The sequence below is a fragment of the Azospirillum baldaniorum genome (assembly GCF_003119195.2).
Lineage (GTDB): Bacteria > Pseudomonadota > Alphaproteobacteria > Azospirillales > Azospirillaceae > Azospirillum > Azospirillum baldaniorum.
Map to the genome: position 1 here is coordinate 2,917,576 of NZ_CP022253.1, position 111,456 is coordinate 3,029,031.

The window sequence follows — 111,456 nt, forward strand, 5'->3', positions numbered from 1 at the left end:
CCTGAACAAGCACGCCCCGCGCGGCTGATCCTTCTCCTTTCGACACGACAACGCCCCCTCTCCATACCGGTGAGGGGGCGCTTTCATTTCAGGCTCTCCTTACGCCGGAGCCGGCTGCCGCGCGGTCTCCGGCGGCTTCGGGCGGTGGGCCGCGACGCAGGACAGAACGCTGCCGGTCACGCAGACCAGGGCGGCAAGCTCCATCCCCGTCGGCAGCCGCTGCTCCCAGAGAAAGCCGTAGAGCAGAGCGAACAGAGTCTCGAACAGGATCATCTGCCCGACCAGGGTCAGCGGCAGCAGCCGGCTCATCCGGTTCCAGAGGGCGTTGCCGACGATCGAGGCGAGGATGGCCAAGCCGGTCACCACGGCGGCGAAGCGCAGCCATTCCCCGGCGGCGTGGCCGCCTTGGGCGAACAGGAAGGCGGGAACCGCGAGCAGCAGCGCCTGCGCGCCGGTCATCACTCCGGTCAGCAGGCTCCAGTCATGCGCCGAGACGTGGCCGAGCCGGGCGAGCCAACGGCTGTTGCCCACGGCGTAGACCGTCCAGGAGACGAGCGCGCCAACCGCGCAGAGCAGGCCGGTCAATTCGGCCATCGGCATCCCCGTCCGGCCATCGCCCGATACGCCGCCCAACACGCCGCCCACCGATTGCCAGCCGATGCACAGGATGCCGGCCGCGCCGAGCAGCAGCGACGGCACGAGCTTCCGGACGGGAACCGCCCCATGGTCCCGGCTGCCGATGACGGTGACCGCGACCGGCAGGAAGCCGATGACCAGCGAGGTCATCGCCATCCCGCCCATTTGCACGGCGGTGGCCAGCAAAGCGTAGTAGAGGATGTTGCCGAGCAGGCTCAGCCAGGCCAGCGCCCACCACTCCCGCAGGCCGAGCCCGGCGCGCAGGGCTCGCCAGCGCGGCAGCACGAGCAGGACGGCGAACAGGCCGTAGGCGAGATAACGCCCGGCGGCGAGCTGGAGCGGCGTGAAGGCCGAGGCCAGTTCCGGGGCGAGGAAGACCAGCCCCCACAAGGCCCCCGCGCCGATGCCGCAGGCGATCCCCAACCACGTCGCGCCCATCCCTGCTCCCAACCCTCTCTGGTTTACGAAGCGAGGATGGCATGGGACGCGGCTGTGATCTTGTCCCGGGCTACGGACTTTTGTGCCGGGTCTCGCGGCTTTGGCGCCGGTAGGCCGCGGGGGTCAGGCCGGTGGCCCGCCGCATTGCCCGCGTGAACGCGCTCTGGTCGGCGTAGCCGGTGCGGTAGGCGATCTCCGCGATGGACAGGTCCGACCGCGCGAGCCAGCCGCAAGCCCGTTTCAGCCGGACCTCCGCCAGCCACGCCCGCGGGGTGGTGTCCAGTTCGGCGCGGAACAGGGCGTGCAGCCGGCTGACGCTGACGCAGGCCCGCTCGGCCATCGTCTCGGCGGTCCACGGCTTGGCGAGGTCGGGCTCGACCGCGGCCAGCAGGGTTCCGAGCCGCGACCGGGGCCGCGCCGGTTCCTCGGCAAGCGCGTCGAGCAGCAGGGGCACCCAGAGGCGAAGGTTGTCCGCCGACACGCCACGGCTGTCCAGCATCAGGCCCATGTAGTCGATCAGCTTGCCGGCCACCGGGGTCAGCGCGACGAAGGGATGGCGGATCAGCCGGTCGCCGACCGCCGGTTTCAGGAGAGCCGGATCGAGGTCCAGGATGAGCGAGCGGTTCGGCCCGTCGCTCGTCTGGGTGTGCGAGGAGCCGGCCTCGACGAACGCCGCCCGGCACGGCCCAAGACGGCCACCCTTTCCGGCGATGTCGATCTCCAGGGCGCCGCTCAACGGCAGGACGAGTTGAGCGAAATCGTGCCGGTGGGCGCTGTGCGCCGCGCCGTAGCTGCGGACATCGATGCTGAGGCGCGGCGATGTGGACATCGCCTTCCTATAACCGAAATCCGGCGCGCCGGCCACCCGCCGAAAGGGGGCGGCGCGGTCTGGCGCTTGGCGCCCTGCCCCCGGTCCCTCACTTTTTGATGGGGCAGCTCCGCACGCCGAACAGGGTGTAGGCCGGGCAGAAGCCGACCACCGCGGTCAGCAGCGGGACGAGGCCGATCCAGCCCCAGGGGGTCTGCGGGCCGACGAAGACGAGGGCGATCAGGACGAGGCCGACGATGGCGCGCAGCGCGCGGTCGATGGTGCCGACGTTGATGGGCATGGTTGCACCTTATGGAGCGGTGTGGGCGGTTGGTGCGCCCATCCAAGCCCCTTTCCGCCCGCCGGTCTGTGACTCCGTCACACCCCGCCCGTGCGCTCCAGCGCCAACAACGCGTCGGGATCGCGCACCCCGACGCGGCCGCGCGACAGCTCCACCAAGCCGCGGCGCTCGAACTCCTTCAACTGGCGGCTGACCACCTCGCGCGCCGTGCCCAGCTCGACGGCCAGCGTCTGGTGGGTGGTGTCCAGCCCGCCGCGCGCGTCGCGGTGGTCGACCAGGAAGCGGGCCAGCCGCAGGTCGATGCGCCCGAAGGCCACCTCCTCCACCAGCATCATCATGCTGAGCAGGCGCGTGCCGAAGGAGGCGAAGACGACGTCGCGGAACACCGCGGAGCGCGCCAGCAGCTCGTGGAAAACCCCGGCCCCGAGCGCGATGGCGTCGAGGTCGGTTTCGGCCATGCCCTCGGCGCTGTAGTCGGCGCGCGTCATCAGGCAGGCGGTGGTCAGGATGCAGGTTTCGCCCGCCCCGACGCGGTAGAGGACGATCTCCCGCCCGGTCTCGGCGGTCATCTGGACCCGCACCGTTCCGTCCAGCAGCATGAGAAAATTGTGGCACAGGCTGCCGACGCGGAACAGCACCGTGCCGCGCGGCACCGCCATCCGCGCCCCCCGCGCGCGCAGAAGAGCTCGCGCGTCGAGTTCCAGGGCGGACAGCGCCGGAAACGCACCCGCCCAGACATCGTCAATCTTTTCAACATGTTGCGGCAGCATGCCCGGCCCCCTTCGATCGGCGATGACCATTATCCGCGAAGGGGCTTCCCCGGTCCACCCCCCACCCTCGCCATGGGCCACTCCACCCAATGGCGACTCCGGGGAGGGTACCCAATGAGCGTGTCTTCCCCACCATATGCACTGCGGGCAGCATGAAACGGCCGGACGGTCGATGACGTTCTAGGCACCGTAACGCCCCGAACGGGGTGCCGTTCGGCATGCGAGGAGGACCCGCTTTGGCGACCCAGGACATTCAGGATCAACCCCAGCGGCGGCAGTCGGCACCGGTCCCGGGACCGGTCTCGTTCGACCTGTCGACCGCGGCGGCCAGCGCGGTGCGCCGCACCACCGGCATGCTGCTGCGCCATAAGCTGCTGATCGGGACGGTGATCGTGCTGGGGACGGGCATCGCGGGTCTCGTCGCCCTGCGGATGACGCCGCTCTACACCGCCCAGACCCTGATCATGGTGGAGCACCGCAAGAACCAGGTGATGAACTACCAGGAGGTCGTCTCCGGCCTCTCGACGGAGCTGGGCGCCCTGCAGAGCGAGGTGGCGATCCTGAAATCCCCCGCCTTCGCGGAGAAGGTGGTCGACAAGCTCGGCCTGATGAACGACCCCGAGTTCAACGCGGCGCTGCGGCCCGAGCAGACCAACTGGTTCTACTACCTGAATCCGAAGAATCTGGTGCCGGACTCCTGGTGGAACAGCGCCCGCGGCGATCGGCCCGAGATCGCGCTGAGCCCGGAGGAGAAGACGGCCAACGAGCGGACCTCGGTCGTCAACAGCTTCATTGAAAATCTGGCGGTGCGCCCGCAGGGCCGGTCCTACGTCATCGCCGTCGATTTCGACAGCGAGGACCCGCGCAAGGCCTCGCTCATCGCCAACACCATCGGCGAGATGTACCTCGTCGACCAGCTCGACGAGAAGTTCAAGGCGGCCAAGCGCGCCACGGCCTGGCTGGAGGAGCGCATCACGGAGCTGCGCCGCGAGGCCAAGATGACCGGCGAGGCGGCGGAGAAGTACCGCGCCGAAAGCGGCCTGACCAACGCCAACGGCGAAACCACCCTGATCGCCCAGCAGCTGGCCGAGCTGAACACCAGCTACGTCCTGGCCCGCACCAAGCGTCAGGAGGCGGAGGCCAAGCTGCGCGAGGTGTCCACACTGGCGCAGAGCCCGCGCGGCGTCTCGGCCATCGGCGACGTGCTAGGGTCCCCCCTGATCCAGGCGCTGCGCCAGCAGGAGGTCGAGCTTCAGCGCAAGATCGCCGACGCCGCCAACAAGTACGGCGCCCGCCACCCGACGCTGACCGCGCTGCAGAGCGAGCTGCGCGACCTGCAGGGCCAGATCAAGGCCGACGTGGGCCGCATCGTCCAGAACCTGAGCAACGAGGTGGAGCTGGAGCGCGGGCGCGAGGCCGCCTTGAAGACCAACCTCGACCAGCTCCAGGCCCAGCGCAACCAGCAGCAGGAATCCAACGTGACCCTGCGCACGCTGGAGCGCGACGCCGAGACCTCGCAGACCATGTACGAGGCGATGCTGACGCGCTTCCAGGAGATCGCCGGCCAGACCGAGATCCAGCAGCCCGACGCCCGCATCGTGTCGGAAGCGGCGATCCCCCTGAACCCGTCGCAGCCCAACAAGAAGATGATCGTTCTGCTGGCCCTGGTCGCCTCGGCGACGCTGGGTGTGCTGCTGGCGATGCTGCGCGAGCAGTCGGAGCGCGGCTTCCGCAGCCCGCACCAGTTCGAATCGGCGACCGGCGTGCGCTCGCTGGGCATCGTCCCGGCCATCGGTCGCCGCCGCCGCGGCACCTCGCCCGCCGACTACGCCATCGAAAAGCCGATGTCGGCCTTCGCCGAGGCGATGCAGAACCTGCGGACCACGCTGCTGCTCGCCAACCCGGACGGCCACCAGCGGGTGATCCTGTTCAGTTCCTCCGTCCCCGGCGAGGGCAAGAGTTCGATCGCCGCGGCCTTCGCGCGGATCTGCGCCAACGCCGGCCAGAAGACGATCATCCTGGACTGCGACATGCGCCGCAAGGGCCTGCACCCGATGCTGGGGCTGGAGAACCGGCACGGCCTCTACGAGGTGCTGTCCGGCGAATGCGCGCCGAACGAGGTGATCCAGACCGACCCGCGCACCGGCCTGCATTTCATCGCGTCGGGCCGCGGCTCCGCCCTGCCGCAGGACATGCTGGGCTCCAGCCGGATGCATCAGCTCATCTCGCGGCTGGCGCTGGAGTATGACCGGGTGATCCTGGACAGCCCGCCGGTGCTGGCGGTGTCGGAGGGCAAGCTGCTGGCGGCGCTGGCCGACCAGACGGTCTTCATCGTGCATTGGGGCAAGACCAAGCGGGAGACCGCCATGGCCGGGCTGAAGGAGATCGTCGAGGCGGGCGGCGAGGTGGTCGGCGTCCTGTTCTCCCAGGTCGATATCCGCCGCCACGCCCAGTACGAGTTCCCGGACAGCGGGCGCTACCACGGTTACCGCCGCTACTACGCGAACTGACGGCGGCGCTTGAGAGAAGCGACGGTTTCGGGCCCCCACCCAACCCTCCCCCGCTTCGCAGGGGAGGGCTTCATCTCCTCCCCCTGCGAAAGCGGGGGGAGGTCGGGAGGGGGGGCCGACACGACACGCCCACACACCCGAAAAGATTCGATGACCGCCGGACGACGCATTTTCCTGAACATCCGCGCGCTGGGGCTGGCCCGCGTCGCCACGCTGCTGAGCGGGCTGATCACCACGGCCTGGACCGCGCGCGCTCTCGGACCGGACGGGTTCGGTGTGCTCGGTTTCGGCACCTCGATGCTGGCCTACGCCGCGCTGTTCGTGAATCTCGGCCTGTCCACCTACGCGGTGCGCGAGATCGCCCGCGACCGGGAGAAGGCCACCGATCTCGCCGACCATGTGCTGACCCTGCGGATGCTGCTGGCCGTGCTGGTCGGCGGCCTCTACGCCCTGTTCGTGCTCCAGCTCGACAAATCGGCGCTGGTCAAGGCGGTGCTGCTGGTCCAGGCCATCCAGCTTCTCGGCAACGCGCTGCTGCTCGACTTCGTCTATCAGGCGACGGAACGGATGAGCGTCATCGCGGTGCGCGAGATCGGCACGTCGCTCGGCAACATGGTCGCCGTGCTGGCGCTGGTGCGCGGGCCGGACGATCTGGCCATCGCCGCCGGCATCACCGCCGTCTCCTTCGTCATCAACGCCGCCCTGATGCTGGCCCGCTTCAGCCACGATTTCCGGATGCCGCGGCCGCGGGTGGACCTCGTCAAATGGCGGGCGATCCTGAAGACCTCCGCCCCGATGGCGGTCAGCGTCTTCGCCTGGGCGCTGTTCTCCCACCTCGATCTGGTGATGCTGGGCTTCATGGCGCCGCAGACGGAGGTCGGCTGGTACGCCGCGGTGACCAAGCTGCTGGTGCTGTCGCTGACCGCAGGGAACATCATCCTCAGCGCCTTCATGCCGCAGCTCGCCGCCGCCTATGGCGACCGCGAGGCGATGCAGGCGCGGATGCGCGACTACGCCGCGACCATCCTGTCCATCGGCGCGCTGATCGCGGCGGGCGGCTTCACCCTGGCCCCGGCCATCCTGGGCACCGTCTTCGGGCCGGCCTACGCGCCGGCCGCCGACACGCTGCGCCTGCTGATGATCGCGGTCGCCATCGTCCACATCAACCTGACGATGGGCAACCCGCTGCTCGTCTGGCACCGGCAGACCGGCTACATGACCGCCATCCTGGTCGGTGGCCTGACCAACGCGGCGCTGAACCTGATCCTGATCCCGCGCTACGGGATCGAGGGCTCCGCGGCCGCCACCATCGTCGCGGAGCTGACCGCCATGACCGGCCTCGCCTGGCTGCACCGGCGGGCGGTCGGCCAACTCTATCTCGGAATCGCCGCGCGGGCGGCGCTGTGCGCAGCGCTCGCCATGGGGGCCACGCTGGGGCTGACCCGCGCGCTGCCGGAGCTGATGGCCCCCGCGCACCCGCTGGCGGCCCTGCTGATCGGCGGAAGCGTGCTGGTCGCGGTCTACGCGCTGGCGGCTCTGCTCACCGGGCTGGTGCGTCCGTCGCGGCTGCGCCGGCTGATCATGGCGGCGGCATGATGCGCCCGCCTCATCCCGAATCCCGAAGGACGCCGACCGGACGCGCCCTTGCCGCCGGTCCGGGGTACCACGAACAAAACAATGCCCGATCAACGGCATAGCCAATTCACGCCACCCCGAACGGCCGGAACAATGCCGCGTTGCAAGACGTTCGGATTGCGCATGGCGCGGGTGGCGGATGGCGGCGCCTTTGGATGCATGCTCCAATCACTAAGCAGGATCGAAAGACTATGCTCCCAAAGTCCTTTCCCGACCGGAACGTCTGCGTGCTCGGTCTCGGCTATGTCGGGCTGACGCTGGCCGTCGCCATGGCGGATGCGGGATTCCAGGTGCACGGCGTGGAGGTCCGGGACGAGGTGCTGGACAAGCTGGCCCACGGCGTCCCCCATTTCCATGAGCCGGGCCTCGCCGAGAAGCTTCGCCACGTGATGGAGCGCGGGCGCTTCACCTTCGGCCGCACGCCGGACGGTTGCCGGGACTGCACCGTCTTCATCATCACCGTCGGCACCCCGCTGGACCGCGACGGCCGCGTGCGCACCGACATGATCGAGGCGGCGACCCGCCAGGTGGCCGACCGCATCCACGACGGCGACCTCGTCATCCTGCGCTCCACCGTGAAGCTGGGGACGACCCGCGAGGTGGTGGCGCCGATCCTGCGGCGCACCGGCAAGCGCTTCGACATCGCCTTCTGCCCCGAGCGCACGCTGGAGGGGCAGGCGCTGATCGAGCTGAACCAGCTTCCCCAGATCATCGGCGCGGAAAGCGTCGAGGTGGCGGCCCGCGCGTCGCAGATCTTCGGCATGCTGACCCCGACGACGGTCAAGGTCTCGACGCTGGAGACGGCGGAGATGATCAAGCTGGTGGACAACACCTACCGTGACGTCACCTTCGCCTTCGCCAACGAGATCGCCCGGCTGTGCAACGCCATGGAGGTGTCGGCGCTGGAGGTGTCGCGGGCGGGCAAGCTGGGCTATCCGCGCACGCAGCTCCCGCTGCCTGGGCCGGTCGGCGGCCCCTGCCTGGAGAAGGACCCGCACATCCTGATCGAATCCGCCCGCGGATTCGGGGTGGACATGGACATCACCGCCGCCGGGCGCCGCATCAACGAAAGCCAGCCGGTCGAGGTGTCGCACTTCCTGGAGCGGCTGACCGGCTCCATGCAGGGCTTCCCGCAGGAGCCCACCATCAGCTTGATGGGCCTCGCCTTCAAGGGCCGTCCGGCGACCGACGACCTGCGCGGCACCATGGCGAAGCCGCTGTTCGAGGAGCTGCGCACCCGCTTCCCCAAGGCGCGCTGGCGCGGCTTCGACGCGGTGGTGGCGGCGGACGACATCCGCGGCTTCGGGCTGGAGCCCGCCAACAGCATGGCCGAGGCGGTGCAGGGCGCCAACCTCGCCGTCATCCTGAACAACCACCCGGTCTTCACCTCCATGCCGCTGCCGGATCTGGCGCGCCGCATGGACCGTCCGGGGGTCATCTACGACTTCTGGAACAACTTCAACAGCCGCGAAGTGGACCTGCCCGAAGGCACGGCCTACGTGGCGCTGGGCAGCCACGGCGCCGCCCGCTTCGCCCATGTCGCCTGAAGAGGCGCCGCTCAACGAAGCGTCGCCTGACGCTGTTGCCTGAGGAAGATCCAATGCCGAAACATTACCTCGTGACCGGGGGCAGCGGCTTCATCGGCGCCGCCCTGGTCCGCCGGCTGGTGCGCGACGGACATCGCGTGCGCGTACTCGACGACAACTCCCGCGGCCACCCGCGCCGGCTTGGCGACGCCGCCCAGGCCGTCGAGTTCGTATCCGGCGACATCCGCGACCCGGCGGCGGTGGACAAGGCGGTGCGCGGCGTGGACGGCGTGCTGCATCTGGCCGCCGTCAACGGCACCAAGCACTTCTACGAGAAGCCGGAGGTGGTGCTGGACGTCGGCGTGCGCGGCATGCTGAACGTCCTGGACGCCTGCCGGGCGAACGGGGTTGGCGATCTGGTTGTCGCCTCCTCGTCCGAGGCCTACCAGACCCCGCCGACGGTCCCGACGCCGGAGGACATCCCGCTGGTCGTCCCGGACGTGCTGAACCCGCGCTACAGCTACGGCGGCTCCAAGCTGATCTCGGAGCTTCTGGCGGTCAACTGGGGCCGCACCGGCTTCGACCGCGTCGCCATCTTCCGCCCGCACAACGTCTACGGCCCCGACATGGGGTGGGAGCATGTGGTGCCGGAGTTCGTGCGCCGCGCCGTGGCCGCCATCGACCGCACCACGGAAGTCCTCGTGCCCTTCCCCATCCAGGGGGACGGCACCCAGACCCGTGCCTTCGTCCACATCGACGACGCGGTGGACGGCATCATGACGGTGATCGAACGCGGCGAGCATCTCGGCATCTACCATGTCGGCACGCCGGAGGAGATCTCCATCGCCGAACTCGCCCGGCAGATCGTCGCCGCGCTGGGGCGGGTGGCGGACATCCAGGCCGGCCCGCCGGCCCCCGGCGGCACCCAGCGGCGCAGCCCCGACATCGCCCGCCTGTCCGCGCTCGGCTACGCGCCGCGTATCCCGCTCAAGGACGGGCTTCCGGGCGTGGTGGACTGGTACGCCGCCCGCAGCCGCGAGCAGGGCCGGGATGGAATCGCCAGCGCCGCGGAATAAGGAAGACACGCTCATGGAACGAAACAGCCGAATCTTCGTCGCGGGGCATCGTGGCCTTGTCGGCTCGGCCATCGTCCGCCGGTTGGTGGAGGACGGCCACAGCGATCTCGTCCTGCGCGGCCGCGACGAGCTGGACCTGACCGATCAGGCGGCCGTGCGCGCCTTCTTCGACCGGGAGAAGATCGACTATGTGCTGCTGGCCGCGGCCAAGGTCGGCGGCATCCTGGCCAACGAGCGCTTCGGCGGCGACTTCATCCGCGACAACCTGCTGATCCAGACCAACGTCATCGACGCGGCCTGGCGGGCGGGGGTGAAGAAGCTGCTGTTCCTCGGCTCCTCCTGCCTCTACCCGAAGTTCGCGGAGCAGCCGCTGAAGGAGGAGGCGCTGCTGACCGGCCCGCCGGAGCCGAGCAACAAGCCCTACGCCATCGCCAAGATCGCCGGCATCACCCTGTGCCAGGCCTACCGGCGGCAGTACGGCTTCAACGCCATCTGCGCCATGCCGGCGAACCTCTACGGCCCCGGCGACCATTTCGACCCGGAGGGATCGCACGCCGTCCCCGGCATGATCCGGCGCTTCCACGACGCCAAGATGGAGGGGGCGCCCAGCGTCACCCTGTGGGGCACCGGAACGCCGCGGCGCGAGTTCCTCTACGTGGACGACATGGCCGACGCCTGCCTGCATCTGATGGACCATTACGACGGGGAGGACATCATCAACGTCGGCTCCGGCGAGGACGTCCCGATCGGCGATCTTGCCCGCACGATCCGCGGCGTGGTCGGCTACGAGGGCGCGCTGACCCAGGATCTGAGCAAGCCGGACGGCCATCCGCGCAAGCTGATGGACGTGTCGCGCCTGCTCGCCACCGGCTGGCGTCCCAAGGTCGGGCTGGAGGAGGGGCTGACCCGCACCTACGCGTGGTTCCTGGAGAACGCCGCCCCGCCGGTCCCCCGCCCCGCCCCCGGATCCGTCGCCGGCGAAGCCGCGGAGTGACCGCCCATGCCCGATGACTCCACACCCCTGCGCGCCGCGGTCTCCGCCGGGACGGCGGCTCCGTCCGCCCTGCCGCCATCGGTCCTGATGGTGGCGATGAGCTATTGGCCGGAACCGGCCGGCAGCGCGCCGATGATGACCGACCTCGCCACCGCCTTCGCCGCGGCGGGAACGGACATGACCGTGCTGACCGCCCGCCCCAACTATCCGGGCCAGGCCATCTACGACGGCTACGCCGACGGGGCCGAGGACCGCCGCACCGTGAACGGCGTCCGCATCGAGCGGCTGCTCACCATCCCGCCGAAGGGCGGCGGCATGAAGGCCCGGCTGATCCATGAGGGCGTGCTGCACGCCGGCTTCCTGGCGGCGCGCGCCCGCGGGCGCGTCGCGCGGCACAAGGCGGTGCTGTCGCTCTGCCCCTCCATCTTCAGCGTCGCCGTCGCCGACCGCTTCCGGGCGCCGGGCGGGCGGCACATCGCCATCGTCCACGACATCCAGTCGGGCCTCGCCGGCGCGCTGGGCATGGGCGGCGGGGCCGCGCTGAAGGCCATCCAGGCGGTGGAGCGCACCGCGCTGAACCGCGCCGACGGCATCGTCGTGCTGTCGGAAGCGATGGCCGACGTGTTGCGCGACCTCGGCGTGCGGCGGCCGATCACCGTGATCCCGCCCCATGTCGACGCCGACGCCGTCCGCCCCCTGCCCCGGCCGGAAGGCCAGCCGCCGACCGTGCTCTACAGCGGCGCCTTCGCCCGCAAGCAGGGGCTGGACCAGGTGCTGGAGATGGCCCGCCACCTCCACGCGCTGCGCCCCGACGCCCGCGTGCTGCTGCGCGGCCAGGGCGGGCTGGAGGAGGAGTTGAAGGCCCAGGCCAAGGCGATGGCGCTGCCCAACGTGGAATTCGCCCCCTTGATTCCGTCCGACCGGCTCGGCGAGGGCTTGGCGGAGGGCGACGTGCATCTGGTGCCGCAGCGTCCCGAAGGGGCGGCCTTCGCCATGCCCGGCAAGGCGGTGACCATCCTGTCCGCCGGACGGCCCTTCGTCTGCACCTGCCTGCCGGGCTCGGCGCTCGACCGGCTGGGGACGGAGATCGACGCCTTCCTGCGCACCCCGCCCGACGCGCCGGAGGCCATGGCGCAGGCCGTGGCCGACCTGCTGGACGATCCCGCCCGAAGCGCCGCCATGGGCCGCCGGGGCCGCGCCTGGGTGGAAACCAACGCCAGCCGCAGCGCCGTCCTGGCGCGCTACGCCGCGCTGCTGCTGGGAGACGACGCCGCATGACGAAGCCTGCCCTGGTCTTTTCCTGGGAGATGTTCGGCCCCTACCACATGGACCGGCTGGAGGCGGTCGGGCGGCGGCTCGGCCATCTCTACGACGTGGTCGGCCTGGAGGTCGGGTCGAAGTCCCACACCTACGCCTGGGACTCCACCGGGGAGGGCCAGCATTTCCGCAAGGTCACGCTGTTCCCCGGACGCTCCAAGGCGGACATCCCGTCCTTCCAGGTCTACCGCGCGCTGCTGCGCGAATGCCGCAAGGCGGGGGCCAGCCACGTCTTCCTGTGCCATTACGAGGAACCGGACGTCTTCGCCCTGGCGGTGACGATGCGTCTGATGGGCCGGCGCGTCGTCAACATGAACGCCTCGAAGTTCGACGACAAGCCGCGCGTCCTCTGGCGCGAGGCGCTGAAGTCCCTGCTCTACAAGCCTTATCAGGCGGCGATCGGGGGCAGCCACCGCACGGTCGACTATTACCGCTTCCTCGGCCTGCCCAAGGACCGGCTGTTCATCGGCTACGACACCCTGTCGCTGGAGCGGGTGCGCCGGCTGTCCGGCATGACCCCGGCCCCGGACGGCGTGCCCTTCGCCGAGCGGCACTTCACGATCATCGCCCGCTTCGTGCCGAAGAAGAACCTGTTCCGCGCCGTCGAGGCCTACGACCTCTACCGCCGGCTGGCGGGAGACGCGGCGCGGCCCCTGCACCTCTGCGGCTCCGGCCCGCTGGAGGCCGATCTGCGGGCGGAGGTCGCCAAGCGCGGGCTGGAGGGGCACATCATTTTCCGCGGCTTCCTCCAGGAGAAGGGGATCGCGGAGACGCTGGGCTCCACCCTGTGCCTGCTGCTGCCCTCGCTGGAGGAGCAGTTCGGGCTGGTGGTGAACGAGGCGCTGGCGATGGGCGTGCCGACGATCCTGTCCGACCAGTGCGGTGCCCGCGACGTGCTGATCCGCAGCGGCCTGAACGGCCACATCGTCGAGCCCGATAACCCGGAGGGGCTGGCCCGCCACATGCTGTCCGTCGCGTCGGACGAGGCGGAATGGCGCCGCCTCAGCCTCAACGGACGCCCCTTCCAGGCGCTGGCCGACGCCGGCTATTTCGCGGAGGCCGTGGAGAAGGCCCTGCACAGCCTGGGCGCCCGCAAGGATGCCGACCAGGGCGCCGCCCAAAGCACCGATGAAAGCGCCCGCAAGGGCACCCGTGAAAGCGAAGCCTGATGACCGACCGCCGCAACACCCCCCACATCGTCGTCTCGGGCCGCCTTCCCCCGCCCATGGACGGGATGAGTCGGGTCACCGCCCTGGTGCTGGACCGCCTGCGCGATCGCGGGCCGGTGCAGGCCACGGTGGAGGTCGCGGACCTGTCGCCGGGCTGGAACGGCGGCGGCCTGCGCTACCACGCGGCGAAGGCCATGCGCGTCCTGCTGGCGGGCTTGCGGCTGGCGGCCGGGGCGACGATCCCCGGACGGCGTTTCTACATGCCCGTCGATTCGGGGCTGGGGATCTTCTACACGGCGGCGCTGGCCGGAACGGCGCGGCTGTTCGGCTATGAACGGACGCTGCACCACCATTCCTTCGCCACCATCTCCAAGCCGACCTGGCGGATGAGCCTGCTGACCCGGCTGGCCGGCACGGACTGCATGCATGTGCTGCTCTGCCCGGCCATGCAGGCGCGGTTCCAGGCGCTCTACCCGGCAGCCAAGACGGCGATGAGCGTCTCCAACGCCATCTTCACCCCGCCGGTGCCGCGGCCGCGCCACGGCAAGTCCGGACCGCTGCGCATCGGCCACCTGTCCAACCTGTGCGCCGACAAGGGGCTGGACACGCTGTTCACCCTGCTGCGCGCCCTGCGGTCGGAAGGGGTGGACGTCAAGCTGGTGCTGGCCGGGCCGGGGCTGGGGCGCATGGACAATGCGCTGGTCGCGGCGGGGCTGGTGGCCTTCGACGGCGATGTGGAGTATCGCGGCCCGGTGGACGACGACGCCAAGGCGGCCTTTTACCGCGACATCGACGTCTTCGTCTTCCCCACCCGCTACCGCAACGAGGCGCAGCCGCTGGTGCTGTTCGAGGCGATGGCGGCGGGCGTGCCGGTGCTGGCCTATGACCGCGGCTGCATCGGCAGCGACATTCCCCGTCCCGGCCTCGTCCCGCAGGACCGGGATTTCATCCAGGCGGTGCTCCCGGCATTGCGCCTGTGGGCCAAGGACCGCGACGCGCTGGCGCTGGCCTCCGAGCAGGCCCACGCCCGCGCCCGCGCCGCCCACGAGTCCGGGCACAGCGGCCTCGACGCGTTGCTCGACCGCATCGCCGGCCCGCTGCCCGAAGCCGCCGGAACCGCCGTCCGGCCAAAACGCGCCATGGGCTGAGCGCGCCAAAGGCTGAGCGCCGTCACACCCAGCGCGCCGCCCTCACCCCCACGCGGGACAGGAACACCGCCAGCCTAGCCAGCGCGCGGGCGGTCCAGGGCGGCGCCGGGTCCAGCCGGGCGGCGTCGCGGGCGTGGAGGCGCTCGTCGAGGCGGCAGGCTTCCAGCACATTCAACAGGTCCGGATCAGGGGCGAGCCGCCGCGCCAGGGCGATCTGCCGGGCGTAATGCCCGTCCACCCACGCCTCCACCCCGGCGACCACCGCGTAGAAATAGGGCGGGCCGAGCCAAGCCGGCAGCCCGCCCATCACCCGGCCCGACCAGCGCCAGAAGGCCAGCAGCGCGCTGCGCTTCTCCGGCGGCAGGACCGCCTCGAACAGCCGCAGGTGCCGCCGCTCGACTCTTCGGTGGGACGCGGCGAAGCGCAGAACCTCCGGATCGCTGGTGGCGCCGGCGACCCCATCGTAGAGGGCGACCGCCACGGTCTCGCCGACATGGCTGGCGCGCAGCTCGCGCAGGATGCGCGGCGGCAGGGCGGACAGGTCGAGTTGCGGCGGCGCCAGCCCGATGGTGGCAGACGGCGGGGCCTCGGGCGACGGACTAAGCGTGTCCACGGGTTCAGCGCGCCCCTTCCGGACCGATGCGCGACCAGGGAAGCTCCTGGAAGCCGATCTTCAGGGCGGGGGAGTTCGGGCGCAGGCGGTAATCGTCCTTCGCCGGGTTCATGAAATAGGGGTCCGGCTGGTTGCCTCCCTGAACGGAGCGCGCCTGCGTGCGCTCCACCGGCGCCCCCGGCGCGCGCAGGCCACGGCCCGGCCGGTCGAAAATGTTGTTCTCCAGCCGGTATTCGCCGCCGGTCAGCGCGGTCACCAGCTGCTCCACCGGCACGCGGGCGTGGATCAGGTTGCGGCTGGCCTCGTTGTCGCGCAGGAAGCCCGCTGTCCCCGCCGTCGGCACCCATTCGAAGCGCAGGAAACGGTCGCGCTCGTCGGTCAGCACGGCGATGTTGTTCTCCACCCGATTGCCGTCGCCGCCATGGATGAAGACCGACGCCCAGCCGGTGTCCTCCAGGAAGTTGCCCTCCACCCGGACGCCGTTGGTCAGGTCGTCCAGATAGACACCGAAGCCCTTGTAACGGGTCATCCAGCGCCCCGCCGCGTCGGTGGCGATCCCGCCGGTCCCCCGGATGTCGTTGAAGCGGATGACCAGCTTGGTGTCGATGTCGCTGCGCCCCAGCGTCTCGATGGCGCCGAGGTCGGCGGTTTCCCGTCCGACGTCGCGGATGCGGTTGTACTCGATCACATTGTCGGTGTTCTTCGTCTCCGGGTTCCAGTTCTTCATGGAGATGCCGTAGCGCGCGGCGTGCCGGATGTCGTTGTTGGCAATCCGCGTGCGGGTCACCCCGGCGCTCATGATGCCGCCGCCGTAGAAGTTCACCTCGCCGACATGGCGGATGGCGTTGGCGATGATCCGGTTGCCGGCGCTGCCGGGGGTCAGTTCGATCCCGCTGCGCCCCAGATGCTCCAGCCGGTTGCCGCGCACCTCGCTGTCCGCGACGCCGACCAGCAGAACGCCCGTCCCGACGGCGGAAAAACGGTTGTCGAGGACGCGGTGCCCCGAACCGCCGGCCAGCCGCACCGCCGCCCCGTTGTAGGGCACGTCGGCGAAGGACAGCCCGTCGAGCGTGACGGAGTCCGCCTTCTCCGCCTGGATCAGCGGGGCGGTGCGCGCCACCACCGCCTCGCCGTCGCGGGCGAAGGCCGCCGGGTCATGGGGGCGCAGCAGCAGGCGCCGGTCCTTGGCGCTCCAGGCGAACTGGCTGGGGAATTTCAGAAAGTCGGGATGGCCGAGCAGGCGGAAGGTGCTGCCGTCGCGGAACGGGTACCAGCCGTCGCGGTCGAGAACCAGCGTGCCGTTGCGGTCGATGCGCTCGATGCCGCGGATGTCGTCGGCCTGCCGCTCGCGGTCGAGCGCCTGGACCCGCACGCCGGGTGCCGCCCAGGCCGTCTGGACGGTGCCGGGCGGAAAGCGGAACTGCCGCTTGTCGCCGCCGCCCTTGGTCTGCTGGGCGACGAACCAGCCGCTGCGGATCGGGTCCTGCGGGTCGAAGGCGCCGCTCTGCGCGGCGCGCAGCCGCACCCCGCCGGCGGTCACGTCCAGCCCCGGCTCGCGGGCCAGCGGGGCGGAGACGACGCCGTCCCGCTCCGCCTTGAAACCCGCCACCACCTCGCCGCCCGACAGGACCGGTGTCTCGCCGGGAAAGGCGGCGATGCGCAGCCCGGAATCCTCCGGACCCAGCGTCACCGTGTCGGTCAGACGGTGGGTGCCGCCGCGCAGCAGGATCAGGTGCAGGCCGCGCTTGCGCGCCTCCTCCACCGCGCGGGCCAGCGTGGCGACCGGGCCGTCCCGCCCGTCCGGGGTGGAGGCGGCGACCCGCCCGGACCAGCGGTCGTCGCCCTGGGGGGAGACGTGGATCGCCGGCTCCGCCGCGACGGACGGGGTGGGACCAGCCAGCAGCAGGACCAGCCACAACAGCCCGCCTGCGAAGAGCCCAGGAATCCGGCGCGTCATATCACCTCCGTTCCACACCCCAGCGAAACTGGCGGCGCGGGGCGGATGAAGCAAAAGCGCGGACGGGGTGCCTCGAAGGCGCGGCGTGGATAGCCCTGACCGGGCGGACCTCGCCGTCTGCGCTCCCGGACGGGGGGACCCGAGCGGGGCCGGCGGTGTTGCTTTCCGGAGTGCCGCCTTCGCTCCCGGGGGCCGGCACGACGACACCGCCCCACCGGCCGTCACCACGGGCCGTGGCTGGCGGTGACGCGCGTTCACGAGGTAAGGCGGAGTCCGGCATGATCGAAACGGCGTTGATCGCGCAGGTGCTGGTGGTGGCCCTGGTCGCCGTGGTGTTCCTCAGCACCGGCACCGCGTCGATGTTCCACCCGCTGACCTACTATCTGATCTTCCACACGCTGGTCTTCGTGATCCGCCCGCTGCTGGTCCACGGCTTCGGCATCGACAACGCCTGGCTGTTCATGGGCTACTGGCCGAGCGCGGCGGAGTTTGTGAAATCGCTGACGGTCAGTTCGGTCGCGCTCGTCGCCTTCTCCATCGCCTGCGGCTGGGCCGGGCGGGTCAAGCCGGACCTCAGCCGGGCGCCCACCTTCACCTTCGACCGGCTGGACATCACCGCCTTCGCCCTGACCGTGGCGGCGCTGGGGCCGCTGGCCATCTATTCGGCCATCCTGCGCCAGGACGGCGCCGACTTCACCGGCACCGGCGACGTGCAGATGGAGCGTGACCCGCTGACCGGCCAGCCGGTCTACGTCAACACCACCGGCTACATCGCCGAGGCCCATTCGATGGGTCTGCCGCTGACGCTGGGCATCATCTGGGTCAGCCGCTTCCACCCGCTGTCCTTCATCCCCTTCATCGCCTTCGTCAGCTACCGCGCCTATCTGGGCTGGGGGCGCTGGGCCATCATCATGGGCGTGCTGGGCATGGTGCTGCTGATCCTCTACCACACGCGCACCAAGTGGTTCCGCTGGTGGCAGCTCGCCTGCGGCCTGCCGGTGCTGCTGCTGTTCCACACGCTGGGCAACAACCGCGACTTCCTGCGCGGCGTGCTGGCCGGCACCGAGAATCCGGGCAAGCTGTTCAGCATCTTCCAGGGTGGCGAGGGCTCCTTCGTCGAGAGCGTGTCGAATCAGGACATCGCCAACTTCGACTTCCTGGCCTTCATCCTGTGGGCGGTGCCGCAGCAGTCGGGGACCTACACCTGGTTCACCCAGTATCTCCAGCTCTTCACCGAGCCGATCCCGCGCATGCTGTGGCCGGACAAGCCCATCGGCGCGCCGGTCAAATGGGTGTCGCTGCACGATTTCGGCAATTTCTCCAACCTGACCACCTCGCTGGCCGGCGACGGCTGGATGAGCGCGGGGTGGATCGGCGTGATCGTCACCATGGTGGTGGTCGGGCTGATCCTGGGCCGGCTGCACCGCTGGTTCTGGGAGTCGGGCTTCACCAACCGCTACGCGGTGCTGTTCTATTGCGCCTTCATCCCGCTGTCGCTGCAATGGTACCGCGACGGCAACATCACCATCGTCAAGTTCGGCTTCTTCTCGCTGCTGCCCATCCTGCTGTGGATCGGCGCGACCAAGGCGCTGCGCCTGTGGATCGGCGACTCCGCCGGATCGCCGCTCGCCCAAAGCCGCATGTCCGTCTTCCACAAGCCCGCCTTCCGCCTGCCCGGCGTCCGGTTCCCCGCGGACCGGGCGTGAGGCGACCGGTGAAGGGCGGGTTCAACAGGATCGTTCTGCGCGGGCTGGCCCTCGCCGCGGCTCTGGTCCTGCCGCTGGCCTTCGTGCTGGACCCGCCCGACGGCGACCTGACGGAGCTGGGCGGCTACGCGGAGAATCGCTTCGGCCCCAGGACGCCCCAGGCGATCTTCGTGCCGCCGCTGGCCGAGGCGGCGCGGCCCGGCGCCGATTACGACGCGCTGGTGTTCGGCGACGGCTTCTCCCACCCCGAGGCGGAGGAGCGCCACGGCCGCTACGGCCGTTACTGGACCGACCATCTGCGCAACCTGACCGGCCTGACCGTCGGCGTGCGGGCCGCGGGCGCCACGCCGCTGGCCGCTTATCTGGCCTCCGCCGACTTCCGGGAGCGCCCGCCGCGCGTGGTGATCCTGCAGTTATCGGAGCGCGACCTGGGGGAGCCCGTCGGCGGGCTGGACCTGTCCACCGTCACCACCCCCCGCCCCCACGGGATGACGACGCTGCGCCCCCTCGCCGTCCAGCCCCTCAACCGCCAGCCGCGGTCCCTGGAACGCGCCCGCGCGCAGGCCTGGAACCCGCCGCCCATCGGCCATGCGCTGGACCTGCTGGTCAAGGCGCTGCCGCGCGCGCTGCTGAACGTGGCCGGCGGCCCGGTCGAGGAGCGGTCCCTGGCCTATGCGGGCCTGTTCAGCTCCGCTGCCGCGACGACCACCCTCTTCCGCGCGGAGGATTTCCAGCCCTGGCGCACCGACCACCGCCTGCTGGAGGAGCGCCGCGCCGGGCTGCACGCGATCCAGGACGCGGTGGAGGCCAACGGGGTGACGCGCTTCCTGCTGCTGATCGCGCCGGACAAGGGCACGGTCTACGCCGATTTCCTGCTCGATCCGCCGCCCCAGCGGTCCGCGGTGGACGAGGTCATGGCCGCCGATCCGACGCTCCAGGCGGTGCCGCTGGCCTCCGGCCTGACGGCGCTGGCCGCCGGCGGGGTGCGCGACCTCTACGCGCCCAACGGCAGCCGCTGGGGGCTGGAGGGGCAGCTCTACGCGGCGCGCGCGGTCGCCCGCACGCTGGGGCGGCTGGGCGTGCTGTCCGGCGCCACCGATCCCTCGCCCGACGTCGCCATCCTGCCCTGCCGGCCGGGCCAGGGCGACTGCACCCCCGCGCGCACCCAAACCGACTGATGGACAGGACCAGGAGGAACCGCCCAGCCATGGCTCAGGACCAATTTTCGGCAAACAGCGCCCCGGCGGACATCGCTTCGACAGACATCGCTTCGACGGACATTGCCCACGGCGTCGTGGCGATCGTCGTCACCCACAACCGCCTGCCGCTTCTGGCCACCTGCGTCGCGGCGATCCTCGGCCAGCACCCGCGGCCGGAGCGGCTGGTGGTGGTGGACAGCGGCTCCAGCGACGGCACGCCCGAGTGGCTGGCCGCTCAGGCGGAGGAGTGGGACGACGCGCTGGTCGTGGTGCGGCAGGCCAACTGCGGGTCCGCCGGCGCCTACCACACCGCCTTCGAGACGGCGCTCGGCCTCGGCGCCCGCTGGATCTGGAGCACCGACGACGACGGCATCCCGCAGCCCGGCGCGCTGGCCGAGCTGCTGGCCCAGGCGCGGCACCACGGCCTGTCCATGGTCGGCCCGCTGGTGCTGGCGGCGGAGGACCGCTCCACCCTGGCCTTCCCCATGCAGGGCACCCGCGACCCCGACAGCCTGATGGCTCGGGCGGTGGACGGGCTGGTGCCGGGCACCATCGCCCTGTTCAACGGCACGCTGATCGGGCGGGTGGTGTTCGAGCGGATCGGCAACGTGAAGCGCGAGATGTTCATCTGGGGCGATGAATACGAGTTCACCCTGCGCGCCCGCCGCGCCGGGCTGAAGGTCGGCACGGCGGTGAAGGCGCTCCACATCCATCCCGGCATGTCGCGGACGGAGCACAAGGTGCTGGGCGGCCGGCTGGGCACGGTGGAGACGATGCGCGCCGACCGGGCGCCGCATTTCTTCCGCAACATGGGCTACATCCACGCCAACTACGAGAAGGCCGGGGTGATCCCGCGCATGATCGCCAAATACACCGCCCATTATCTGGTGAACCGGGACTTCCGCGGCCTGCGGGTCTTCCTGGACAGCTACCTGTCCGGCCTGCGCGACGAGTATCCAGAGGAGCTGAAGCGCCCGCCGGTCCGGCTGCCTCTGCCCGAACGGCCGCGCACCGCCTCGTCCTCTTCCAGCGAGGTCGCCTGATGCCCAGCGTCAGCGCCGTCATCGCCACCTTCAATCGCGCGCCGGAGCTTCGCACCGCGCTGTCCCGCCTGCTCGCCCAGACGCACCCTGTCGCGGAGATCCTGGTGGTGGACGACGGGTCCACGGACGGCACCGACGCCATGGTGCGCGCGGAGTTCCCGACCGTCCGCTACGTCCGGCTGCCGCACAACGCCGGGCTGATCTACGCCCGCAACTTCGGCTTCGTGAACACGGCGGGCGATTACGTGCTGTCGGTGGACGACGATTCCTGGTTCGCCGAGCCGGACGGCCTCGCCCGGACGGTGACCTACATGGAGACGCACGCGGACGTGGCGGCGGCGGCCTGCAACATCGAGACGCGCGACGGGCTGGTCTATTTCCCGCCGCAGGCCGACCCCTTCGACGCGCCCTGGTACGTCGGCTGCGGCCATCTGCTGCGCCGCAGCGCGGTCGCCGCCGTCGGCCTCTACATGCCGGAGCTGTACCGCCAGGGGGAGGAGAAGGACCGCTGCCTGCGGCTGATTGGCGCCGGCCACCGGGTGGTCGCGCTGCCTGGAATCATGGTCTATCACGACAAGAGCGAGAAGGGCCGCAAGCCGGGGCTGGAGCGTTTCTACAACCATCGCAACGACCTGATCCGCGAGGTGGCCCGCTGCCCCGCCGGCCTGCTGCCCTGGCGCTTCGCGCGGAGCTGGATCGGCAACAGCTGGAAGAATCTGCGCCACGGCCCGCGGCTGACCGACCTGAAGGTTCTGCTGGCCCTGCCGGAGATCCTGCGCATCGGCCTGAAGCACCGCGCCCCCGTGAGCGAGGACGCCTACCGCCGCTGGCTGCACCTGTCCAGGACGGCCGCACCCGGCCTTCCCCAACCCGACCCGACCCCAAGCCACAATCCCCTCCCCCGCTCAGCGGGGGAGGGTTAGGGTGGGGGCAGGCCACCCCCAATCCCTCCTCCCCTACGCCGACGTCCGCGCCAGATGGTGCCCGATCGCCGTGCGCAGCTTGTTCAGGCGGCGCGGCAGCTTGCGCAGCTGGCGCAGCACAGCGGGCTGCGGCGGGTTGATCGGCTCGCTCAGCAGGTCGGGGGCCATGCGGCGGATCAGCTCCGCCTGATGCTGGCTGGAGCGGCGGACGTCCACCGGCATGGCCAGGGCGATCGCCAGGAAATCCGCGCAGTTGCCGACCTGGAAGAGCTGCCGCCCGGTCAGGTCCACCCCCTGGTCGATGGCCGACAGCCAGCCGGCCACCCGCTGCTCCAGATAGAAGCGGTCGCGCAGGTCCATCGCGCCTCCCGGCAACACGTCCGGCGTCCGCGCCACCCAGGCCAGCCACTCGCGCAGCGCCTCGCAATGGGACGGCGGGTTGTAGAGCTTGCCGCGGAAGGCGTCGAACATCCGGGCGGCGGTGTCCTCGCCGTCGGCGGCGAGGCCCGGCGGGATCTGGCCCCAGTAGAAGCAGCGCGCCACCTCGAAGACGCCGCCGTGCAGGACCACCGCGCTCTCCGGCACGCCGTCCCAGGCGCCGTTGGCGTAGAATTCGCCGTCCATCGCCGCGGTGTGCCCGCCGGTGTGGGCGGCGTAGTCCCGCGCGCGCTGGGCGTCCAGCGGCGGACAGGGGATCAGGTGATGCTCCACCCCGGCCAGCCGGGCCAGCTTCGGCGGCAGCTTGCGGTCACCCGGCGTCAGGTCGCGATGGTCGAAGGTGAAGGTGGCGAAGGGCACCTCGGCCTTCTGCGCCGCCGCCAGCAGCAGCCGGGTGTCATAGCCGGCGGTGAGCTGGAGCATCAGCGGGCGGTGGCCGCCCTCCGGCCCCGCCAGGGTCCGGTGCAGGTTGCGAATGGCGGTGACCAGGATCGATTCCATCCGCTCATAGGCGAGCGAATCGGAAAAGCCCGGCGGAACCGCGGGAAAGGGCCGGCGGAAGGTCAGAAAGCCCGGATCGTCCATCGGGCGGGCGGGGTCGAGCACCTGGGTCGGCAGCAGCCGGCGCACCCCCGTCAATCCGGAGCCGGGCAGCGGGTACCAGTCCAACCCGGCCTCGTGCGCCAGCGGGCGGCGGAAGCTCGCCTCCTCGCCCAGCAGTTCGGCCATCACTCCGGCGCTGGAGGTGAGCGTCAGGGCGCCGTCCACCATCCCGTAGAAGCAGCCGAGCGTCCCGCCGGTGTCCAAGTGCACCGCGCGGTTGTTGAGCAACAGCCAGCGCCCCGTCCAGGAGCGGCACAGTTCCGCGATGTCGCCGGCGCGCGACGCGGCCAGCGCCTCCACCGGGTCGGGGCGCGCCGGGTCGGTCTGCACGGGCAGCCCCAGCAGATGCCAGACCGTCTTGTCGGCGCCCAGCACGCGCCGGACCGGCAGGTCGGGACAATGGGACAGGACGAGCCCGCCGATGTCACGGCTCACCCAATCCGGACGGAGCGCGTGGGTGTTTTTGGACACGATGAATTGCCGCCGGTGCAGCATGCCGACTTCCCCCGGACCTTTCGCGAATGTCAGGGGGTAAACACGCCGCACGGCAAGGGAGGCAGGGCCCTACCCCTTTTCACCCTCCTTTGCGCCACCCTTCTTGCCTTCGCCCATCCGAACGGAGAATATTTCCCACGCTTGGGTGGCAGCGCGTGATTGACTCCGGGGGTCGGTACCTCTATACAGCGGGGCTCATTTTTTGCCCTGAGATCGAGGAGTATGGTGCCGTGAAACGCACGTTCCAGCCCAGCAAAATCGTGCGCAAGCGCCGGCATGGCTTCCGCGCCCGCATGGCGACCGTCGGTGGCCGCAAGGTGATTGCCCGCCGTCGCGCCAAGGGCCGCAGTGTCCTGAGCGCCTGATACGCATGGCGGCGCCGGACCCCAGGGTCGGGCGCCTGAAGCGGCGGCCGGAGTTTCTGGCCGTGGCCGGTACACGGCGCAAGCATGTGGCTCCCGGCCTTATCCTGCAGGTGCGCCGACACGACGAACGGCAGCGGCCCGCCCCTGGCGAGCCGCCGATTCGTCTTGGCCTGACGGCGAGCCGCAAAGTGGGGAACGCGGTCGTGCGCAATCGCGCACGCCGCCGCCTTCGCGAAGCGGCCCGCCAAATTCTGACCGCCCACGCGGCCCCCGGTCACGATTTCGTGCTGGTGGCCCGCGCCGCGACGGCCGAACGGCCGTGGACGGAGCTTGTGGGCGATCTGATCGCGGCGCTGAAACGCCTCGGTCTGTGGCGCGACGTCTCTAAGAGCGAAGCGCCAAAGAACGAGGTGAATGGCGGGCCAAACGCCGTCACTTCCAACGGCGGGACCGGCGACGGTTCCGGCGGCGGGGGGGTCGGCGCGTGAGCCCGCTCGCCTATTTTCTGCGCGCGCTCGTGGTCGGTTATCAGTGGACCCTGTCACCCTTCATCGGGTGGCACTGCCGATTTCAGCCGACCTGTTCAAACTATGCGCTGGATGCGCTATCTAAGCACGGAGCGATCCGGGGCAGTTGGCTGACCGTCCGGAGGCTTCTGCGCTGCCATCCCTGGGGCGGGTGGGGATATGATCCCGTGCCCGAACCGGGGCGGTCCACCCGCTGTTCGCACGGGCCGGACGAATCGGCGCATCGATGCAGCAATTCGCATGCCGGCCTGAAAACCGGCGTTCGGCCCCCTTCTTAACAGAAGGCCCACGGCAACCGGGATGCCATGACCGATCAACGCAACCTCATCCTCGCGATCGCTCTGTCGATCGCCATCCTCCTGGGATTCCAGTATTTCTACGATGGACCCCGGGTGAAGCAGCAGCAGGCTGCGCAGCAGGCCGCCCAGACGGAGCAGTCGGTCGCCCCCGGCGCCGCGCCCGCTCCGGGCGCCGCTCCCGGTTCGGTTCCCGGCACGGCGGCTCCCGCCACGGTCCGCGACCGCGCCGGCCTGCTCGCCGAGCAGATGGCCGCCGGAACGCGCGTCAAGATCAACACGCCGTCGCTGCACGGATCGGTCAATCTGGTTGGGGGCCGCATCGACGACCTGACGCTGGCCGACTACCGCGTCACCCCCGATCCCAAGAGCCCGGAAATCGTCCTGCTGGCCCCCGCCGGCACGCCCGAGGCCTACTACGCCGAGTTCGGCTGGGTTCCGGAGGACAAGTCGCAGCCGGTTCCCGGCGCCGACACCCGCTGGACCGCCGCCGGCACCGCGCTGACGCCGGACCAGCCGCTGGTCCTGACCTGGGACAACGGCAACGGGCTGGTGTTCGAGCGCACCATCGCGGTCGATCCGAACTTCATGTTCACGATCACCCAGAAGGTGCGCAACACCGGCTCCGCCCCGGTCAGCCTGCTGCCCTACAGCCTGGTCAGCCGCGCCGGCACGCCGCACACCGACGGCTACTACATCCTGCATGAAGGTCCGCTCGGCGTCTTCGACGGCAAGCTGAACGAGCACAAGTACGACGATCTGCGCAAGGCCGGCACCATCTCCGCCCAGTCGACCGGCGGCTGGATCGGCATCACCGACAAGTACTGGCTGGTCTCGCTGGTCCCCGACCAGAAGGCCCCGATCACCGCCCGCTTTGTCCACTCCGCCCCCGGCGCCGCCGACCGTTATCAGGTCGACACGCTCGGCAAGGCCGTGGAGGTCGCCCCCGGCGCCACCATCGAGCTGACCGACCGCCTGTTCGCCGGCGCCAAGCAGGTCCGCCTGCTGGACGACTATTCGGACAAGCTGGGCATCGCCAACTTCGACCTGGCGATCGACTTCGGCTGGTTCTACTTCCTGACCAAGCCGTTCTTCTACGGGCTGGACCTGCTGGGCCGCCTGTTCGGCAACTTCGGCATCGCCATCCTGGTCTTCACCGTGATCGTCAAGGCGGCCTTCTTCCCCCTGGCCAACAAGTCCTATCACGCGATGGCCAAGATGAAGAAGCTGCAGCCCAAGATGATGGAGCTGCGCGACCGCTTCGGCGACGACAAGGTCCGCCTGAACCAGGAGATGATGGCGCTCTACAAGCGCGAGAAGGTCTCGCCGGTGTCGGGCTGCCTGCCGATCCTGATCCAGATCCCGGTCTTCTTCGCGCTGTACAAGGTGCTGTTCGTGACCATCGAAATGCGGCACGCGCCGTTCTTCGGCTGGATCCACGACCTGTCCGCGCCCGATCCGACCACCATCTTCAACCTGTTCGGTCTGATCCCGTGGCAGCCGCCGCACATCCTGATGCTGGGCCTGTGGCCGATCATCATGGGCATCACCATGTACTTCCAGCAGAAGCTGAACCCGGCACCGCCCGATCCGGTGCAGCAGAAGGTGTTCCAGTTCCTGCCGATCATCTTCACCTTCATGCTCGCCAGCTTCCCGGCTGGTCTGGTGATCTACTGGGCCTGGAACAACACCCTGTCCATCGCCCAGCAGTGGATCATCATGCGGCAGGACGGTGTGAAGGTGACCTGAGGGTTCTCTTCACCTGATACCCGGCTTCCCTGACTTCCCTGTCTGTTTTCAGGGCATCGACCGCCGGCAAGCGCCTCCCTTGACGGGCGTTTGCCGGCGGTTATGTTTTGGGCCGGTCACGATCATCCGCACCCCGTGTCTTTCGAAAGCGCCGTCCATGACCTCTTCCAGCAGCTCCCCGATCTCCGGTTTCGACGAGGAGGCCCTGGAAGCGGGGCGGCTTCTGTTCGCCAAGGAATGCGATTTCATCTGGGGCGCCCAGACGGCGGAGCAGCTGCCGGAGGCCGACCTGCCGGAGGTCGCCTTCGCCGGGCGGTCCAACGTCGGCAAGTCCAGCCTCGTCAACGCGCTGACCGGGCGCAAGACGCTGGCCCGCACCTCCAACACGCCGGGCCGCACCCAGCAACTCAACTTCTTCAACCTCGGCAACCGGCTGAAGCTGGTCGATATGCCCGGCTACGGCTACGCCAAGGAATCGAAGGAGAAGATCGAGCTCTGGAACGACATGGTCCGCCGCTTCCTGCGCGGCCGCGTCACGCTGCGCCGGGCGCTGGTGCTGGTCGATTCGCGCCACGGGCTGAAGCCCAACGACGAAGAGATCATGACGATGCTCGATCAGGCGGCGGTGCCCTACGTCGTCGTCCTGACCAAGTCGGACAAGGTGCGGTCGCAGGAGCTGGCCGAGGTGAGCAAGCGCACCGTTGCGGCCCTGAAGAAGCACCCCGCCGCCTTCCCGGAGATCCACGCCACCAGCTCCGAGAAGGGCCAGGGCATCGCGGAGCTGCGGGCCAGCCTCGCCCAGCTCGCCAACCTGGGATGACCCGATGCCCGTCGAGCTGACGCCGGCCCTGCTGTTCCTCATCCAGGCCATCCTGCTGATCGCCGGCCCGTTTCTGCTGTGGCGGCTGTCCGGCCTGAAGCATGTGGCCCCGATGGTGGTCATCCAGATCCTGTTCGGGATCGCGCTCGGCCCGTCGGTTCTCGGGCAGGCCGCGCCGGAACTCTGGCAGCCGCTGTTCGCCAAGGGATCGCTGGCGCCGCTCTCCGGGCTGGCTCTGCTTGCCGTGGTCTTCTTCGCCTTCCTGACCGGGCTGCACCTCGACCTTGAGGAGTTCAAAGGGCGCGGGCGCGCCTTCGTCGGGATCAGCCTGTCGAGCATGCTGGTGCCGACGCTTCTCGGCGGGGCGCTCGGCTGGTGGATCGTCGCCGCCTTTCCCGAGATGGCCGGGCCGAAGGCCGACCCGCTGCTGTTCGCCGCGGGCTTCGGCATCTGCGTCGGGGTGACCGCCCTGCCGGTGCTGGGCGCCATCCTGCGCGAAATGGGGCTGATCGGCGAGCGGGTCGGGCGGCTGGCGCTGGGCTACGCGGCGGTCAACGACGCGCTGCTGTGGATTCTCATCACCGCCGTGCTGGCCCTGGCGGCGGGGGGAAGCGGCGGCTTCGCCGGGGTGGCGCAGATCGCCGTGCTGGGCTTCGCCTATCTCGCCGCGACGGAGCTGTTCGCCCGCCCCCTGCTGACCCGGCTGATGAACCGCATCGCCCCGGACGGCGACGTCGGCGACATGGTGGTGGTGGTCACCTGCGCCGCCCTGCTGGGCTCCGCCGCGGTGACGGAGCTGATCGGGCTGCACTACATCCTGGGCGCCTTCGTCGCCGGCACGGTCATGCCGCGGCGGCTGGCGGCTGCCATCCTGGACCGGCTGGAGCATTTCGCCACGCTGATCCTGCTGCCCTTCTTCTTCACCCTGACCGGACTGAAGGTCAATCTCGACCTCGCCGCCTCGGCGCAATGGTGGGTCTTCGCGCTGGCGACGGTGGTGACCATCGCCGGCAAGGTCCTGGGCACCGCCCTGCCCGCCCGGCTGTCGGGCGAGAGCGCCGCCGATTCCTGGCGGCTCGGCACGCTGATGTCCTGCAAGGGGCTGATGGAGGTGATCGTCCTGACCATCCTTCTGGAAGCCGGGGTGCTGTCGGAGGCCTGCTTCTCCGCCATGGTGCTGATGGCGGTGGTGGTCACCGCGCTGACCCAGCCGATGACCCTGCTGGCCGGACGGATCGCCGGCCGCCGGGCGGGCCACGCCGGCGCGTCCTGATCCCTCAGCCGGAGTTTCCTCAGCCGGGCTTGCGCACGCTCCCGGTCACCACCGGATCGGCGCCCGGCCCCTCGGAATCCAGCCGGCCCGACCCGGCCTTTCCACCCCCGCGCGCCTGCTCCTTCAGCGCCTTGTTGGCCTCCGTCACCTCCTGGGCGTCGGGGGAGCCGTAGATCTCCTCGGCCCGCCGGGCGGTCTCCTCCATCTCGGCCTTGTGGGCCTCGGTGAAGGGGTTGCGCGGCGTCGGCATGATGCGGTCGTTCATGGCACCGTCCTTTGCGGTTCATCCTACCCCGGGCGAACCGCCGGGCGCGGCAAGGGTTCCCGGACGCGGCGCCCCCTGAAAAAGCCCCCTAGGCACCCCCGGCGCTTTCCGTTAAAGAGTCGGCGGAATCTCACCCGATTGGCCCACCCCGACGAACGGCTCCATCCCGTGCAGAACACGACCCGCGACGAGTGGCTCGCCAAGGCCCGTACCCTGTCCGAAGCCCTGCCCTACATGCGCCGCTACGCCGGGCGCACCTTCGTCATCAAGTACGGCGGCCACGCCATGGGTGACGACAGCCTGGCGGAGAAGTTCGCCCGCGACATCGTCCTGCTGAAGCAGGTCGGCATCAACCCCGTGGTCGTGCACGGCGGCGGCCCGCAAATTGGGCAGATGCTGCAGCGGCTGGCCATCAAGTCCAGCTTCATCGACGGCCTGCGCGTCACCGACAAGGAGACGGTCGAGGTGGTCGAGATGGTGCTGGCCGGCTCCATCAACAAGCAGATCGTCGCCGCCATCAACAACGCGGGCGGCCGCGCCGTCGGCCTGTCGGGCAAGGACGGCAGCCTGATCACCGCGCGCAAGCTGCGCCGCACCCAGCGCGACCCGGACAGCAACATCGAGAAGGTGCTGGACCTCGGCTTCGTCGGCGAGCCCTATCAGGTGAACCCGCAGATCATCACATCGCTGGCCCAGTCGGACATCATCCCGGTCATCGCCCCGATCGGCTTCGACCGCAACGGCGACACCTACAACATCAACGCCGACACCGCGGCGGGCGCCGTCGCCTCGGCGCTGGGCGCCACCCGCTTCTTCCTGCTGACCGACGTCGCCGGCGTTCTGGACAAGAACAAGGAGCTGGTGCCGCGCATGTCGCTGGACCAAGCGCGCGCCGCCATCGCCGACGGCACCGCGACCGGCGGCATGATCCCGAAGATCGAGACCTGCATCGACGCCGTCGAACAGGGCGTGGACGCCGCCGTCATCCTGGACGGCCGGGTGCCGCACGCCCTGCTGCTGGAGATCTTCACCGAGGGCGGGGCCGGCACGCTGATCGGCCGCGAGTGAGCGCATAAGCGAAGGGGACCCGCCATGTCCGACGTGCGCAAGGACCTGCTCCGCCAGATGAAGGCCATCCGCGAACGGATGGACCCGAAGCTGCTGGAGCGCGCCAAGCTGTCGGTCTTCGGCAAGGTCCCCTACGACCGCGACTCGGCGAAGGAAGCCGTCGGGCATTTCCTTGACTCCAAGGACGACGGCGGGGCCTTCCGCCGCAAGCTGGAGGACGCGCTGCGCCAGGACGGCGCGCCCGTCGACCTTCCGGACGGGGACGCCGCTCGGGACGCCGATGGCCCCGCCGAGCCGCCCCAGCCGCCCCAGCCGCGCAAGCCGCGCCGCTTCGGCCGTCTCCTCTAAGGCGGGCCGCCGCCATGCTCCATGTCTTCGCCTGCGACGGTGACCGGCTGCGCTGGGCCCGCGAGGCCGAGGGCGTCCGCACCCCGCTGCCCGCCGAGGCCGTCTGGCTCGACCTGCAGAACCCGACCCCGGAGGAGCTGGCCCGCGCCGAGGCGCTGATGGGCATCAAGCTGCCGACTCGGGAGCAGATGGCGGAGATCGAGGAATCGAGCCGCCTGCGCGTCACCCCCGGCGCCGTGCACATGACCGCGCTCGTCCTGGTCTGGGCCGACACCGACCAGCCGCGCATCGTCCCGGTCAGCTTCGTCCTGGCCGGCGGGCGGCTCGCCACCATCCACACCGTCGATCCGCAGCCCTTCCTGGCCTTCCGCCGCCGCGTCACCCGCAGTGGCGGCGCGGAGCTGACGGCCGAGGCGGTCCTGGCCGCCCTGCTTGATGGCGTGGTGGAGCGCACCGCCGCCGTCCTGCGCCGTGTCGGGCTGGAACTGGACACCATGGGCAGCCGCGCCTTCCGCGGGCGCGCCCTGCCGGTCAAGGGCGAGCGGCGGGACGACACCCGCACGCTGAAGCGCATCGGCCACACCGGGCACCTGATCGGCAAGGCCCATGTCAGCCTGTCGACGCTCAACCGCCTGCTGACCTTCCTGGCCCGCGGCGAGGGCTGGACCCCGGCCAAGCGGACCCGGCGCTGGGCGCGCGCCGCCCTGCAGGACGTGACGGGACTCGGCGAGTACGCCCAGTTCCTGTCGGGCAAGGTCAGCCTGCTGCTGGACACCACGCTGGGCCGCATCAACGTGGAGCAGAACGAGATCATCAAGATCGTCTCGATTCTGACAGTCACCCTGTTCCCGCCGACCCTGGTCGCCAGCATCTACGGCATGAACTTCGTGAGCATGCCGGAAAAGGACTGGACCTTCGGCTATCCGCTGGCGGTGATGCTGATGATCCTGTCGGCGACGCTGCCGATGATCTACTTCAAGCGGCGGCGCTGGCTGTAAGGGGCGCTCGGCTGGTTTGGCTCAACCGGCTTGCGACGAGGCCGCTTCCCGGCCCCGCGCGCCGCCCAGCTTCTCCCGTGCTTCGGAATACTCCTTCCGCACTTCCAGCCACTCCTTGAGCATCTTGCCGGCGGCGAACAGGAACAGCCCGTGCGCGGTCGTGATCTCCACGCCGACGAGATCCTCCAGCATGGTGTCGAACAGTTCGAGCACCGCGCTCAGCAGAAGCACCGCGGACAGCGCTACCTGAAGCAGAGACGGGCAGCGTGACAGGAGTTTCATGGCATCTCCAACGGTCGGAAGGCACAAGGCAACACATGCCATAAGCCCGACGCGCCGGGGAGATGAGGTGTGAAAAAAGCGGGTCTCTAAACGACGGCGAGCACCAGCGCCCAACCGAGCACGACGAGGTTGACCGTCAGCGTGACCGCCATGCCCGGCGCCCGCACATAGGGGTGGATCAGATAGCCCGCCCAGAACAGCAGACGGCCCAGCACGAACAGCGCGGTCGCCAGCCGGGCGAAGCCCAGGTCGGGCAGCGGCATCTGCGCCACCAGCGCCGCCAGGACGGGCACGAAGATCAGCGTCTGCTCCACCGTGTTGGTCAGCACGCGCTGGCTGACCCGGTAGAAGCGCGACTCGGCGTCGTCGATGGGGTTCAGGGCAACGGAACGGGCGCGGGCGACCAGCACCCCGCCCACCGTCAGGAACAGCACCAGCGCCGGCCACAGGGCGAGCCGACCCCAGAAGGCCATGCGCGCGCCCGGATCGGCGATGCCGGGCGGCGGGGCGAACAGCGGCGGCAGCAGCCACAGCGCCAGCAGCGCCACGGCCACCGCGGCGAGGTTGACGGTGGCCGCCAGACGCAGAAGACGGGTCTTGGAGGGACGGGTCTCCGGTGCGGCGGCCATGGCGTCTTACCCCAGGCCCTTCTGGCCCATGTCGAGGAACTTCTGGCGGCGCTGGGCGCGGATCGCCGCGCCGTCCAGCCCGTCGAGATCGCCCAGCGACTCCTCAATGGCGTCGCCCAGCGCCTTGATGGTCTCCGCCGGGTCACGGTGGGCGCCGCCGATCGGCTCGCTCACCACCCGGTCGATGACGCCGAGTTCCTTGAGGTCGTGGCTGATCAGGCGCAGCGCGACGGCGGCCTCGCCGGCCATGTCGGGGTTGCGCCACAGGATCGACGCGCAGCCCTCCGGCGAGATGACGGAGTAGATGGCGTGCTCCAGCATCAGCACCCGGTCGGCCGTCGCGATGGCGATGGCGCCGCCCGAGCCGCCCTCGCCGATCACCGCGGCCACCATGGGCACGGACAGGCGCAGGCAGCGCTCGATGCTCTTGGCGATGGCCTCGGCCTGGCCGCGCTCCTCCGCCTGGACGCCGGGGAAGGCGCCGGCGGTGTCGACCAGCGAGACGACCGGCAGCGTGAAGCGGTCGGCGAGGTCCATCAGGCGCTGGGCCTTGCGGTAGCCCTCAGGCTTGGCCATGCCGAAGTTGTGGCGCACGCGCGTTTCGGTGTCGTGGCCCTTCTCCTGCCCGATCACCACGACCGAGCGGCCGCGGAAGCGGCCCAGCCCGCCGATGACCGCGCGGTCTTCGGCGAAGCCGCGGTCGCCGGCCAGCGGCGTGAAGTCGTCGATCAGCCCCTTCACATAGTCCAGACAGTGCGGACGGTTGGGGTGGCGGGCCACCTGCACCTTCTGCGCCGGGGTGAGCTTCGCGTAGGTCTGCCGGAGGAGCTTGTCGACCTTGGTCTGCAGCTTCGACACTTCGTCGGCGATGTTGATGTCGCCGGCGTTGGTCAGGTGGCGCAGTTCCTCGATCTTGCCTTCAAGCTCGGCGATCGGCTTTTCGAATTCCAGGAAGGTTTGCATGCCGGAAGGATCACGGACCGAATAGGATAGGACGCGGACGTCGCGGACCGGCCTTGGTACCACGGTGCGCGGCGGCGATGCCACAGCTTATCGCGCGAATCGCCGGCCAAAACTGACCAGAAGCACGCCCAGGACGATCACCGCCGCCCCGCCCCACACCCAGGGGGAATAGCGCTCGCCGAACAGCAGCGTCCCGGTGCCCAGCCCGACGGAGGTCGCCACGTAGCCGATCTGGCTGAGATAGACCGGCCCGGCGACCACCTGGAGCCGGAAATACAGCACGTAGGTCAGCGCCGTCACCGCGATCTGGAGCAGGGCCAGTCCGGGCGCGAGTCCCAGCGCCGGCAGGTCCGCCACCGCCCCGGTTGCGAGCAGCGCCAGCGCCACCCAGGCCGCCCCGCCCAGCATGGTGCCCGCGGCCAGCGCCACCGGCTGGCCGCCCGGCGGCCACGCCATGGTGCGGTAGACGTTGCCGGCCGCGACCGACAGCGGCATGACGAAGGCCAGCGCCATCCAGCCCGCCAGATCGGGCGTGGGCAGGCTGCCGCGCGGCCCGACGATCATCAGCGCGCCGACGAATCCGAGCAGGATGCCCAACACCCGTCCGCGGTCGGGTTTTTCGATCCGCACCGCCACGGCCATCAGCAGCGTCAGGATCGGCGGCAGCGTGTAGACCACCGCCGACAGCCCGGCCCCCAGCCACGGCATGACGAAGAACAGCACGACGTTGGGCAGCGCCATGGACAGCAGCCCCGACACCGCGAAGTAGCGCAGGTACCGCCCGGTCAGGGGCCCAGCGGGAAGCATGGCTTGGCCTTTGACGCGCGCCAGCCCGGCCAGGATCACCCCGGCGCCCAGCATCATGGAGAAGGCCCAGGGCAGCGGCGGCACGCCGGCCGCCTGCGCGATCTTGGTGACCGGAAAGATCACCCCGATCAACCCGCCGACCAGAAGCAGCAGCGCAAGCGATTCGGCCCCGCGCGACGCCGGCGGGACGGTGGCGGATGGAAGGGTCAATGTCAGACCCGCGGGGTCCGGGGGCTGCGGCGCCAGCCGTCTTCCAGATCATCCGGAAAAGCCGGGTCGAGGGTCTGCTCCACCGTGAAGGGGCTGTCCTCGGAAAAACGCTCCTCCGGCAGATCGGTTTCGCGGGCGGCCTCACGCCGGGCAAGCTGGTAGGCCTTGGCGAACAGCGCGGGCAGCTTGGGCGTCAGGCTGGGGTTGTCCTCCAACACAAGGGCCGCGTTGTCCCGCTCCCGCTGGATGCTGTTGCGCCAGCTCCGCGACCGGCGGGCGGGTTGTTCCTGCCATTTCAGGAGGTGCAAAAGAATCAGGCGCAGGCAGCTTCGCAGACGGTCGGCCTCGCTGCGGCCCATGCTCTCGATCTCCTCCGCGAGGTTTTCGGCGTCCACTTCGGACAGCTTGCCGGCGCGCAGAAGCCCGGCCTGCTCCTGCGTCCAGCCGTAGAAATCGTCTCCATACGCGGCGGCGTTGCGTCCCATGGCGGCCCCTTCGGGTGGTGTGCCGACACCAATATGGTGAACACGCCGTGGGCTTGGCAACGCCCTCACGCCCCCTGCGCGACGATGCGGTCGTAGGCCGGCAGGGTCAGGAAATCCACGAAGTCGTCCCGCTCCACGAGGTCGCGCAGCATCACCGCGGCCTCCTCGTACAGACCATGGTCGAAGGCGCGGTCGCCGACGCGGGCCTTCCAGGCGGCCAGCTCCTCGGCGATGGTCTCGTCCACCAGCTCCATGGTCACCGGGCGCCCGTCGTCCAGCGTGGCGCGATGGTGGACCCACTGCCAGAGCTGGGTGCGGCTGATCTCCGCGGTGGCGGCGTCCTCCATCAGGTTGAACAGCGGCACACAGCCGATGCCGCGCAGCCACGCCTCCAGATAGCCGATGGCGACGGCCACGTTGTTGCGCAGGCCGCGCTCCGTCTTCGGCCCCTCCGGGACGGCCAGCAGGTCGGCGGCGGTCACGCTGACGTCGGCGCGCTTGCGGTCGATCTGGTTGGGTTTGCGCATGTAGGCGTCGAAGACCTCCCGCGCGACGGGGACGAGGCCGGGGTGGGCCACCCAGGTGCCGTCATGGCCGTTGGACACCTCCCGCTCCTTGTCGGCGCGGACCTTGGAGAAGGCGGTCTCGTTGGCCGCGGGATCGTCCTTCACCGGGATGTAGGCGGCCATGCCGCCGATGGCCGGGGCGCCACGGCGGTGGCAGGTCTTGACCGCCAGCAGGCTGTAGGACTGCAGGAAGGGCGTCGCCATCGTCACCTCCGCCCGGTCGGGCAGGACAGCGGCGGGGTCGTTGCGGAAGGTCTTGATGAAGCTGAAGATGTAGTCCCAGCGCCCGCAGTTCAGCCCGGCGGAATGGTCGCGCAGCTCGTAGAGGATCTCGTCCATCTCGAAGGCGGCCAGGATGGTTTCCACCAGCACCGTGGCCTTGATCGAGCCGTGCGGGATCTTGAGATAATCCTCGGCGACCGAGAACACCTCGTTCCACAGCCGCGCCTCGAAATGGCTTTCCAGCTTCGGCAGGTAGAAGTAGGGGCCGGAGCCGCGGGCCAGAAGCTCCTGCGCGTTGTGGAAGGCGTAGAGGGCGAAGTCGAACAGCGCGCCGGACACCGGTTCGCCGTCGAACCGGACGTGCTTCTCCGCCAGATGCCAGCCGCGCGGGCGGACCTTGAGGACGGCGGTCTTGTCGTTCAGACGGTACTTCTTGCCCGACACGGGATCGTCGAAGGCGATGGTCCGGCGCACGGCGTCGCGCAGGTTGGCCTGCCCCTCGATCAGGTTGGCCCAGGACGGGCAGCTCGAATCCTCGAAATCCGCCATGAAGACCTTCGCGCCGGAATTCAGCGCGTTGATGACCATCTTGCGGTCCACCGGCCCGGTGATCTCCACCCGGCGATCGAGCAGGTCGTGCGGCAGCGGCGCGATGGTCCAGTCAGCCTCACGGATGGCGCGGGTTTCCGGCAGGAAGTCCGGCCTGTGGCCCTGGTCGATCAGCGCCCGCCGCTTGGTCCGCACGTCGAGCAGGCGCAACCGCTCCGACCCGAACCGCCCCTCCAGCTCCGCCAGGAAGGCCAGCGCCTCCGGCGTCAGGATCGTCTCGACGCCCGGCGTGATCGGACCCAGGATCTCAAGCCCGGAGATGGTCGTGGCCATGCGGTTCCCCCTGTTCGTCGCGAGGGCGGTCCGGCGCACTCGCCAGCCAACCCCATTGGCATAAGGGCTATACCACAGCGGGAGGAGCGGCCAAAGCCGCATCGGCATTATGCGAAAGGAAAAACCCACACATACGCAACACTATTGCGTACGAATGGTTTTTCGCCGGGCCAGCGGGTGATGCTCGTGCACGACCTGTTTCAGCCGCTCCGACACCACATGGGTGTAGATCTGGGTGGTGGCGATGTCGGCGTGGCCCAGCATCTTCTGGACCGACCGCAGGTCCGCCCCGCGGTCGAGCAGGTGGGTGGCGAAGGCGTGGCGCAGCACGTGGGGGCTGACCTTCTCCGGGTCGATGTTCGACTCGATGGCCAGCTCCTTCAGAAGCTGGGCGAACCGCTGGCGCGTCAGGTGCCCGTTGGTGGAGCTGCGCGACGGGAACAGGAAGGCGACCGGTCCGTTCTCCCGCCCGGCCAAAATGAAGTGGCTCCGCCAGGGCAGATAGACGTTCAGCGCAGCGGAGGCCGGTTCGGACAGCGGCACCATGCGCTCCTTCCCGCCCTTGCCGCGCACGATCAGCCCGCGCCCGTCGCGCAGGATGGCCGCCATCGGCAGGCCGACCAGCTCCGACACGCGCAGGCCGGTGGCGTAGAGCACCTCCAGCAGCGCGACCAGCCGCAGCCCTTCCGGCCCGCCGCGGGTCTGGGCGGAGTCGATCATGCGCGTGACCTCCTCCACCGTCAGGATCTTGGGCAGCGGGCGGCCCTGCTTGGGGCTGTCGAGCGCCGAAGCCGGGTCGTCGGCCCGCCGGCCTTCCGAGACCAGGAAGCGGTAGAACTGGCGCATCGCCGACAGGCGGCGGGCCAGCGTGCGCGGCGCCGGCTTCTGCCCGCCCTCCACATACTGGAAGGCGAGGTAGGCGCGCAGATCCTCCGTCACCGCCTTTTCCAGCGGCTGCCCGCGCTGGGCCAGCCAGAGGGCGAGATCGGCGAGGTCGCGCTCGTAGGCCATCCGGGTGTTCAGCGCCGCGCCGCGCTCCGCCGTCAGCATGTCCAGGAAGGCGTCGACATGGGGCGAGGCCGCGATCGGGCGCGGTTTGCAGGGGCGCCCGCGCCGCTTCGGCTGGGCTTTCGGCAGGGGTGTTTTGGGCATGGGACTCATCCGGCCAGGGCCGCGGCGGCTTCACGGGCGATGGCGCGGGCATCGCTGTCCAGACCCACGGCGCGCAGGGCACCGACCACCCGCGCCACCACCGCGGGCGGCGTGCCCGCCGGCCCGGCGTTGCCGAGCAGCAGCAGGGCGGCCAGCGCCGTCTCGCCGACGCGCCGGTCGGCGGAGGCCTCGGCCAGCCGCTGCCATAGGGCGGGGTCGGCGGTGGGGGGACGGGCGTCCGCGGGCGTGGGGGCCATCTCCTCGGGGTCGGCGGTCCGGCGCCACGCCTCCTCCGGCACGGCGAGGCCCATCGCCTGGAGCAGGGCCAGCTGCCCGGCGACCTGGGCGCGGGCCTCCAGGTCGGCGCCGCGCAGCGACTCGTCCAGCCAGCCGGCGAGGCCCAGCACCCCGCCACCCGGCGGCGGACCGAGCGCGATGACGGCGAGCGGCCACAGCCGCGCCACCTCCACTGTGGGACGGCTGCGCAGGGCGAGATCGTACCAGCGCTTGCCCTTGTCGGCGCGGCCCAGCGCGAAGCAGAGCCGCGCCGCGGCGGGGGCCAGGGCGGCGGCGTCCGGAGTCGGCGAGAGGGTGTCGAGCATGTCCGCCACCACCGCCCCCACCGGACCGGTCAGCATCGGCGGGTCGAGAAGCTCCAGCGCCAACCCGGCCAGTTCCACCCGCCGCCCGCCGCCCATGGCCGCGAGCATCGCCTGCTGCACCAGCGCGCGGGTGCGGGCCGTGCGGTCGCGGGCCGCGGCGTCCTTCAGCCGCAGAAGCTCGTCGCCCTTGGCCGGCGCGGCGCGGTACGCCTCCGCCAGCCGCCGGGAATCAAGGAACAGCGCGGTGGCGGCGCGCTCCGCCGCGGTCACGCGGGTCGCCGGGTCGGCGCCGTTGTTGGACGCCACGGCGGCCAGCCGGGCCGGGTCGGTCAGGGACAGCACGTCCGGCGGCAGCCCGGCCTGGAGCGTCCGCAGGGCGGCCAGGGTCAGCGGGCTGGGGTCCTTCAGGCTGCGCAGCCGCGGTGCCGGGCCGCCGGCCATCGCCTCGGCCACCCGCAAGAAATCGGGGTCGCCGCCCGGCTGCTCGCGCAGCATCTGGAAGGCGAGGTCGTCGCCCGCCGGCGCAGCCCCGGCCTCGGTGGGCATTCCCCCGCCGATCCGCCCGGCGCGCAGGCGGCAGAACAGCTCCACACGCTGCCAATAGGGGCCGGAGAAGGGCTTGGCGCGCTCCGTCGCGGCGGCGCAGTCCAGCGGGCCGGCGAGCAGTTCGGCGTCGGTCAGGGCGCGGGCGGCGGCCTCGTCGGCCGACATCGCCTCGGGCAGCAGAGCGGCAAGGTCGGCGGCGCCGCGCGGGTCGCCCATGGCCGCCAGCTTCTCCACCCGCAGCGCGCCGAAGCGGCGCGCCGGTTCGGATTCGCCCGGAGCGGCGGCGGGCGAGCCGCGGCTGAGCAGCAGCCGGCGCTGCAGCTCCTTCACGGCGGGCGACGGGGTGAGGGTGGGCAGCTCCGGCAGCAGGGCCAGCACCTCGGCGCGCGGGATGCCGCGCCAGGGGTCGCCACCCAGCCCGGCGACTCCCTCCAGGGGACCGGCGCCGTCGGGGTCCAGCGGCCCCAGCGTCTCCACCGCGATGGTCGAAGGCGGCGCCACGGTGGGCACCACATCGAAGGACGGCGTATGGACGGGCGGCGTCAGCGGCAGCGGAGCGGCAGACGGCCCCGGCGAAGCCAGCGGATCGTCCAGGACCCGCCCGACCCCGGCCCGGACTCCAACGTCGGGCACGGCCATCCGTTCCGGCGGCGGAAACAGACGGATCGGCGGCCCGGAAGGCACCGCCTGGGTATAGGCCTGGGCCTGGGCCTGCGTCACCGCTCCCATCACGACACCGGACAGAGCCAGCACCAGGGAAGCGGCGGCAAACATGGAAACGGCGCCGGCCCCGGCCCGTCCGCCCCGTGGCGGAGCGGCAAACCGGCGGCGGCGCCCGGCGTCCCCGGCGTCAGCGGGGGAACCGCTCATCCGGAATGACCTTTTCCACCGTCTTGGACGGTGCCGGCATGTCCCAGGAGGCAAGGAAGGCCATGCCACCCCCGATGACGAAGAGGAACAGGACGAAAAGAACGGAAATAACCCGGCTCATGGCGATCGGAGTCGTGTTTCTGTGGAAGGAACGGCGGCGCTGTATCACGGTCTGCGTCCGTGCGGCTTGGGACAAGGGTGCGCTTTCATGCTAATCATCGCACACCGCCCGCACCGCTGGCCCGATGGCCGATGAACGCAGGACGTACCACTTTAGCCACGGGGGCGCCGCTGCGCAACATGCGCAGGCCCCTGCGACCGAATCGAACACACGCCCTCCGGAACCGCATCAGGCCGGAACAGCATCAGGAAAGTCCACAGCACCATGACCGCCCGCCCATCACCGCAGGGACAGCCGCCGGACCCGTCGAAGACCCTTCCGAGGACGGTGGTGCTTGTCGGCCTGATGGGCGCGGGGAAGAGCGCGATCGGGCGGCGGTTGGCCGCGCGGCTGCATCTGCCCTTCGTGGACGCCGATACGGAGATCGAGACGGCGGCGGGCTGCTCCATCGCCGAAATCTTCGCCCGCGACGGCGAGGCGGTGTTCCGCTCGGTGGAGCGGCGGATCATCACCCGGCTGCTGACCGAACAGCCGGTGCACATCCTGGCGACCGGCGGCGGCGCCTTCATGGACCCGGAGACGCGCGCGGCCATCCGCGCCCACGGCCTGTCGGTCTGGCTGCGCGCCGAACTGGACGTGCTGCTGGCCCGCACGGCGCGGCGCACCCATCGCCCGCTGCTGAACGCCGGCGATCCCAAGGAGATCCTGAGCCGGCTGATGACCGCCCGCTACCCCGTCTATGCGGAGGCCGACCTGACGGTGATCAGCGACGAGCGCCCGCCGGAGGCGACCGTGGAACAGGTGATCGAGGCGCTGGAGGCGCATTTCGACATCACCCTGCCCCACTCGCACCACCATCATCACCGCCACCCGGCGCACCACCACCACGACAAGCCCTGATCCTGCCATGACCTCCCCAGACACCCCCACCGCCATCGACACCGTCCGCCTCGACCTCGGTCCGCGCAGCTACGACATCCTGGTCGGCGACCGGGTGCTCGACGGCGCCGGACCGCGCATCGCCGCGATCACCAGGGGCAAGGCGCCCATCGTCGTCACCGACGAGAACGTCGCCCCGCGGCATCTGCCGACGCTGGAGCGCACGCTGCGCGACGCCGGCATCGAGCCGACCCAGGCCATCGTCCTGCCGGCGGGCGAGAAGACCAAGGACATCGCCCATTTCGAACGGCTGATGGACGCCGTCCTGGCGCGCGGGATCGAGCGGTCGGCGGTCCTGCTGGCGCTCGGCGGCGGGGTGATCGGCGACATCACCGGCTTCGCCGCCGCCTCGGCGCTGCGCGGCATCGACTTCATCCAGGTGCCGACCACGCTGCTCAGCCAGGTGGACAGCTCGGTCGGCGGCAAGACCGGCATCAACAGCCCGCACGGCAAGAATCTGATCGGCGCCTTCCACCAGCCTCGGCTGGTCATCGCCGACACCGCCACGCTGGACACCCTGCCGCGGCGCGAGGTGCTGGCCGGCTACGCCGAGGTGGTGAAGTACGGGCTGATCCGCCTGCCCGGCTTCTTCGCCTGGCTGGAGGAGAACGGCGAGCGGGTGGTCGCCGGCGACAGCGACGCCCGCCGCCACGCCGTCACCGAAAGCTGCCGGGCCAAGGCCGCCATCGTCGGCGTGGACGAGCGGGAGAGCGGCGACCGCGCCCTGCTGAATCTCGGCCACACCTTCGGCCACGCGCTGGAGGCGGCGACCGGCTTCGGCTCCCGCCTGCTGCACGGCGAGGCGGTGTCGATCGGCATGGTCCTGGCCTTCGACCTGTCGGTGCGGCTGGGGCTGTGCCCGGCGGCGGACGCCGAGAAGGCGCGCGCCCATTTGGCCCGCGTCGGCCTGCCGGTCCGCCCAACCGACGTGCCCGGCGTGGAATGGGACATCGACGGGCTGATCCTGTCCATGGCCAAGGACAAGAAGGTCAAGGACGGGCGCATCACCTTCGTGCTGGTGCGCGCGCTGGGCGACGCCTTCACCCAGCGCGACGTCGATCCGGCGGTGGTGCGGGCGCTACTGGAGGATGCCGTCGCGCGCTGATGCGGTGCACCATAATCCCTTGACCGTTGGGGTGGCAAACTGTCAGAGTTAACGACAGTTCCGATTCGCGTCCAAGATGCGAGGAAAAGCCGCCCCAAAAAGGGAGACTGGACATGCCGAACCGAAAGCTCATGCCCGACGTCATCAAGGACCAGCAGCTCGTCTGCTTGCCCCCGGAGGCCAGCGTCCGGGATGCCGCCGTCCTGATGGCGGAGCGCCGCGTCGCCGCCCTCCTGGTCACTCAGGACCGGCCGAAGGGGGGCCGGTCGCTGAAGGGCATCTTCACCGAGCGCGACCTCGCGGCCCGCGTCGTCGCCGCCGGCCGTGATCCCGCGACGACCCGGCTCGCCGAGGTCATGACCGCTTCTCCCGACACGCTGGGACCGGATGCCCACGCCTACGAGGCGCTGGACCTGATGGAGCGCCACCATTACCGCCATTTGCCGATCACCGCGGACGGCGAATCGGACGGGACGGTGATGGGCATCGTCTCCATCCGCGACCTGTTCGCCGTGGTCCGCGCCCATCTGGAGGACGAGATCCGCGACCGCGAGGCCTTCATCTTCGGGTCGAACTACTCCGCCAGCGCTCCCCCGTAACCCAGGCACAGCGCCGCGGCAGCGTAATGCTGCAATGCGGCGAAGCCGGCTTGACCTGAACGCTGGCCCCACCGATATTCCCGGGTACGCCCCAACAATCAGGCCGTCCGAACTAGGCCGAACGTCAGAGAGTCCCATGCCGCTGTCCGAACCCGCCGCACGCGAACCGATCCACACCCGGGAAGTCATCTGCCGGGGCTATCGGCGGACCGATGGGCTGTGGGATGTCGAAGGCCATCTGACCGATGTGAAGAGCTACGCCTTCCACACCGAGCAGCGTGGGCAGATCATGCCCGGCGACCCGGTGCACGGCATGTGGCTTCGCCTGACGGTGGACAACGACCTGACCGTCCAGGCGGTCGAGGCGGTGACGGAGAAGAGCCCCTACCGCACCTGCGGCTCCGTCACCCCCAATTTCCAGCGGCTGGTCGGGCTGAAGATCGGGCCGGGCTGGACCCGCGCGGTGAAGGAGCGTCTGGGCGGCGTCCAGGGCTGCACGCATCTGGTGGAGCTTCTGGGGCCGATCGCCACCACCGCCTTCCAGACCATCTACCCCATCCTGGCGCGCGAGCAGGCCGAGAAGGCCCGGGCGGCCGGCGGCGGCGAGGCGGGCAGCAAGGAGGACATGCTGCGCACCAAGCGCCCGGTGCTGCTGAACACCTGCCACATCTTCGACAGCAACGGCGAGGTCGTGCGGAAGAACTGGCCCGACCACTACACCGGCGACCGTCCGCGCGACGCCGCGGACTGAGGCGGCGGGCGGCGCCAACCACTCTTCGTCCGCACCGGACACAGCATCCCGGACGGACACATACCGGACAGACACATAAGGGCGCATCCTATGGACGCGCCCTTTTCTTCTGCCGATCGGGATGCTCCGGCCGTCACGCGTCCAGCGCGGACCGCAGGCCCTCGCCCGTCGCGCCCGGCTTCGCCGCCGGCGGCAAAGCCGATGCCGTGGTGCCGGCCCCGCTTTCCGTCCGGTCCAGCTCGTCGAGCGGTGGCAGGTCGAAAGGCGTCCCCACGAAGGGATCGCCCCCGCCGTGTCCGGCCTGGACATGACCGTCCTCGGTGCAGGCCCGGCGGAAATAGGCCGCGATGAAGACGCGGACCGCCGAGGTCAGGGTGACCTCCGCATTGTCCGCGCCCGGACCGCGCCGCCGGATCTGCTCGTCCAGCCGGTCCTTGATCAGGGTGCAGAGGCCGTTGACCGTCAGGCCCTCGCGGCGGGCAATGTCCTCCAGAGCGTCCCACATGGTCGGCTCCAGACGCATGCTCGTGCGGCGCCCGGCAATCATGATGTTCATGCTCTTCAGCGGTTCCACACACGCGTTGGGATTCACTGTTAACCGCTTCTTCGGCCCGCGCTTCGCCATACGCCGCCCTCTCCACGAACCCGCCGGACGACGCGCGAAAAGTGCATCGCCCACGGCGCATTGATTGGTTGCATGCGCTGCACTCTACTAAATACAGCGAGAATTGCAACCACGGCAGCACTCCAATTATGTTTGAAGACGGAAAAGAACCTCTAGTAGTTGCATGCGTATGTATGCATTTGCAGGTGGCGCTTTTCCCTTGCTGCACGGGCGGCGGCCCGGCGTTCTTGTCGGCGTTGCTGTCAGCGAGCCTCTTCGGGAGTCAGCGTGGTCAGGCCGAGGGCGTGAACGCGCTCCGCCATTTCTTGGGCGAGCAGGCCATAGACCAGCCTCTGGCGCTCCACGCGCGACTTTCCGGCGAAGGCGGCGGAGACGATGGTGACGTGGAAATGCGTCTCGCCCTCCGGGTGGGCGCCGCCATGGCCGGCGTGCCGGCCGGAATCGTCCTGGATGTCGAGCCGCTCGGGGGCCAGCGCGTCGGTCAGCTTCCGACGCATGCGGGTGGCGTATTCCATGGGGGTCCTCATTGGGTTTGGGCGGAGTCGGGTTTGGGATTGAGGTGACGGCGCAGCACCGCTCCCGTCAAGCCGCCAGTGCCGCAGACCGGCCATTTTCCGCAGTTCGGCACCGCCCCCTTGCGTGCGCTTGCCAGAAAGGATGCCTCTTCCCATACTTCGCACATGAGCAAGCCACGCACCCGCTACGACTTCAGCCGCTACGACCAGCCGCGCACCGCCATGCGCGCCTGCGATCATCCGGGCTGTGCGGGCGAGGGCGAGTACCGGGCGCCGAAGAGCCGCCGGCAGCTCAACGACTATTACTGGTTCTGCCTGGACCATGTGCGCGAATACAACCGCGCCTGGGACTATTACGCCGGCATGAAGCCCGAGCAGATCGAGGCCGAGGTCCGCCGCGACACCACGTGGCAGCGGCCCAGTTGGCCGCTCGGCTTCTGGGGGGTGCAGGAGAAGTTCCTGCGCGACCGCGCGATGCACGGCTTCAGCTTCGAGTTCGGGCGCGAGGCCGGCAAGGACCAGTCCGAGGAGAGCAAGCAGCGCCGCCAGGCCGCCCGCAGCGCGGAGGAGGAGGCGCTGGTCGTCCTCGACCTCGCCCCGCCGGTGGATTTCCCGCGCATCAAGGCGCGCTACCGCGAGCTGGTGAAAATCCACCATCCCGACGCCAACGGCGGGGACAAGGCGGCCGAAGAAAAGTTGAAGGAGATCAATCAGGCCTACAACACGCTGAAAGCCTGCTATGGTGCGTAACCCCGACGGTTGGCCGGACCAGATTGGCCGGGCGGCCCCGACAACAGACACGTTGGAACGATAAGAACCTCCCATGCCTTCTCAAGGAGCCACCCAGGCCAGCTCGGCCCTGTTCGATCACGTTCCCGACATCACCCTGTCGGTGCGTCAAGTGTTCGGCATCGACAGCGACATGCAGGTGCCGGCCTTCAGCCAGCGCACGGAGCATGTGCCGGACATCGACGAAGCCTACCGCTTCGACCGCGACACGACGCTCGCGATCCTGGCTGGCTTCGCCTACAACCGTCGCGTCATGGTCCAGGGCTATCACGGGACCGGCAAGTCCACCCACATCGAACAGGTGGCCGCGCGCCTGAACTGGCCCTGCATCCGCATCAACCTGGACAGCCACATCAGCCGCATCGACCTGATGGGCAAGGACGCCATCGTCCTGCGCGACGGCGTCCAGGTGACGGAATACCGCGAAGGCATCCTGCCCTGGGCGCTCCAGCACGCCTGCGCGCTGGTCTTCGACGAGTATGACGCGGGCCGTCCCGACGTGATGTTCGTGATCCAGCGCGTGCTGGAGGTGGAAGGCAAGCTGACCCTGCTCGACCAGAACCGCGTCATCCGCCCGCACCCGGCCTTCCGCCTGTTCGCCACGGCGAACACCGTCGGCCTGGGCGACACCACCGGCCTTTATCACGGCACGCAGCAGATCAACCAGGGCCAGATGGACCGCTGGAACATCGTGGCGACGTTGAACTACCTGCCGGTGGACGCCGAGGTGAAGATCGTCGCCTCCAAGGTGCCGGAATACGACAGCGAGGCCGGCCGCAAGACCGTGGCGTCGATGGTGCGCCTGGCCGACCTGACCCGCGCCGGCTTCATCAACGGCGACATCTCCACCGTGATGAGCCCGCGCACGGTCATCACCTGGGCGCAGAACGCCAACATCTTCAACGACATCGCCTTCGCGTTCCGGATCACCTTCCTGAACAAGTGCGACGAGGTGGAGCGGCCGACCGTCGCCGAATACTACCAGCGCTGCTTCGGCACCGAGCTGCCGGAGACGGGAGTGCAGGCGAACCTGGTGTGACGGGGGGGGCGCGAGCCGAGGGAAAGGCCGGCAATGGGGTACATCGAGGTCGGACCGAACGGGGAATTGGCGTTGCCGCAGGATCTGCGCGAGCAGCTGGGCGTGAAGCCCGGCGACCGCGTCGAGTTGATCCTGCGCGACGACCGCACCGTCTTGGTCAGACCCCGCCCCCACAGTCTGGACGATCTCATCGGCAGCGGGGGCACGTTCACGCGCGCCCTGTCCCAGGAAGAAATGGACGACGCGATCCGCCGGCGCATGGCGGAACGGCACGCCGGACCACAGGACCGGACGTCGTGATCGGATTGGACACCAACGTCCTGCTTCGGCTGGTGGTGGAGGACGATCCGGACCAAGCCGCCAAGGCGCGGACCGCCGTTCGCGCCCTGGTCGCCGATGGTGAGGTTTGCTTCGTCGGCGACATCGTCCTGTGCGAGTTCGTCTGGGTTCTGGAAGGCGTCATGCGCCGGGACCGTGAGACCATCGCGCGCATCCTAGACCTCATCCTCGACAACGCGGACATCCGGGTGGAAAGCGAAACGGCCGCGCGGACCGCATCGGCCCTGCACCGGCAAGGCTTCGACTTTTCCGACGCCCTGCTCGGCCTCCGCAACCGGAACGCCGGCTGCGCCACCGCGCTGACGTTCGACCGCAAGGCAGCCCGGCTGCCGGAATTCCAGATTTTGAGCTGACAGCCCGCCATGACCGACCGTGAAAACCCCGTCGAGGCCTTCAAGCGCTCCACCGCCGCCGCGGTGCGGGCCCTCTCCCGCCGGGCCGACGTGCAGGTGGGCTTCTCCACCGAGCCGCCCGGCGTCGCCGGCCTGCGTGTGCGCATCCCCACCCCGGCGCGCGACCTGAACCCGCACGACGTCGCCACGCTGCGCGGCGCCGCGGACGCCGTGTCGCTGCGGCTGCGCTTCCACGACAACGCCGTCCATCTCCAGCGCATGCCGCTGGGCGACAGCGCCCGCGCCGCCTACGACGCGCTGGAGCAGGCCCGCTGCGAGGCCCTGGGCGCCAGCCACATGCCCGGCGTGGCCGCCAACCTGGAGGCGGCGCTGGACGAGCGCTACCACAAGCAGGGCTTCGAGCGGCTGGAGGAACGCGAGCAGGTCCCCCTGCCCGAGGTGCTGCGCCTGATCGCCCGCGAGGCGATGACCGGCGCCGCCCCGCCCCCCGCCGCCGAGCACGCGGTCAGCCTGTGGCGCGGCTGGATCGAGGAGCGGCTGGGCAAGGATCTCCACGGGCTCGCCGGCCACATGGCCGATCAGGACGCCTACGCCCGGGCCGTACGCAAGCTGCTGACCGAGCTGGACATGGAGGTCGGCAACGACCCCGACGAGCCGCAGGAGCCGGAGGAGGACGAGCGCGACTCCGGCGAGAACGAGAACGAGCCGAACAAGGGCCAGACCCAGGGTGAGGACGACACCCAAAGTCAGGCCGAATCGATGACCTCGCAGGAGACGCAGGAGTCCGACCAGGGCGAGCAGGCCGAGGAGGGCACCGGCGAGGAGGGCGACACCGAGATGGGCCAGGGCGAAGGGGCGGAGGAGCCCGCCGGCCCCGGCCAGCCCTGGCGCCCGGAGACCAGTCGCCGCAACGAGCCCGACCCCAACGCCTACAAGCCCTTCACCACCCGATTCGACGAGGTGGTCGACGCCGCCGAGCTGTGCGACCCGGAGGAGCTGGCCCGGCTGCGCCACATGCTGGACCAGCAGCTCGTCCATCTCCAGGGGGTGATCTCCAAGCTGGCCAACCGGCTGCAGCGCCGCCTCCTGGCCAAGCAGCAGCGGTCGTGGGAGTTCGATCTGGACGACGGCATCCTCGACGCCGCCCGTCTCGCCCGCATCGTCGTCAACCCGGTCCTCCCCCTCTCCTTCAAGAAGGAGAAGGAGATGGATTTCCGCGACACGGTGGTGTCGCTGCTGATCGACAACTCCGGCTCGATGCGCGGGCGGCCGATCTCCATCGCCGCGATGAGCGCCGACATCCTGGCCCGCACGCTGGAGCGCTGCGCGGTGAAGGTGGAGGTGCTGGGCTTCACCACCCGCGCCTGGAAGGGCGGACAGGCGCGCGAGCACTGGATCTCCTCGGGCAAGCCCGCCAACCCCGGCCGCCTGAACGACCTGCGCCACATCATCTACAAGGACGCCGACCAGCCCTGGCGCCGCGCCCGCAAGAATCTCGGCCTGATGCTGCGCGAAGGCATCCTGAAGGAGAACATCGACGGCGAGGCGCTGATGTGGGCGCACAACCGCCTGATCGGGCGGTCCGAACAGCGGCGCATCCTGATGGTGATCTCCGACGGCGCGCCGGTGGACGACTCGACCCTGTCGGTCAACGCCGGCAACTATCTGGAGCGGCATCTGCGGCAGGTGATCGAGTACATCGAGACCCGCTCGCCGGTGGAGTTGGTGGCCATCGGCATCGGGCACGACGTGACCCGCTACTACCGCCGCGCCGTCACCATCGTGGACGCCGAGCAACTGGGCGGCACCATGATGAACAAGCTGGCCGAGCTGTTCGACGAGGACGACCGCCGGGGCCGCAGCGGCTGGCGCTGAGGCCGAAGACAGGACCGGAAACGACAACAGCACAAACGACAACGGCGCGGATCACTCCGCGCCGTTTTTGTTGATGCCGTCCGGTTCGTCCGGTCACTGCAGGCTGCGCTGCATCTCTTCGAAGTTGCGCGAGAAGCCGTTCAGCGGGAAGTCGATGTCGCGCTTGCCGGCGCGCAGGAAGTTCACCCGGACCAGCACCGTGGAGCCGTTGCGGAACTGGTCGACCACGCGGCCCGACACGAAGTTCGGGAACATGCACATGTTGAGCGTGGCGATCTGCGTCTCGATGCGCGGTTGGCGGTCGACGCGGATGGCGCAGTTGTCGATCATGCCCTGGCTGGTCGTCAGGAACAGGTGGTAGTCGTTGCCGGTCGGGATGACGCTCAGCGCCACGAAGCCGACCTCCTTGCCGTCGTCGAACAGCCGGTAGTTCATCAGCCGGCAGACCTTGGTGTCGGTCATCCGGTCGATCTCGCACCGGCTGGTCCAGGCGCCCTCCGGGCCGTACTCGGCGGCGGATTTGGAGAAATCGACGGCGGAGGCCGGCGTGACGGCCAGCGCGGACAGCAGCGCCGCACCAAAAGCGAAGAGACCTGTCCAACGCATCCTGACGCTCCCCATCTGTCGTCCCGTTCGGCCGCTCGAACTCCCGCCCGGCGGCGGGTATCGCGAACGGATTATAGGCATACCCCAAAGACGAACAAGCCTTTACACCTTTGGTTGGCGTCTTAGTCCGCGATGATCGTTCCGCTCCGCATCCTTTTTGAATATTGAGAATGGTTATCGTTCACGCTTGACACCCCGGCCCCCGAATGGTCAAGTCGGCGCATGAGAACGCTTCGCAATTGCGGGCGTGAACCGACAAGAATTCGGGAGTCACGAGGATGCACATCGGATCGCGCGGCGTGTTTGCCGCCACCTTCGCCGCCACGCTGCTGACCATGACGGGTCTCGCCAGCGCCGCCGAGGTGAACATCTACTCCGCGCGCCATTACGATGTGGACAAGGACCTCTACGACGCCTTCACCAAGAAGACCGGCATCAAGATCAACGTCATCGAGGGCAAGGAAGAGGAGTTGATCGAGCGGATGAAGACCGAAGGCGGCAACAGCCCCGCCGACGTGTTCATCACCGTCGACGCCGGCCGCCTGTGGCGCGCCCAGGAGGCCGGTCTGCTCCAGCCGACCCGCTCCAAGGTCATGGAGGAGGCCATTCCGGCCCACCTGCGCGAGCCGGAAGGCCATTGGTTCGGCATTTCCAAGCGCGCCCGCATCCTGGTCTACAACAAGGCCTCGGTGAAGCCGGACGAGATCAAGACCTACGAGGAGCTGGCCGACCCGAAGTGGAAGGACCGCGTCCTCGTCCGCTCCTCGACCAGCGTCTACAACCAGTCGCTCGTCGGCTCGCTGCTCGCCGCCCACGGCGAGAAGGCGACCGAGGAGTGGGCCAAGGGCGTCGTCGCCAACATGGCGCGCAAGCCGCAGGGCGGCGACACCGACCAGATCAAGGGCGTGGCCGCCAACGAAGGCGACGTGGCCGTGACCAACACCTACTACTTCGCCCGCATCGCCTCCTCCTCCAAGCCGGAGGACAAGGCCATCGCGGAGAAGCTGGGCGTGATCTTCCCCAACCAGGGCGACCGCGGCACCCACGTGAACGTCTCCGGCGCCGGCGTCATGAAGAACGCGCCGAACAAGGAGCAGGCCGTCCAGTTCCTGGAGTATCTGGTCAGCCCCGAGGCCCAGAAGATGTTCACGGAAAAGAACTACGAGTACCCGATCGTCGCCGGGGCCGAGACCGCGCCGGTGCTGGTGACCTGGGGCAAGTTCAAGGAAGACCCGCTGAACGCCGCCGTCTACGGCAAGAACAACGCCGAGGCTCTGAAGATCATGGATCGCGCCGGCTGGAAGTAAGCCACCGTCCGGCGTAGCGAAGGGGCGCGTCCCAGCGGTGGAGACGCGCCCTTTTTGTTTGTGGATTTAGAACTTGCCCTCTTCGTAGTCGCGGTAGGCCTGCATCACCTCCTCGCGGCTGTTCATGACGAAGGGGCCGCCCCAGGCCACCGGCTCGCCGAGCGGCCGGCCGGAGAGCAGCAGGAAGCGCGCCCCGGACGGGCCGGCGGTGATCTCCGCCCGGTCGCCCTCGCCCAGCACCAGCACCCGCGGCCCGCCCAGCCGGACGGAGCTGCCGGGCGCCACCACCGATCCCTCGAAGACCACCAGCGCAGCCGCGTGACCGGCGGGCACCGGCTCGGAGAAGGCAGCACCCGCCGGCAGGGTGACGTCGAAGTAGCGGGCCTCCGTCGGGCCGCTGCGCACCGGGCCGGCGGTGCCGTTGCCGGTGGTGCCGGCGATCACCGTCACCGTGGTCCCGCCCTCGCGCGTCTCGACCGGGATGCGATCGGCGGCGAACTCCTGGTAGGCGGGCTCCGACATCTTCAGCCGCGCCGGCAGGTTGATCCAGAGCTGGAAGCCCTTCATCAACCCTTCGGTCTGCTCCGGCATCTCGGAATGGATCACGCCGCGCCCGGCGGTCATCCATTGCACGCCGCCGGTCTCGATCACGCCCTCATGGCCGTGGTTGTCCCAGTGGCGCATGCGGCCGGCCAGCATGTAAGTGACCGTCTCGAAACCGCGGTGCGGGTGGTCGGGGAAGCCGGCCAGATAGTCCTGCGGCGTGTCGGACCCGAAGTAGTCCAGCATCAGGAAGGGGTCGAGCATGCGCAGGCGCGGCGTGCCGACCATGCGGGTCATGCGCACGCCGGCCCCGTCGGACGCTTCCATGCCTTCGACGGCGGTCAGGACGGGGCGGACGGTTTCGGCGGTCATCGGACGCTCTCCTCAAGCAACATTGCTGAGAGAGAGGTATTCTTTCCAGGGCACCGGATAAAGCCCCACCGCCGCTCAACACTGTTGCGGCGGGGACAACAGCCTCACTCGTCCGTCTGGCCGGGGCGGGAGCGGCTGATCGACAGGCTGAGCAGGATCACCGGCACGATGCCCACCGCGACGATGGCCAGCGCCCCCGTGGCGGCCTCGGTCAGCCGCTCGTCGGAGGCCAGCGTGTAGACGCGCACGGCCAGCGTGTCGAAGTTGAAGGGCCGCACGATCATCGTCGCCGGCAGCTCCTTCATCACGTCGACGAAGACCAGCAGGCCGGCGGTCAGCAGGCTGCCCCACATGATCGGCGCGTGCACCCGGATCAGCGTCCGCCCCGCCGTGTGGCCGAGCACGCGCGAGGCGAAGTCCATCGTCGGGCGGATCTTGCCCAGGCTGGCCTCGATCGTGTTGAAGGACACCGCCAGGAAGCGCACCAGATAGGCGAACAGCACCGCCGCGATGGTGCCGCTCAGCAGCAGGCCGGTGGACACGCCGAAGGTCTGGCGCATGAAGGCGTCGACGGCGTTGTCGAGATGGGCGAAGGGAATCAGCACGCCAACCGCGATCACCGAGCCGGGAATGGCGTAGCCCATGGCGGCGACGCGCACCGCGCCCTTCAGCAGCGGCGTCGGGCGCAGCCGCTGCCCGTAGGCCAGCACCAGCGCCAGCGACACCGCCAGCACCGCGGCCAGCGCCGCCAGCGTGAAGCTGTTGCGGGCCAGCGTCAGGAACACCGGCCCAAAGGCCTGGTCCCCGGCGGTGACCGCCATGCGCACCAGCAATCCGGCGGGCAGCAGGAAGCCGAGCAGCAGCGGCAGCCCGCAGGCCGTCATGGCGGCGGCGGCGCGCCAGCCGGTCAGCTGGTGCTTGGGCAGGCGGCGGTAGCGGGTGGTGGTGTGGTGGTAACGGGCCTGACGGCGCGACCAGCGCTCCATCAGCACCAGCACCAGAACGAACATCATCAGCACGGCGGCCAACTGCGCCGCCGCCACCGGCTGCCCCATGGCGAACCATGTCCGGTAGATGCCGGTGACGAAGGTGTTCACGGCGAAATACTGCACGGTGCCGAAATCGGCCAGCACCTCCATCAGCACCAGCGCCAGACCGGCGACGATGCTGGGACGGGCCAGCGGCAGCGCCACCGTGAAGAAGCTGCGCCACGGTCCGCGGCCGAGCGTACGGCTGACCTCCAGCACGCAGACGGACTGCTCCAGGAAGGCGGCGCGCGACAGCAGATAGACGTACGGGTACAGCACCAGCGTCATCATCAACGCGGCGCCTTCGAGCGTACGGATGTCGGGAAACCAGTAATCCCGCCGCGACCAGTGGAAAAGCTCGCGCAGCGCGGTCTGCACCGGGCCGACGAACTGGAGCAGGTCGGTGTAGACGTACGCCATGACGTAGGCCGGCACCGCCATCGGCAGCAGCAGCGCCCACTCCAGCGTACGGCTGCCGGGGAACCGGCACATGGTGACCAGCCAGGCGGTGCCCACCCCGATCACCAGCGTGCCCACCCCCACCCCGAAGACGAGGCGCACGGTGTTCAGCAGATACTCCGCCAGCACCGTGTCGACCAGATGCTGCCACACCCCATCCGTCGGCACGAAGACGCGGCTGATCACCGCCAGCACCGGCAGGGTGACCAGCGCCGCGATCACCAGCGTCGCCAGCGTCCAACCGCTGAAACCGATGCGTTGCCACAGGGAGGAATGGAAGCCGGCGGCCTGAACCGGGCCGCCCGGTGTCGGGGCGGGGGTTTGAAAGGTGTCCGTCGTCAAGGCCGGTTACGCCCATAGGGATGTGTCGAACGGGAGCCCTATGGTCTCACACTGTGCGAATAACTCGCAATGACAACATGCCGCATCCCCTTCCCCCGGCGGTATGACAGGGATGCGGCCGCCGTTTGCGGTTACTTGGTGCCGAACATGCGGTCGCCCGCGTCGCCCAGGCCGGGGACGATGTAGGCGTTCTCGTCGAGATGGCTGTCGAGCGAGGCGGTGAAGACCTTCACCCGCGGGTGGGCGGCGGCGAAGACGCGCATGCCCTCGGGCGCCGCGACCAGCGCCATGAAGCGGATGTTCTCGTCGTCCACACCGTGGCGGTTGAGCACGTCGCAGGCGTGGACCGCGGAGTTGCCGGTCGCCAGCATCGGGTCCACCACGATGAACAGGCGGCCCTCCGCCTCCGGCAGCTTCACCAGATACTCGTGCGGCATCTTGGTGTCGTGGTCGCGGTAGAGGCCGATGTGCCCCTCGCGCGCCGACGGCACCAGCTCGTGCAGGCCCTGGGCCATGCCGAGGCCGGCGCGCAGCACCGGCACGATGGCCAGCTTCTTGCCGGCGATGACCGGCGCGTCCATGGGCTGGAGCGGCGTGTCGATCCGCTCGGTCGTCAGGGGCAGGTCGCGGGTGATCTCATAGCCCATCAGCAGCGAAATCTCGCGCAGCAGTGTGCGGAAGCCGCCGGTGGAGCGTTCCTTGGCCCGCATCAGCGTCAGCTTGTGCTGGATCAGCGGGTGGTCGAGGATGAACAGATTGGGAAATTCGGTGTGGGTGCGCATGGATCTCGTGCCGCGGCCTGTCTGGACCCCGATCCTAACCCGGCGGACCCGCTTCGGCCAAGCCGCCCTTAAGCGATCCCGCCGGATGCACCGCCCGGGAGATGAAAATCAGCGGCGGTCGGGAAGCGCCGCCCGTCCCGCCGCAACCTCCGGCTGGTCAACCCCGTAGCGGACCACGCGGTTGCGGCCGCTGTTCTTCGCCTGATAGAGGGCACGATCGGCGCAGACCACCATGTCTTCCACCGGCAGATCCTCCCCGGCCTCGACCAGCCCGAAGGAGGCGGTGACCGCGATCCGCCGCCCGTCGGGCAGCGTCACCGGTGTGCGCGCCAGCTCGCCGCGCAGCCGCTCGATGACCCGGAAGCCCTCGGCGAGGCCGGTTTCCTTCAGGCAGATCAGGAACTCCTCCCCGCCCATGCGGAAGGCCTCGTCGAAGCTGCGGATGCCCCGGCTGATGGCGGCGGCGGTGGCGGCCAGGACGCGGTCGCCGATGTCGTGGCCGTAGGTGTCGTTGATGCCCTTGAAGCGGTCGATGTCGCAGATGGCGACGCAGAAGGCCGGGCCGTTCCGGCGGAAGCGGTTGTGCTCGCGCTCCAGCGCCTCCTGCATGCCGCGGCGGGTGCGCAGGCCGGTCAGTGGGTCCAGCCCGCTCGCCGCAGCCCCGAAGGCGCGCTCGACCCGGCGCAGATGCAGGACGAACTCCTCGAAGCGGGCGATCACCCCCTCATAGTCGGCCTCGCTGGGGCTCTCGCCGCCGGCCGCCTTCAGCAGAAGCAGCTTGGCTTTGCGGTGCATCTGCTCATGCAGGGTGACCAGCTTCTCCACGGCGGGCTGGTGGGCCAGATCGTCGGCGTTGACCGCCACGCACCACGCCGCGAAGGAGGCCGGCGCCGACACCCGCTCGCCCCCCTGCCCGCCGCGGAAGAAGACCGCGCGGTGCCATTGCCCGATCCATCGCAAATGCTCGTCGAGGACGAGGCCGAGGCTGTCGGATGGCGAGCGTGTGTCGGACGAGTTGGTCATCGGGCTTGCACGCCTTCCCTTCGGACACATCCACCGGTCGCGGCCGGCGGATGCCAACAGTATCGCACGAAGTCATAACCCGGGTCCGCAACCCGGTCGTGCGATTAAGTTGTGCTCATCCGCCAAAAGGGAAAGCCCCGCGACACCATCAAATTTTATTCAAATGCCGCGACGCGACGCGGTGTCACAGCCCGGCCACGCTGTCCAGGAAGCGGCGGATCAGCTCCGGGTCCTTGTGGCCGGGACGATCCTCCACGCCCGACGACACGTCGAGCGCCGTGGCGCCGGTCGTCCGCACAGCCTCCGCCGCGTTCTCCGGCTTCAGCCCGCCGGACAGCATCCAGGGCTTCGGCCAGCTCCGCCCGGCGAGCAGCGTCCAGTCGAAGGCGATGCCGTTGCCGCCCGGCAGGGCCGACACCTTGGCCGGCGGCTTGGCGTCGAACAGCAACCGGTCGGCGACCTCGGCGGCCTCCAGCGCGGCGGCCAGATCCTCCGGCCCGCCGACCTTGATCGCCTTCATCACCGGGATGTTGAAGGCCGCCTTCACCTCGGCGATGCGGCGCGGCGTCTCCTTGCCGTGGAGCTGGATCAGGTCGAAGGGAACCTGGCTGACCACATGCTCAAGGAAATCGTTCTCCGGATCGACGAACAGCCCGACCGTGCGCACGCCCGTGGGGACCAGCCGCGCCAGCTCCGCCGCCATGGAGGGTGCGATGGAGCGCGGGCTCGGCGGGTAGAAGACGAAGCCGACGTAGCGCGCCCCGCCGGCCACGGCGGCGTGCAGCGACAGGGGCTCGGTGAGGCCGCAGATCTTGACGCTGACGGGCATAGGGACGAGTCCTTACAGTTCCGAAACGATGCGGCGGGCGGCGGCTTCCGGATTGGCGTCACCGGTGATCGGGCGCCCGATGACCAGATGGTCCGCCCCGGCGGCCAGCGCCTCGGCGGGGGTCATGACGCGCTTCTGGTCGTTGGCGGCGGCCCAGGCGGGGCGGATGCCCGGCACCATCAGGATGAAGTCCGGCCCGCAGGCCTCGCGGATCAGCGCCACCTCGGCGGGGGAGCAGACGACGCCATCCACCCCCGACTCCTTGGCGAGCAGCGCCAGCCGCTTCACCTGATCGGCCACCGGGACGCTCTGCCCGACGGCCTGGAGATCGGCGGCGTCCATGCTGGTCAGCACGGTGACGGCGAGGATCTTCGGACGGTCCGCACCCGCGCTGGCCGCGGCTTCCGCCGCCGCGCGCATCATCGCCGGGCCGCCGGAGGTGTGTATGGTCAGGAAGGCGGGCTTCAGCGGCAGCGCCGCCCGGATGCCGCCCGCCACCGTGTTGGGGATGTCGTGCAGCTTGAGGTCGAGGAACAGCGGCGGGCCATCCTCGCCGATCACCGAACGAATGCCCGCCGGGCCATGGGCGATGAAGAACTCCAGCCCCAGCTTGATCCCGCCGACCACCCCTGCGATCCGCCGGCCGAGGTCGCGGGCGGTGTCGAGGTCGGTCGTGTCGACGGCGCAGAAAATGCGCGAGGCGGGCGCGATGCTGGGCGTGCTCATGGAAAAACGGCTCTCCGGACCCTGGAAGGTGGTGATGGCGCGCAGCCTAACAAGGGCCGGCGCCAATCACCAGACTTCCGGGGCCGGAGAGGGGAAGTTGCGCCCGATGCCCTCTCCCGCCCCGGGAGAGGGAGGGACCCAAGCGCCAGCGTGGGAGGGTGAGGGTGCTGCCAAAGGATCAGCGCTGCATCCTCGTCCGTACCCTCACCCGCCCGCTTCCGCGGGCACCCTCTCCCGGGACGGGAGAGGGATTGAACGCGTCAGTCGCGGTTCACGTCGACGCGCCCGGTCGGAGTCGCCGCTGGAGTCGCGATCGGCGTGGCGGCCGGAGCGCCCGCCGCCGGGTTGGCGCCCTGCGTGTTGACGCCCTGTGTATTGACGTCGCGCAGCGAGGCGGCCGCGGCGCGGCGGCGCTCCTCGGCGGCCTGATCGCTGTCGTAATCGGCGGTGGCGGCGTCATAGCCGCTCCAGCCGGCCTCGCGGTAGCCCTGCGCCCGGCCGGGGATGTCCACCGAGCCGTGGCGCTGCATGACGGCCAGCGCAGAGTCGCACATCGCCTCTTCGACCCGGCCGACCAGCAGCACACCGCCGCGGCGCACGCCCTCCGCAAAGACCTCCGCGTCCTCCTGCGTCACGCCGACGCCGGTCAGCATGGAGACGCGGCGGTCGCGGGCGTCGAAATTCGGGTCCTCCCCAAAGTCGGCGGCGTGGCGCCAGCTTTCCAACCGGTTCTCGGTGGCCAGACTGGCCGAGGAGCCCAGCTTCGCGCTGTCGGCGCCCATCATGGTGAAGTCCTGCCGCAGATTGGCGGCTTCGAGTTCGCTCAGCGCGCGTTCGGCGCCGGACAGATCGTCATACAGCGCGACAATGGTCTTCTTGTTCATGAACCCGCTCCTGTGCTGGTCCGATCCGGACGCGGTCCGGACTCAGAGGAAGAAATAGAGGAGGGCGAGGACCACCAGCACGACCAGCGCGATGACCCACCAGTTCATGGAGCCGGCCGCACCGCCCGTCGCCGTCCGGTTGCCGTCCGTGTCATAGACACCCACTTTGCGAGGTTCGTCGGCCATGGATGCTTCACTCCCTGTCGGTAAGGCTTCAGCCAACACAGGCTGATTGCCCTCTCAACAGGGGTTGAGCCGCACCGTTCCGCCGGTTCCGGGAGGGCGCTCAGCGCCCGGCGGCCCCGTCCGGCAGTTCGGACGCCCGCGCCGGATCGGCTATGGCGTCCGCCAGCGCCTCGCCCAGCGCCGGGGCGAACTTGAAGCCGTGGCCGGAGCAGGCGCTCATCAGCCAGCAGCGGGCGGACAGCGGCTCGACCACGAAGCGTTCGTCGTCGGTCACCGTGTAGAAGCAGGTCGCCGCGTTGGCGAGGCTGTAGCGGTGGCCGTCCGCCAGCACCCGGCGGGCGCGGTCCAGCACGTCGCGCGCCTCGTCCGGATCGGGATCGCGCTCGGTGTCCGGATCGCCGACGCGCGAGAAGCGGTGGTCGCCCGCCTTCATCGTCGTGCCGGCCACCGGGGGAACGACGTAGACTCCGCTCTCGCCATCCGCGTCGATCAGCATCGGCGCCGTCGCCCAGACGCCGCGCAGCCCCTCCGGCGGCATCAGATAGGCCACGACCTGCCGCGACGGGGTCAGGCGCGCCGCCGTTTCCGGCAGCAGCTTCGTCACCCAGGCCCCGGCGGCGACCACCAGCGCGTCGGCGCCGATGGTCCGGCGGTCGGCCAGAGTCACCATGGCGCGCTCCGCATCGATGGCCGTCACGGGGGCACGCGCGTGGACCGTCACCCCCAGCGCGTTCAGATGGTGGCTGAGCAGCTCCACGATGCGCCCGGCGAGCAGCACGCCGCCCGACTCCAGATGCAGCCCCTCCGCCACCGCGTTGGCGTCGACCAGCGGGAACTCCGCGGCGATCTGCGCCGGGGTCAGGCGGCGGAAGGGGTGGCCCAGCGACTCCAGCACCGCGACGCTGTCGGCCAGCCAGCGCCGCCCGTCCTCCGCCGAGGCGGTGCAGAGCGTGCCGCTTGGGACGAGCAGCCGTTCGCCCAGATCGGTCCACAACCGTTCCCAGGCCTGGAAGGCGGTGTCGGCCATGCGGGCGTAGCCGGCGCTGGCGCCGTAGGCGTGGCGGAACAGCCGGTGCTGGTCCACGGAGCTGCCGAAGGGGTTGGGCACCTGGCCTTGGTCGAAGACCGCGACCTCGTGCCCGGCGCGGGCCAGCGCCCAGGCCGTGCACAGCCCCATGATGCCGGCGCCGACGACGGTGATGCGGAGAGTCATGATGGAAAAACGCCTCAGCGGATCGTGTCGTTGTGGATCACCATCTCCACCGCCAGCTGGGCGGCGCAGAGGTCTTCCAGCGCGGTGCCGACCGACTTGAACAGGGTGATCTGGTCGTAGAAGCGGCGGCCGGCGCGCTGGCCGCGGGTCAGGTCGTAGAGGTCGCCGGCGATGTCGGCGTCGGTCAGGATGCCGGCCTTCATCGGCTGCACGATGTCGCCGGCTTCCTTGCAGGCCCCCTCGCGGGTGTCCACGAAGACGCGGGAACGGCGGATGCAGTCGTCGTCCGCCTCGCGCATCTCCGGGGTGAAGCCGCCGACAAGGTCGAGATGGGCACCCGGCTGAAGCCACTCGCCACGGATCAGCGGTTCCTTCGCCAGCGTGGCGCAGGAGATCACCTGGGCGCCGCGCACCGCCCCTTCCAGGTCGGCCGTGGCCTCGATGCGGAATTTCGGGCGGTGGAAGCGGCTGGCCACCTTCTTCGCCTTCTCCAGGCTGCGGCCCCAGACCAGCACATGCTTGATCGGCAGGACAGTGGCGAAGGCCTCGATCAGTTCGGGCGCCAGCGCCCCGGTGCCGACCATCAGCAACCGTTCCGAGTCGGGCCGCGCGAGGTAGGAGGCGGCGAGCGCGGAGGCCGCCGCGGTGCGCCGCTTGGTGAGCGCGGTGCCGTCCAGAACCGCCTGGGGCATCCCCGTCTTGCCGTCCATCAGCAGGTAGAGGCCCTGCACCGCCGGCAGGTCCTTCGCCCCGTTGTCGGGGAAGACGGTGACCACCTTGACGCCGATGGACTGGTTGACCTGCCACGCCGGCATCAGCAGCAGCGTGCCGTCGCTCTGGCCGTAGGTTTCCACCGTGTGGTGGTGCCGCATCGGCACCTCGACCCCGGCGCGGAAGGTCTGCCGCATGCGCTCGATCAGCATGCGGAAGTGCAGGACGGACTTCAGCTCGGCTCCGGTGACGGTGCGCATCGGCGGCTCCCTCCACAGGTCCGGCAAAGCGGAACCCCCCTCCCGCCCCCCAGCCGGACGGGAGGCCGAAGGGGTTACCGGCGGGCGGTCAGTGGACCGTGGTCGCCGGCAGGGCGGCGCCAGACCCGGTCACCGCGGGCAGGCCGGCGGTGCCGGACACCGGACGGTTCATCTCGGCCAGACGCTTCTCGGCGGCGGCGGCGCGGGCCTGCGTCTCCTTCAGCTCGCGCTCCAGGTAGGAGACGCGGTCCGAAGAGCGGCGGGCGCGGCGGCGGTAGCGGCGCTGGGCGTTCCAGGCGACGACGCCGCCGGCCAGGAAGCCGATCACCAGAGCCACCAGCGTGGCGAGGTAGACCGGGACCTCCAGCGTGAAGGGCAGCGGCCAGAGCGACAGCGTGACCAAGCCACGGTTGGAGATGGCGAACAGCACCGCGGCCAGCGCGATGGGAACGGCGATGATGAGGGCGATGAAACGCACGGGTGTTGTCCTCGTATCCATGATCGGGGGCCGGGGCAGCGCCGGGTCCGGGCCGATGACTCAGCGACGGTCTGTCAATGAACGGACATCATTCGTCGGTGTTCAAGCGCTCGCGCAACTGTTTTCCGGTCTTGAAGAAGGGGATCGCCTTCTCACCGACCTCCACCGCCTCGCCGGTGCGCGGGTTCCGACCCGTGCGCGCGTCGCGGCGCTTGACCGAAAAGGCGCCGAATCCGCGCAGCTCCACCCGGTCGCCGCGGGCGAGCGCTTCGGAGATCTCGTCGAAGATGGTGCCGACGATCTTTTCGATGTCGCGCTGGTACAGATGCGGATTGCGCTCCGCGAGCCGTTGAATCAGCTCTGATTTGGTCATGGCGATTCCGTTTCCCCCGGTTCGAGCGCCCTTGGACCGCGCTCCTTGACCTGCGCGCAAGCGTGCCACCGGGTCCGGTGACCGTCAAGCTAAGCCTTTCTGGTGGAACCCTTTTCCCGGCAACGCTCCGGCTTGCCCGACGGCCGCCGGGGAAAAGGCCCGAAATTTGATTAATCCGTCTTACGGATTGCCTTTGAACGCACCATTTCCGATGAGTTGGTTGGCACGGTCGCCATCGCCGGACTCGGTTGCCGGACTCGGTTGGAGGTTCGTCATGACACACACTCACCACACCGGCCATCACACCGGCCCCGCCGACCCGCTGGCCGGCCTGCCCTACGCGGACCGCGTCCGCACGGTCACCACCGCCCAGGCGCTGGGCTGGCTGCGGGCGGGCTGGGCGGACCTGCGGGCGTCGGGCTGGGTCAGCCTCGCCTACGGCGCCCTGTTCGTCGCCATCGGATTCGCGCTGACCGGCGGGCTGGTCCTGGCCGGGATGGCCTATCTGATCGCGCCGATGATCGGCGCCTTCCTGCTGATCGCCCCGCTCCTGGCGCTCGGCCTCTACCGGATTTCCAAGGACGTCGAGGAGGGGCGGCGGCCCAGCCTGTGGCGGGCGCTGACCGCGTGGCGGGCCAACCCCTACCACATCCTGACCGCCGGCCTGATCCTGATGCTCTATGTGATGATCTGGGCGCGGATGAACGTGGTGGCCTTCGCCCTGTTCTTCCCGCACGAGGCCATCGCGCTCGATCATTTCGTGGCGCAGATGTTCAGCCTGGACGGACTGGTCTTCACCGTCTTCATCACGGCGCTGGGCTTCGCCTTCGCCGCCTTCGCCTTCATCACCAACGTCACCGCCCTGCCGATGATGATGGACCGCCCGGTGGATGTCTTCGCCGCGGCGCTGGCCTCGGCGATGGCGGTGCTGCGCAACCCGCGGGTCATGGCGCTGTGGGCCGGGCTGATCGTGCTGGTGACCGGCGCCGGGCTGCTGACCGGCTTTCTGGGCCTGATCGTCGCCCTGCCCCTGGTCGGGCACGCGAGCTGGCACGCCTACCGCGACCTCATCAAGGAGGATGAGGAGGGGTGAGAGCGGTTTGAAAAAGGAAAAAGCCGCCGCGGGGTGACCGCGGCGGCTTTTTCTTTGGCGTAGGTATGGGAGACGGGCCCCCTCCCCGACCCTCCCCCGCTGACGCAGGGGAGGGAGATGGGAAGGACCTTACTCCTCGCCGGTCTGCTGCTTGCGCTTCAGAGCCGCACCCAGGATGTCGCCCAGCGAGGCGCCCGAGTCGGACGAACCGTACTCGGCCATCGCCTGCTTCTCCTCCTCCATCTCGCGGGCCTTGATGGACAGCGAGATGCGGCGGGAGCCGCGGTCGATCTGGGTGACCTTCGCGTCGACCTTCTCGCCGACGGCGAAGCGGTCCGGACGCTGCTCCGAACGGTCGCGGGACAGGTCCGACTTGCGGATGAAGCCGGTGTAGCCCTCGCCGACCGTGACCTCGATGCCACCGTCGGTGACCTGGGTGACGGTGCAGGTGACGACCTCGTTCTTCTTCAGGCCGGCCGTGGCAGCCTCGAACGGATCGTTCGCAAGCTGCTTGATGCCGAGGGAGATGCGCTCCTTCTCGACGTCGACGTCCAGGACCTTGACCTTGACGCGGTCGCCCTTCTTGTACTCGGCGATGGCCTCCTCACCCGACTTGTTCCAGTCGAGGTCGGACATGTGGACCATGCCGTCGATGTCGCCCGGCAGACCGACGAACAGACCGAACTCGGTGATGTTCTTGACCTCGCCTTCCAGCTCCGTGCCCGGGCCGAACTTGTCGAGGAAGGTCTCCCACGGGTTGTCCAGGCACTGCTTGAGGCCCAGGCTGATGCGGCGCTTCTGCGGATCGACGTCCAGGACCATGACCTCGACTTCCTGAGACGTCGACACGATCTTGCCCGGATGGACGTTCTTCTTCGTCCAGGACATCTCCGAAACGTGCACCAGGCCCTCGATCCCCGGCTCCAGCTCCACGAAGGCGCCGTAGTCGGTGATGTTGGTGACGCGACCCTTGAACCGCGAGCTGACCGGGTACTTGGCTTCCACGCCTTCCCACGGATCGGCTTCCAGCTGCTTCATGCCGAGGCTGATGCGCTGGGTCTCCGGGTTGAAGCGGATGACCTGGACCGTGACGGTCTGGCCGATCTGCAGGGCCTCGGACGGGTGGTTGATGCGGCGCCACGCGATGTCGGTGACGTGCAGCAGGCCGTCGACACCACCCAGATCCACGAACGCGCCGTAGTCGGTGATGTTCTTGACCACACCCTGCAGAACCTGGCCTTCCTTGAGGTTGGCCACCAACTCCGAACGGGCCTCGGCGCGGCTCTCTTCGAGAACGGCGCGACGCGACACGACGATGTTGCCGCGCGAGCGGTCCATCTTCAGGATCTGGAACGGCTGCGGGGTGCCCAGCAGCGGGGAGATGTCGCGGACCGGACGGATGTCCACCTGCGAACCCGGCAGGAACGCCACGGCGCCCGACAGGTCGACGGTGAAGCCGCCCTTGACGCGGCCGAAGATGACGCCGGTGACGCGGGTCTGGTCCTGGAAGGACTTCTCCAGCAGCGCCCAGGCCTCTTCACGCTTGGCCTTCTCACGCGACAGAACGGCTTCGCCGTTCTTGTCTTCCATGCGCTCCAGATACACCTCGACGGTGTCGCCCGCCTTCAGCTCGGGCGGCTGGCCGGCAACGGCGAATTCCTTCAGCGCGACGCGGCCTTCCGACTTCAGGCCGACGTCGATGGTGACCATGTCGTTCTCGACAGAGACGACGCGGCCCTTGACGACCGAGCCTTCGAGGGACTCGGCCGTGCCGAGCGACTCCTCAAGCAGAGCCGCAAAGCTTTCCTTCTCGCCGGTCCGGGCCATAGCTTGTGCCATTGAAACTCCTAAGGTTGGCCGAAAGCGATCCCGCCATGGTCCGTCCCGCGGCAAAACGGGCCGGCCCCCGATGGGACCACCGCGCCGGGCACCACGCCCGGCGACTTGGTTGACATATGTTCCGTTGGAGGGCCGAAGCGCCCGGACCCTGATGCTCAGACCTTGGGGCCGAAACCGGTTTTCGTTCCGATAAAGGCGGTCGCCGCTGCGAACGCCTGGTCGGCGTCGAGGGCGGAGGTATCAAGCACAAAAGCGTCGGCAGCCGGCAGGAGCGGTGCTACCGTCCTCTGGCTGTCGCGCGCGTCACGGGCCTTCATGTCCTCCAGGACGTCGGACGGTATAGCCGGAATCCCGCGTTCCCGCAACTCCTTGAGTCGCCGTTCGGCCCGCACCTCCACCGAAGCGGTAACGAACAGCTTGGCATCGGCGTTCGGGCATACGACCGTTCCGACATCCCGCCCGTCCAGCACCGCCCCCGGCGCGCCGCCGGGCGGGGTCGCGGCGAACGTCCGCTGGAATTCGAGCAGGGCGGCCCGCACCGCCGGCACCGCGGCGACCTTGGAAGCCGCCTGCGCCGCGTCGTCGTTGCGCAGGGCCGGGTCGTTCAGGATGCCGTCGTCCGGCCGCAGCGCGCGGGCGGCCTGGGCCGCGGCCTCCGCGTCCGCCGGGTCGCCGCCGGCGCGCAGGACGCTGACGCCGACCGCGCGGTAGAGCGCCCCGGTGTCGAGATGCGCGAAGCCGTAGGCCTGGGCAACCCGCTTGGACAGCGTGCCCTTGCCCGCGGCGGCGGGGCCGTCGATGGCGATGACCAGACCCATCGCCCTCACGCCCCCGCGATCTTGGCGCCGACGCCGTTCATCAGGGCGACGAAGCCGGGGAAGCTGGTGTCGATGAAGGCGCCGTCGTCCACCTGCACCGGCTCGGATGTGGCCATGCCCAGCACCAGGAAGCTCATGGCGATGCGGTGGTCCATGGCGGTGGCGACGGTGGCGCCGCCCTGCGGCGGCTTGCCGGTGCCGTAGACGGTCAGGCTGTCGTCGGCCCCGACCTCGACCTTCACGCCGCACTTGGTCAGCCCGTCGGCGACCATGGCGAGGCGGTCGCTCTCCTTCACGCGCAGTTCCTTCAGGCCGAGCATGACGGTGGTGCCCTCCGCACAGGCCGCGGCGGCGGCGAGGATCGGATACTCGTCGATCATGCTGGGGGCGCGGTCCGCCGGGACGACGATGCCCTTGAGCGGGCCGTGCTTCACCCGCAGGTCGGCCACCGGCTCGCCCGCCTCGTCGCGGCGGTTCTCGAAGGCGATGTTCGCGCCCATCTCGACCAGCGTGTCGTAGAGGCCGGTGCGGCGCGGATTCATGCCGACGCCGGGGAGCAGCAGCTCCGAGCCGGGGCGCAGCAGCGCCGCGACCGCCGGGAAGGCGGCGGAGCTGGGGTCGGCGGGTACGACGATCTCGCGCCCGGTCAGCTCCGGCTGGCCGACGACGGACACGGCGAGCGCGCCGTCCTCCATCCGCTCGGTCGTCACGGTGGCGCCGAAATGGCGCAGCATCAGCTCGGTGTGGTCGCGGGTCGGCTCCGCCTCGATCACGGTGGTGGTGCCGGCGGTGTTCAGGCCGCAGAGGATGACCGCCGACTTCACCTGGGCGGAGGCCACCGGCAGGCGGTAGGTGATCGGCACGGTGCGGTCGCTGCCGACCACGGCCAGCGGCAGCCGTCCGCCGGAGCGTCCGACGAAGCGCGCGCCCATCTGCTCCAGCGGGCCGGTCACGCGGGCCATCGGGCGCTTGTTCAGCGAGGCGTCGCCGGTGAAGACACAGGTGATCGGATGCGACGCGACGAGGCCCATCAGCAGGCGCGCCGCCGTGCCGCTGTTGCCCATGTCGAGCACCTGCGCCGGCTCGCCCAGACCGCCCAGACCGACGCCGCGCACGCGCCACACGCCGTCCCCGCCGCGCTCCGCCTGGGCGCCGAGCAGACGCATGGCGGCGGCGGTGTTCAGCACGTCCTCCCCTTCCAGCAGGCCGTGGATGACGGTCTCGCCCACAGCAACGGCGCCCAGCATCAGCGACCGGTGCGAAATCGACTTGTCGCCCGGCACGCGGATGGTGCCGGCCAGCGCGCCGGTGGAGGATGAGCGAAGCGGCTTCGCCTGCAGCATGGGAGGGCTCCCCAGACAAGAATGTGACCAGGGCGGAGTACCTAGCACAGCGGGCAGGGCGATGCGAGCGATGCGCGGCTCACGCGATCAGTCGCCGACCGCCACCCCCTCGCGCCGGGTGTCGGCGCCGCCGGACAGCCCCGGACCGGTCACCACGATCGCCTGGGTGCCGGAGGTCAGCTCCATCGCCTTGACCGTGTGCCCCCGCGCCTCCAGCGCCGCGATCCAGCCCTCCGCCTCGGTGCCCTGCTCCAGCTCGGTCGGGCCGTTGCGGCTGCCGAAGTTGGGGGCGTCCACCGCCGCCTGCGGGTCGAGGTTCCAGTCGAGCAGCGCGACCAGCGTCTTGCCCACGTAATTGATGATGTTGCTGCCGCCCGGCGACCCCACCGAGGCCACCAGGACTCCGTCGCGGAAGACCAGGGTCGGCGCCATCGAGCTGCGCGGGCGCTTGCCCGGCTCCACACGGTTGGCGACCGGCTTGCCGTCCTCCGTCGGGGTGAAGGCGAAGTCGGTCAGCTCGTTGTTCAACAGGAAGCCGCGCACCATCAGACGGGAGCCGAAGCCGTCCTCGATGGTGGTGGTCATGGCGACGGCGTTGCCCGCCCCGTCCACCACGGAGATGTGGCTGGTGCCATGCTCCTCGGCCTCGGCGAAGCCCCAGGCGCGGCCTTCCCGGAAGGGCGGCTCGCCCGCCTGCGCCTTGCCCATCGACCGCTCGCCGACCAGGGCGGCGCGGCTCGCCAGATAGCCGCGGTCGAGCAGCCCCTTCACCGGCACCGACACGAAATCGGGGTCGGCCAGGTAGAGCCCGCGGTCGGCGAAGGCGAGTCGCCCGGCCTCCGACAGCCAATGCGCCGCCAGCGCCGGATCGCCGCGGGTGGCGGCCATGTCGCGGCCCTCCAGGACGGCCAGCATCTGCAACACCGCGACCCCACCGGAGCTGGGCGGCCCCATGCCGCACAGGGTGTAGACACGGTAGGAACCGCAGACCGGTTCCCGTTCCTTGACCCGGTAGGCCTTCAGGTCGGCCTCGGTCATGTCGCCGGGGTTGGTGGGATGGCCGGTCACCGCCTTGACGAGGTCGGCGGCGATCGGGCCCTCGTAGAAGGCGGCGGAGCCTTTCTCAGCGATGGCGCGCAGGGTCGCCGCAAACTCGGGGTTCTTCAGCACATGGCCGACCGGCCAGGGCGTGCCGTCCGGCTGGTAGAAATAGGCGCGGGCCGCCGGGTTGGCCGGCAGGTGCTTCTCCATCGCCAGCTGGCCATTCAGCCGCGGGCTGACCGTGAAGCCGTTCTCGGCCAGCGCGATGGCGCGCTCGAACAGGCGGGGCCAGGGCAGTTTGCCGTGCGTGCGGTGGGCGTGCTCCAGCAGCATCACCGTGCCCGGCACCCCGACGGACCGCCCGCCGACCACAGCGTCGTAGAAGGGCATCGGCTTGCCGTCGGCCCTCAGGAAACGCTCCGGAGTCGCCGCGGCCGGCGCCGTCTCGCGCCCGTCGAGGGAAGTCACCGCCTTCGTTGCGGCGTCGTAATGGACCAGGAAGGCGCCGCCCCCGACGCCGGAGCTTTGCGGCTCCACCAGATTGAGGACGAGTTGCACGGCGATCGCCGCGTCCACCGTGCTGCCGCCTGCGCGCAGGATCTCCCGCCCGGCCTCCGCCGCCAGCGGATTCGCGGCGGCCACCATATGGCGCGTGGCGGTGTCGACGCTGCGGCTGCCGCGCCCGGTCGCGCGCTCCGGCGCCACGTCGCCCGCAGCGGAAGGAGTCGTGGAAGGCGACGTGGACGGCGCCGTCTGGGCTAGGGCCTCCAGCGGCAGCGCCGCCAGCAGGCCGGCGGACAGCAACGCCCGCCAGCGGCGGAACAGCAGGATCGGCATCGGCTTCCTCCCCCATTATCATGGTATCCTTGTCGGCGGCCCGGAGGACCACCGCAGGGTGAAGTTTGGCACCGGCCGCCGGCCCCGCCAGTTTGCCAACGACATTCAGCGAACTTTTTTTTGACAAGCGCCCGCTGGCGTGGCAAAGGGCGCGGCTTGCAATTCCCGAATTGGGCATTCCCTAGGAACGTGACGGAGGACGAGGCGTGGCCAAACCCGAATGGGGCGTCAAGCGCATCTGCCCGAGCTGTGGCGCGCGCTATTACGATCTGCGCAAGGACCCGCCGGTGTGCCCGAGCTGCGGAGCGCAGTTCGATCCCGAGGCGTTGCTGAAGTCCCGCAAGGCGCGCCCGGCGCCGGTTGACGATGTCAAGAAGGCCCCGGTGGTCTCCTCGGAGGACGAGGATACCGAGACCGAGACTGAGGACGAAGAGTCGACGGAACTCGACGAGGTTGAGGACGATGTGTCCGTCGACGACATCGAGGAAACCGACGAGACGCCTGAGGACGAGGACGATGTCCTGATCGAGGACACCTCGGAACTGGGCGAGGACGACATGGACGAGGTCGTCGACGTCGAAGGCGAGGACGAGGAGGAGCGCTGATCCGCGCTCCCCTAGGAAGACGGGTGCGGCGGGGCGGAAAAAAGGTGGGCGGGGCTGAATTTTTCTCTTGCATCAGACCCCCGTCCTGACCAATATCCCGCTCCACCGAGGCAGGCCGCAAGGCTCGCCGCCCAGAGTTTCGGGGCCATAGCTCAGCTGGGAGAGCGCTACAATGGCATTGTAGAGGTCAGGAGTTCGATCCTCCTTGGCTCCACCAAACACCTGAAGGGCCTGCGCATCACCGCGCGGGCCCTTCGGCGTTTCAGGTTCTTTTTCTTCCCGTTCTTTCCAGCACCACCGTCTTGACAGGCGTCAAGGAAGGCTCTTTGGTCGGGCGGCACCGTCGGCTTCCGCCGATTCCCCTTCCCTCCCGCTTCGGACACGCCATGGCCGACATCCTGATCGCCAACACCCTGACGGGCGAGACCACCCTGGGCGCACTGAACGCCGTCGATCCGGACGCCGTGGGCCGGCTGGCGCAGATCCACCCGGTCTTCAACCCCGGCGTCGGCGTGCCGGACAGCGCCAGCCTGGGCGATCTCGCCAAGGCCACCGGCATCCCGCTGGACGTGCTGCTGGCCACGGCGCGCGGCGCCATCCATGTCACCGCCCCGGCCGGCGGCTGCGGCTGCGGAAGCGGCGGCTGCGGCACCCCCAAGCACTGAACGCTTTCCCCCTCCCATTCGCGGCGCCGGTCCCCACCTGTTGGTGGCACCCACCATTGGGACCAGGCTTCGGGAACGGGAGAACAAGCATGACGACGGCGCCAACATCGACCGAGTCTCCGGACGGCTGGCTGGAAACGGTCGTCGTCCCGCGCACCAGCGACATCGGCGGATTCGAGGTGCGGCGCGCCCTGCCCTCCGTCCGCAAGCGGATGGTCGGGCCGTTCGTCTTCCTCGACCAGATGGGGCCGGCGATCCTCAAGGCCGGGGCGGGCATCGACGTCCGCCCCCACCCGCACATCGGGCTGGCCACCGTCACCTACCTGTTCGACGGCGAGATCCTGCACCGCGACAGCCTGGGCACCGTCCTGCCGATCCGTCCGGGGGCGGTTAACTGGATGACCGCCGGGCGCGGCATCGCCCATTCCGAACGCTCCGCCACCGACGAGCGCGGGCGCGACCGGCTGCTGTCGGGCATCCAGTCCTGGGTCGCCCTGCCCAAGACCCATGAGGAGACCGACCCCGCCTTCGTCCATCTCGGCGCCGACGAGCTGCCGGTGGTCGAGGGCGAGGGCAAGCGGCTGCGCGTCGTCGCCGGCGAGGCGTACGGTGTACGTTCGCCCATGAACACGCTGTGGGACACGCTGTACGTCGATGCGTCGCTGGACGCCGGCGCCCGCCTGCCCATCGACCGCGAGACGGAGGAGCGGGCGCTCTACATCGCCGACGGCACCGTCACGATCCACGGCGACCGCTTCGAGTCCGGGCGGCTGCTGGTGCTGCGTCCCGGCGACGCGGTGACGGTGGAGGCCGAAACCGCCGCCCGCCTGATCCTGCTGGGCGGCGCCGTGATGGACGGCCCGCGCCACATCTGGTGGAACTTCGTCTCCAGCCGCCAGGACCGCATCGAACAGGCCAAGGCCGAATGGAAGGCCGGACGGTTCGACGCCGTTCCCGGCGAGACGGAGTTCATTCCGCTTCCGGAACGGTGAAGCCGAGCGCCGTCAGCTTCTCCCGCACCGCCGGATCGGCCAGCGCCGCCAGGAAGCGCCGGACCGCCGGCCGCTCCCGGCGGTCGTTGGGGATCACGAAGTCGTAATGCTCTGCCTGCAGGGGCAGGAAGCCCAGCCCGTAGAGGGTGGCGACGCTTTCGATGGCGACGCCCCAGTCGGCGCGGCCCTGGGCCACCGCCACCGCCACGGCGTTGTGCGACTTGGCCTGCGACCAGTAGCCGGTGGGGCGCGCCGCCCCGAGCAGCCGGTCGGTCAGGATGCGCGTGCCGCTGCCGGCGTTGCGGTTGACCAGGATGCAGTCGGGGTCCTGCGCCGCCGCCAGACCGGCCTCCTCAGCCGTTTTGCCTTCGAAACGAACGTCGCCCTTGCGGAAGACGATGCCCTGAAGGCGGCGGTAGCCAAGCACGAGGCCGAGCGCCGGGGTCAGGAAGGGGCGGTTGTACTCCCCGCTCTTCGGGTCCATCAGGTGGATGGCGGCCACGTCGCACTCGCCGCGCCGGGCGGCGGCAAGGCCGCCCATCGAGCCGACGTTCAGCGCCTTGACCGTCAGCCCTTCCCCGACCAGTTGGCCGGTGATGGCGTCCAGCCCGACGCAATGGCTGCCGACCACGATCAGGTCGGCGGGGCGGGTGTCGCGCCCGATGCGCTGGACCGACACCGGGGTGCCGGCCTCTACCGCCTCGGCCTGCGGGTCGATGGCGATGAAGCCGTCCGCCGCGCTGAAGGCGGTCACCGCGCCGGAGCCCTTGGACAGCGGATAGGCCGCCAGCCCCCCGTCCGCTCCACGCACCAGCGAGACCATCACATATTCGGTTCGGCCCCGTTCCGATCCCAACCGCATCGGCACCGTCGCGTCCACGCTCTCCTTCGCCGCGGGCGGCAGGCCGGCCAGCGCGCGCAGCACCGGGGCGACAAACTCGTGGAAGGTGAACATGGCGGAGGTCGGGAAGCCGGGCAGGATCACCACCGGCTTGCCCTTCGTTACGGCCAGGCACAGAGGCTTGCCGGGCTTCAAGGCGACGCCGTGCGCAACGATTCCGGGGTCGGTCAGGCGGCTGACGATGCGGTAGGACAGGTCACCCGCCCCCTTCGACGTGCCGCCCGACAGCAGAAGCGCGTCGCAGGACAGACCCTGCTCGACCAGCGGGGCCAGTTCCGCCTCGTCGTCGCGCGCGATGCCCAGCCGGACCGGTTCCCCGCCCAGCTCTTCCACCGCGGCGGCGAGGATGGCGGCGTTCGAATCATAGACGGCGCCGGGCCGGATCGGTTCGCCGGGGGCGGCGATCTCGTCTCCGGTGGACAGGATCGCCACGCGGGGACGACGGACCACCGACACCTCGGCCCGCCCGATGGCCGCCAGCACGCCGATCTCACGGGAGGTCAGCAGTTGCCCGCGGCGCATCACCGTCTCGCCGCGCCCGATGTCCGACCCGGCGGCGGCGACGAAGGCGCCGGGCACCACCGGCTTGCGGATCTCCACCAGAAGGGCGTCGCCCTCCTCATGCGACTCGGTGTGCTCGACCATCACCACGGCGTCGGCACCGCGCGGCAGCATGCCGCCGGTGGCGAGCACCGTGGCCGTGCCGGGGGCGACGGTCAGCGCCGGGACGCGCCCGGCGGACAGCACCTCCTCGTTCAGGCGCAGCACGACCGGCGTGTCCTCGCCCGCCCCCAGCGTGTCGGCGGCGCGCACCGCGAAGCCGTCCACCGAAGAGCGGTCGAAGCCGGGCACGTCGACCGCCGCCACCACATCGGCGGCCAGCACGCGGCCCAGCGCGGCGCCCAGCGGCACCGTCTCCGCCCCCTTGGGCGTCAGGTCGAGATGGCGGCGGAACCGCGCCTCGGCCTCGTCGCGGCCGACCACCTCGAGAAACTGCTCCTGCCGGGCCGCCTGGGCGACGAACCGCCGGATGTCCTGGTTGGACACGCCCTTTCCCCCCTCGCTTAATTCTGTTCAGAGACTTGTACCGTCAAAACAGCGCAGGGTCACCGTCGCCCCCGCCGGGACGCCCTCGCTTTCCGCGGGGATCAGCACAAAGCCGTCGGCCAGCACCGCCCCGGCCAATCCCGGCCGGTGCGGGGAGGCGACCGGCTCGACCATTCCATCCGCCGTCCGGCGCACACGGTACAGTTCGGTGCAGCCGATCTCCGACACCAGCTTGCGCACCACCACGGCGGGGACCGCCGGATGGGGCAGCCCAGGGTCCCGCCCGGCCAGACGGCGCAGCGCCCGCCCGGCCAGCAGCTCATAGGCCGTCAGGCAGGCCATCGGTTCACCGGGCAGCAGCACGGCGGGCACGCCGCCGGCCGTCCCAAGCGCCGCCGAATCGCCGGGGCGCAGGGCCACACCGTGCAGGGCGAGTTGCCCCGCCTCGGCCAGCGCCAGGGGGGCCACATCGTCCTCCCCAACCCCGGTGCGCCCGGCGGAGATCAGCAGGTCGGCGCCGGGGGCTGCGTAGGCCGCGGCCAGCGCGGCGCGGTCCGCCGGCAGCGGTCCCACCAGCTCCACCACGCCGCCATCGCGCGTCGCCAGCGCGGTCAGCATGGCGCCCAGCGTTTCGGGTCCGGACCGCGGCCCCCCGGCCAGCACGATCCGCACCCGCGGTCGGGCCCCGACACGCACCGTGTCAATCCCCAGCGCGGTGAGCAATCCGAGATCCTGCGGGCGCAAGCGGTGCCCGGCCTTCAGCAGGACCGTCCCGCCGCGCAGCCCCTCCCCCCGCCGCTCCACGCCCTCGCCCGGGGCGGCGCTGCCCAGCGCCTCGACGAAGGGACCATCGGCCTGCATCGCCTCCACGGGCAGGACGGCGTCGGTCCCCGGCGGCATCGGCTCGCCGGCCGCGACCGTCACGGCGCCCGGCAGCGGAACCGGGTTGTAGGAGCCGGCGCCCAGCGTGTCGCTGGAGGCCACCGCCACACCGTCGCGGGCGGCCCGGTCGGCGGGCGGCCAATCCCCCGGCGCCTTCACCGGCTCGGCGAGAACCAAGCCCTCCGCCAGCGTGGCGGGGAGGTCGGCGAGAGCCACGGCGCGCGGCGGCAGAGGGCCGACGGTGGCGTCGATCCAGCCTTCCATGACCGGCAGGGCGGCACGGCTGGAAAAACCGCGCCCGCGCACGTCGGGCGGACTCGCTGCAAAAGGAAGCCGGTCCCCGGTCGCGGGGTCGTCTCCGGCTCTGGCCGAACTCATGGCTGCACCCGTGATGCCTCAGGTCGGCCTCTTATACCGCAACCTCCACACCGCCGCTGCACACACGGTTGCGGCCGGCGCGCTTGGCCTCGTAGAGCAGGCCGTCGGCAAGCTGGGTCAACCGGTCCGGCGTGTCGTCCAGCGTCGGCCGGGCCGTGGCGACGCCGAGGCTGATGGTGACATGGTCGGCGACATGGGACACCGCGTGGGGCAACCGCCGGTCGGCCACCGTCTCGCGCAGACGCTCGGCGACCTGGACCGCTCCGCCCTCGTCGGTTTCGGGAAGCAGGCAGACGAACTCCTCGCCGCCATAGCGGGCGATCAGGTCGCCCGGCCTCATCATCTGCTCGGCCAGGAGCTGGGCCACCGCGCGCAGGCACTCGTCGCCCGCCTGATGGCCGTAGTGGTCGTTGTAGGGTTTGAACTGGTCGACATCGAGCATGATCAGCGACAGCGGAAGCTGCACCCGCCCACAGCGCCGCCATTCGCGCAGCAGCACCTCGTCGAAGCGGCGGCGGTTGGCGATGCCGGTCAGGCCGTCGGCGAAGGACAAGGTGCGCAGCAGGTCGGTCTGCCGCTTCAGCAGCAGGTGGTTGCGCACCCGCGCCTTGACGATCGGCGGACTGATCGGCTTGGAGATGAAATCGATGGCGCCGACCTCCAGCCCGTAGGTCTCGTCCTCCACCTCGCTCTTGGCCGAGATGAAGATGACGGGTATGTCGCGGGTGATCGGATCGGTCTTGAGACGGGAGCAGACCTCGTACCCGTCCATGCCCGGCATCATGATGTCCAGCAGAACGAGATCGGGCAGCCGGGACTGCGCCAGCTCCAGCGCCTTCGCCCCGTCGGTCGCGAAATAGATGTCGTGGTCGTCCTTCAGGATGCGGCTCAGGACATGGACGTTGGACGGGATGTCGTCGACCACCAGGATTTTGGAGCGTGCGTCGGTCATGTTCGGTTCCTGGTGGCCGGTTCCTGAAAGGCGGTTCCTGGTGCGAGGCGGGTCAGTCGGCCGGAAGGCTCAGACCGAGGTCCTGGGTGATCCTGCGCAAGATTCCTTGAGCTTTTGTAAAATCGAGGCCGTCGACCGCCGACGAGAGCGCCTTCATGGCCGCCGGATCGATCCAGTCGGCCAGCGGCGGGGCCAGAACGGCGAACTCCTCCGCGGCGGCGAAGTTGCTGTCGCGCAGCAGCCGGGCGAAGCGCTCCAGCATGGGCTCCAGCGTTGCGATGTCCATCGCCGGACCGCCACCGCCCGGCGGGAGGCCGGGGGCGTGTCCCGGCGCAACGGCCAACCGGGCGGCGGCGAGCCGGGCGGCGGAGTCCAGCACCGCCTCCAGCTCCGCGCGCAGAACCGGCAGCTGCGCCGCCGCCGCCGCCCCGTCCCCGCGGAAGGCGGCGACCTGCACCGCGTCCGCGGCGGCGGACAACGTCCGCGCGCCGATGTTGCCCGCCAGGCTTTTCAGCTCATGCCCCAGCGCCTTGGCCCGCGGCAGGTCGCCGGCGGCCAGCGCCGAGGCGATGCCGTCCGCCGCCCCGTCGTAGGTCCGGGCGAAGTCGGTGACGAATTTGCGGAACAGCCCGACGTCGCCGTCGAGGCGGTGCAGCGCGTCCTTCACATCGATGCCCGGCAACTCGGCGGGAAGCGCTCCACGGGCGTGGGACGGCACGGCCTTGGGCAGAAGCGGCATGCCGGGCGTCGCCGACGGCTGGCCGAGCCAGCGCGTCACCACGGAAAACAGCTGCTCCACGTCGATCGGCTTGGCGATGTGGTCGTCCATGCCGCCGTCCAGACAACGCTGGCGGTCGGACGGCAGGGCGCTGGCGGTCATGGCGATGATCGGCAGCCCCTGCCCGGCGGGGCGGGCGCGCAGCCGGCGCGTCGCCTCGAATCCGTCCATCTCCGGCATCTGCACGTCCATCAGCACGAGATCGAAGGGCGGGTTCGCCTCCTCGACCCGGGCGACGGCCTCGCGCCCGTTGCCGGCCAGGGTCACGCGGGCACCGGCGCGCTCCAGGATCTCGCGGGCCACCTCCTGGCTGATGCTGTTGTCCTCCACCAGCAGCAGGCGCTGCCCGAACAGCGGGCGCAGTTGCGGCGGCCGGAGAAGGCCGGCGGGGACCGGCGCGCAGGCGTGCAGCGGCGGGGTCTCCGACGCCTCGCCCTCAGCGCCGCGCCCAAAGGCGTCGATCACCGCGTCGAGCAGGGAGGAGGCGGTGACTGGCTTCACCAGCGCGCCGCTCAGGCCCAGGTCCGGCGCTCCCGCGTCCCCCGACGCGGCGCCCATCCGCTCGCGGCCGAAGGCGGAGACCACGATGATGACCGGCGCCTTCACCAGCCCGTCCTCGCGGATGCGGCGGGAGGTTTCCAGCCCGTCCATCCCCGGCATCTTCCAGTCCATCAGCACGATGTCGTAGGGCTGCCCGGCGGCGGTCGCACGCTCCAGCTCCGCGATCGCCTCAGGCCCGGACGCGCAGAGCGAGGCCCGCCAGCCGAAGGAGACGACCAGTTCGGCCAGCACTTCGCGCGCCGTGAGATTGTCGTCCACCACCAGCACCGAGAGGCCGCGCGGCACGGCGGAGAACCGCGACGGACGCTCCCCCACCCGCCCGGCATTCCCGAAAGCGGCCTGCCCGAAGACGGGGTTCCCGAAAACGGCGGTGAAGTGGAAATCGCTGCCCCGGCCCGGCTCGCTCGTCACATCCATGGCGCCGCCCATCAGGGCGACCAGCCGCGTGCAGATGGCCAGCCCGAGACCGGTGCCGCCGTAACGCCGGGTGGTGGAGCTGTCGGCCTGGCTGAAGGCCTGGAACAGCCGTTCCTTCTGCTCCGCGTCGATGCCGATTCCGGTGTCGCGGATGGAGAAGGTCAGGACCGCCCGCTCCTCCGTCACCTCGACGGCGCGGACGGACACCACCACCTCCCCCGCCTCGGTGAACTTGATGGCGTTGCCGGCGAGGTTGATGAGCACCTGCTGAAGGCGCAAGGGATCGCCGACAAGGTCGAGCGGAACCTCCGGCCCGACCGAGAACAGAACCTCGATGTCCTTGTCCTGCGCCGCCGCGCCGACGATCACCGCCAGGTTCTGCAGCAGGTCGTCCAGGCGGAACTCCACCCGCTCCAGCTCCAGCTTGCCGGCCTCCACCTTGGAGAAGTCCAGGATGTCGTTCAGGATGCCGAGCAGCGACTGGGCCGACACGCGGATCTTCTGGGCGTAGTCGCGCTGGCGCGTCGACAGGTCGGTCTGCTGGAGCAGGTGGACCAGCCCCAGGATGGCGTTCATCGGCGTGCGGATCTCGTGGCTCATGTTGGCCAGGAATTCGCTCTTGGCGCGGCTGGCCGCCTCGGCCACGGATTTGGCCTGGCGGAGCGCCTCCTCGGCCCGCTTGCGCTCGGCGATCTCGTGGAAGACGACCACCGCGCCCTCCACCCGGCCGTCCTCCAGCATGGGGGAGGCCGCGAACTCCACCGGGAAGCTGGTGCCGTCCTTGCGCCAGTAGATGTCCTCCGAGCCGCCCCGCGCCTCGCCGGTGCGCAGAACCTCGAAGACCGGGCAGTCGATGGTCGGCGCCGGCGTGCCGTCGGCGCGGGTGTGGTGCAGCAGCACATGCAGGCTGCGGCCCAGCATCTCCTCGTTGCTGTAGCCGGTCAGCGCGCAGGCGGCGGGGTTGGCGAAGGTGATCCGCTCGTCGCGGTCCACGCCGCAGATCCCTTCCGACGCGGATTGCAGGATCAGGTTCAGCCGGCGGTTGGCTCCCGCGAAGGCGCGGTTGGCCAGTTCCAGGCTGCGGGCGGTGGCGTCCAGGTCGGCGTTCGTCTCGGCCAGCCGGCGGCGTCCCACCTCCTCGCGCGACAGGCTGCGCGCCGCGGCGGCCGCCAGCGCCGCGCAGGCGGCCACCGCCAGCAGGACCAGCAGGCCGCCGTGGATCGTGCGCTCGCGCCAAGGCGTCAGCGCCTCGTCCCGCGACAGGCCGACCTGCACGATCAGCGGCAGATCCTGAACCCTCAGGTTGGCGACGATCCGCTCCGATCCGTTCACCGGAGACTGGCTGAAGATCGTGCCGCCGATGGCCCGCGGCGCCTCGTCCATCGGTCGGGTCACCGGAGGCATGTCGGGGGGCGCCGGGGACAGCGATGCGGCGGTGTCCTGGCCCGACAGGCTGAACAGCAGGGTCCCGTCCTCGCGGTACACGGCGACGGCGCCCCCGCGTCCGATGTTCAGCCCGTCGAAAAAGGAACGGAAATAATCGAGGTCCAGGGCGATGGCGGCAACGCCCTGGAAATTCTCCACCGTCCCGATGCGGCGGCTGATGGTGAAGGTCGGCCGGCCGGACAGCCGGCCCCGGATCATCCCGCCGATGTGGAACGTCTCGCCGTTCCGGTGAGCCTGGAAGAAGGCGCGGTCCGCGTTGTTCATCGGCGGCGACGGATACTGGCGCGTGGTCAGCAGCCCGTTTCCGGCGGTGTCGAGGATCAAGATGGAACTGACCTCCGGCATGGCGTCGGACATCGCGCGCAGTTCCTGCCACAGCGGCAGGTCGCGCCCGACCGCCTCCACCTCCCGCACGCGGAGCCGGTCGTCGACGCGCTGCAGAACGAGATCGCTGGTGGCGACGGTGCGGCGCACATGCTCGTGCAGCAGGCGGGCGGCGCTCAGCGTCCGGTCACGGGCGTGGCTCACCGCCTCGTCGCGGTCGGCCCAGGTGGCGGCCCCCCACAGGCCGACTCCGAACAGGGCGATCACCCCGACGATGGTCGTCAACAGGGTCCGCAGCCGCGTGCGGGGGGCCGCGGCGTGTCCCTCCGCCGTCAGAAAAGCTTCGTCCATCGCCGGTGTCCGCCAGATCCGGCGCACGCCGGAGGAGAGAAAGGTGCCGCACATGGGAATTATGGCGTCCGGACGATATCCTTCGCAAGAGACTTGAAACGGCTCTCCCCCCGGCCGCGGGACAGCGTGTCGCGCAACGCCTCCGCCCCCTCCTCCGCGGCGTCCAGAACGCTGTCGGCCAGCCCCTCCGCCTCGTGCCGGCGGCCGGAGCGCAGGGCGGCGCTGAGCGCGCGGCAGGAGGACGCCAGACGGACCAGCCCCAGATTGGCCGATGGGGCGACCAGGGCCTGCGCTTCTGCCAGCGCGCGGCCGGATTCACCGCCCATGCGCAGGCGGCCCATCCGCTGGGGCAGCTCGTCGAGGAAGGCGGCGGCCATACGGGCGCAGGCCTCCTCCCCCAACTCGTCGGACAGCCGGGCCAGCATCGCGCGGTCGAGCGGCTGACGGAGCGGGAACGGCTCCACCGCCGTGAAGGTCTCGGTCATGGCGCCCTTTTCCGCCGCACCGTCGGTTGCTTCGGCGGGCTGGATGGCCCAGCCCAAGGCGGCGTCGATCGCGTCCAGCATGGTGGCGCGGTCCACCGGCTTGGCGATGTGGGCGTTCATGCCGGCGTCGCGGCAGCGCCGAACCTCGTCGGGCAGCGCGCTGGCGCTCATCGCCAGGATCGGGATCGTCCCAACCGGCGGCAGCAGGCCGCGGATCGCCCGTGTGGCGGAATGACCGTCCAATTCCGGCATGTGCACGTCCATCAGCACGAGATCGTAGGCGCCGCGCTGCACCGCCTCCACCGCCTGCCGCCCGTTGGCGACGGCGTCCACGCGGTGACCCGTACCCTGCAGCATGGCCGTGATCAGCTCCCGGTTCATCGCCAGATCCTCCGCCAGCAGGATGCGCGCCGGACGGCGGTGGACCAGCAGTTCCACCGCGCAAGGGGTGCCGCTCCCGGCGGGAGGATCGGCTTCGGGCAGGACCAGCGACAACCAGAAGGTCGAGCCGACGCCCGCCTGGCTCTGCACCCCGACCGTCCCGCCCATCATCTCCACGAGCCGCCGGCTGATGGCGAGGCCGAGACCGGTGCCACCGCGCGACCGGTCGATCTGGCTGAAGCGCTGGAAGAGCTGGCCCTGCCGGTCGGACGGGATGCCGATTCCGGTGTCGGCGACGCTGATCGTCAGATGCGGACCGCCGGGAGTGTCGGCGATCTTCACGACGGTCAGGCCGACGTCGCCGTGCTCGGTGAACTTCACCGCGTTGGCCAGCAGGTTCAACACCACCTGCCGCAGCCGGTCGGGATCGCCGCGCAGCCAGTCCGGCACATCTGGAGCCACGGCGGCGTGCAGCGTCAGCCCCTTCGCCTCGGCCTCCAGGCGCAGCACCGCCGCGCAGTTGGCGATCAGGTCGCGGACGGCGAAGGAGGTGTCGTTCATCACCAGCCGCCCCGCCTCGATGCGCGAGAAGTCCAGCACATCCTCGATCACCGTCAGAAGCGACCGCCCGGCGTCGCGCACCAGGCGGGCGTGGTGGCGCTGCCGGGGCGTCAGGTCCTCGTCCAGCAGCAGGCGGGCAAAGCCCAGGATGCCGTTCAGCGGGGTGCGCATCTCATGGCTCATGGTCGCCAGGAACTCGGCCTTGGCGCGGCTGGCCGCCTCGGCCTCCAGGCGGGCCTGGATCAGCGCCTGCTCGTTGCGCTTGGTCTCGGTGACGTCGGTGACGATGCCGTCCCACACGATGTCGCCGTTGTCGCGCCGCGCCGCGCGGCTGGAGACGCTGATCCAGCGGATGTCACCGTTCGGCCAGATGATCCGGTATTCCAGCCGCCAGGGCTGCAGCGTCTCGGCGGAGGCGTGGATCGAGGCCAGCAGCCGCGGACGGTCGTCGGGGTGGAGGATGCGGTTCAGCGACTCCAGCGTCACCCGCTCGGTCGCCGGCAGCCCCATCACCTGGAAGAAGCCGGGGCTGCAGTAGGGGAAGCGCAACCGACCATCCGCCGTCAGCACCCGCTGATACACGCCACCCGGCAGGTTCGCCACCGTCGCGGTGAAGCGGCGCTGGCTTTCGGTGAGGGCGATCTGGAGATCGCAGCGCTCCTGCTCCTTGCGCAGGAAGGTGCCCAGCGCCAGCGTGCCGAGAAAGTTGCCGAGGCTCAGCGGAACCAGCGCGGTGTCGACCAGACGGCGCGCCATGTCGGGGGACAGCAGGAGGAAGCTGAAGGGCGCCATCACCGTCACCAGCAGGGCCAGCGCGATCAGATGCCGATTGCCGAACCGCCCGGACCGCCGCGCCGCCGCCCCCACCAGCATGCCGATCAGCCCCGCCCCGACCAGCGAGGCCACCCCCGCCAACGCGCCCGGACCGCCCAGCCACAAACGGAAGGCCCCGGACACCGCCGCCGCCGCCGCCCCGGCCAGAGCGCCGCCGAACGGACCGGCCAGCCCGACCATCACGTTGCGCGCGTCGATGAACAGGCCCGGCGCCACCCGCACCGGATCGGCCATGCCCAGCACCGCCACCCCGCCGAACATCAGGCCCAGCAGGGCGTTGGCCAGCGCCGCCGGCCAAAAGGCGGCGCGGCTGCGGATCTGCAGGAAGACGACCGCGACGACCGCGAACAGCCCGATGTTCTGCGCCAGCCCGAGCAGCAGCTCACTGGAAACCATGGTCATCGCAACCCCCTGGCGGTCCCGTTTTGCATTTTGCCTGTGCGGCGCGAGGCGGATTCGCATCGTGCGACGCATTCCCGGCGTACGGGCGGACGCCGCTCGGTTTCGGTCCGCCCGTCGGCTCCGGTGACGCAAAGGACGTGCCGCGCCGGAGGTGGTCGTCCATCCTGGGCAGCCCGACCGAGGCAACCCGCCCGGGTTCACCATACGGGGTGGCGGAGCGGAGGCACGGCGGGGCGGGAAAGGTCCCGCGTTCCGCACCGCACCACGCCCTTCGGGGCACCCCCTCCACACCGGCAATCGTCGCAAATGCCATAGGCCTGTGACGTTCCGGGGATTTCCGCCGGGCGGGCCGGTCCGGCGGCCGCATGACCGGGTTAGTACGGAATTCCGGCGGGGCAAAAGGGCCTTCATTCCCGTTGGCGAAGCGGGATGCCGGCGGTACCGCGCCGGTGTCGCCCGAAGACCGCGCTCTCGCCCGAAGGGGTCCTCCCTTGGGATTCACGCCATGGAAAGCATCGGCAGGACGGCCATCGGGCCGGAGGGACGCGGACCGGAGGCGGTGACGGGAGAAGGTTCATGCAGCACGCCGTTGCCGGGGCCCCGCGGTTGTCCGTGGTGGTTCCCTGCTACAACGAGGCCGAGGGGATCGGCGAATTGCACCGCCGGGTGTCCGCGGCCTGCCGCGCCGAGGTCGGGGAGAGCTATGAGCTGATCCTGGTGGATGACGGATCGCGCGACGGCACCTGGGGCCGCATCGCCACTCTGGTGCGCGACGATCCGGCGGTGACGGGGGTGCGGCTGTCGCGCAACCACGGCCACCAGCTCGCCCTGACCGCCGGACTGCACGTCTGCCGGGGCGAGCGCATCCTGATCATCGACGCCGATCTGCAGGACCCGCCGGAATTGCTGACGACGATGATGGCCCGGATGGACGCCGGGGCCGACGTGGTCTACGGCACGCGCATGGCCCGCGACGGCGAGACCTGGTTCAAGAAGGGCACGGCGGCGCTGTTCTACCGCCTGCTCGACCGGCTGGTCGACATCGAGATCCCCAAGGACACCGGCGACTTCCGCCTGATGAGCCGCCGCGCCCTGGAGGTGCTGAACGCCATGCCGGAGCAGCACCGCTTCATCCGCGGCATGGTGAGCTGGATCGGGCTGAAGCAGGAGCCGCTGCCCTACGACCGGCAGGCCCGCGCCGTCGGCGAGACCAAGTACCCGCTGGGCAAGATGATCCGCTTCGCGGTGGACGCCATCACCAGCTTCTCCATCAAGCCGCTGCGCGCCGCCTCCTACGTCGGCTTCTTCTTCGCGCTGTGCGCGCTGATGGCGCTGGGCTACGCGCTGGTGAGCTGGTCGCAGCACGCGACGGTTCCCGGCTGGACCAGCGTGATGGTCGTCTCGCTGGTGCTGGGCAGCACGCAGCTGCTGATCCTGGGCGTCCTGGGCGAGTATCTGGGACGGCTCTACATGGAGACCAAGCAGCGGCCGCTGTTCGTGGTGGACCGCATCGCCCGCCATCCGGACGCCATGGCCGCCCAGGTCGCTGCCCAAGCCGCCGCCCGGGCCGCGGCCGCCGAAGCCGGTGGGCAGGCCGTGCCGGACCCCGTCGTGGTGCATCTGGGAACCGGCATCGCCGCCGCCGCCGGAGCCTTCTCCCGCATCGAAGCCAAGAGCGGGGCCAACAGTTGAGCGGCACGGAAGGCCGGAGACGGGCCGTTCCCTGGACGGCCATCCGCTTCGCTCTGGTCGGCCTGCTGAACACCGGGGTGGATTTCGCGCTGTTCCTGGCGCTGGCGTCGCTGGCCGGCGCACCCGTTCTGGCCGCCAACGCCGTGGGCTACGGCGCCGGCGTGCTGTGCAGCTTCCTGCTGAACCGCAGTTGGACCTTCCGCCTGCGCCGCGACGCGGCGCCCATAGCCCGCCGCCTGCCGCTGTTCCTCGCCTTCAACCTCGTCGGGCTTGCGCTGTCCACGCTGGTGGTCGGTCTGCTGATCCCCACCGTTCCGCCCCTGGTCGCCAAGATCGCAGCGACCGCCGTCACCTTCGCCTGGAACTACTGGTCCAGCCGGCGCTTCGTCTTCGCCGCTCCGGCCGCCAATCCCCTCGTCTGAGTCCGCGGCCCGAGCGGCCCCGCCGGAGGGCGGGGTCGCTTTGCCGCAACGGCGAACCTTGACCGCCGGGCGGCCTACCCCAATCTATGACGGAGCGGCGCCGATCCTCCCCTTTCGGGCCGCCAGCCAGCCGGGCGCCGGAAACGGGCCCAATGTGCAACTCGCTCGCCTCTCGAGGAGGATGCGCCGTGACGACACGTCTTTCGCTCTTCAACAGTCCGCTGCTCCTGGGCTTCGACCAGTTCGAGCGCACGCTGGACCGCATCGCCAAGAATTCCGCGGAAGGCTATCCGCCCTACAACATCGAACAGATCGGGGACGAGGGCCTGCGCATCACGCTGGCCGTGGCCGGCTTCACCTCCGAGGACCTGTCGGTCCAGATCGAGGACAACCAGCTCGTCATCCGCGGCCGCCAGACCGACGACCGCTCGCGCATCTACCTGCACCGCGGCATCGCCGCCCGGCAGTTCCAGCGCAGCTTCGTTCTGGCGGAGGGGATCGAGGTGGTCGGCGCCTCGCTCGACAACGGCCTGCTCAACATCGACCTCAAGCGGCCCCTGCCGGAACCGAAGGTCCGCACCATCAAGATCGAGCAGCCCGCCCAGGCCGCCAGCGGCACCGCCGGACCGCAGACCATCGACGTCGCCCCCGACCGCGGCGACGCCTGACCGGTCTTCGCGCTAAAACCAGCGCGATTGCCCGCCGCTCACACCTCCTCGACCGTTTCGTCCAAAGGACTGCGTCATGAACAGCTTCGACACCGACAAGGCCGCGGCCTTCCTGCGCCAACTGTCGCCCCAGGACTTCGCCACCTTCGGGCTGGACCATGTGGCCTATGTCCGGCCGGTGACCGTCGACGACGCCCCGGCCTTCTCCGTCCACGCCGCCGACGGCACGCCGCTGACGGTGCTGGCCGAGCGCGACGTGGCCTTCGCCACCGTCCGCCAGAACGACATGGAACCGCTGAGCGTCCATTGACGCCCGGGGCGTCCTGCTGACGACGCCCGGAGGTTTCGCCGAAACCTCCCCGGAGGTTGCGAAAGGGCCGGTCCGCCGCGGACCGGCCCTTTTCGTTTCTGTACGTCCGGTGCTATGACATTGCTCCGGGACGCCCCCTTCAACCCTTGCCTGCCCCCCTCAACCCGCTATCCTTGTGGGGGACCGCGAAAGTGGCCAAGCGGGCGGATGGGCGCCGGCTTGCGGGGAGATGGCATTGAGCGACGGGGCAGACACCAGCGAGGCTGTGGCCGAGAGTGCGGGGGACAAATCGGCACGTCCCCAGGGCGGAGGCCGGCGCAGGCAGTGGGAGGACGAGGCCCGCGACGCGCTGCACATCATGCCGCTGTCGGCCATCCCGCTGGAAACGCCGGGTCTTCAGCACGCCCGGCTGATCAAGAACGTGCGGTTGCAGACCGTCGTCGAGATGTTCCACGACGTCCAGACCGGCAGCGGGCAGGTCTCGCCCCGCCACCTCACCGCCTATTTCGAATCCTACAAGGAGGAGGTGGAGCGCGACCTCGTCAAGATCGAGAAGATCGCCGCCGCCTCCAGCTTCGACGTCTACACCTCCCGCATCGAACTGCGCCGGATGAACATCGACGTCAACAGCATCGAGTCGCTGACCCTGTCCGACCGCAAGAAGGAGGAGCTGACAAACTACATGCGCGTCTTCACGCGCCCGTTGGTCGAGTATGTCTACGGGTCCGAGGACATGCAGGTCCAGGACGTGAAGGACATCATCGGCATGTTCTCCAACCCCAACCGGGACGAGGCGCTGCGCAACCTGCGCATGATGGCCGACCGGCTGGACATCGAGCTGGGGGAGATCCCGCAGTTCCTCGAGGAGTACGGTGACATCTTCCTGTCGCTGGCCTATTTCAAGAAATGCCTGGACGACATCGTCCCGGAGATCCAGCGTTTCCTGTCCTGGATGGCCGAGATCCGCAGCTCCACCGAGGTCAAGCGCGACGCCCGGCAAATGCGCATGCTCGATGAGATCAGCCGCGACCTGACCGACATCTCGACCTCGATCACCGGACGGTTCGAGAGCTTCGACAACCGGTCCAAGGACTTCTGGCGCGACATCAACGCCGAGACCTTCCATTCCATCCGCGAGCTGATCGCCTCCCACCACGTCACCATCGGCGGCGTGCTGTGCGGTCTGGCGGTGAAGATGGACCTGTGGAAGGCCCGCTTCGCCCGTGGCGGCGGCGGCCCGAACCGGCGCATGGAGTTCGTGAAGTCGGAAATCCTGCCCGGCCTGTCCCACATCAAGTCGCTGGAACAGTCCGCCCGCTCCGCCAGCGCGTGAGGAGCCTTCCACGGCGCGGCTCCGGTCGCCTGGAGGGGCGGCTCACTCCGTCAGCGGCACCTTGGTGGTCACCGTCCCCCCGTCCGGCACCTCCAGGACGAAGGCGTCGAAGGCCGGCGGGCCGAAGGCGCTGCCCGTCGCCCCGCCGCTGAAGCCGTAGGGCTCGCGCGGCATGCCCAGCAGGTTGGTGGTGAGCACCGAGTCGCCGTTCCGATCCTGGAACACCGCGACTCCGTAGCGCCCCGCCGGCAGCCCGGCGAAAACCGCCGTCACCTCCGTCCCCGACGCCTCCAGGATTTGCCCGGCGAAACGCCGCTCCGCCTTGTAGGCATCGGCGCCGTCATACAGCGCGACCCACAGCTTGCCCTGTTGGGGCTTGACGTCGGCGATGGTTGCGCGAAGCTCCCCCGCGCTGAGTCCCGCCGCGGCGAGGGTCAGCGTCATCGCGCCGACCAACCCCAATCCGACCCGACATGCGGCTGCCATTTCCTGTCCCTTTCCTTCGCCGTGGGCGATCCGTCGCCTTTCCGACCCGGTCCCTTCCATGCCGGAAGGAGCGGGCGGCGGGCCACCGCCGCTGCGGGACCGGCTGGGCGCGGCTTCGCGAAACGCCGGAACCGGCGGTTCACGATGCGTGAAACGACGGGTCCCGCGCCGGGGCAGCCCCGCACGCCCTACCGCCGCCGGCTGCTGGGCCGGCGCCTGCCGGTGCTGCTGGCCGCCGCGCTGGTGCTGACCCTGCTGGGTCCGTTCGGCACCTTCGCGGATCTGACGCTGGCGCAGCGGCTGGCTTACTGGTGCGGGCTGATCGGGCTGGGCGGTCTCGCCTTCGAGCTTCTGACCCTGGCCGCCGGCCATCGGTTGCGGGAGCGGGCGGGGGCGTGGCGCGCCACGCTGGCCGGGGTGGTCCTGGCGGTGGCGGCGCTGATGACGCTGACCGTGGCGCTGCTTGAAAGGACATTGCGCGGGATGGATTTCCTGCGCCCGCTGGGGTTGGCGGAGCTGTTCGTCTACGTCGTCCTCGTCACCCTGCTGGTGTCCGCCATTCCGGTCTGGCTGGAGCTGCGCGACCGCGGGCTTCTCGCCGGCCCCACGCCGCCGCCATCCCCGTTCGTCCCGGACAACGCGCCGGCATCATCCCCGGCGGAGCGGCCGGAGGCCGCCTTCCTCGCCCGCCTGCCCGCGCGGCTCGGCCGGGACCTGCTGGCACTGGAGATGGAGGACCATTACGTCCGCGCCCACACGGCGGAGGGCAGCGACCTGATCCTGATGCGGCTGCGCGACGCCATTGCGGAGTTGGCCGGGCTGGACGGGATGCAGGTCCACCGCTCCCACTGGGTCGCCGCCGCGGCCGTCGCCGGGGTGGAGCGCAAGCCGGACGGCAAGCTGGTGCTGGTTCTGCGCAACGGCCGTCGCGTGCCGGTCAGCCGCAGTTACGCGGCGGCGGTTCGCGAGGCGGGCTGGGCGGAGAAGACGGGGCCGTAACCAGCGCCCCCACAACACACAAAGACACTGTGAAAACCCGAACAGACGCGGACACCCCACGCAATAACGGGTGCTTTCTCTATCACCATTGGGCGGTCATTACCGTTGAATTCTTGTTAGGTCATTCAAAGTGCCGACACCCTAAGGCTTTCATTCAATAATTCACTTCAACATGCCGCCACGATGCCATACCATCGAAAACACAGGCATTTTCCCATCAAGGGCATCGAAAACAATAAGGCAATCCAGACGACAAGAACGCCAAACTTACGCCTACACCGTGAAGTCTTTCTGACATTCTTGAATTGCCAGGGAGCGATCACACCGCCTCCTCTCGCGCAGCCGGACACCCCCATACTCCCTCGTCGTTCGCCTCCCGCCGCAGAACCGGGTTCGGGACCGCCGACCCGCGCCTCCGTTCCACCCAAACCTTGCGGGTCCCATGACGTACCGCCCCGACATCGACGGCCTTCGCGCGGTATCGATCCTTTCGGTTCTGCTGTTCCACGCGAAGTTTCCCCTGTTCAGCGGCGGATACGTCGGCGTCGATGTGTTCTTCGTGATTTCCGGCTACCTCATCGGCTCGATCGTTCTGAACGACGCGCAGCGCGGCACCTTCTCCCTCGCCGACTTCTATGTCCGCCGCATCCGCCGAATCCTTCCCGCCCTGTTCGCGGCGCTGGCGGTCACCGCGGCGCTCGCCCTGTTTTTGCTGTCGCCCCAGGAGTTGAAGAGCTTTTCCCAGAACCTTGCGGCGACCACGCTGTTCTCGTCCAACATCGTCTATTATCTGAAGTCCGGTTACTTCGAGAACGCGGCGGAGATGAACCCGCTTCTCCACACCTGGTCGCTGGGGGTGGAGCAGCAATTCTACATCGTCTTTCCCCTTGCCGTGCTGGCCCTGCTCCCGTACGGGCGTTCGGTTTGGGTCGCCGTTCTGCTGGCGGCGGCGACGGCGTCCTTCGCCTTGGGCGTGTTCCTTGTCCGGGATCATCCGGTGGCGGCCTTCTACCTGCTGCCGCCCCGGCTGTGGGAACTGGTGCTGGGCGCCCTTCTCGCCTTGGGCGCCGTTCCGGACAGCCGCAGCCGCGCGGTGCGGGAACTGGCCTGCGCGGTCGGCGCCGCCCTGATCCTCGTCAGCGTGTTCGCCCTATCCGAGGCCACGGCCTTTCCGGGCTACGCCGCGCTGCTGCCCTGCCTGGGCGCGGCGCTGGTGATCCACGCGGGGCGGAGCGGTCCGACGGCGGTCGGGAGGGTGCTGACGCTGCGCCCCATGGTCTTCATCGGCCTGATCTCCTACTCCATGTACATCTGGCATTGGCCGCTGATGGTCTTCGCGCGATTCTACAAAGGGCGGGACCTGACCACCAAGGAAACGCTGATCCTTCTCGCGGTCATCGCCGCGGTGTCCGTGCTGTCCTGGCGGCTGATCGAAATCCCCTTCCGCAAACCCAGGGCGGCGTCGGACCGCCGGCCGTCCAAGGTCTTCGCGCGGACCGGCTGGGCCATGGCGGGGCTGGCGGGGGTCGGGCTGCTCGGCCATCTGTCCAACGGACTGCCGCAGCGCTTCACCGACTACGCGCCGCAGGACATCTCCGGGCGGGAACTCTACAAGGAACACACCTGCTTCCTCGAAACCGACCAGCCGCCGGAGGCATGGCCGGGCTTGGAGAGTTGCCGGATCGGTTCGCCGAAGGCGGACGCGCCCACCGCCCTGCTCTGGGGGGATTCCTTCGCGGCCCATTACGTGCCGGGGCTTCAGAACGTCGCCGACACCCTGCCCTTCAACATCGTCCAGTACACGGCGTCCGGCTGCCCGCCCATCAAGGATCTGTCCGTCAACGCCCGCCCGAACTGCCAGGAGTTCAACCGCCGCGTCGATGAACTCATCGACCGCAACGGCATCCGCATCGTCATCATGGCGGCGCGGTGGGAATGGTACATGGACACGAACGCCCTCGATCTCCGCCGCCTGCACGAGACCGTGGACACGCTGCTGAACCGGGGCATCCGCATCGTGGTGCTGGGGCAGAGCCCGGTGTTCCGCTTCCGCAACCCCTACGACCACACCTATTTCATGAAGTCGGAGCGGGCCTACTCGATCACCGGCCAAGCCGCCGACCAGCCGGTCATCACCGCCACGCGGGGCGCGCGGTTCGTCGACACCTCCGACTATTTCTGCGACCCCGACCCTTGCAAAGACCTTCCGCTCTGCCGGATCAGGGACGACCAAGGCTTCTATTTCCTGGACCAGGGCCATTTCTCGGCCCATGGGAGCACCCTGCTCGTGCAGAGCATCCAAGAGGTTCTCCGCGCCCCCGACCCGTTCTATGGAGAATGAGGCCTGACCGGGACGCCGCGCAGCGGGAGGGCGGTGCCGCCCCCGCTGCGCCGGCTTCCGTCACTTCGCCAGATTGCGCAGGACGAAGTTCAGCACGCCGCCGTTCCGGTAATACTCGACCTCGTCCACCGTATCGATGCGCAGCAGCAGCGGCACCTGCCGGGTCTGCCCATCGGCGCGGGTGATGGTCATCGTCACGTCCTTGCGCGGGCGCAGGTCCTGCTCTATGCCGTCGATGTCGAAGGTCTCCGTGCCGTCCAGCGCCAGATCGTTGCGGGTCAGCCCATCCTTGAACTGGAGCGGCAGGATGCCCATCCCGACGAGGTTGGAGCGGTGGATGCGCTCGAAGCTCTCGGCGATCACGGCGCGGATGCCCAGCAGCTTGGTGCCCTTGGCCGCCCAGTCGCGGCTGGAGCCGGTGCCGTACTCCTTGCCGGCGATGACCACCAGCGGCACGCCCTCCTGGGCGTAGCGCATCGCCGCGGTGTAGATCGGCAACTGCTCGCCCGAGGGATAGTGCCGGGTCTCGCCGCCCTCCACGCCCGCCAGCATCTCGTTGCGGATGCGGATGTTGGCGAAGGTGCCGCGCATCATCACCTCGTGGTTGCCGCGCCGTGCCCCGTAGGAGTTGAAGTCCTGCGGACGCACCTGATGGCTCAGCAGATACTCGCCGGCCGGGCTGGTCTTCTTGATCGAGCCGGCGGGCGAGATGTGGTCGGTGGTGATGCTGTCGCCGAGCACGGCGAGCGCGCGGGCGCCCCGCACGTCGCTCACCGCGTCGGGAGTCTTCGGCATGTCGGCGAAGAAGGGCGGCAGCTTCACGTAGGTGCTGCCCGCCTGCCACTCGTAGGTCTGGCCCTCGGCGGTCTGGATGCCGCGCCACTGCTCCGGCCCCTCGAACACGTTGCCGTAGCGGCTGCGGAACATCTCCGCCGACAGCGAGGCGTCGATGGCGTCCTGGACTTCCTGGTTGGTCGGCCAGACGTCCTTCAGGTAGACGGGCTGGCCGTCATGGCCGGTGCCGATGGGGTCCTTGGCCAGGTCGATCTTCATGTTGCCGGCCAGCGCGTAGGCGACGCACAGCGGCGGCGAGGCCAGATAGTTCGCCCGCGTGTGCGGGTTCACCCGGCCTTCGAAGTTGCGGTTGCCCGACAGCACCGCGGCGACCACGAGGTTGCCCTCCTCCACCGCCGCAGCGATGGGGTCGGGCAGCGGGCCGCTGTTGCCGATGCAGGTGGTGCAGCCGTAGCCGACGATGTTGAAACCGAGCTGGTCGAGGTAGGGCTGGAGCCCGGCCTTGGCCAGATAGTCGGTGACCACCTGCGAGCCCGGCGCCAGCGAGGTCTTGACCCAGGGCTTGGACTTCAGCCCCTTCTCCACCGCCTTGCGGGCGAGCAGACCGGCGGCCACCAGAACCGCCGGGTTGGAGGTGTTGGTGCAGGAGGTGATGGCGGCGATCACCACCGCGCCCTGGTCGAGGTTGTAGCCGCAGCCCTTCACCGGAACGGAGCGGTCGGCGTCCTCCGCCTTGAAGGCGCCGACCAGATCGGTGCCGAAGCTCTGCGCCGCCTGGGACAGCGGCACGCGGTCCTGCGGACGCTTCGGGCCGGCCAGCGACGGCTCGACCGTCGTCATGTCCAGCTCCAGCGCGTCGGTGAAGACGGGGTCCGGGGTGCCGGCGTCGCGCCACATGCCCTGGGCGCGGGCGTAGGCCTCGACCATCGCCACGCGGTCGGCGTCGCGGCCGGTGAAGGTCAGGTAGCGGATGGTTTCCGCGTCGATCGGGAAGATGCCGCAGGTGGCGCCGTATTCCGGGGCCATGTTGCCGATGGTGGCGCGGTCGGCCAGCGTCAGGTGATCCAGACCCGGCCCGTAGAACTCCACGAACTTGCCGACCACGCCCTTCTTGCGCAGCATCTGGGTGACGGTCAGCACGAGGTCGGTCGCCGTCGTGCCCTCCTTCAGCCGCCCGGTCAGCTTGAAGCCGACGACCTCGGGGATCAGCATGGAGATGGGCTGGCCGAGCATGGCCGCCTCCGCCTCGATGCCGCCGACGCCCCAGCCGAGCACGCCCAGCCCGTTCACCATGGTGGTGTGGCTGTCGGTGCCGACCAGCGTGTCGGGATAGGCGACCAGCTTGCCCGCCGGGTCGGTGTCGGTCCACACGCCCTGCGCCAGATACTCGACGTTCACCTGATGACAGATGCCGGTGCCCGGCGGCACGACGCGGAAATTGTCGAAGGCCTTCTGGCCCCAGCGCAGGAAGGCGTAGCGCTCCAGGTTGCGCTCGAACTCCAGCTCGACGTTCTTCTCGAAGGCGGAGGGGTTGCCGAAGTAGTCGACCATCACCGAGTGGTCGATGACCAGATCCACCGGCACCAGCGGGTTGATCTTCTTGGGATCGCCGCCCAGCGCGGCCATCGCCTCGCGCATCGCCGCCAGATCGCAGACCGCCGGCACGCCGGTGAAGTCCTGCATCAGCACGCGCGCCGGGCGGTAGGCGATCTCACGGTCGGACCGCTTGTCGTGAAGCCACTGGGCCACCGCCTTGACGTCGTCGGTGGACACCGTGCGCCCGTCCTCGAAGCGCAGGAGATTCTCCAGCAGCACCTTCATGGAATAGGGCAGCCGGGAGAGGTCGCCCAGTCCGGCGTCCTCCGCGGCCTTGATGCTGAAATAATCGTAGCTCTTGCCCCCGACGGACAGGGAGCGGCGGGTTTTCAGCGAGTCCTGACCGGTGAACGTCGTCACGGTACCCCTCCTTCGCGTTATTGGCGGACCGGCCGGGCGGTGGCCGTGGTTTCCGCATGTCTCAACCGCCTGATTTAGTGCCGGTCCCGCCCCCCTTCAAACGGCGCCGTGCAAAGGGCAGGCAAGCGGAAGCGTGGGGGCTGCGCTCTCTTCGTGCGAAACGGGGCCGGTCCGTACTAGAATCCCGCGCAATGAGAACCACGCGGACGGGCGCAACGGCCCGGCGCGCGACGGGTGGAGGAAACGGAATGGCATGGCGCGCCCCAGCTTTGGCGGCGGTGGCCCTGGCGGCGGTGGTGCTGTGCGCCCCGGTTGCGGCCGCCCCGGAGCCGCCGCAAGGGGCGCAGTTCTTCCCGCACCTCGTCTACCGCAGCGGCCCCTACGCGCCCTACGGCATCCCGCTGGCCGACGGGGTGGCCGATTATCTGACGCTGGTCAACCGGCGCGACGGCGGCATCGGCGGGGTGCCCATCGCCTGGGAGGAGTGCGACACCGGCTACAACACCGACCGCGGGGTGGACTGCTACGAGCGGCTGAAGGCCAAGGGGCCGACCGGCGCCGCCGCCGTCCTGCCGCTGTCCACCGGCATCACCTACGCCCTGATCGAGCGCGGGGCCGCCGACCATATCCCGGTCTTCTCCTCCGGCTACGGGCGGGCGGACGTGTCCGACGGGCGGGTCTTCCCCTACGCGGTCAACGCCCCGGCCAGCTATTGGACGGGCATCGACGCCGCGATCAGCCACATCGCAACGGAGCTGGGCGGGACGGAGCGGCTGCGCGGGCGGAAGATCGCCTACGTCTACCATGACAGCGCCTTCGGCAAGGAGCCGCTGCCCATGCTGGAGGCGCTGCGCGGCCCGCTCGGCTTCGAGATGCGCAGCTTCCCCGTCGCCCCGCCGGGGCTGGACCAGCGCGCCGTGTGGACGCAGATCGCCCGCCACTACCGGCCCGATTACGTGATCCTGTGGGGCTGGGGCGTGCAGAACTCCACCGCCCTGCGCGAGGCCGCCGCCGCCGGCTATCCGGCCGACCGCATGATCGGCGTCTGGTGGGCCGGGTCGGAGCTGGACGTCCGGCCGGTCGGCCCTGCTGCGGTCGGCTACAAGGCGGTCGCCTTCCACGCCGCCGGGGCGGACCTGCCGGTGATCCGCGCCATCCGCGAGCGGGTTCACGCCCATGGCCTGGGGACCGGCGATCCCGGCCAGATCGGCACGGTGCTCTACAACCGCGGAGTCTTCAACGCCGCCGTCCTGGTCGAGGCCATCCGCACCGCGCAGGGCAAATACGGCCGCCGGCCGCTGACCGGGGCTCAGGTGGCCTGGGGTTTCGACCATCTGGACCTGACCGCCGAACGGCTGACCGATCTGGGGCTGGACGGCTTTATGCAGCCGCTGCGCATCACCTGCGCCGACCATGAGGGGATCGTGCCGCTGCATGTGCAGCAGTGGGACGGGGAGCGCTGGCTGGACGTCTCCGGCCCCATCGAGCCGCGCCGCGCCCTGATCCGCAAGCTGGTGACGGAGTCGGCCCGGCGCTTCGCGGCGGAGCGCAAGATCGAGCCGCGCGCCTGCGATTAGGAAATCGTCAGGTCGGGCGCATCGCCACGTAGCGGCAAAAGCGCAACCCGCTGCCCAGAACGCGCAGGCGCGACCACCACAGCGCCAGCTCGCGGGCCAGCGCCTTGAGCACGCGGGGCTCGGGGGCGGCGGTCTTCAATGCCTCGCCCAGCCGGCGCACCCGCTCCACGGCCTGACGGCGGTGGAACTGGGTCAGATCCTCGGTAATGCGCAGGTCCAGGTTGCGCTGGGTCAGCTCGTCGGCCATGCGGGTTCCCGACCAGGGATAGACCTCCAGCGGCTCGGAGTCGCGCCAGCCGTTCCAGCTCTCCCAGGAGGACGGGGTGCCCTCGATCACGTAATCGAACAGCAGCACGCCGCCCTTCGGCTTCACGCAGTCGCAGACGCGGTCGAGGAAATTCTCCTTGTCGCGCACCCGGTGCATCACCCGGTCGGCCAGCACGAGGTCGAAGGAGCCCGCCTGGTTGAAATGCTCGGGGTCGTAATGGCCGATCGGCGCCTTCTTCGACACGCCCAGCGCCTTGGAGCGCTCCATCCCCAGCTTGGCCAGCAGGGGCGACATCTCCAACCCGGTCACCCAGGTGTCGTAGCTGTCGACGATGCCGCGCGCCGGCCCGCCCAGCCCCGCCGAGAGGTCGAGCACGCTCTTGGCCGGGTTCAGCCCGAAGGAGCGGACGGATTCGACCATCCATTGCGAGTCGCCGGGACCGACGCAGTCCTGGCCCCACAGCATCTGAGCCCCTTCCGTGCGGGCGACCGACCAGACCGGTTCGCCCTGGCGGTCCAGCTGGAGGTTTTCCAGCCGCTCCAGGTCGGCATCGGGCCGCGGCGCCTCGGGCGGCAGGGCGGCGGCCGGTGCGGCGGAACCCAGCGCCGCCACCGGGCCGCGCAGGGGCAGGCGGGAGGCGGGGGCGGTGCGGGCCAGACGGGACAGGGCGGCGAGGTCGTAGCCTTCCCACCAAGCGACGAATTTCGTCCGCCAGTCGGGATTGCGCCAGCGCTCCCTATCCTGAAAATTGTGCCGCATCCGGCGCTGCGTTTCCAAAATTGCTGCCCCACGAAGGACGGCCACCACCGGCATCAACGGATACCGCACAATATAGAGGTAGACCTCAACAGTCGGGGAGTCAAGTAACCAGCACGAACAGTTGGAGAGGACTTGCATGAACTGTCGCGAAAATTTTATCTAACTGTGAAATATTTCCGCAACACCCACGGCTTGCGGTCCCGAAGGCGACGCGCGGCACGGTCGCCAAAGCGCGCCGCGTTGCAGCATCGGGGCGCAATGCCTATAGTTCCGCACCAGCATCCCGCAGCCTGTCCCTACACCGCCCCCACACCGCTCAAGGAGCACCGGCGTGCCGCACAAGACCGGCAATCCCTGGACCGTCCTGACGACCAAGCCGATCTACGAGAATCCGTGGATGCGGGTGGTGGAGCACGACGTGCTCACCCCGCTCGGCAACCCCGGAATCTACGGCGTCATGCACGCCCAGAATCTGGCGACCGGGGTGGTTCCCATCGACGACCAGGGCCGCGTGACGCTGGTCGGCCAGTACCGCTTCCCCTTGGAGCAGTACAGTTGGGAAATCCCGGAAGGCGGCGGCAAGAAGGGCGTCGAACCGGTGGAGTCGGCCAAGCGGGAGCTGCTGGAGGAGACCGGCCAGACCGCCCGCCACTGGCTGCCGATCCTGACCATGCACCTGTCCAACAGCATCACCGACGAGACCGCCCATTGCTTTCTCGCCTGGGGGATCGAGCAGGGGCAGGCCGAACCGGAGGAGACCGAGGTTCTGCAACTGCGCCACGTCCCCTTCGCGGAGGCCTACGCCATGGTCAAGCGCGGCGAGATCACCGACGCCATCGCGGTGGCCTGCCTGCTGAGGGTCCGCCTGATGGCGCTCGACGGCGACCTGCCCGAGGACGTCACCCGCCTGATCCTGGGTTGAGGAAAGACGTCATGCAGGCCGTCGCCATCGACTTCGAAACCGCCAACGAATCGCGAACCAGCGCCTGCTCCATCGGCGTCGCCTGGATCGAGGACGGGCGCGTGGTGGAGACCGAGGAGCATCTGATCCGCCCGCGGGAGATGCGCTTCAACCCCTTCAACACCGCCGTCCACGGCCTGCGGGCGGAGGATGTCGCCGGCGCGCCGGAGTTCCCGGAGGTTTGGCACCGCTTCGCCCGCCGGCTGGATGGGCGGCTGGTGCTGGCCCACAACGCCTCCTTCGACATCAGCGTGCTGCGCCACACGCTGGACGATTACGGGCTGGAGTGGCCGGCCTGCCGCTACCTCTGCACGGTGGTGCTGGCGCGCCGGGCCTGGCCGCAGCTGGCCGCGCACAAGCTGAATACCTTGGCCGACCATCTGGGCATCGCGCTCGACCACCACCACGCCGGCAGCGACGCCGAGGCCTGCGGGCGCATCGCCCTCGCCGCCACCCGCGTTCTGGGTCTGGAGCGGCTGGCCGACATCGCCGCGGCCACCGGCATCACGTTCGGGCAGCTGGCGCCGGGCGGCTACAGCCCTTGCAAGGGCGGCAACCCGCCGCCGCGGCGCAAGCTGGTGCCGGTGGTTTAGAGGGAAGCGTGTGGGGCAAGTGCTTCACACGCCACTCCGCTCCGGAAACAGCCCCGCCAACCCTTCCGCGCTTGCCGGACACACGCCGCGCTCGGTCACCAGACCGGTCACCAGACGGGCCGGGGTCACGTCGAAACCGTAATTGACCGCCGGGCTGCCGGCCGGGGTGACGCGGATGGTCTCGATCCGCCCGTCGGCCGTGATGCCGGTCAGCTCGGTCACCTCGCGGGAGTCGCGCTCCTCGATGGGGATTTCCTTCACCCCGTCCGCCATTCCCCAGTCGATGGTCGGCGAGGGCAGCGCGACGTAGAAGGGCACGCCGTTGTCGTGGGCGGCCAGAGCCTTCAGGTAAGTGCCGATCTTGTTGCAGACGTCGCCGGTCGCCGTGGTGCGGTCGGTGCCGACGATGCACAAATCCACCATGCCGTGCTGCATCAGATGGCCGCCGGTGTTGTCCACCACCACCGTGTGGGGCACGCCGTGGCGGTTCAGTTCCCAGGCGGTCAGGCTGGCGCCCTGGTTGCGCGGACGCGTCTCGTCCACCCAGACATGCAAGCGGATGCCCTCCTCGAAGGCGACATAGACCGGGGCGAGCGCCGTGCCCCAATCGACGGTGGCGAGCCAGCCGGCGTTGCAGTGGGTCAGCACGTTCACCGGCTCGCCCGGGGCCTTGCGGCGGGCTGCCTCGCGGATCAGGGCGGCGCCGTGCTCGCCGATGGCGCGGTTGATGGCGACATCCTCGTCGCAGACCGCCGCGGCCTCGGCGTAGGCGGCCTCGGCGCGGGCGGCGGGCGGCAGCGGTGCCAGACGGGCGCGCATCCGCTCCAGCGCCCAGCGCAGGTTGACCGCGGTCGGGCGGGTGGCGAGCAGCCGCTCGCCGGCCTCCTCCAGCGCCGCGTCGGACGGGTGGGCCCGCATGGCCAGCGCCACGCCATAGGCGGCGGTCGCCCCGATCAGCGGCGCCCCGCGCACCAGCATGGCGCGGATGGCGTGGGCGGCCTCCTCCAGGTCGGTCAGCCGCGCGACGGCGAAATCATGCGGCATCCGTGTCTGGTCGATGATCTCCACAGACCAGCCGTCCTGCGCCAGCCAGATGGTGCGGTAGGCCGTGCCATCGATCTTCATACGCCATACTCCCCGCGCTCGATGCTGCTTCGGCCTTTCGGCCCGGCGCGACAATAGGGGGTGGCGCGGCGCGGTTCAACGGGCGTACCCAGGGAACAGGAGCCTGCAAAAAAGTGTTGGTCCGCCACGAAAGCCACGACCTTCGATGCCACGCCGACCCGTCCTCCCCCACCCCGCCGAAATCATGCCCCTGCGCGCCCTGCGATCCAAAGGTTCCCCTCTGCTCTACCGGATGCCGGGGTCGGCTCTGGTCCTGATGGTCTGCGCGGTGGCGCTGCTGCTGACGCTCGGGCTGTCGGCCAGCTTCGCGTTGCGCGACCGGGCGGCGGCCCTGCAGCACGCCCAGGACACCGCCGGCAACGCCAGCCTGCTGGTCGCGGAGCACGCGGCCCGGCTGGTGGAGACCAGCGACCTGATCCTGAAGCAGGCGGTCCAGCTCGCCGGGCCGGCGGGCGCTCCGCTGCCCAGCGACCGGGCGGGCTGGGAACGCTACGCGGCTCTGGTGCGGGGCACACCCTATCTGGTGTCGATCTGGCTGTTCGACGCCGAGGGGAACCCCGTCCTGAGCACCCGACGCTTTCCCACCCCGGCAATGAACGTCGCCGACCGCGACTACTTCGTAGCCCAGCGGACGGGCGGCAGCGAGGCGGGGGGAAATCTCTTCATCACCGCGCTGGACAACAGCCGCTACAGCCAGGAGCCGCTGATCCTCCTCTCGCGCCCGCTGGCCGCCGCACCGGGGCAATTCCGCGGCGTGGCCCTGGTCGCCGTCTCGCCGCGCTACATCCGCGACATCTACAAGAGCTTCGACTTCGACTACGCCCGCTCCATCACCCTGCGCCGGGCCGACGGCACGGTGCTGCTGCACGAGACCCAGGGGCCGGACGCCACCGACAGTGCGCCGGCGGAGGCCGCCGGGGAGCCGGAAATCTCCGCGCTGCGCCGGGTGGACAGCGTGCCGCTGACCGCCGAGGTGGCCATTCCGGTGAGCAGCGTCATGGAGCGCTGGCACGGGCAGCTCTGGACCTACATCTCCTACGCGCTGGCGGCGCTGGCCGCGGTGTCGGTGGTCGGCGGGATGGCCCTTCAGCGCGCCCGGCGGGAGCGGCAGGCGGAAAACGCGCTCCAGCACGCCTACGACACGCTGGAGGAGCGGGTCCACCAGCGCACGGCGGAACTGGAGCGGACCAATGCCCAGCTCGAAACGGCGGTGACCGACAAGGAGGTCCTGCTGAAAGAGGTCCAGCACCGGGTGAAGAACAACCTTCAGGTCATCTGCAGCCTGCTGCGCCTTCAGGCCGCCCGCATCGACGAGCCGGCCCGCCGCGCCTTCGACGAGAGCCTGCGCCGCATCCAGTGCATGAGCCTGATGCAGGAACTGCTCTACCGCTCCGACCAGCCGGCGCGCATCGACTTCGCCGATTACCTGCGCCAGCTCTGCGACGGGCTGGTCCGCTCGACCAACCCGACCGGGGCGCGGCTGACGGTGAACGCCCCCCAGCCCTGGAGCCTGGACGTCGATCAGGCAACCCCGCTCGCCCTGATCGCCAGCGAGCTGGTGTCCAACGCGCTGCTCCACGCCTTCCCCCTCGGCCATCCCGGCACGGTGAGCGTGGAGCTGCTGCCGGAGGGGAGCGAGGGCATGCGGATGGTGGTGCGCGACGACGGCACCGGCCTGCCGCCCGATCCGTCCGCCCCGCAAAGCCGCGCGACCGACAAGCGCCAGAGCGGGCTGGGGTTGGTTCTGGTGCGGGCGCTGGCCCAGCAGGCCGGGGCGGCGGTGACCATCGACCGCCAGCCGGACGGCGGGCCGGGCACCCGTTTCATCGTGTCGGTGCCCACCCTTTCGAAAGCCCAGACAAAGGCGGCTTGATAAGGGCCGCTTGATAAGGGTGGCGTGATGAAGCGTCAGGGCCGCGGCGGTTCCAGGCGCAGATAGACCATGGCGGAAGCGAGCGCGCTGGCGTAGGCGTCCTCCCCGGCGCGCGGCGGCAGGTCGAGGTCGCGCAGGATGCTGTCCAGCCGCAGATCGACCGCGTATTTTCCGGGCGTCTTGGCCTTGCGGCCGTAATAGAGGCTGGACACCTCGATGCGCTGGTTCGGCAGCGCCATGCCCACCATCGGCTGCACCAGCCGGTCGAGGAGCCCCACGGTGAAATCCAGGTAGTAACCGACCAGCGGCCGGTTGCCGATGAAGGCCAGCAGGCGGGACAGAGCGGGTTCCGCCGGTTCGGTCGGCCAGAAGGACAGGATCAGACGCTGGCTGGTCAGGACGCGCCCACCGCGGATGCGCAGGGCCGCGACGCTGCGCAGGTCCGCCGTGGCCGCGTCGAAGGAGGTGGCCTCGCAATGGATCGCCACCCGCTCCCCGGTCTCCTCCCCCGACAGCAGCAGGGCGCGGTCGGGATGTTCGGGCACGGACGGAACGGACGGCGCCCCCCCGTTGGCCACCACGCTGGCAATGGTCTCGGTCGGCATGCCGCCTCCTCTCCCCGCGCGTCCGGCGGGTCAATGGTTCAGGTGGAAGTGGTAGGCGAGCAGTTCCTTGAACTTCTTCACCAGCGCCAGACAGTCCTTGAACTGGTCGCGGTCGAGCTTGCCCAGGGTCTCCATGCGGACGAGGTTGTCGGTCTGGGTGCCGGACACGCTGCCGTCCAGCCCGGCCTTCAGCCGCAGCGTGGACAGGAAGGTGAAGGCGTCGGCCAGTTCGCCCGCCATGCCGCGGTCGAGAACGCCCTGGTCGGCGAGCGCCCAGATGCGCTCGGTCGTGTTGGTCTCCGCCATGTGCTTTTCCAGAGCCAGCGCGCGGACGCCGTGGACGATGGGGAAGATGCCGGCCTTCTTGATGTCCACCGCCTCGCCGCGGCGCCGCTCGAACAGGCCGCCGAACAGACCCGACGGCGTGTCGAAGGCGAGCGCCGGGCGGGCGAAGGCGGTGAAGAACATCTGGTTGTCCTGAAGCCGGCCGAGCAGATAGCCCTTCGCCTCGGCCAGCAGGGCGGCGTCCCCGGCCACCGCCGCCGCGTCGTAGAAGATGGCGAGGTTCATCTGCGCCGCCTCGTCGGGCCGGTGGATCCAGTGGAAGAGGGAATCCTTGTAGAGCGCCAGCGGGCGCGTCCAGTCCGGGTTGGACACCATGATGCGCCCCGGGCAGGGCGGGTAGCCGAATTCGACCAGATGACGGGTGAAGGCGTCGGTCACCTGCGGCAGCGACGGGCAGTCGTAGCCGTCGCGCAGGATCAGCCCGTTGTCCTGGTCGGTCTTCAGAAGCTGCTCGCCACGCCCCTCGCTGCCCATCACGATCAGGCAGGCGTTGGCCAGCAGGTCCGGCGGCGCCAGCAGCTCGAACAGGCGGCGGAAGATCTTGCGGTTCAGCTCGGTCACGAGGTCGGCGATGAAGGACACCTTGACGCCCGTGCCGTGCAGCGTGCGGATCAGCCCGACGATGTCCTGGCTGGCCCGGCCCAGATCCTCCGGCGTGGCGGCGCGGTCGACCTTGAGAGCGACGACCTGGGAATGGTTGGACAGGACGGCCAGCAGGTCGGTCTGCTCCAGCAGGCCGGCGACCGCGCCCTGCTCGGTGATGACCAGACGGCGCACCGAATGCTTGGTCATCAGGATCAGCGCGTTGAACAGCAGGTCGTCGCGGTCCAGCGCCAGCAGCTCGTAGCGGGCGAGCAGCCTCACCGGGCTGTCCACCGGCTGCCCTTCCAGCACCACAAGGTCGCGCAGGTCGGTGCCGGTCAGGATGCCGATGCGCCCCCCCTTTTTCGGATCGCCATCGCGGACCAGCACGCTGCTCGCCTGGTTCCGCTTCATCGCCGCCGCCGCGTCGCGCAGGGACGCCCCGGCCTCGACGAAGACCGGCGGGTGCAGATAGGCCTGCCGGATGCGCGCCATCGTCAGCGCAGCGGTTTCGCGGTTGGAGCGCTCGTTGGCCAGCGCGCTCAGCCGGTCGGCGAACGCCTGCTGGATCACCGCGCCGAAGGCGGCGTTCTCGTGCGCCAGTTCGAGTAGGATCGGGCGCGGCACCAGATCGCACAGCGTGTCCTCCGCCGCGACGAAGCTGCGCGCCTGCCCGTCGGAGAACAGCGCCTGAAGGTCGAAGCTGTCGTGGGCGCCGTGCACCGCCACCACCTCGCCGCCCCGGCGTTCGTGGACCAGCCCCTGCCGCACCACGAACAGGCAATCCGCCGGCTCGTCCCGGCTCAGGATCACCCCGTCCCGCGCGTAGACGCCGAGGTCGAGCGCGGCGGCGAGCCGCTGCCGCTGCTCCGGCGTCAGGCGGTCGAAGGGGGAGACGGAGAAATCGAAAGCGTCGGACAAAATCCGCTCCACGAACCGGCGGGTGAATAAAAAAGGCGCCCCAAGACCGTGGTCTTGAGGCGCCTTGAAGATTACACCAGCCCCTTCATCTGCGGAAGGCGGGTGCGACCATTCGCATTAGTGAGCGGAAGCCCCTTCGGCGCCCAGGCCGGTCTGCGACCGGATGTACTGGGCCTTGTAGGCCTCGCGCTCGTCCTGCGCCGCCTTGCTGTTGTCGGTGATCGAGAAGAACCAGATCGCCAGGAACGACAGCGGGATGGTGAAGACGCCCGGGTTGTCGTACGGGAAGAGGGCGGCCGGGTTGCCCAGCACCGACTTCCACACGGTCGGCCCCATGATCAGCAGGCTGACCGACGAGACCAGCCCGATCCAGCCGCCGAGAACGGCGCCGCGGGTGGTCATCCGGCTCCAGAACATCGACATCAGCAGAACCGGGAAGTTCGCCGAGGCCGCGATCACGAAGGCGAGGCCGACCATGAAGGCGACGTTCTGGTTCTCGAAGGCGATGCCGAGGAAGATGGAGACGATGCCGATGATCACGGTGGTGATCTTCGACACGCGGATCTCGTCATGCTCCGACGCGCGGCCCTTGGCGATCACCGAGGCGTAGAGGTCGTGCGACACGGCCGAGGCGCCGGCCAGCGTCAGACCCGCGACCACCGCGAGGATGGTGGCGAAGGCCACGGCCGAGATGAAGCCGAAGAACAGGTCGCCACCCACCGCGTGCGCGGTGTGGATGGCCGCCATGTTGGAGCCGCCGATGATCATCGACGGATTGGGCTTGCCGCCCGCCGCCGCCAGCTTGGCCGCGTCGAGGAACGGATAGGCGCCGGTGGCGTCCGGGGCCAGCAGCAGCACGATGGCGCCGAAGCCGATGATGAAGGTCAGGATGTAGAAGTAGCCGATGAAGCCGGTCGCGTAGAACACCGACTTGCGGGCCTCCTTGGCGTCCGACACCGTGAAGAAGCGCATCAGGATGTGCGGCAGGCCGGCGGTGCCGAACATCAGCGCCATGCCCAGCGAGATTGCCGAGACCGGGTCGGTGATGAGGGCGCCCGGCGCCATGATGCCGGTCGCCTTCGGGTGGACCTGCACGGCCGTGGAGAACATCGCCTCCGGGCTGAAGCCGAACTTGGCGAGCACCGCGAAGGCCATGAAGGAGGCACCCGACAGCAGCAGCACCGCCTTGATGATCTGCACCCAGGTGGTGGCGAGCATGCCGCCGAAGGTCACGTAGGCGATCATCAGGACGCCGACGATCACCACCGCCCACAGGTAGTCCATGCCGAACAGCAGCTGGATCAGCTTGCCGGCGCCGACCATCTGGGCGATCAGGTAGAAGGTCACCGTGGCGAGCGAGCCGCAGGCGGCCATGGTGCGCATCGGGGTCTGCTGGAAGCGGTAGGAGGCGACGTCGGCGAAGGTGTACTTGCCGAGGTTGCGCAGGCGCTCAGCGACCAGGAACAGGATGATCGGCCAGCCGACCAGCCAGCCCACCGAGAAGATCAGGCCGTCGAAGCCGGAGGTGTAGACGAGGCCGGCGATGCCGAGGAAGGAGGCCGCCGACATGTAGTCGCCGGCGATGGCGAGGCCGTTCTGGAAGCCGGTGATGCCGCCGCCCGCGGCGTAGAAGTCCTTCGCCGACTTCGTGCGGCGCGCCGCCCAGTAGGTGATGCCGAGCGTGGCCAGCACGAAGACCAGGAACATGACGATCGCCGAGAAATTCGTCGCCTGCTTCTGGACCGCGCCTTCGACCGCCGCCGCGTGCACCGACGCGGGGATGAGCGCGCCGGCCGCGACGGCCGCGACGCCCACACGATTGACCAGCGAACGCATCACTTCGACTCCTCCATGATCTGCCGGTTCAGCTCATCGAACTCTCCATTCGCCCGATGCACGTAGATGCCGGTCAGGATGAAGGCCGAGATGATGGTGAAAAGGCCGACGGGGATACCCCAGGTGGTCACGCCGCTGCCGATCGGGGTACCCAGGAACCCCTTGCCGAAGGCGACCAGCAGGATGAAGCCGAAGTAGATGACGAGCATGGCGATCGAAAGCGTCCACGCGAATGCGCTACGCTTCTGCACCAGCTCCTGAAACTTGGGATTCGCGAGAATCCTCTGAGCGTTTTCTTTCATAGTGCGTCCCCTCGCGAGTGCCGAGCGATTTTTGCAAGGTCATATTAGACACTCGGACCATATGGTCTTTGTAACGAACTATCCCGTCAACAACTTTGATGCAGGCCAACCGCTAAAAAGCGCCTTGACGCAGCCCGCGGCCGTTGTTCCGGGGGATCGTTCACTAACCCATGGCAGCGAAAGGGCAAGGGGTGCACGAAATATTGTGAAGCGTGGGCTTAAGAATTGGTGCGTGGAAGCCAAGGTATGCGACCAAAAGTCACACCTTCCTCCTTCAACTCCTCCGCTTCCTTGTCGGTGGCCTCGCCGTAGATTCCGCGCGGATCGGTTTCGCCATAATGGATGCGCCGGGCCTCCTCGGCGAAGCGATCACCGACGTAATCGCAGTTCGTTTCAACCGTACGGCGAACTTCCGTCAAGTGACGCATGACCTCCGCCGCGAAGCGCTCGCGCAGTTCCGCCGGCACGGGGGCGTTGCGGGCGCCGAAGGGGCCGCGGGCGCGGTTGCGCCGCCGCCTGCCTCTGCGGAGACCGCCTCCGGCGCGCCGCCGTCCCGGGGAGCCTCATCCCTGGAGCGGCCCCCCTTGGCGATGCGCGGGGCCATCGGGGCCTTGGTGATGTGCGTGTCGCCGCAGACCGGGCAGGCGATGGCCTTGGCGGCGGCCTGCGTCTCGTAGGCGTCGCCGTTGCGGAACCAGGCTTCGAACCGGTGGTCGGCCGTGCATTTCAGAACGAAGAGGATCATGTCCCCGTCGGATGCTCCAGGATGAGAAGACCGGATGGTCATGATATACGGTCGGTGACCGGTTGCCAGTTCAGCACGACGCCGGCGTCGCGGTCAAACACACGTCATGAAAGAGCGGAAGGATCCGTCCCTTGTCGACACCGCCGTCCACCCCGTCGTCGGCCGCCGGATCGCCGCACGCCGCGATCAGCCCACCCTCTCCCTGGGTCGCGCGCTTCGCGCCGCTGGTGCCCACGGGCGGCACGGTCCTCGACCTCGCCTGCGGGTCGGGGCGGCACCTGCGGCTGTTCCACACCCGCAACCACCCGGTGGTCGGGCTGGACCGCGACCTGCGCGGGGTGGCCGACCTGTCCGGGACGGCGGGGGTGGAGCTGGTGGAGGCCGATCTGGAGAGCGGAGGGCCGGTGCCGCTGCTGCGCGACCGCCGCTTCGCCGCGATCGTGGTGACCAACTACCTGCACCGCCCGCTGTTCCCCGTCCTCCTCGACGCGCTGGAACCCGGCGGCCTTCTCCTTTATGAGACCTTCGCCCTGGGCAACGCCCGCTTCGGCCGCCCCGCCTCCCCCGCCTTCCTGCTGCGCAGCGGCGAGCTTCTGGAGGTGGCGCGCGGGCGTCTCCAGGTCGTCGCCTACGAGCATGGCGAGGTCGCCTCGCCCAAGGCGGCGGTGGTGCAGCGGCTGTGCGCGGTCAAGGACCTGGAGGCCGGACACGGCCTGGATGGCGACCCGGAACCCCGGCCCCTGCCCGCCTGACGGCCGCTCAGAAGCCGACCCGGTCGAGCGTGAAGGTCCGGTCGTGGGTGAGGGCCGGCACCATGCGGCGGGCCTCCTCGACGCGGGCCATGTCCAGCTCGGCCAGGACGAAGCCCACCGCCTCCTCGGCGTCGGCCAGCACCTCGCCCCAGGGGGCGACGATCAGGGAATGGCCATAGGTCAGCCGCCCCTGGTCGTGGCTGCCGGTCTGGGCGGGGGCCAGCACGAAGCAGCCCGTCTCGATGGCGCGGGCGCGCAGCAGCGTGTGCCAGTGCGCCCGCCCGGTCGGCACGGTGAAGGCCGCCGGCACCGTCAGGATCGACGCCCCCGCCTGGGCCAGCGCCCGGTAGAGATAGGCGAAGCGCAGGTCGTAGCAGACGGTCATGCCGACCCCGCCCCAGGGCGTGGCCGCCAGGACCGCACGATCGCCGGGCCGGAAGGTCGCGGATTCGCGGTAGCTTTCCCCGCCCTTCAGGTCCACGTCGAACATGTGGAGCTTGTCGTAATGGGCGACGGCCCGCCCCTCGGCGTCGAACAGATAGCTGCGGTTGGCCACCCGCCCGTCGTCGAGCAGGACGCCCAGCGTCCCGGCGAGCAGCCAGGCCCCGGTCTCCCGCGCCAGATCGGCGAAGAAGGGGATCGCCGGGTGCTCCTCGGCCGTCCTCACCCGCTCCAGCACCTTGGCGCGGCCCTGGACGATCATGCTGACATTCTCGGGCAGGGCGATGAAGTCCGCCCCGGCGTCGCGCGCCCGGCGGACCAGATCGCCCGCCGCCTGAAGGTTCGGAAGAATCTCCGTGCCCGCGTTGACCTGGACGCAGGCGGCCTTCAGGACGCCGCTCATCCCCCGATCCCCAGGATCGGGTCGAGCTTGCCGGCGCGGTCCAGCGCGTGGATGTCGTCGGAGCCGCCGTAGGGCTTGCCGTCGATGAAGACCTGCGGGACGGTCATGCGCCCCTCGGCGCGCTGCACCATCTCCTCGCGGCGGCCCGGCTGCATGTAGAGGTCGATCTCCTCATACGCCACCCCCTTGCTGTCGAGCAGACGCTTGGCGCGCGAGCAATAGGGGCAGAAGGGCGTGGTGTAGATGACGACGTCGGCCATGCGGAGGGCTCCTTGGCTGTTTTGAACGGTTATAAGATCAACCGCCGCACGGCGTCACCCGTTACGTTTTCATGGCTCACACCCGCGGCTCACGTCTTGACGACGCGCGCCAGGGTCAGCGCGTCCACCCGCTCCGCCCCGGCGCGCAGCAGAACCCGCGCGCATTCCGACAGGGTCGCCCCGGTGGTCAGCACGTCGTCGACCAGGACGATCCGCTGTCCCGCCACCCGCGGCTCCAGCCCCGGCCGGACCGCGAAGGCGCCCTTGACGTTCCGCCGCCGCCCCGAGCGGTCGAGCCCGCCCTGCGACGGTGTGGACCGGCGGCGGACCAGCAGGTCGGGAATCACCGGGCGCCCGGCCTGCCGGCCCGCCGCCTGGGCGAGCAGGGCCGCCTGGTTGTAGCGGCGCCGGAACAGCCGAAGGCGGTGCAGCGGCACCGGGGCCAGCAGGTCGGCGTCGGCCAGCAGCTCCGCTCCGGCGCGGGCCATCCAGGCGCCATAGGCCCCGGCGGCGTGGATGCGGTCGCCGTGCTTGAAGCCGAGGACCAGCGGACGGCTGCCGTCGTCGTAGGCCAGAACGGCGCGGGCGCGGGCGAAGAGGGGCGGCTCGGCGATGCAGGCGCCGCACAGCGGCTCCCCCTCCAGCGTGAAGTCGAAGGGCGTGCCGCATCCGGCGCAGAGTGGAGGTGCGATGAAGGTCAGGCCGCTCCAGCACGGGGCGCACAGCCCGCCCTGCCGGTCCACCGCGCCGCCGCAGCACAGGCAACGCGGCGGCAGCAGCGTGTCGAGAATTCCCCCAAGAACCCTGGTCGCCAGCCGCTGCGGAAGGGCCATGGCGGCGCGCCCCCCTCAGTTCAGGCCGGCGATGCGGTCGAAGATCACGAAGGTGTAGTCGCGCAACGCGATGTAGATCGCCGGCCCGGTGATGAACAGAAGCGCCAGCGTGGCGAAGATCTTCAGGTCCTGCTGCAGCGTCGTTTCGTTGATGTTGGTCGCCTGCTGGAAAATGGTCATCAGCATGCCGAGCACCGTGGTGACGACGAGGACCGGGGTGGTGATCTTGATGATGACGATCAGCGCCTCATAGGTGGCGCCGATGGCTTCCTCGATGCCCATGGCCAAGCTCCCGCGAGTTCAGGGCCGACCATAGCACACTGCCGCCCTTTCGCCGATGGTTGTAGCCCGCCGGGGCTGGGCTATATTGCGGGCATGACCACGCCCGACAGCATGACCGTCTTCGACCGCGCGCTCGTCCGCCGCCGCCGCGACCGCGCCGTCCCCACCTTCGCCGAGCACGCCTTCCTGTTCGAGGAGGTCGCCGAACGCCTCGTCGACCGGCTGGAGGACGTGGCCCGGCCCTTTCCCACCGCGCTCGACCTCGGCGCCCATGACGGGGTGATGGGGCGGACGCTGCGCGGGCGCAAGGGCGTCGAGACGCTGGTCGCCTGCGACCTCTCCCCCGGCTTCGCCCGGAGGGCCGGTCCGCTGGCCGTTGCCGCCGACGAGGAACTCCTGCCCTTCGTGCCGGAGACCTTCGACCTCGTGGTCAGCAACCTCAGCCTCCACTGGGTCAACGACCTGCCCGGCGCGCTGGTCCAGGTGCGGCAGGCGCTGAAGCCCGACGGCTTCTTCTGCGCGGCCATGCTGGGCGGGGAAACGCTGCTGGAGCTGCGCCGCTGCCTGTACGAGGCGGAGATGGAGGTGGCCGGCGGCGTGTCGCCCCGCGTGTCGCCCTTCGCCGAGATCCGCGACGTCGGCGGGCTGATGCAGCGCGCCGGCTTCGCCCTGCCGGTGGTGGACAGCGACGTCATCACCGTCACCTACAGCGACGCCTTCCGCCTGATGCGCGACCTGCGCGGCATGGGCGAGACCAACGCCGTCCTCGCCCGCCGCAAGGTGCCGGCCACCCGCGCCCTGCTGTTCGACGCCGCCCGCCGCTACGCAGAGCGTTACGCCGAGCCGGACGGGCGCATCGAGGCGACCTTCCAGATCCTCTATCTGGCCGGCTGGTCGCCGCACGAGAGCCAGCAGCAGCCGCTCAAGCCCGGTTGCGGCGAGGTCCCATTGGGCGAGGCGCTGAAGGGATCGGCGGAAAAGCTCCAATAAACCAGAGCGGGACGGCGTTCACCCGATCATCCGGATCGCCATCCAGCCCAGCACCCCGGCGTTCACCACCATGATGACCGGCGCCGCCCGTGCGACTGCGGAGCGCCAGGTGCGCCCCGCCAGATGCCCGGCGAGGCCGACCGCCAGCAGGCTCGGCAGCGTGCCCAGCGCGAAGGCCGCCATGCCCAGCGCCCCGGTCAGCGCGCTGCCGCTGGCCGCGGCCACCGCCACGGCCCCATAGAGAAGACCGCAGGGGATGAAGCCGAGCGCCAGCCCCAGCCCGTAGCCGCGCCAGCCCGTGGGGTTGCCGAACAGGGGGCGGGCCAGCCGGGACACCCGGTCGCCCCACCAGCGCTGCACCGCGCCGTCGAGCTTGGGCACCCAGGCGGTCAGCCCCTTCACCGCATAGCCGAGGAAGAACAGCGCCGCGAAGGCCAGCAGCGCCACCGACAGCCATTTCAGCCCGGGCAGCGCCCCGACATGGCCGGCGACCGCCGCCGCCGCCGCGCCGATCAGGGTGTAGGTGGTGCCGCGCCCCAGATGGTAGGGCAGCACCGCCGCCCCGGCCAGCCGGTGGAACTCGCTCATCCGCGAGGCCGGAACCTGCTCCAGCCGGGCGGTGACCTGGGCCAGGACGAAGGGGCCGCACATGCCCGCGCAATGGGTCGATCCCCCGACCAGCCCCGCGGTCAGCAGCGCGACCAGCAGCCCGCCGTCGCGGTCGATGACGACGGCGCACTGGTTGAGGCCGGCGTCGAGAAGCGTCAGGGCCGAATGGGCGTCCAAGGCGGACCTCCGGTTGGAAGACCGCCCGTGTATAGGGGAAGCCCGCCGCGAAGGCCATGACCTGGGTCAACGGGCGCCAGCCCGCGCCGGCTCAGCCTTCGGGTCAGGTCTCGGAGCCGGACTGCGCCACCTCATGCACCTCCACCGGCTGGGCGGCGTGACGGTTCATGATCTCCAGCGCCTGCTGCTCGCGCCCGGCGTCGGCCAGATTCACCCAGAGCAGGATGCCGCCCTTGTCGAGGTGCTGGAGCATCGGCTCGTTGCGCTTGTCGGTCAGCCAGTTCGACATGACCGAGCCCATGGCGCCGCCGCCCACCCCCGCCGCCGCTGCTGCGGCCGCCGCGGCCAGGGCCGTGCCGCCGGTCGCCAGGACGGCGCCGGTCGCCAGGATCGCCCCGACATAGGCGGGGAACCCGACCGCCACGCCCTTCACGCTGCCGACATCCTCCGGCGAGACGTAGGACTGGCGCGGCGCGTCGGGGTCGTGGGCGATGTCCTCCGCCCGCTCCGGCACATGGCCGAGATGGTCGCGGATGGTCTGGTCGTTGGCGAGCACGCTCAGTTCATGGCGCTGGAACCCGGCCAGGGTCAGCTCGTCGACGGCCTTCTGCAGGGCGTCGCGGCTGGCGAAGATGCCCACGGCCTCGCGTACGGCGCCGCGCAGATGGCCGGCGGAGCGGTTCGCGTTCACATCGTTCTCGAAGGTCATGGCGATCTTCCCCTGTTGCGCTTCCCGGTTGAGCTTCAACCATGGGCGCGGAGCGGAGGTTCCCGCCGGAACACCAGGCGGCGTCAGGGCTTTGCCGCGGCGGCGGGCGGAGTCACCACGCCGCGCGGCTCCGGCATGGTGCCGAGGAACCACCACAGGCCCAGCGCGATCAGCGCGGCCTTCACCGCCAGGAACAGGGCGATGTGGCGGGCGAGCGGGTTGCGGACCATGGGCGGCTCCATTGCAGCGGGTCGCCGTCGCCAAACCGGGCCAAACTGGATAGTATCCCCGGCCGAAAGACGGATCACACACGGATCGCACAAAAGGACGCGCCATGAAACGGTTGCTGATGCTCAGCCTGCTGGCCCTCGGCCTGACCGCCCCTGTCGCCGCGCCGGCCCTGGCCCAGATCAACCTCCTGGAAGGCCCCTCCATGGTCAAGGCGGTGACGTCCAACGACGCCAGCGCGCTGCGGCTGCTGCTGCTGAAGGGGGAGAACCCGAATCAGGTCGACGCCAGCGGGCGGCCCGTCCTGCTGCTGGCGATCGGCAACGGCCATCCGGAACTGGTGCGGCTTCTGCTGGACGGCGGGGCCAACCCCAACCGCGCCGACAAGTCCGGCAACACCCCGCTGCACTACGCGGTGGAGGCCGACGCGCCGGAGGCGGTGGACCTTCTGCTGACCAAGGGCGCCAAGGTCGACCAGGACAACCGCCAGGGCATAACCCCGCTGATGACCGCGGCGCGCTTCGGCCGCGTCGATCTGGTGGAGCGGCTGCTGAAGGCCGGGGCACAAGCCGACCGCACCGATTTCACGGGCCGCACGACGCTGAGCTGGGCGCAGGACAGCCGCAACGCCCGGGTGGCGAACTTGTTGCGCCAAGCCGGCGCGCGCTGAGGCCGCGATGGGCGACGCCCTGCTCACCTCCGTCCTCGGCGCCGCCCCCCTGAACGGTCCGGGGCCGCTGTTCCTGCTGCTGCTGGCCCTGGCCATCGACGCCGCCGCCGGCGACTGGATCGGGCGCGTCCTGCCCGATCCGGCGGCGCTGTCGCAGCGCGTCTGCGCCTGGGCCGACCGGCGGCTGAACCGGGTCGAGCGCGGCAAGACCGCCCGCCTGCTGCGCGGCGCTCTCGTCGTGCTGGCCCTCGTGCTGGCCGCCGTCGCCGTCGGCCTGATCGTCGAGCGGGTCGGCGCGCAGAGCCGCGGCTGGCTGCTGGAACTGGCGGTGATCCTCGCCACCCTGCGCGGACGGAGCGCCTGGGCGCGGGTGCGCGCGGTGCGCCGCGCCCTGGACAAGGGTGGCGCCGCTCCGGCGCGGGAGGCCGTCGCCCCCCTCACCCGCCGCCACGCCTTCAGCCTGGACGAGCACGGCATCGCCCGCGCCGCCATCGAGGCCGCCGCCAAGGGCTTCGCCCGCAAGCTGGTGGCCCCGGTCTTCGGCTACGCCCTGCTGGGCGTGCCCGGCCTGCTGGTCTGGGCGGTGGTGGACGGCGCCGACACCGCGCTGGGCCACGCCGGCGTGCGGCACGAGCGGTTCGGCCAGACCGCGGCGCGGCTGGACGACGCGCTGAACGCCATCCCGGCGCGGCTGGCGGCGGTTCTCCTGGCGCTGGCCGCGCCCTTCGCCGGAGCGAAGACCGGCGGCGCCTTCCGCACGATGATGCGGGACGGCGGCAAGGCGGCCTCCCTCAACATGGGCTGGCCGACCGCCGCCATGGCCGGCGCGCTGGGTCTGGCGCTGGGCGGGCCGCACCGCGACGGCGGCGTGGTCATCACCGAACCGTGGATCGGCGAGGGCCGCGCCCGCGCCACCGCCGCCGACATCGGGCGGGCGCTGGCGGTCTACGCCGTGGCCGGGTTGATCCTGACGTTGCTCGTGGCGCTGCTGCTGTGGGCGGTGGCCGGCCCCTGAGGACGCCTGTCGACGGATTGAACGTCTCGGCGCCTCTGCACACAATCGCATGAAGAGAAAAAGCGAACAAACACTCTCTTGATTGAAAACTGGTCCCGCGCAAAAATCGCTTCCGGCGCATACGTCTGAAGACTTCCGTATCCTTCAGCAGCAGGCATGTGCGGCTTCTCTGTCCTTCAACGGCATCAGGGAGCGGGTCATGACGATAGCGGATACCCAGGGCACCGGCACCGCCGTTCCTCCGCCCACCGGACCGGT

The 111,456-nt window shown here is 69.9% G+C and carries 110 protein-coding genes and 1 tRNA gene (2 of these 111 cut by a window edge); 53 read left to right on the top strand and 58 right to left on the bottom strand.

Translation table 11 applies throughout. The features are described from left to right. On the top strand, positions 1-28 hold the final stretch of the coding sequence (locus Sp245p_RS13795; protein WP_014239303.1) for an ActR/PrrA/RegA family redox response regulator transcription factor. Its footprint begins 557 nt before the window's first position; 28 of the gene's 585 nt are visible here — the last part of the coding sequence; its start codon lies beyond the left edge, outside the window; it ends in the stop codon at positions 26-28. 71 nt (positions 29-99) lie between these two features. Here the strand turns inward: Sp245p_RS13795 and Sp245p_RS13800 are convergent, their stop codons facing one another. From Sp245p_RS13800 to Sp245p_RS13815, 4 genes are all read right to left on the bottom strand, one after another. Next, positions 100-1,074, bottom strand: coding sequence for a DMT family transporter (locus tag Sp245p_RS13800; protein WP_014239301.1), 975 nt, complete (start codon positions 1,072-1,074; stop codon positions 100-102). A gap of 70 nt (positions 1,075-1,144) precedes the next feature. Next, entirely contained in the window at positions 1,145-1,903 is a 759-nt protein-coding gene (locus Sp245p_RS13805) for a helix-turn-helix transcriptional regulator (RefSeq protein ID WP_014239300.1), read from the bottom strand. A gap of 88 nt (positions 1,904-1,991) precedes the next feature. After that, positions 1,992-2,183 (bottom strand): YgaP family membrane protein, encoded by a 192-nt coding sequence (locus tag Sp245p_RS13810; protein ID WP_014239299.1) that lies wholly within the window; start codon positions 2,181-2,183, stop codon positions 1,992-1,994. Between the two features lie 77 nt (positions 2,184-2,260). Beyond that, complete coding sequence (locus Sp245p_RS13815; RefSeq protein WP_014239298.1) at positions 2,261-2,953, bottom strand: Crp/Fnr family transcriptional regulator; 693 nt, start codon at positions 2,951-2,953, stop codon at positions 2,261-2,263. Between the two features lie 236 nt (positions 2,954-3,189). On the opposite strand from Sp245p_RS13815, the gene Sp245p_RS13820 reads away from it, so the two are divergent. The 8 genes from Sp245p_RS13820 to Sp245p_RS13855 all read left to right on the top strand — a co-directional run bounded on the left by Sp245p_RS13820 (position 3,190) and on the right by Sp245p_RS13855 (position 14,328). Continuing rightward, positions 3,190-5,463, top strand: a complete 2,274-nt coding sequence (locus Sp245p_RS13820; protein WP_014239297.1) for a GNVR domain-containing protein — start codon at positions 3,190-3,192, stop codon at positions 5,461-5,463. Between the two features lie 150 nt (positions 5,464-5,613). Continuing rightward, the gene (locus Sp245p_RS13825; protein WP_014239296.1) at positions 5,614-7,059 is read left to right on the top strand and encodes a flippase; all 1,446 of its coding nucleotides are present in this window, start codon (positions 5,614-5,616) and stop codon (positions 7,057-7,059) included. A gap of 230 nt (positions 7,060-7,289) precedes the next feature. Beyond that, the gene (locus Sp245p_RS13830) at positions 7,290-8,645 is read left to right on the top strand and encodes a nucleotide sugar dehydrogenase (protein ID WP_041810881.1); all 1,356 of its coding nucleotides are present in this window, start codon (positions 7,290-7,292) and stop codon (positions 8,643-8,645) included. Positions 8,646-8,698: 53 nt separating this feature from the next. Continuing rightward, positions 8,699-9,700, top strand: a complete 1,002-nt coding sequence (locus Sp245p_RS13835) for an NAD-dependent epimerase/dehydratase family protein (protein ID WP_014239294.1) — start codon at positions 8,699-8,701, stop codon at positions 9,698-9,700. Between the two features lie 13 nt (positions 9,701-9,713). Next, complete coding sequence (locus Sp245p_RS13840) at positions 9,714-10,694, top strand: GDP-L-fucose synthase family protein (RefSeq protein ID WP_014239293.1); 981 nt, start codon at positions 9,714-9,716, stop codon at positions 10,692-10,694. Between the two features lie 6 nt (positions 10,695-10,700). Then, complete coding sequence (locus tag Sp245p_RS13845; RefSeq protein WP_014239292.1) at positions 10,701-11,972, top strand: glycosyltransferase family 4 protein; 1,272 nt, start codon at positions 10,701-10,703, stop codon at positions 11,970-11,972. Next, positions 11,969-13,180: a glycosyltransferase gene (locus Sp245p_RS13850; RefSeq protein ID WP_014239291.1), complete on the top strand. Its 1,212-nt coding sequence runs from the start codon at positions 11,969-11,971 to the stop codon at positions 13,178-13,180. Before Sp245p_RS13845 ends, Sp245p_RS13850 begins: the two co-directional genes overlap by 4 nt. Then, positions 13,180-14,328, top strand: a complete 1,149-nt coding sequence (locus Sp245p_RS13855) for a glycosyltransferase family 4 protein (RefSeq protein WP_109138551.1) — start codon at positions 13,180-13,182, stop codon at positions 14,326-14,328. Before Sp245p_RS13850 ends, Sp245p_RS13855 begins: the two co-directional genes overlap by 1 nt. 22 nt (positions 14,329-14,350) lie before the next feature. Here Sp245p_RS13855 and Sp245p_RS13860 read toward each other — a convergent pair whose 3' ends face one another. Both Sp245p_RS13860 and Sp245p_RS13865 read right to left on the bottom strand, forming a co-directional pair. After that, on the bottom strand, positions 14,351-14,941 hold the full coding sequence (locus Sp245p_RS13860) for a demethoxyubiquinone hydroxylase family protein (RefSeq protein WP_014239288.1): 591 nt from the start codon (positions 14,939-14,941) through the stop codon (positions 14,351-14,353). A 4-nt stretch (positions 14,942-14,945) separates the two neighbouring features. Beyond that, complete coding sequence (locus tag Sp245p_RS13865) at positions 14,946-16,898, bottom strand: right-handed parallel beta-helix repeat-containing protein (protein WP_109138552.1); 1,953 nt, start codon at positions 16,896-16,898, stop codon at positions 14,946-14,948. Positions 16,899-17,176: 278 nt separating this feature from the next. Here Sp245p_RS13865 and Sp245p_RS13870 point away from each other — a divergent pair, with 278 nt between their 5' ends. Genes Sp245p_RS13870 through Sp245p_RS13885 form a run of 4 tightly spaced genes read left to right on the top strand, consistent with a single transcriptional unit; the run spans position 17,177 to position 21,769 of the window. After that, the gene (locus tag Sp245p_RS13870; protein ID WP_014239285.1) at positions 17,177-18,604 is read left to right on the top strand and encodes a hypothetical protein; all 1,428 of its coding nucleotides are present in this window, start codon (positions 17,177-17,179) and stop codon (positions 18,602-18,604) included. Next, on the top strand, positions 18,601-19,782 hold the full coding sequence (locus Sp245p_RS13875) for an alginate O-acetyltransferase AlgX-related protein (protein ID WP_014239284.1): 1,182 nt from the start codon (positions 18,601-18,603) through the stop codon (positions 19,780-19,782). The genes Sp245p_RS13870 and Sp245p_RS13875 overlap by 4 nt, the downstream gene beginning before the upstream one ends. A gap of 29 nt (positions 19,783-19,811) precedes the next feature. Continuing rightward, entirely contained in the window at positions 19,812-20,846 is a 1,035-nt protein-coding gene (locus Sp245p_RS13880; protein WP_014239283.1) for a glycosyltransferase, read from the top strand. After that, a complete protein-coding gene (locus Sp245p_RS13885; protein WP_014239282.1) occupies positions 20,846-21,769 on the top strand; it encodes a glycosyltransferase family 2 protein in 924 nt (307 codons plus the stop codon). The genes Sp245p_RS13880 and Sp245p_RS13885 overlap by 1 nt, the downstream gene beginning before the upstream one ends. Before the next feature lie 33 nt (positions 21,770-21,802). On the opposite strand, the gene Sp245p_RS13890 is transcribed toward Sp245p_RS13885, so the two are convergent. After that, positions 21,803-23,305, bottom strand: a complete 1,503-nt coding sequence (locus tag Sp245p_RS13890; protein WP_014239281.1) for an asparagine synthetase B family protein — start codon at positions 23,303-23,305, stop codon at positions 21,803-21,805. 230 nt (positions 23,306-23,535) lie between these two features. On the opposite strand from Sp245p_RS13890, the gene rpmH reads away from it, so the two are divergent. The 6 genes from rpmH (at position 23,536) to Sp245p_RS13920 (ending at position 28,335) form a co-directional block, all read left to right on the top strand. Continuing rightward, on the top strand, positions 23,536-23,670 hold the full coding sequence (rpmH, locus tag Sp245p_RS13895) for a 50S ribosomal protein L34 (RefSeq protein WP_014239280.1): 135 nt from the start codon (positions 23,536-23,538) through the stop codon (positions 23,668-23,670). Between the two features lie 5 nt (positions 23,671-23,675). Continuing rightward, positions 23,676-24,158: a ribonuclease P protein component gene (rnpA, locus tag Sp245p_RS13900; RefSeq protein ID WP_014239279.1), complete on the top strand. Its 483-nt coding sequence runs from the start codon at positions 23,676-23,678 to the stop codon at positions 24,156-24,158. A gap of 29 nt (positions 24,159-24,187) precedes the next feature. After that, complete coding sequence (gene yidD, locus Sp245p_RS13905) at positions 24,188-24,475, top strand: membrane protein insertion efficiency factor YidD (RefSeq protein ID WP_244439383.1); 288 nt, start codon at positions 24,188-24,190, stop codon at positions 24,473-24,475. Between the two features lie 27 nt (positions 24,476-24,502). Then, on the top strand, positions 24,503-26,242 hold the full coding sequence (yidC, locus tag Sp245p_RS13910) for a membrane protein insertase YidC (RefSeq protein ID WP_014239277.1): 1,740 nt from the start codon (positions 24,503-24,505) through the stop codon (positions 26,240-26,242). Between the two features lie 157 nt (positions 26,243-26,399). Then, on the top strand, positions 26,400-27,062 hold the full coding sequence (yihA, locus tag Sp245p_RS13915; protein ID WP_014239276.1) for a ribosome biogenesis GTP-binding protein YihA/YsxC: 663 nt from the start codon (positions 26,400-26,402) through the stop codon (positions 27,060-27,062). Positions 27,063-27,066: 4 nt separating this feature from the next. Then, positions 27,067-28,335, top strand: a complete 1,269-nt coding sequence (locus Sp245p_RS13920) for a cation:proton antiporter (RefSeq protein WP_014239275.1) — start codon at positions 27,067-27,069, stop codon at positions 28,333-28,335. A 19-nt stretch (positions 28,336-28,354) separates the two neighbouring features. Here Sp245p_RS13920 and Sp245p_RS13925 read toward each other — a convergent pair whose 3' ends face one another. Further along, positions 28,355-28,600: a hypothetical protein gene (locus tag Sp245p_RS13925; RefSeq protein WP_014239274.1), complete on the bottom strand. Its 246-nt coding sequence runs from the start codon at positions 28,598-28,600 to the stop codon at positions 28,355-28,357. A gap of 168 nt (positions 28,601-28,768) precedes the next feature. Between Sp245p_RS13925 and argB the strand changes: the two genes are divergently transcribed. The 3 genes from argB to Sp245p_RS13940 are packed head-to-tail and all read left to right on the top strand — an operon-like array spanning position 28,769 to position 31,014. After that, positions 28,769-29,668 (top strand): acetylglutamate kinase, encoded by a 900-nt coding sequence (gene argB / locus Sp245p_RS13930; RefSeq protein ID WP_014239273.1) that lies wholly within the window; start codon positions 28,769-28,771, stop codon positions 29,666-29,668. A gap of 24 nt (positions 29,669-29,692) precedes the next feature. Then, positions 29,693-30,016, top strand: a complete 324-nt coding sequence (locus Sp245p_RS13935; protein WP_014239272.1) for a hypothetical protein — start codon at positions 29,693-29,695, stop codon at positions 30,014-30,016. 14 nt (positions 30,017-30,030) lie between these two features. After that, positions 30,031-31,014: a magnesium transporter CorA family protein gene (locus tag Sp245p_RS13940; protein WP_109138554.1), complete on the top strand. Its 984-nt coding sequence runs from the start codon at positions 30,031-30,033 to the stop codon at positions 31,012-31,014. Between the two features lie 21 nt (positions 31,015-31,035). Here Sp245p_RS13940 and Sp245p_RS13945 read toward each other — a convergent pair whose 3' ends face one another. From Sp245p_RS13945 to Sp245p_RS13985, 9 genes are all read right to left on the bottom strand, one after another. Further along, complete coding sequence (locus tag Sp245p_RS13945; protein WP_014239271.1) at positions 31,036-31,296, bottom strand: hypothetical protein; 261 nt, start codon at positions 31,294-31,296, stop codon at positions 31,036-31,038. 86 nt (positions 31,297-31,382) lie between these two features. Next, the gene (locus Sp245p_RS13950) at positions 31,383-31,925 is read right to left on the bottom strand and encodes an MAPEG family protein (RefSeq protein WP_014239270.1); all 543 of its coding nucleotides are present in this window, start codon (positions 31,923-31,925) and stop codon (positions 31,383-31,385) included. A gap of 6 nt (positions 31,926-31,931) precedes the next feature. Further along, on the bottom strand, positions 31,932-32,888 hold the full coding sequence (locus tag Sp245p_RS13955) for an acetyl-CoA carboxylase carboxyltransferase subunit alpha (protein WP_014239269.1): 957 nt from the start codon (positions 32,886-32,888) through the stop codon (positions 31,932-31,934). A gap of 87 nt (positions 32,889-32,975) precedes the next feature. Further along, positions 32,976-33,905 carry a DMT family transporter gene (locus Sp245p_RS13960; RefSeq protein WP_014239268.1) on the bottom strand — a complete coding sequence of 310 codons (930 nt, stop codon included), beginning with the start codon at positions 33,903-33,905 and terminating at the stop codon, positions 32,976-32,978. 2 nt (positions 33,906-33,907) lie between these two features. Then, complete coding sequence (locus tag Sp245p_RS13965; RefSeq protein WP_014239267.1) at positions 33,908-34,390, bottom strand: DUF29 domain-containing protein; 483 nt, start codon at positions 34,388-34,390, stop codon at positions 33,908-33,910. Between the two features lie 65 nt (positions 34,391-34,455). After that, the gene (aceB, locus tag Sp245p_RS13970) at positions 34,456-36,060 is read right to left on the bottom strand and encodes a malate synthase A (protein ID WP_014239266.1); all 1,605 of its coding nucleotides are present in this window, start codon (positions 36,058-36,060) and stop codon (positions 34,456-34,458) included. Between the two features lie 141 nt (positions 36,061-36,201). Next, positions 36,202-37,221: a site-specific tyrosine recombinase XerD gene (gene xerD, locus Sp245p_RS13975; protein WP_014239265.1), complete on the bottom strand. Its 1,020-nt coding sequence runs from the start codon at positions 37,219-37,221 to the stop codon at positions 36,202-36,204. Further along, a complete protein-coding gene (locus tag Sp245p_RS13980; RefSeq protein WP_109138556.1) occupies positions 37,218-39,230 on the bottom strand; it encodes a hypothetical protein in 2,013 nt (670 codons plus the stop codon). Before Sp245p_RS13980 ends, xerD begins: the two co-directional genes overlap by 4 nt. Next, positions 39,211-39,399: a hypothetical protein gene (locus Sp245p_RS13985; protein WP_103039827.1), complete on the bottom strand. Its 189-nt coding sequence runs from the start codon at positions 39,397-39,399 to the stop codon at positions 39,211-39,213. The genes Sp245p_RS13980 and Sp245p_RS13985 overlap by 20 nt, the downstream gene beginning before the upstream one ends. 216 nt (positions 39,400-39,615) lie before the next feature. Between Sp245p_RS13985 and Sp245p_RS13990 the strand changes: the two genes are divergently transcribed. From Sp245p_RS13990 to Sp245p_RS14005, 4 genes are all read left to right on the top strand, one after another. Further along, positions 39,616-40,251, top strand: a complete 636-nt coding sequence (locus Sp245p_RS13990; RefSeq protein WP_052584218.1) for a shikimate kinase — start codon at positions 39,616-39,618, stop codon at positions 40,249-40,251. A 7-nt stretch (positions 40,252-40,258) separates the two neighbouring features. Beyond that, on the top strand, positions 40,259-41,395 hold the full coding sequence (aroB, locus tag Sp245p_RS13995; RefSeq protein WP_041810876.1) for a 3-dehydroquinate synthase: 1,137 nt from the start codon (positions 40,259-40,261) through the stop codon (positions 41,393-41,395). A 113-nt stretch (positions 41,396-41,508) separates the two neighbouring features. Further along, complete coding sequence (locus tag Sp245p_RS14000) at positions 41,509-41,994, top strand: CBS domain-containing protein (protein ID WP_014239262.1); 486 nt, start codon at positions 41,509-41,511, stop codon at positions 41,992-41,994. A 136-nt stretch (positions 41,995-42,130) separates the two neighbouring features. Continuing rightward, on the top strand, positions 42,131-42,745 hold the full coding sequence (locus Sp245p_RS14005) for a DUF2889 domain-containing protein (protein WP_014239261.1): 615 nt from the start codon (positions 42,131-42,133) through the stop codon (positions 42,743-42,745). Between the two features lie 133 nt (positions 42,746-42,878). On the opposite strand, the gene Sp245p_RS14010 is transcribed toward Sp245p_RS14005, so the two are convergent. Both Sp245p_RS14010 and Sp245p_RS14015 read right to left on the bottom strand, forming a co-directional pair. Continuing rightward, complete coding sequence (locus tag Sp245p_RS14010; protein ID WP_244439345.1) at positions 42,879-43,301, bottom strand: ribbon-helix-helix domain-containing protein; 423 nt, start codon at positions 43,299-43,301, stop codon at positions 42,879-42,881. 311 nt (positions 43,302-43,612) lie between these two features. After that, complete coding sequence (locus Sp245p_RS14015; protein ID WP_014239259.1) at positions 43,613-43,885, bottom strand: BolA family protein; 273 nt, start codon at positions 43,883-43,885, stop codon at positions 43,613-43,615. A gap of 165 nt (positions 43,886-44,050) precedes the next feature. On the opposite strand from Sp245p_RS14015, the gene Sp245p_RS14020 reads away from it, so the two are divergent. The 5 genes from Sp245p_RS14020 (at position 44,051) to cobT (ending at position 48,280) form a co-directional block, all read left to right on the top strand. Further along, on the top strand, positions 44,051-44,635 hold the full coding sequence (locus Sp245p_RS14020) for a J domain-containing protein (RefSeq protein WP_014239257.1): 585 nt from the start codon (positions 44,051-44,053) through the stop codon (positions 44,633-44,635). 73 nt (positions 44,636-44,708) lie between these two features. Next, the gene (gene cobS / locus Sp245p_RS14025) at positions 44,709-45,713 is read left to right on the top strand and encodes a cobaltochelatase subunit CobS (protein WP_014239256.1); all 1,005 of its coding nucleotides are present in this window, start codon (positions 44,709-44,711) and stop codon (positions 45,711-45,713) included. Between the two features lie 33 nt (positions 45,714-45,746). Then, complete coding sequence (locus tag Sp245p_RS34920) at positions 45,747-46,013, top strand: AbrB/MazE/SpoVT family DNA-binding domain-containing protein (protein WP_014239255.1); 267 nt, start codon at positions 45,747-45,749, stop codon at positions 46,011-46,013. Beyond that, positions 46,010-46,405: a type II toxin-antitoxin system VapC family toxin gene (locus Sp245p_RS34925; protein WP_014239254.1), complete on the top strand. Its 396-nt coding sequence runs from the start codon at positions 46,010-46,012 to the stop codon at positions 46,403-46,405. Before Sp245p_RS34920 ends, Sp245p_RS34925 begins: the two co-directional genes overlap by 4 nt. A 9-nt stretch (positions 46,406-46,414) precedes the next feature. Next, positions 46,415-48,280, top strand: a complete 1,866-nt coding sequence (gene cobT, locus Sp245p_RS14035; RefSeq protein WP_109138557.1) for a cobaltochelatase subunit CobT — start codon at positions 46,415-46,417, stop codon at positions 48,278-48,280. A gap of 93 nt (positions 48,281-48,373) precedes the next feature. Here cobT and Sp245p_RS14040 read toward each other — a convergent pair whose 3' ends face one another. Next, positions 48,374-48,886 carry an invasion associated locus B family protein gene (locus tag Sp245p_RS14040; protein WP_014239253.1) on the bottom strand — a complete coding sequence of 171 codons (513 nt, stop codon included), beginning with the start codon at positions 48,884-48,886 and terminating at the stop codon, positions 48,374-48,376. 278 nt (positions 48,887-49,164) lie between these two features. Here Sp245p_RS14040 and Sp245p_RS14045 point away from each other — a divergent pair, with 278 nt between their 5' ends. Continuing rightward, positions 49,165-50,193 carry a Fe(3+) ABC transporter substrate-binding protein gene (locus Sp245p_RS14045; RefSeq protein WP_014239252.1) on the top strand — a complete coding sequence of 343 codons (1,029 nt, stop codon included), beginning with the start codon at positions 49,165-49,167 and terminating at the stop codon, positions 50,191-50,193. A gap of 66 nt (positions 50,194-50,259) precedes the next feature. On the opposite strand, the gene Sp245p_RS14050 is transcribed toward Sp245p_RS14045, so the two are convergent. The 12 genes from Sp245p_RS14050 to ihfB all read right to left on the bottom strand — a co-directional run bounded on the left by Sp245p_RS14050 (position 50,260) and on the right by ihfB (position 60,402). Beyond that, entirely contained in the window at positions 50,260-51,108 is an 849-nt protein-coding gene (locus Sp245p_RS14050; RefSeq protein WP_014239251.1) for a pirin family protein, read from the bottom strand. A 104-nt stretch (positions 51,109-51,212) separates the two neighbouring features. Next, positions 51,213-52,937, bottom strand: coding sequence for an ABC transporter permease (locus Sp245p_RS14055; RefSeq protein ID WP_014239250.1), 1,725 nt, complete (start codon positions 52,935-52,937; stop codon positions 51,213-51,215). A 131-nt stretch (positions 52,938-53,068) separates the two neighbouring features. Continuing rightward, positions 53,069-53,719, bottom strand: a complete 651-nt coding sequence (gene upp, locus Sp245p_RS14060; RefSeq protein ID WP_014239248.1) for a uracil phosphoribosyltransferase — start codon at positions 53,717-53,719, stop codon at positions 53,069-53,071. A gap of 108 nt (positions 53,720-53,827) precedes the next feature. Continuing rightward, entirely contained in the window at positions 53,828-54,742 is a 915-nt protein-coding gene (locus Sp245p_RS14065) for a diguanylate cyclase (RefSeq protein ID WP_014239247.1), read from the bottom strand. A 184-nt stretch (positions 54,743-54,926) separates the two neighbouring features. Then, positions 54,927-55,571 carry a phosphoribosylanthranilate isomerase gene (locus Sp245p_RS14070; RefSeq protein WP_109138558.1) on the bottom strand — a complete coding sequence of 215 codons (645 nt, stop codon included), beginning with the start codon at positions 55,569-55,571 and terminating at the stop codon, positions 54,927-54,929. Between the two features lie 12 nt (positions 55,572-55,583). After that, positions 55,584-56,297, bottom strand: a complete 714-nt coding sequence (gene pyrF / locus Sp245p_RS14075; RefSeq protein WP_014239245.1) for an orotidine-5'-phosphate decarboxylase — start codon at positions 56,295-56,297, stop codon at positions 55,584-55,586. 260 nt (positions 56,298-56,557) lie between these two features. Beyond that, positions 56,558-57,181 carry a hypothetical protein gene (locus Sp245p_RS14080; protein WP_014239244.1) on the bottom strand — a complete coding sequence of 208 codons (624 nt, stop codon included), beginning with the start codon at positions 57,179-57,181 and terminating at the stop codon, positions 56,558-56,560. A 42-nt stretch (positions 57,182-57,223) separates the two neighbouring features. Then, entirely contained in the window at positions 57,224-57,367 is a 144-nt protein-coding gene (locus Sp245p_RS34930; protein ID WP_014239243.1) for a hypothetical protein, read from the bottom strand. A 100-nt stretch (positions 57,368-57,467) separates the two neighbouring features. Then, entirely contained in the window at positions 57,468-58,580 is a 1,113-nt protein-coding gene (locus Sp245p_RS14085; RefSeq protein WP_014239242.1) for an NAD(P)/FAD-dependent oxidoreductase, read from the bottom strand. Between the two features lie 14 nt (positions 58,581-58,594). Next, positions 58,595-59,551: a bifunctional Delta(1)-pyrroline-2-carboxylate/Delta(1)-piperideine-2-carboxylate reductase gene (gene lhpI / locus Sp245p_RS14090; RefSeq protein ID WP_014239241.1), complete on the bottom strand. Its 957-nt coding sequence runs from the start codon at positions 59,549-59,551 to the stop codon at positions 58,595-58,597. Between the two features lie 88 nt (positions 59,552-59,639). Beyond that, positions 59,640-60,029, bottom strand: a complete 390-nt coding sequence (locus Sp245p_RS14095) for a lipopolysaccharide assembly protein LapA domain-containing protein (protein ID WP_014239240.1) — start codon at positions 60,027-60,029, stop codon at positions 59,640-59,642. A gap of 88 nt (positions 60,030-60,117) precedes the next feature. Then, entirely contained in the window at positions 60,118-60,402 is a 285-nt protein-coding gene (gene ihfB, locus Sp245p_RS14100; RefSeq protein WP_014239239.1) for an integration host factor subunit beta, read from the bottom strand. A gap of 274 nt (positions 60,403-60,676) precedes the next feature. Here ihfB and Sp245p_RS14105 point away from each other — a divergent pair, with 274 nt between their 5' ends. Continuing rightward, positions 60,677-61,495 carry a DUF2189 domain-containing protein gene (locus Sp245p_RS14105; protein WP_014239238.1) on the top strand — a complete coding sequence of 273 codons (819 nt, stop codon included), beginning with the start codon at positions 60,677-60,679 and terminating at the stop codon, positions 61,493-61,495. A 129-nt stretch (positions 61,496-61,624) separates the two neighbouring features. Here the strand turns inward: Sp245p_RS14105 and rpsA are convergent, their stop codons facing one another. The 4 genes from rpsA to ggt all read right to left on the bottom strand — a co-directional run bounded on the left by rpsA (position 61,625) and on the right by ggt (position 67,373). Further along, positions 61,625-63,334 carry a 30S ribosomal protein S1 gene (gene rpsA, locus Sp245p_RS14110; protein ID WP_041810874.1) on the bottom strand — a complete coding sequence of 570 codons (1,710 nt, stop codon included), beginning with the start codon at positions 63,332-63,334 and terminating at the stop codon, positions 61,625-61,627. A 155-nt stretch (positions 63,335-63,489) separates the two neighbouring features. Next, on the bottom strand, positions 63,490-64,152 hold the full coding sequence (gene cmk, locus Sp245p_RS14115; RefSeq protein WP_014239236.1) for a (d)CMP kinase: 663 nt from the start codon (positions 64,150-64,152) through the stop codon (positions 63,490-63,492). A gap of 5 nt (positions 64,153-64,157) precedes the next feature. Further along, entirely contained in the window at positions 64,158-65,495 is a 1,338-nt protein-coding gene (aroA, locus tag Sp245p_RS14120) for a 3-phosphoshikimate 1-carboxyvinyltransferase (protein WP_014239235.1), read from the bottom strand. An 87-nt stretch (positions 65,496-65,582) separates the two neighbouring features. Continuing rightward, positions 65,583-67,373, bottom strand: a complete 1,791-nt coding sequence (gene ggt / locus Sp245p_RS14125; RefSeq protein ID WP_014239234.1) for a gamma-glutamyltransferase — start codon at positions 67,371-67,373, stop codon at positions 65,583-65,585. Positions 67,374-67,579: 206 nt separating this feature from the next. Between ggt and Sp245p_RS14130 the strand changes: the two genes are divergently transcribed. The 4 genes from Sp245p_RS14130 (at position 67,580) to Sp245p_RS14145 (ending at position 69,635) form a co-directional block, all read left to right on the top strand. Beyond that, on the top strand, positions 67,580-67,978 hold the full coding sequence (locus Sp245p_RS14130; protein ID WP_014239233.1) for a TIGR02300 family protein: 399 nt from the start codon (positions 67,580-67,582) through the stop codon (positions 67,976-67,978). A gap of 141 nt (positions 67,979-68,119) precedes the next feature. Next, positions 68,120-68,195 (top strand) — tRNA-Ala (locus Sp245p_RS14135). A 169-nt stretch (positions 68,196-68,364) separates the two neighbouring features. Beyond that, positions 68,365-68,643 carry a hypothetical protein gene (locus Sp245p_RS14140; RefSeq protein WP_014239232.1) on the top strand — a complete coding sequence of 93 codons (279 nt, stop codon included), beginning with the start codon at positions 68,365-68,367 and terminating at the stop codon, positions 68,641-68,643. An 89-nt stretch (positions 68,644-68,732) separates the two neighbouring features. Then, a complete protein-coding gene (locus Sp245p_RS14145) occupies positions 68,733-69,635 on the top strand; it encodes a pirin family protein (RefSeq protein WP_014239231.1) in 903 nt (300 codons plus the stop codon). Here Sp245p_RS14145 and Sp245p_RS14150 read toward each other — a convergent pair. The 5 genes from Sp245p_RS14150 to Sp245p_RS14170 are packed head-to-tail and all read right to left on the bottom strand — an operon-like array spanning position 69,613 to position 80,335. Further along, positions 69,613-71,583: a molybdopterin biosynthesis protein gene (locus Sp245p_RS14150; protein ID WP_014239230.1), complete on the bottom strand. Its 1,971-nt coding sequence runs from the start codon at positions 71,581-71,583 to the stop codon at positions 69,613-69,615. The two genes, Sp245p_RS14145 and Sp245p_RS14150, sit on opposite strands and share 23 nt — an antisense overlap. Before the next feature lie 27 nt (positions 71,584-71,610). Continuing rightward, positions 71,611-72,843, bottom strand: coding sequence for a molybdopterin molybdotransferase MoeA (locus Sp245p_RS14155; RefSeq protein ID WP_014239229.1), 1,233 nt, complete (start codon positions 72,841-72,843; stop codon positions 71,611-71,613). Positions 72,844-72,874: 31 nt separating this feature from the next. Next, complete coding sequence (locus tag Sp245p_RS14160; protein WP_014239228.1) at positions 72,875-73,795, bottom strand: diguanylate cyclase; 921 nt, start codon at positions 73,793-73,795, stop codon at positions 72,875-72,877. Positions 73,796-73,847: 52 nt separating this feature from the next. Then, on the bottom strand, positions 73,848-77,672 hold the full coding sequence (locus Sp245p_RS14165) for a response regulator (protein WP_109138639.1): 3,825 nt from the start codon (positions 77,670-77,672) through the stop codon (positions 73,848-73,850). 59 nt (positions 77,673-77,731) lie between these two features. Further along, positions 77,732-80,335 carry a hybrid sensor histidine kinase/response regulator gene (locus tag Sp245p_RS14170; RefSeq protein WP_014239226.1) on the bottom strand — a complete coding sequence of 868 codons (2,604 nt, stop codon included), beginning with the start codon at positions 80,333-80,335 and terminating at the stop codon, positions 77,732-77,734. A gap of 576 nt (positions 80,336-80,911) precedes the next feature. Between Sp245p_RS14170 and Sp245p_RS14175 the strand changes: the two genes are divergently transcribed. The 5 genes from Sp245p_RS14175 to Sp245p_RS14195 all read left to right on the top strand — a co-directional run bounded on the left by Sp245p_RS14175 (position 80,912) and on the right by Sp245p_RS14195 (position 84,760). After that, the gene (locus tag Sp245p_RS14175; RefSeq protein WP_014239224.1) at positions 80,912-82,027 is read left to right on the top strand and encodes a glycosyltransferase family 2 protein; all 1,116 of its coding nucleotides are present in this window, start codon (positions 80,912-80,914) and stop codon (positions 82,025-82,027) included. Continuing rightward, positions 82,024-82,449, top strand: a complete 426-nt coding sequence (locus Sp245p_RS14180) for a GtrA family protein (RefSeq protein ID WP_109138559.1) — start codon at positions 82,024-82,026, stop codon at positions 82,447-82,449. Before Sp245p_RS14175 ends, Sp245p_RS14180 begins: the two co-directional genes overlap by 4 nt. A gap of 188 nt (positions 82,450-82,637) precedes the next feature. Next, complete coding sequence (locus tag Sp245p_RS14185) at positions 82,638-83,117, top strand: Hsp20 family protein (RefSeq protein ID WP_014239222.1); 480 nt, start codon at positions 82,638-82,640, stop codon at positions 83,115-83,117. 76 nt (positions 83,118-83,193) lie between these two features. Then, positions 83,194-83,427 carry a DUF1150 family protein gene (locus tag Sp245p_RS14190; protein ID WP_014239221.1) on the top strand — a complete coding sequence of 78 codons (234 nt, stop codon included), beginning with the start codon at positions 83,194-83,196 and terminating at the stop codon, positions 83,425-83,427. Positions 83,428-83,662: 235 nt separating this feature from the next. Next, positions 83,663-84,760, top strand: coding sequence for a hypothetical protein (locus tag Sp245p_RS14195; RefSeq protein WP_014239219.1), 1,098 nt, complete (start codon positions 83,663-83,665; stop codon positions 84,758-84,760). A gap of 42 nt (positions 84,761-84,802) precedes the next feature. Here Sp245p_RS14195 and Sp245p_RS14200 read toward each other — a convergent pair whose 3' ends face one another. After that, the gene (locus Sp245p_RS14200) at positions 84,803-85,246 is read right to left on the bottom strand and encodes a DUF2141 domain-containing protein (protein WP_063958360.1); all 444 of its coding nucleotides are present in this window, start codon (positions 85,244-85,246) and stop codon (positions 84,803-84,805) included. Positions 85,247-85,390: 144 nt separating this feature from the next. Here Sp245p_RS14200 and Sp245p_RS14205 point away from each other — a divergent pair, with 144 nt between their 5' ends. Both Sp245p_RS14205 and Sp245p_RS14210 read left to right on the top strand, forming a co-directional pair. Next, entirely contained in the window at positions 85,391-86,245 is an 855-nt protein-coding gene (locus Sp245p_RS14205) for a LytTR family DNA-binding domain-containing protein (RefSeq protein ID WP_014239217.1), read from the top strand. A gap of 442 nt (positions 86,246-86,687) precedes the next feature. Next, positions 86,688-88,586: an acyltransferase family protein gene (locus Sp245p_RS14210; RefSeq protein WP_014239215.1), complete on the top strand. Its 1,899-nt coding sequence runs from the start codon at positions 86,688-86,690 to the stop codon at positions 88,584-88,586. 60 nt (positions 88,587-88,646) lie between these two features. Here Sp245p_RS14210 and acnA read toward each other — a convergent pair whose 3' ends face one another. Further along, a complete protein-coding gene (gene acnA, locus Sp245p_RS14215; protein ID WP_014239214.1) occupies positions 88,647-91,337 on the bottom strand; it encodes an aconitate hydratase AcnA in 2,691 nt (896 codons plus the stop codon). Positions 91,338-91,585: 248 nt separating this feature from the next. On the opposite strand from acnA, the gene Sp245p_RS14220 reads away from it, so the two are divergent. Then, positions 91,586-92,914 carry an ABC transporter substrate-binding protein gene (locus Sp245p_RS14220; RefSeq protein ID WP_014239213.1) on the top strand — a complete coding sequence of 443 codons (1,329 nt, stop codon included), beginning with the start codon at positions 91,586-91,588 and terminating at the stop codon, positions 92,912-92,914. Between the two features lie 7 nt (positions 92,915-92,921). On the opposite strand, the gene Sp245p_RS14225 is transcribed toward Sp245p_RS14220, so the two are convergent. Continuing rightward, positions 92,922-93,941, bottom strand: coding sequence for a class I SAM-dependent methyltransferase (locus tag Sp245p_RS14225; protein WP_014239212.1), 1,020 nt, complete (start codon positions 93,939-93,941; stop codon positions 92,922-92,924). 331 nt (positions 93,942-94,272) lie between these two features. Here Sp245p_RS14225 and Sp245p_RS14230 point away from each other — a divergent pair, with 331 nt between their 5' ends. Together Sp245p_RS14230 and Sp245p_RS14235 are read left to right on the top strand one after the other, a co-directional pair. Continuing rightward, on the top strand, positions 94,273-94,863 hold the full coding sequence (locus Sp245p_RS14230; protein WP_014239211.1) for an NUDIX domain-containing protein: 591 nt from the start codon (positions 94,273-94,275) through the stop codon (positions 94,861-94,863). Positions 94,864-94,874: 11 nt separating this feature from the next. After that, positions 94,875-95,495 carry a 3'-5' exonuclease gene (locus tag Sp245p_RS14235; protein ID WP_014239210.1) on the top strand — a complete coding sequence of 207 codons (621 nt, stop codon included), beginning with the start codon at positions 94,875-94,877 and terminating at the stop codon, positions 95,493-95,495. A 24-nt stretch (positions 95,496-95,519) separates the two neighbouring features. Here the strand turns inward: Sp245p_RS14235 and mtnA are convergent, their stop codons facing one another. Next, entirely contained in the window at positions 95,520-96,620 is a 1,101-nt protein-coding gene (mtnA, locus tag Sp245p_RS14240) for an S-methyl-5-thioribose-1-phosphate isomerase (RefSeq protein WP_014239209.1), read from the bottom strand. Between the two features lie 184 nt (positions 96,621-96,804). Here mtnA and Sp245p_RS14245 point away from each other — a divergent pair, with 184 nt between their 5' ends. Then, entirely contained in the window at positions 96,805-98,493 is a 1,689-nt protein-coding gene (locus Sp245p_RS14245) for a sensor histidine kinase (protein WP_014239208.1), read from the top strand. Positions 98,494-98,528: 35 nt separating this feature from the next. Here the strand turns inward: Sp245p_RS14245 and Sp245p_RS14250 are convergent, their stop codons facing one another. The 6 genes from Sp245p_RS14250 to Sp245p_RS35720 form a co-directional block, all read right to left on the bottom strand. Then, complete coding sequence (locus Sp245p_RS14250) at positions 98,529-99,098, bottom strand: 3'-5' exonuclease family protein (protein ID WP_014239207.1); 570 nt, start codon at positions 99,096-99,098, stop codon at positions 98,529-98,531. 30 nt (positions 99,099-99,128) lie between these two features. Continuing rightward, entirely contained in the window at positions 99,129-100,946 is a 1,818-nt protein-coding gene (locus tag Sp245p_RS14255) for a putative nucleotidyltransferase substrate binding domain-containing protein (RefSeq protein ID WP_041810871.1), read from the bottom strand. A 117-nt stretch (positions 100,947-101,063) separates the two neighbouring features. Next, the gene (locus Sp245p_RS14260) at positions 101,064-102,782 is read right to left on the bottom strand and encodes a cation acetate symporter (RefSeq protein ID WP_014239205.1); all 1,719 of its coding nucleotides are present in this window, start codon (positions 102,780-102,782) and stop codon (positions 101,064-101,066) included. After that, complete coding sequence (locus Sp245p_RS14265; protein ID WP_014239204.1) at positions 102,782-103,084, bottom strand: DUF485 domain-containing protein; 303 nt, start codon at positions 103,082-103,084, stop codon at positions 102,782-102,784. The genes Sp245p_RS14260 and Sp245p_RS14265 overlap by 1 nt, the downstream gene beginning before the upstream one ends. Positions 103,085-103,302: 218 nt before the next feature. Then, positions 103,303-103,551 carry a DUF1178 family protein gene (locus tag Sp245p_RS35715; RefSeq protein ID WP_246119763.1) on the bottom strand — a complete coding sequence of 83 codons (249 nt, stop codon included), beginning with the start codon at positions 103,549-103,551 and terminating at the stop codon, positions 103,303-103,305. Continuing rightward, entirely contained in the window at positions 103,500-103,871 is a 372-nt protein-coding gene (locus tag Sp245p_RS35720; protein WP_342799411.1) for a DUF1178 family protein, read from the bottom strand. Before Sp245p_RS35720 ends, Sp245p_RS35715 begins: the two co-directional genes overlap by 52 nt. 89 nt (positions 103,872-103,960) lie before the next feature. On the opposite strand from Sp245p_RS35720, the gene Sp245p_RS14275 reads away from it, so the two are divergent. After that, positions 103,961-104,581, top strand: coding sequence for a class I SAM-dependent methyltransferase (locus Sp245p_RS14275; RefSeq protein ID WP_014239201.1), 621 nt, complete (start codon positions 103,961-103,963; stop codon positions 104,579-104,581). Positions 104,582-104,588: 7 nt separating this feature from the next. Here the strand turns inward: Sp245p_RS14275 and Sp245p_RS14280 are convergent, their stop codons facing one another. The 4 genes from Sp245p_RS14280 to Sp245p_RS14295 all read right to left on the bottom strand — a co-directional run bounded on the left by Sp245p_RS14280 (position 104,589) and on the right by Sp245p_RS14295 (position 106,800). Next, on the bottom strand, positions 104,589-105,425 hold the full coding sequence (locus Sp245p_RS14280; protein ID WP_014239200.1) for a carbon-nitrogen hydrolase family protein: 837 nt from the start codon (positions 105,423-105,425) through the stop codon (positions 104,589-104,591). After that, the gene (grxC, locus tag Sp245p_RS14285; RefSeq protein WP_014239199.1) at positions 105,422-105,685 is read right to left on the bottom strand and encodes a glutaredoxin 3; all 264 of its coding nucleotides are present in this window, start codon (positions 105,683-105,685) and stop codon (positions 105,422-105,424) included. Before grxC ends, Sp245p_RS14280 begins: the two co-directional genes overlap by 4 nt. Positions 105,686-105,774: 89 nt before the next feature. Continuing rightward, positions 105,775-106,518, bottom strand: a complete 744-nt coding sequence (locus Sp245p_RS14290) for a ComF family protein (protein ID WP_014239198.1) — start codon at positions 106,516-106,518, stop codon at positions 105,775-105,777. A gap of 15 nt (positions 106,519-106,533) precedes the next feature. Further along, positions 106,534-106,800 (bottom strand): flagellar biosynthetic protein FliQ, encoded by a 267-nt coding sequence (locus Sp245p_RS14295; protein WP_014239197.1) that lies wholly within the window; start codon positions 106,798-106,800, stop codon positions 106,534-106,536. Between the two features lie 93 nt (positions 106,801-106,893). Between Sp245p_RS14295 and Sp245p_RS14300 the strand changes: the two genes are divergently transcribed. Next, positions 106,894-107,790 (top strand): methyltransferase domain-containing protein, encoded by an 897-nt coding sequence (locus Sp245p_RS14300; protein ID WP_014239196.1) that lies wholly within the window; start codon positions 106,894-106,896, stop codon positions 107,788-107,790. Between the two features lie 18 nt (positions 107,791-107,808). On the opposite strand, the gene Sp245p_RS14305 is transcribed toward Sp245p_RS14300, so the two are convergent. The 3 genes from Sp245p_RS14305 to Sp245p_RS34935 form a co-directional block, all read right to left on the bottom strand. After that, positions 107,809-108,576, bottom strand: coding sequence for a sulfite exporter TauE/SafE family protein (locus Sp245p_RS14305; RefSeq protein ID WP_014239195.1), 768 nt, complete (start codon positions 108,574-108,576; stop codon positions 107,809-107,811). 103 nt (positions 108,577-108,679) lie between these two features. Next, complete coding sequence (locus Sp245p_RS14310) at positions 108,680-109,285, bottom strand: general stress protein (protein WP_014239194.1); 606 nt, start codon at positions 109,283-109,285, stop codon at positions 108,680-108,682. A gap of 83 nt (positions 109,286-109,368) precedes the next feature. After that, entirely contained in the window at positions 109,369-109,515 is a 147-nt protein-coding gene (locus Sp245p_RS34935) for a hypothetical protein (protein ID WP_014239193.1), read from the bottom strand. Between the two features lie 104 nt (positions 109,516-109,619). Between Sp245p_RS34935 and Sp245p_RS14315 the strand changes: the two genes are divergently transcribed. From Sp245p_RS14315 to Sp245p_RS14325, 3 genes are all read left to right on the top strand, one after another. Then, the gene (locus Sp245p_RS14315; protein WP_014239192.1) at positions 109,620-110,183 is read left to right on the top strand and encodes an ankyrin repeat domain-containing protein; all 564 of its coding nucleotides are present in this window, start codon (positions 109,620-109,622) and stop codon (positions 110,181-110,183) included. A 7-nt stretch (positions 110,184-110,190) separates the two neighbouring features. Further along, the gene (locus tag Sp245p_RS14320) at positions 110,191-111,198 is read left to right on the top strand and encodes a cobalamin biosynthesis protein CobD/CbiB (protein ID WP_014239191.1); all 1,008 of its coding nucleotides are present in this window, start codon (positions 110,191-110,193) and stop codon (positions 111,196-111,198) included. Positions 111,199-111,397: 199 nt separating this feature from the next. Next, positions 111,398-111,456: the 5' end (the start) of a hypothetical protein gene (locus tag Sp245p_RS14325; RefSeq protein WP_144019083.1), read on the top strand. 784 nt of this gene lie beyond the right edge of the window; the window shows 59 of its 843 coding nt (coding positions 1-59); its start codon is at positions 111,398-111,400; its stop codon lies off the right edge, out of view.

Excerpts from the sequence above, each read along its gene's own strand:
- Sp245p_RS13800 (WP_014239301.1), bottom strand. The coding sequence starts at position 1,074 with ATGGGCGCGACGTGGTTGGGGATCGCCTGCGGCATCGGCGCGGGGGCC.
- Sp245p_RS13805 (WP_014239300.1), bottom strand. The coding sequence starts at position 1,903 with ATGTCCACATCGCCGCGCCTCAGCATCGATGTCCGCAGCTACGGCGCG.
- Sp245p_RS13810 (WP_014239299.1), bottom strand. The coding sequence starts at position 2,183 with ATGCCCATCAACGTCGGCACCATCGACCGCGCGCTGCGCGCCATCGTC.
- Sp245p_RS13815 (WP_014239298.1), bottom strand. The coding sequence starts at position 2,953 with ATGCTGCCGCAACATGTTGAAAAGATTGACGATGTCTGGGCGGGTGCG.
- Sp245p_RS13825 (WP_014239296.1), top strand. The coding sequence starts at position 5,614 with ATGACCGCCGGACGACGCATTTTCCTGAACATCCGCGCGCTGGGGCTG.
- Sp245p_RS13830 (WP_041810881.1), top strand. The coding sequence starts at position 7,290 with ATGCTCCCAAAGTCCTTTCCCGACCGGAACGTCTGCGTGCTCGGTCTC.
- Sp245p_RS13835 (WP_014239294.1), top strand. The coding sequence starts at position 8,699 with ATGCCGAAACATTACCTCGTGACCGGGGGCAGCGGCTTCATCGGCGCC.
- Sp245p_RS13840 (WP_014239293.1), top strand. The coding sequence starts at position 9,714 with ATGGAACGAAACAGCCGAATCTTCGTCGCGGGGCATCGTGGCCTTGTC.
- Sp245p_RS13845 (WP_014239292.1), top strand. The coding sequence starts at position 10,701 with ATGCCCGATGACTCCACACCCCTGCGCGCCGCGGTCTCCGCCGGGACG.
- Sp245p_RS13850 (WP_014239291.1), top strand. The coding sequence starts at position 11,969 with ATGACGAAGCCTGCCCTGGTCTTTTCCTGGGAGATGTTCGGCCCCTAC.
- Sp245p_RS13855 (WP_109138551.1), top strand. The coding sequence starts at position 13,180 with ATGACCGACCGCCGCAACACCCCCCACATCGTCGTCTCGGGCCGCCTT.
- Sp245p_RS13865 (WP_109138552.1), bottom strand. The coding sequence starts at position 16,898 with ATGACGCGCCGGATTCCTGGGCTCTTCGCAGGCGGGCTGTTGTGGCTG.
- Sp245p_RS13870 (WP_014239285.1), top strand. The coding sequence starts at position 17,177 with ATGATCGAAACGGCGTTGATCGCGCAGGTGCTGGTGGTGGCCCTGGTC.
- Sp245p_RS13880 (WP_014239283.1), top strand. The coding sequence starts at position 19,812 with ATGGCTCAGGACCAATTTTCGGCAAACAGCGCCCCGGCGGACATCGCT.
- Sp245p_RS13885 (WP_014239282.1), top strand. The coding sequence starts at position 20,846 with ATGCCCAGCGTCAGCGCCGTCATCGCCACCTTCAATCGCGCGCCGGAG.
- Sp245p_RS13890 (WP_014239281.1), bottom strand. The coding sequence starts at position 23,305 with ATGCTGCACCGGCGGCAATTCATCGTGTCCAAAAACACCCACGCGCTC.
- rnpA (WP_014239279.1), top strand. The coding sequence starts at position 23,676 with ATGGCGGCGCCGGACCCCAGGGTCGGGCGCCTGAAGCGGCGGCCGGAG.
- yidC (WP_014239277.1), top strand. The coding sequence starts at position 24,503 with ATGACCGATCAACGCAACCTCATCCTCGCGATCGCTCTGTCGATCGCC.
- yihA (WP_014239276.1), top strand. The coding sequence starts at position 26,400 with ATGACCTCTTCCAGCAGCTCCCCGATCTCCGGTTTCGACGAGGAGGCC.
- Sp245p_RS13920 (WP_014239275.1), top strand. The coding sequence starts at position 27,067 with ATGCCCGTCGAGCTGACGCCGGCCCTGCTGTTCCTCATCCAGGCCATC.
- Sp245p_RS13925 (WP_014239274.1), bottom strand. The coding sequence starts at position 28,600 with ATGAACGACCGCATCATGCCGACGCCGCGCAACCCCTTCACCGAGGCC.
- Sp245p_RS13935 (WP_014239272.1), top strand. The coding sequence starts at position 29,693 with ATGTCCGACGTGCGCAAGGACCTGCTCCGCCAGATGAAGGCCATCCGC.
- Sp245p_RS13940 (WP_109138554.1), top strand. The coding sequence starts at position 30,031 with ATGCTCCATGTCTTCGCCTGCGACGGTGACCGGCTGCGCTGGGCCCGC.
- Sp245p_RS13945 (WP_014239271.1), bottom strand. The coding sequence starts at position 31,296 with ATGAAACTCCTGTCACGCTGCCCGTCTCTGCTTCAGGTAGCGCTGTCC.
- Sp245p_RS13950 (WP_014239270.1), bottom strand. The coding sequence starts at position 31,925 with ATGGCCGCCGCACCGGAGACCCGTCCCTCCAAGACCCGTCTTCTGCGT.
- Sp245p_RS13955 (WP_014239269.1), bottom strand. The coding sequence starts at position 32,888 with ATGCAAACCTTCCTGGAATTCGAAAAGCCGATCGCCGAGCTTGAAGGC.
- Sp245p_RS13965 (WP_014239267.1), bottom strand. The coding sequence starts at position 34,390 with ATGGGACGCAACGCCGCCGCGTATGGAGACGATTTCTACGGCTGGACG.
- aceB (WP_014239266.1), bottom strand. The coding sequence starts at position 36,060 with ATGGCCACGACCATCTCCGGGCTTGAGATCCTGGGTCCGATCACGCCG.
- xerD (WP_014239265.1), bottom strand. The coding sequence starts at position 37,221 with ATGAGTCCCATGCCCAAAACACCCCTGCCGAAAGCCCAGCCGAAGCGG.
- Sp245p_RS13980 (WP_109138556.1), bottom strand. The coding sequence starts at position 39,230 with ATGAGCGGTTCCCCCGCTGACGCCGGGGACGCCGGGCGCCGCCGCCGG.
- Sp245p_RS13990 (WP_052584218.1), top strand. The coding sequence starts at position 39,616 with ATGACCGCCCGCCCATCACCGCAGGGACAGCCGCCGGACCCGTCGAAG.
- aroB (WP_041810876.1), top strand. The coding sequence starts at position 40,259 with ATGACCTCCCCAGACACCCCCACCGCCATCGACACCGTCCGCCTCGAC.
- Sp245p_RS14000 (WP_014239262.1), top strand. The coding sequence starts at position 41,509 with ATGCCGAACCGAAAGCTCATGCCCGACGTCATCAAGGACCAGCAGCTC.
- Sp245p_RS14005 (WP_014239261.1), top strand. The coding sequence starts at position 42,131 with ATGCCGCTGTCCGAACCCGCCGCACGCGAACCGATCCACACCCGGGAA.
- Sp245p_RS14010 (WP_244439345.1), bottom strand. The coding sequence starts at position 43,301 with ATGAACATCATGATTGCCGGGCGCCGCACGAGCATGCGTCTGGAGCCG.
- Sp245p_RS14015 (WP_014239259.1), bottom strand. The coding sequence starts at position 43,885 with ATGGAATACGCCACCCGCATGCGTCGGAAGCTGACCGACGCGCTGGCC.
- Sp245p_RS14020 (WP_014239257.1), top strand. The coding sequence starts at position 44,051 with ATGAGCAAGCCACGCACCCGCTACGACTTCAGCCGCTACGACCAGCCG.
- cobS (WP_014239256.1), top strand. The coding sequence starts at position 44,709 with ATGCCTTCTCAAGGAGCCACCCAGGCCAGCTCGGCCCTGTTCGATCAC.
- Sp245p_RS34920 (WP_014239255.1), top strand. The coding sequence starts at position 45,747 with ATGGGGTACATCGAGGTCGGACCGAACGGGGAATTGGCGTTGCCGCAG.
- cobT (WP_109138557.1), top strand. The coding sequence starts at position 46,415 with ATGACCGACCGTGAAAACCCCGTCGAGGCCTTCAAGCGCTCCACCGCC.
- Sp245p_RS14040 (WP_014239253.1), bottom strand. The coding sequence starts at position 48,886 with ATGCGTTGGACAGGTCTCTTCGCTTTTGGTGCGGCGCTGCTGTCCGCG.
- Sp245p_RS14045 (WP_014239252.1), top strand. The coding sequence starts at position 49,165 with ATGCACATCGGATCGCGCGGCGTGTTTGCCGCCACCTTCGCCGCCACG.
- Sp245p_RS14050 (WP_014239251.1), bottom strand. The coding sequence starts at position 51,108 with ATGACCGCCGAAACCGTCCGCCCCGTCCTGACCGCCGTCGAAGGCATG.
- upp (WP_014239248.1), bottom strand. The coding sequence starts at position 53,719 with ATGCGCACCCACACCGAATTTCCCAATCTGTTCATCCTCGACCACCCG.
- Sp245p_RS14065 (WP_014239247.1), bottom strand. The coding sequence starts at position 54,742 with ATGACCAACTCGTCCGACACACGCTCGCCATCCGACAGCCTCGGCCTC.
- Sp245p_RS14070 (WP_109138558.1), bottom strand. The coding sequence starts at position 55,571 with ATGCCCGTCAGCGTCAAGATCTGCGGCCTCACCGAGCCCCTGTCGCTG.
- pyrF (WP_014239245.1), bottom strand. The coding sequence starts at position 56,297 with ATGAGCACGCCCAGCATCGCGCCCGCCTCGCGCATTTTCTGCGCCGTC.
- Sp245p_RS14080 (WP_014239244.1), bottom strand. The coding sequence starts at position 57,181 with ATGAACAAGAAGACCATTGTCGCGCTGTATGACGATCTGTCCGGCGCC.
- Sp245p_RS34930 (WP_014239243.1), bottom strand. The coding sequence starts at position 57,367 with ATGGCCGACGAACCTCGCAAAGTGGGTGTCTATGACACGGACGGCAAC.
- Sp245p_RS14085 (WP_014239242.1), bottom strand. The coding sequence starts at position 58,580 with ATGACTCTCCGCATCACCGTCGTCGGCGCCGGCATCATGGGGCTGTGC.
- lhpI (WP_014239241.1), bottom strand. The coding sequence starts at position 59,551 with ATGCGCACCGTCACCGGAGCCGAGCTGAAGTCCGTCCTGCACTTCCGC.
- ihfB (WP_014239239.1), bottom strand. The coding sequence starts at position 60,402 with ATGACCAAATCAGAGCTGATTCAACGGCTCGCGGAGCGCAATCCGCAT.
- Sp245p_RS14105 (WP_014239238.1), top strand. The coding sequence starts at position 60,677 with ATGACACACACTCACCACACCGGCCATCACACCGGCCCCGCCGACCCG.
- rpsA (WP_041810874.1), bottom strand. The coding sequence starts at position 63,334 with ATGGCACAAGCTATGGCCCGGACCGGCGAGAAGGAAAGCTTTGCGGCT.
- cmk (WP_014239236.1), bottom strand. The coding sequence starts at position 64,152 with ATGGGTCTGGTCATCGCCATCGACGGCCCCGCCGCCGCGGGCAAGGGC.
- aroA (WP_014239235.1), bottom strand. The coding sequence starts at position 65,495 with ATGCTGCAGGCGAAGCCGCTTCGCTCATCCTCCACCGGCGCGCTGGCC.
- ggt (WP_014239234.1), bottom strand. The coding sequence starts at position 67,373 with ATGCCGATCCTGCTGTTCCGCCGCTGGCGGGCGTTGCTGTCCGCCGGC.
- Sp245p_RS14140 (WP_014239232.1), top strand. The coding sequence starts at position 68,365 with ATGGCCGACATCCTGATCGCCAACACCCTGACGGGCGAGACCACCCTG.
- Sp245p_RS14145 (WP_014239231.1), top strand. The coding sequence starts at position 68,733 with ATGACGACGGCGCCAACATCGACCGAGTCTCCGGACGGCTGGCTGGAA.
- Sp245p_RS14155 (WP_014239229.1), bottom strand. The coding sequence starts at position 72,843 with ATGAGTTCGGCCAGAGCCGGAGACGACCCCGCGACCGGGGACCGGCTT.
- Sp245p_RS14160 (WP_014239228.1), bottom strand. The coding sequence starts at position 73,795 with ATGACCGACGCACGCTCCAAAATCCTGGTGGTCGACGACATCCCGTCC.
- Sp245p_RS14165 (WP_109138639.1), bottom strand. The coding sequence starts at position 77,672 with ATGGACGAAGCTTTTCTGACGGCGGAGGGACACGCCGCGGCCCCCCGC.
- Sp245p_RS14170 (WP_014239226.1), bottom strand. The coding sequence starts at position 80,335 with ATGACCATGGTTTCCAGTGAGCTGCTGCTCGGGCTGGCGCAGAACATC.
- Sp245p_RS14175 (WP_014239224.1), top strand. The coding sequence starts at position 80,912 with ATGCAGCACGCCGTTGCCGGGGCCCCGCGGTTGTCCGTGGTGGTTCCC.
- Sp245p_RS14190 (WP_014239221.1), top strand. The coding sequence starts at position 83,194 with ATGAACAGCTTCGACACCGACAAGGCCGCGGCCTTCCTGCGCCAACTG.
- Sp245p_RS14200 (WP_063958360.1), bottom strand. The coding sequence starts at position 85,246 with ATGGCAGCCGCATGTCGGGTCGGATTGGGGTTGGTCGGCGCGATGACG.
- Sp245p_RS14205 (WP_014239217.1), top strand. The coding sequence starts at position 85,391 with ATGCGTGAAACGACGGGTCCCGCGCCGGGGCAGCCCCGCACGCCCTAC.
- Sp245p_RS14210 (WP_014239215.1), top strand. The coding sequence starts at position 86,688 with ATGACGTACCGCCCCGACATCGACGGCCTTCGCGCGGTATCGATCCTT.
- Sp245p_RS14220 (WP_014239213.1), top strand. The coding sequence starts at position 91,586 with ATGGCATGGCGCGCCCCAGCTTTGGCGGCGGTGGCCCTGGCGGCGGTG.
- Sp245p_RS14225 (WP_014239212.1), bottom strand. The coding sequence starts at position 93,941 with ATGCGGCACAATTTTCAGGATAGGGAGCGCTGGCGCAATCCCGACTGG.
- Sp245p_RS14235 (WP_014239210.1), top strand. The coding sequence starts at position 94,875 with ATGCAGGCCGTCGCCATCGACTTCGAAACCGCCAACGAATCGCGAACC.
- mtnA (WP_014239209.1), bottom strand. The coding sequence starts at position 96,620 with ATGAAGATCGATGGCACGGCCTACCGCACCATCTGGCTGGCGCAGGAC.
- Sp245p_RS14245 (WP_014239208.1), top strand. The coding sequence starts at position 96,805 with ATGCCCCTGCGCGCCCTGCGATCCAAAGGTTCCCCTCTGCTCTACCGG.
- Sp245p_RS14250 (WP_014239207.1), bottom strand. The coding sequence starts at position 99,098 with ATGCCGACCGAGACCATTGCCAGCGTGGTGGCCAACGGGGGGGCGCCG.
- Sp245p_RS14260 (WP_014239205.1), bottom strand. The coding sequence starts at position 102,782 with ATGCGTTCGCTGGTCAATCGTGTGGGCGTCGCGGCCGTCGCGGCCGGC.
- Sp245p_RS14265 (WP_014239204.1), bottom strand. The coding sequence starts at position 103,084 with ATGAAAGAAAACGCTCAGAGGATTCTCGCGAATCCCAAGTTTCAGGAG.
- Sp245p_RS35720 (WP_342799411.1), bottom strand. The coding sequence starts at position 103,871 with ATGACCATCCGGTCTTCTCATCCTGGAGCATCCGACGGGGACATGATC.
- Sp245p_RS14280 (WP_014239200.1), bottom strand. The coding sequence starts at position 105,425 with ATGAGCGGCGTCCTGAAGGCCGCCTGCGTCCAGGTCAACGCGGGCACG.
- grxC (WP_014239199.1), bottom strand. The coding sequence starts at position 105,685 with ATGGCCGACGTCGTCATCTACACCACGCCCTTCTGCCCCTATTGCTCG.
- Sp245p_RS14290 (WP_014239198.1), bottom strand. The coding sequence starts at position 106,518 with ATGGCCCTTCCGCAGCGGCTGGCGACCAGGGTTCTTGGGGGAATTCTC.
- Sp245p_RS14295 (WP_014239197.1), bottom strand. The coding sequence starts at position 106,800 with ATGGGCATCGAGGAAGCCATCGGCGCCACCTATGAGGCGCTGATCGTC.
- Sp245p_RS14300 (WP_014239196.1), top strand. The coding sequence starts at position 106,894 with ATGACCACGCCCGACAGCATGACCGTCTTCGACCGCGCGCTCGTCCGC.
- Sp245p_RS14310 (WP_014239194.1), bottom strand. The coding sequence starts at position 109,285 with ATGACCTTCGAGAACGATGTGAACGCGAACCGCTCCGCCGGCCATCTG.
- Sp245p_RS34935 (WP_014239193.1), bottom strand. The coding sequence starts at position 109,515 with ATGGTCCGCAACCCGCTCGCCCGCCACATCGCCCTGTTCCTGGCGGTG.
- Sp245p_RS14315 (WP_014239192.1), top strand. The coding sequence starts at position 109,620 with ATGAAACGGTTGCTGATGCTCAGCCTGCTGGCCCTCGGCCTGACCGCC.
- Sp245p_RS14320 (WP_014239191.1), top strand. The coding sequence starts at position 110,191 with ATGGGCGACGCCCTGCTCACCTCCGTCCTCGGCGCCGCCCCCCTGAAC.